106 protein-coding genes and 1 tRNA gene (2 of these 107 only partly in view) are annotated in these 115343 nt (G+C 55.0%); 93 read left to right on the top strand and 14 right to left on the bottom strand.

What is annotated here, in order from left to right:
* The 6 genes in view from rfbG to L2W48_RS06140 are tightly spaced (at most 31 nt apart) and all read left to right on the top strand, a layout consistent with a single transcriptional unit that may run on beyond the window.
* A protein-coding gene (gene rfbG, locus L2W48_RS06165) for a CDP-glucose 4,6-dehydratase (protein WP_236098178.1) crosses the window boundary here: on the top strand, positions 1–268 show its end. 827 nt of this gene lie to the left of the window's left edge; 268 of the gene's 1095 nt are visible here — the last part of the coding sequence; its start codon lies beyond the left edge, outside the window; the stop codon is at positions 266–268.
* A 4-nt stretch (positions 269–272) separates the two neighbouring features.
* On the top strand, positions 273–1607 hold the full coding sequence (rfbH, locus tag L2W48_RS06160; RefSeq protein ID WP_236098180.1) for a lipopolysaccharide biosynthesis protein RfbH: 1335 nt from the start codon (positions 273–275) through the stop codon (positions 1605–1607).
* Complete coding sequence (locus L2W48_RS06155; protein WP_236098182.1) at positions 1585–2610, top strand: NAD-dependent epimerase/dehydratase family protein; 1026 nt, start codon at positions 1585–1587, stop codon at positions 2608–2610. Before rfbH ends, L2W48_RS06155 begins: the two co-directional genes overlap by 23 nt.
* Positions 2607–4307, top strand: coding sequence for a thiamine pyrophosphate-binding protein (locus L2W48_RS06150; RefSeq protein ID WP_236098183.1), 1701 nt, complete (start codon positions 2607–2609; stop codon positions 4305–4307). Before L2W48_RS06155 ends, L2W48_RS06150 begins: the two co-directional genes overlap by 4 nt.
* A complete protein-coding gene (locus L2W48_RS06145) occupies positions 4304–5113 on the top strand; it encodes a glycosyltransferase family 2 protein (protein WP_236098185.1) in 810 nt (269 codons plus the stop codon). The genes L2W48_RS06150 and L2W48_RS06145 overlap by 4 nt, the downstream gene beginning before the upstream one ends.
* A gap of 31 nt (positions 5114–5144) precedes the next feature.
* Positions 5145–6476 (top strand): UDP-glucose dehydrogenase family protein, encoded by a 1332-nt coding sequence (locus tag L2W48_RS06140; protein ID WP_236098187.1) that lies wholly within the window; start codon positions 5145–5147, stop codon positions 6474–6476.
* A 39-nt stretch (positions 6477–6515) separates the two neighbouring features.
* Here L2W48_RS06140 and L2W48_RS06135 read toward each other — a convergent pair whose 3' ends face one another.
* Positions 6516–7616 carry a glycosyltransferase gene (locus L2W48_RS06135; RefSeq protein ID WP_236098188.1) on the bottom strand — a complete coding sequence of 367 codons (1101 nt, stop codon included), beginning with the start codon at positions 7614–7616 and terminating at the stop codon, positions 6516–6518.
* A gap of 376 nt (positions 7617–7992) precedes the next feature.
* Here L2W48_RS06135 and L2W48_RS06130 point away from each other — a divergent pair, with 376 nt between their 5' ends.
* The 4 genes from L2W48_RS06130 to L2W48_RS06115 all read left to right on the top strand — a co-directional run bounded on the left by L2W48_RS06130 (position 7993) and on the right by L2W48_RS06115 (position 12265).
* On the top strand, positions 7993–9477 hold the full coding sequence (locus tag L2W48_RS06130) for an S-layer homology domain-containing protein (RefSeq protein WP_236098190.1): 1485 nt from the start codon (positions 7993–7995) through the stop codon (positions 9475–9477).
* A 104-nt stretch (positions 9478–9581) separates the two neighbouring features.
* Positions 9582–10340 carry a hypothetical protein gene (locus L2W48_RS06125; RefSeq protein WP_236098192.1) on the top strand — a complete coding sequence of 253 codons (759 nt, stop codon included), beginning with the start codon at positions 9582–9584 and terminating at the stop codon, positions 10338–10340.
* Between the two features lie 114 nt (positions 10341–10454).
* Positions 10455–11414 carry a 6-phosphofructokinase gene (gene pfkA, locus L2W48_RS06120; protein WP_236098194.1) on the top strand — a complete coding sequence of 320 codons (960 nt, stop codon included), beginning with the start codon at positions 10455–10457 and terminating at the stop codon, positions 11412–11414.
* A complete protein-coding gene (locus tag L2W48_RS06115; RefSeq protein WP_236098195.1) occupies positions 11411–12265 on the top strand; it encodes a glutamate cyclase domain-containing protein in 855 nt (284 codons plus the stop codon). Before pfkA ends, L2W48_RS06115 begins: the two co-directional genes overlap by 4 nt.
* On the opposite strand, the gene L2W48_RS06110 is transcribed toward L2W48_RS06115, so the two are convergent.
* Positions 12241–12732, bottom strand: coding sequence for an ECF transporter S component (locus tag L2W48_RS06110; protein ID WP_236098199.1), 492 nt, complete (start codon positions 12730–12732; stop codon positions 12241–12243). The two genes, L2W48_RS06115 and L2W48_RS06110, sit on opposite strands and share 25 nt — an antisense overlap.
* Before the next feature lie 188 nt (positions 12733–12920).
* Between L2W48_RS06110 and L2W48_RS06105 the strand changes: the two genes are divergently transcribed.
* The 9 genes from L2W48_RS06105 to L2W48_RS06065 all read left to right on the top strand — a co-directional run bounded on the left by L2W48_RS06105 (position 12921) and on the right by L2W48_RS06065 (position 22894).
* Entirely contained in the window at positions 12921–13382 is a 462-nt protein-coding gene (locus L2W48_RS06105; RefSeq protein ID WP_236098200.1) for a hypothetical protein, read from the top strand.
* Positions 13357–14745 (top strand): transcription termination factor Rho, encoded by a 1389-nt coding sequence (gene rho, locus L2W48_RS06100; protein ID WP_268906397.1) that lies wholly within the window; start codon positions 13357–13359, stop codon positions 14743–14745. Before L2W48_RS06105 ends, rho begins: the two co-directional genes overlap by 26 nt.
* A gap of 93 nt (positions 14746–14838) precedes the next feature.
* A complete protein-coding gene (locus tag L2W48_RS06095; protein WP_236098202.1) occupies positions 14839–16305 on the top strand; it encodes a LysM peptidoglycan-binding domain-containing M23 family metallopeptidase in 1467 nt (488 codons plus the stop codon).
* Between the two features lie 97 nt (positions 16306–16402).
* Positions 16403–18004 carry a CTP synthase gene (gene pyrG, locus L2W48_RS06090; RefSeq protein ID WP_236098204.1) on the top strand — a complete coding sequence of 534 codons (1602 nt, stop codon included), beginning with the start codon at positions 16403–16405 and terminating at the stop codon, positions 18002–18004.
* Between the two features lie 24 nt (positions 18005–18028).
* Positions 18029–19039: a hypothetical protein gene (locus L2W48_RS06085; RefSeq protein ID WP_236098206.1), complete on the top strand. Its 1011-nt coding sequence runs from the start codon at positions 18029–18031 to the stop codon at positions 19037–19039.
* A complete protein-coding gene (locus L2W48_RS06080) occupies positions 19036–19491 on the top strand; it encodes a hypothetical protein (RefSeq protein WP_236098208.1) in 456 nt (151 codons plus the stop codon). The genes L2W48_RS06085 and L2W48_RS06080 overlap by 4 nt, the downstream gene beginning before the upstream one ends.
* A gap of 19 nt (positions 19492–19510) precedes the next feature.
* Positions 19511–20671 (top strand): hypothetical protein, encoded by a 1161-nt coding sequence (locus tag L2W48_RS06075; RefSeq protein WP_236098209.1) that lies wholly within the window; start codon positions 19511–19513, stop codon positions 20669–20671.
* Positions 20661–21215, top strand: coding sequence for a hypothetical protein (locus L2W48_RS06070; RefSeq protein ID WP_236098211.1), 555 nt, complete (start codon positions 20661–20663; stop codon positions 21213–21215). Before L2W48_RS06075 ends, L2W48_RS06070 begins: the two co-directional genes overlap by 11 nt.
* Entirely contained in the window at positions 21185–22894 is a 1710-nt protein-coding gene (locus L2W48_RS06065) for an LPS-assembly protein LptD (RefSeq protein ID WP_236098212.1), read from the top strand. Before L2W48_RS06070 ends, L2W48_RS06065 begins: the two co-directional genes overlap by 31 nt.
* A gap of 61 nt (positions 22895–22955) precedes the next feature.
* Here the strand turns inward: L2W48_RS06065 and greA are convergent, their stop codons facing one another.
* Positions 22956–23450 (bottom strand): transcription elongation factor GreA, encoded by a 495-nt coding sequence (greA, locus tag L2W48_RS06060; RefSeq protein WP_236098213.1) that lies wholly within the window; start codon positions 23448–23450, stop codon positions 22956–22958.
* Positions 23451–23619: 169 nt separating this feature from the next.
* Between greA and L2W48_RS06055 the strand changes: the two genes are divergently transcribed.
* The 15 genes from L2W48_RS06055 to L2W48_RS05985 all read left to right on the top strand — a co-directional run bounded on the left by L2W48_RS06055 (position 23620) and on the right by L2W48_RS05985 (position 43894).
* A complete protein-coding gene (locus L2W48_RS06055; protein ID WP_236098220.1) occupies positions 23620–25425 on the top strand; it encodes a ribonuclease J in 1806 nt (601 codons plus the stop codon).
* Positions 25422–26201 (top strand): undecaprenyl-diphosphate phosphatase, encoded by a 780-nt coding sequence (locus L2W48_RS06050; protein ID WP_236098222.1) that lies wholly within the window; start codon positions 25422–25424, stop codon positions 26199–26201. The genes L2W48_RS06055 and L2W48_RS06050 overlap by 4 nt, the downstream gene beginning before the upstream one ends.
* 4 nt (positions 26202–26205) lie before the next feature.
* Positions 26206–26793, top strand: a complete 588-nt coding sequence (locus tag L2W48_RS06045; protein ID WP_236098228.1) for a Maf family protein — start codon at positions 26206–26208, stop codon at positions 26791–26793.
* Entirely contained in the window at positions 26778–28706 is a 1929-nt protein-coding gene (locus L2W48_RS06040) for a DUF5693 family protein (protein ID WP_236116514.1), read from the top strand. The genes L2W48_RS06045 and L2W48_RS06040 overlap by 16 nt, the downstream gene beginning before the upstream one ends.
* Positions 28703–29695, top strand: a complete 993-nt coding sequence (locus tag L2W48_RS06035) for a polysaccharide pyruvyl transferase family protein (protein ID WP_236098233.1) — start codon at positions 28703–28705, stop codon at positions 29693–29695. Before L2W48_RS06040 ends, L2W48_RS06035 begins: the two co-directional genes overlap by 4 nt.
* Positions 29692–30516 carry a transketolase gene (locus tag L2W48_RS06030; RefSeq protein ID WP_236098235.1) on the top strand — a complete coding sequence of 275 codons (825 nt, stop codon included), beginning with the start codon at positions 29692–29694 and terminating at the stop codon, positions 30514–30516. Before L2W48_RS06035 ends, L2W48_RS06030 begins: the two co-directional genes overlap by 4 nt.
* On the top strand, positions 30488–31447 hold the full coding sequence (locus L2W48_RS06025) for a transketolase family protein (protein WP_236116513.1): 960 nt from the start codon (positions 30488–30490) through the stop codon (positions 31445–31447). The genes L2W48_RS06030 and L2W48_RS06025 overlap by 29 nt, the downstream gene beginning before the upstream one ends.
* A gap of 1 nt (position 31448) precedes the next feature.
* The gene (locus L2W48_RS06020; RefSeq protein WP_236098239.1) at positions 31449–32144 is read left to right on the top strand and encodes a cell division ATP-binding protein FtsE; all 696 of its coding nucleotides are present in this window, start codon (positions 31449–31451) and stop codon (positions 32142–32144) included.
* The gene (locus tag L2W48_RS06015; RefSeq protein WP_236098240.1) at positions 32131–33015 is read left to right on the top strand and encodes a cell division protein FtsX; all 885 of its coding nucleotides are present in this window, start codon (positions 32131–32133) and stop codon (positions 33013–33015) included. The genes L2W48_RS06020 and L2W48_RS06015 overlap by 14 nt, the downstream gene beginning before the upstream one ends.
* A 14-nt stretch (positions 33016–33029) precedes the next feature.
* The gene (locus L2W48_RS06010) at positions 33030–34220 is read left to right on the top strand and encodes a murein hydrolase activator EnvC family protein (protein ID WP_236098244.1); all 1191 of its coding nucleotides are present in this window, start codon (positions 33030–33032) and stop codon (positions 34218–34220) included.
* A 20-nt stretch (positions 34221–34240) separates the two neighbouring features.
* Positions 34241–35461: a S41 family peptidase gene (locus tag L2W48_RS06005; protein ID WP_236098251.1), complete on the top strand. Its 1221-nt coding sequence runs from the start codon at positions 34241–34243 to the stop codon at positions 35459–35461.
* A gap of 118 nt (positions 35462–35579) precedes the next feature.
* Positions 35580–36866, top strand: a complete 1287-nt coding sequence (locus L2W48_RS06000; RefSeq protein WP_236098253.1) for an adenylosuccinate synthase — start codon at positions 35580–35582, stop codon at positions 36864–36866.
* Between the two features lie 69 nt (positions 36867–36935).
* Positions 36936–37391 carry a GNAT family N-acetyltransferase gene (locus L2W48_RS05995; protein ID WP_236098259.1) on the top strand — a complete coding sequence of 152 codons (456 nt, stop codon included), beginning with the start codon at positions 36936–36938 and terminating at the stop codon, positions 37389–37391.
* Positions 37392–37468: 77 nt separating this feature from the next.
* A complete protein-coding gene (locus tag L2W48_RS05990; RefSeq protein ID WP_236098271.1) occupies positions 37469–43318 on the top strand; it encodes a flagellin N-terminal helical domain-containing protein in 5850 nt (1949 codons plus the stop codon).
* A 36-nt stretch (positions 43319–43354) separates the two neighbouring features.
* A complete protein-coding gene (locus L2W48_RS05985; protein ID WP_236098274.1) occupies positions 43355–43894 on the top strand; it encodes a GNAT family N-acetyltransferase in 540 nt (179 codons plus the stop codon).
* 51 nt (positions 43895–43945) lie between these two features.
* Here L2W48_RS05985 and L2W48_RS05980 read toward each other — a convergent pair.
* Positions 43946–44020, bottom strand: a tRNA-Val gene (locus tag L2W48_RS05980).
* Positions 44021–44219: 199 nt separating this feature from the next.
* On the opposite strand from L2W48_RS05980, the gene L2W48_RS05975 reads away from it, so the two are divergent.
* Together L2W48_RS05975 and L2W48_RS05970 are read left to right on the top strand one after the other, a co-directional pair.
* Positions 44220–44717: a hypothetical protein gene (locus tag L2W48_RS05975; RefSeq protein WP_236116511.1), complete on the top strand. Its 498-nt coding sequence runs from the start codon at positions 44220–44222 to the stop codon at positions 44715–44717.
* 46 nt (positions 44718–44763) lie between these two features.
* Positions 44764–46392: a carbon starvation CstA family protein gene (locus L2W48_RS05970; RefSeq protein ID WP_236098283.1), complete on the top strand. Its 1629-nt coding sequence runs from the start codon at positions 44764–44766 to the stop codon at positions 46390–46392.
* Positions 46393–46505: 113 nt separating this feature from the next.
* Here L2W48_RS05970 and L2W48_RS05965 read toward each other — a convergent pair whose 3' ends face one another.
* Genes L2W48_RS05965 through L2W48_RS05950 form a run of 4 tightly spaced genes read right to left on the bottom strand, consistent with a single transcriptional unit; the run spans position 46506 to position 50310 of the window.
* A complete protein-coding gene (locus L2W48_RS05965; protein ID WP_236098284.1) occupies positions 46506–48074 on the bottom strand; it encodes an HAL/PAL/TAL family ammonia-lyase in 1569 nt (522 codons plus the stop codon).
* A 22-nt stretch (positions 48075–48096) separates the two neighbouring features.
* Positions 48097–48648: a hypothetical protein gene (locus L2W48_RS05960; protein WP_236098293.1), complete on the bottom strand. Its 552-nt coding sequence runs from the start codon at positions 48646–48648 to the stop codon at positions 48097–48099.
* A 2-nt stretch (positions 48649–48650) separates the two neighbouring features.
* A complete protein-coding gene (locus tag L2W48_RS05955) occupies positions 48651–48899 on the bottom strand; it encodes a hypothetical protein (protein WP_236098300.1) in 249 nt (82 codons plus the stop codon).
* 16 nt (positions 48900–48915) lie between these two features.
* Entirely contained in the window at positions 48916–50310 is a 1395-nt protein-coding gene (locus tag L2W48_RS05950; RefSeq protein ID WP_236098302.1) for a sodium:solute symporter family protein, read from the bottom strand.
* Positions 50311–50597: 287 nt separating this feature from the next.
* On the opposite strand from L2W48_RS05950, the gene L2W48_RS05945 reads away from it, so the two are divergent.
* Positions 50598–51272, top strand: a complete 675-nt coding sequence (locus L2W48_RS05945) for a GntR family transcriptional regulator (RefSeq protein WP_236098308.1) — start codon at positions 50598–50600, stop codon at positions 51270–51272.
* 46 nt (positions 51273–51318) lie between these two features.
* Here L2W48_RS05945 and L2W48_RS05940 read toward each other — a convergent pair whose 3' ends face one another.
* A complete protein-coding gene (locus L2W48_RS05940; protein ID WP_236098312.1) occupies positions 51319–52926 on the bottom strand; it encodes a cation:proton antiporter in 1608 nt (535 codons plus the stop codon).
* Between the two features lies 1 nt (position 52927).
* Positions 52928–53566: a histidine phosphatase family protein gene (locus tag L2W48_RS05935; protein ID WP_236098313.1), complete on the bottom strand. Its 639-nt coding sequence runs from the start codon at positions 53564–53566 to the stop codon at positions 52928–52930.
* Between the two features lie 180 nt (positions 53567–53746).
* Between L2W48_RS05935 and hrcA the strand changes: the two genes are divergently transcribed.
* The 43 genes from hrcA to L2W48_RS05720 all read left to right on the top strand — a co-directional run bounded on the left by hrcA (position 53747) and on the right by L2W48_RS05720 (position 97159).
* Entirely contained in the window at positions 53747–54784 is a 1038-nt protein-coding gene (hrcA, locus tag L2W48_RS05930; RefSeq protein WP_236098318.1) for a heat-inducible transcriptional repressor HrcA, read from the top strand.
* A 5-nt stretch (positions 54785–54789) separates the two neighbouring features.
* Positions 54790–55353, top strand: coding sequence for a nucleotide exchange factor GrpE (locus L2W48_RS05925; RefSeq protein ID WP_236098323.1), 564 nt, complete (start codon positions 54790–54792; stop codon positions 55351–55353).
* Between the two features lie 51 nt (positions 55354–55404).
* The gene (gene dnaK / locus L2W48_RS05920) at positions 55405–57222 is read left to right on the top strand and encodes a molecular chaperone DnaK (RefSeq protein WP_236098330.1); all 1818 of its coding nucleotides are present in this window, start codon (positions 55405–55407) and stop codon (positions 57220–57222) included.
* A gap of 19 nt (positions 57223–57241) precedes the next feature.
* Complete coding sequence (gene dnaJ, locus L2W48_RS05915) at positions 57242–58375, top strand: molecular chaperone DnaJ (protein WP_236098332.1); 1134 nt, start codon at positions 57242–57244, stop codon at positions 58373–58375.
* A gap of 136 nt (positions 58376–58511) precedes the next feature.
* Entirely contained in the window at positions 58512–59378 is an 867-nt protein-coding gene (locus L2W48_RS05910; RefSeq protein WP_236098337.1) for a 50S ribosomal protein L11 methyltransferase, read from the top strand.
* Positions 59375–60673: a tRNA (N(6)-L-threonylcarbamoyladenosine(37)-C(2))-methylthiotransferase MtaB gene (mtaB, locus tag L2W48_RS05905; protein WP_236098338.1), complete on the top strand. Its 1299-nt coding sequence runs from the start codon at positions 59375–59377 to the stop codon at positions 60671–60673. The genes L2W48_RS05910 and mtaB overlap by 4 nt, the downstream gene beginning before the upstream one ends.
* On the top strand, positions 60670–62241 hold the full coding sequence (locus L2W48_RS05900; protein ID WP_236098340.1) for an Hsp70 family protein: 1572 nt from the start codon (positions 60670–60672) through the stop codon (positions 62239–62241). Before mtaB ends, L2W48_RS05900 begins: the two co-directional genes overlap by 4 nt.
* On the top strand, positions 62238–63263 hold the full coding sequence (locus tag L2W48_RS05895) for a J domain-containing protein (protein WP_236098342.1): 1026 nt from the start codon (positions 62238–62240) through the stop codon (positions 63261–63263). Before L2W48_RS05900 ends, L2W48_RS05895 begins: the two co-directional genes overlap by 4 nt.
* Positions 63264–63325: 62 nt before the next feature.
* Positions 63326–63673 (top strand): histidine triad nucleotide-binding protein, encoded by a 348-nt coding sequence (locus L2W48_RS05890; RefSeq protein WP_329604235.1) that lies wholly within the window; start codon positions 63326–63328, stop codon positions 63671–63673.
* Positions 63674–63704: 31 nt separating this feature from the next.
* Complete coding sequence (rpsU, locus tag L2W48_RS05885) at positions 63705–63884, top strand: 30S ribosomal protein S21 (protein ID WP_005658780.1); 180 nt, start codon at positions 63705–63707, stop codon at positions 63882–63884.
* 56 nt (positions 63885–63940) lie between these two features.
* Positions 63941–64408 (top strand): transcriptional regulator NrdR, encoded by a 468-nt coding sequence (gene nrdR, locus L2W48_RS05880; protein ID WP_005658778.1) that lies wholly within the window; start codon positions 63941–63943, stop codon positions 64406–64408.
* 126 nt (positions 64409–64534) lie between these two features.
* Positions 64535–65677 (top strand): ABC transporter substrate-binding protein, encoded by a 1143-nt coding sequence (locus L2W48_RS05875; RefSeq protein WP_236098343.1) that lies wholly within the window; start codon positions 64535–64537, stop codon positions 65675–65677.
* A 64-nt stretch (positions 65678–65741) separates the two neighbouring features.
* Positions 65742–66635, top strand: coding sequence for a branched-chain amino acid ABC transporter permease (locus L2W48_RS05870; protein WP_236098345.1), 894 nt, complete (start codon positions 65742–65744; stop codon positions 66633–66635).
* Complete coding sequence (locus L2W48_RS05865) at positions 66632–67684, top strand: branched-chain amino acid ABC transporter permease (RefSeq protein WP_236098349.1); 1053 nt, start codon at positions 66632–66634, stop codon at positions 67682–67684. The genes L2W48_RS05870 and L2W48_RS05865 overlap by 4 nt, the downstream gene beginning before the upstream one ends.
* Complete coding sequence (locus L2W48_RS05860; RefSeq protein ID WP_236098351.1) at positions 67677–68465, top strand: ABC transporter ATP-binding protein; 789 nt, start codon at positions 67677–67679, stop codon at positions 68463–68465. Before L2W48_RS05865 ends, L2W48_RS05860 begins: the two co-directional genes overlap by 8 nt.
* A complete protein-coding gene (locus L2W48_RS05855) occupies positions 68458–69171 on the top strand; it encodes an ABC transporter ATP-binding protein (RefSeq protein ID WP_236098353.1) in 714 nt (237 codons plus the stop codon). Before L2W48_RS05860 ends, L2W48_RS05855 begins: the two co-directional genes overlap by 8 nt.
* Before the next feature lie 171 nt (positions 69172–69342).
* Entirely contained in the window at positions 69343–69915 is a 573-nt protein-coding gene (gene pgsA, locus L2W48_RS05850; RefSeq protein ID WP_236098357.1) for a CDP-diacylglycerol--glycerol-3-phosphate 3-phosphatidyltransferase, read from the top strand.
* Between the two features lie 24 nt (positions 69916–69939).
* The gene (secA, locus tag L2W48_RS05845) at positions 69940–72696 is read left to right on the top strand and encodes a preprotein translocase subunit SecA (protein ID WP_236098359.1); all 2757 of its coding nucleotides are present in this window, start codon (positions 69940–69942) and stop codon (positions 72694–72696) included.
* A 25-nt stretch (positions 72697–72721) separates the two neighbouring features.
* A complete protein-coding gene (locus L2W48_RS05840) occupies positions 72722–74512 on the top strand; it encodes a hypothetical protein (protein WP_236098365.1) in 1791 nt (596 codons plus the stop codon).
* Positions 74513–74553: 41 nt separating this feature from the next.
* Entirely contained in the window at positions 74554–76230 is a 1677-nt protein-coding gene (gene argS / locus L2W48_RS05835; protein ID WP_236098367.1) for an arginine--tRNA ligase, read from the top strand.
* Between the two features lie 6 nt (positions 76231–76236).
* Positions 76237–76542, top strand: coding sequence for a septum formation initiator (locus L2W48_RS05830; RefSeq protein WP_236098370.1), 306 nt, complete (start codon positions 76237–76239; stop codon positions 76540–76542).
* A 70-nt stretch (positions 76543–76612) separates the two neighbouring features.
* Complete coding sequence (rpsF, locus tag L2W48_RS05825; protein WP_236098376.1) at positions 76613–76897, top strand: 30S ribosomal protein S6; 285 nt, start codon at positions 76613–76615, stop codon at positions 76895–76897.
* A gap of 18 nt (positions 76898–76915) precedes the next feature.
* A complete protein-coding gene (locus L2W48_RS05820; protein WP_236098377.1) occupies positions 76916–77425 on the top strand; it encodes a single-stranded DNA-binding protein in 510 nt (169 codons plus the stop codon).
* Positions 77426–77446: 21 nt separating this feature from the next.
* A complete protein-coding gene (gene rpsR, locus L2W48_RS05815; protein WP_005658751.1) occupies positions 77447–77686 on the top strand; it encodes a 30S ribosomal protein S18 in 240 nt (79 codons plus the stop codon).
* A gap of 135 nt (positions 77687–77821) precedes the next feature.
* Positions 77822–78760 carry a YybS family protein gene (locus tag L2W48_RS05810; protein ID WP_236098386.1) on the top strand — a complete coding sequence of 313 codons (939 nt, stop codon included), beginning with the start codon at positions 77822–77824 and terminating at the stop codon, positions 78758–78760.
* Between the two features lie 6 nt (positions 78761–78766).
* On the top strand, positions 78767–79213 hold the full coding sequence (gene rplI / locus L2W48_RS05805; RefSeq protein WP_236098388.1) for a 50S ribosomal protein L9: 447 nt from the start codon (positions 78767–78769) through the stop codon (positions 79211–79213).
* Between the two features lie 4 nt (positions 79214–79217).
* Positions 79218–80573, top strand: coding sequence for a replicative DNA helicase (gene dnaB / locus L2W48_RS05800; protein WP_236098389.1), 1356 nt, complete (start codon positions 79218–79220; stop codon positions 80571–80573).
* 12 nt (positions 80574–80585) lie between these two features.
* Complete coding sequence (locus L2W48_RS05795; protein WP_236098390.1) at positions 80586–81530, top strand: ParB/RepB/Spo0J family partition protein; 945 nt, start codon at positions 80586–80588, stop codon at positions 81528–81530.
* Complete coding sequence (locus L2W48_RS05790; RefSeq protein WP_236098392.1) at positions 81527–83284, top strand: O-antigen ligase family protein; 1758 nt, start codon at positions 81527–81529, stop codon at positions 83282–83284. Before L2W48_RS05795 ends, L2W48_RS05790 begins: the two co-directional genes overlap by 4 nt.
* A 1-nt stretch (position 83285) precedes the next feature.
* Positions 83286–83891 carry a type IV pilin protein gene (locus L2W48_RS05785; RefSeq protein WP_236098395.1) on the top strand — a complete coding sequence of 202 codons (606 nt, stop codon included), beginning with the start codon at positions 83286–83288 and terminating at the stop codon, positions 83889–83891.
* The gene (locus tag L2W48_RS05780; RefSeq protein WP_236098401.1) at positions 83860–84786 is read left to right on the top strand and encodes a type II secretion system minor pseudopilin; all 927 of its coding nucleotides are present in this window, start codon (positions 83860–83862) and stop codon (positions 84784–84786) included. Before L2W48_RS05785 ends, L2W48_RS05780 begins: the two co-directional genes overlap by 32 nt.
* Positions 84786–85949 carry a type II secretion system protein GspL gene (gene gspL, locus L2W48_RS05775; RefSeq protein ID WP_236098403.1) on the top strand — a complete coding sequence of 388 codons (1164 nt, stop codon included), beginning with the start codon at positions 84786–84788 and terminating at the stop codon, positions 85947–85949. The genes L2W48_RS05780 and gspL overlap by 1 nt, the downstream gene beginning before the upstream one ends.
* Positions 85946–86425 (top strand): type II secretion system protein GspM, encoded by a 480-nt coding sequence (gene gspM / locus L2W48_RS05770; RefSeq protein ID WP_236098404.1) that lies wholly within the window; start codon positions 85946–85948, stop codon positions 86423–86425. Before gspL ends, gspM begins: the two co-directional genes overlap by 4 nt.
* On the top strand, positions 86422–87024 hold the full coding sequence (gene gspN, locus L2W48_RS05765; protein WP_236098405.1) for a type II secretion system protein GspN: 603 nt from the start codon (positions 86422–86424) through the stop codon (positions 87022–87024). Before gspM ends, gspN begins: the two co-directional genes overlap by 4 nt.
* A gap of 1 nt (position 87025) precedes the next feature.
* Entirely contained in the window at positions 87026–87970 is a 945-nt protein-coding gene (gspC, locus tag L2W48_RS13090) for a type II secretion system protein GspC (protein WP_236098407.1), read from the top strand.
* Positions 87957–88292, top strand: coding sequence for a prepilin-type N-terminal cleavage/methylation domain-containing protein (locus tag L2W48_RS05755; protein WP_236116510.1), 336 nt, complete (start codon positions 87957–87959; stop codon positions 88290–88292). Before gspC ends, L2W48_RS05755 begins: the two co-directional genes overlap by 14 nt.
* Positions 88293–88305: 13 nt before the next feature.
* Positions 88306–90276 carry a type II secretion system secretin GspD gene (gene gspD / locus L2W48_RS05750; RefSeq protein WP_236098411.1) on the top strand — a complete coding sequence of 657 codons (1971 nt, stop codon included), beginning with the start codon at positions 88306–88308 and terminating at the stop codon, positions 90274–90276.
* Entirely contained in the window at positions 90273–91775 is a 1503-nt protein-coding gene (locus L2W48_RS05745; RefSeq protein ID WP_236098416.1) for a GspE/PulE family protein, read from the top strand. The genes gspD and L2W48_RS05745 overlap by 4 nt, the downstream gene beginning before the upstream one ends.
* A gap of 1 nt (position 91776) precedes the next feature.
* A complete protein-coding gene (locus L2W48_RS05740; RefSeq protein WP_236098417.1) occupies positions 91777–92928 on the top strand; it encodes a type II secretion system F family protein in 1152 nt (383 codons plus the stop codon).
* Between the two features lie 25 nt (positions 92929–92953).
* Entirely contained in the window at positions 92954–93373 is a 420-nt protein-coding gene (gene gspG, locus L2W48_RS05735; RefSeq protein WP_005658724.1) for a type II secretion system major pseudopilin GspG, read from the top strand.
* Positions 93374–93377: 4 nt separating this feature from the next.
* Complete coding sequence (locus tag L2W48_RS05730) at positions 93378–93779, top strand: prepilin-type N-terminal cleavage/methylation domain-containing protein (RefSeq protein ID WP_236098419.1); 402 nt, start codon at positions 93378–93380, stop codon at positions 93777–93779.
* Entirely contained in the window at positions 93776–96493 is a 2718-nt protein-coding gene (locus L2W48_RS05725) for a sensor histidine kinase (protein WP_236098420.1), read from the top strand. Before L2W48_RS05730 ends, L2W48_RS05725 begins: the two co-directional genes overlap by 4 nt.
* A 24-nt stretch (positions 96494–96517) precedes the next feature.
* Positions 96518–97159, top strand: a complete 642-nt coding sequence (locus tag L2W48_RS05720) for a response regulator (RefSeq protein ID WP_236098628.1) — start codon at positions 96518–96520, stop codon at positions 97157–97159.
* A gap of 59 nt (positions 97160–97218) precedes the next feature.
* On the opposite strand, the gene L2W48_RS05715 is transcribed toward L2W48_RS05720, so the two are convergent.
* Positions 97219–99336, bottom strand: a complete 2118-nt coding sequence (locus L2W48_RS05715) for a glutamine synthetase III family protein (RefSeq protein WP_236098422.1) — start codon at positions 99334–99336, stop codon at positions 97219–97221.
* 292 nt (positions 99337–99628) lie between these two features.
* Here L2W48_RS05715 and L2W48_RS05710 point away from each other — a divergent pair, with 292 nt between their 5' ends.
* Genes L2W48_RS05710 through L2W48_RS05685 form a run of 6 tightly spaced genes read left to right on the top strand, consistent with a single transcriptional unit; the run spans position 99629 to position 104682 of the window.
* Entirely contained in the window at positions 99629–100549 is a 921-nt protein-coding gene (locus L2W48_RS05710; RefSeq protein WP_236098424.1) for an efflux RND transporter periplasmic adaptor subunit, read from the top strand.
* Positions 100543–101259 (top strand): YggS family pyridoxal phosphate-dependent enzyme, encoded by a 717-nt coding sequence (locus L2W48_RS05705; protein WP_236098427.1) that lies wholly within the window; start codon positions 100543–100545, stop codon positions 101257–101259. Before L2W48_RS05710 ends, L2W48_RS05705 begins: the two co-directional genes overlap by 7 nt.
* Before the next feature lie 5 nt (positions 101260–101264).
* Complete coding sequence (locus L2W48_RS05700) at positions 101265–101702, top strand: cell division protein SepF (RefSeq protein WP_236098430.1); 438 nt, start codon at positions 101265–101267, stop codon at positions 101700–101702.
* Positions 101695–102168 carry a DivIVA domain-containing protein gene (locus tag L2W48_RS05695; protein WP_236098432.1) on the top strand — a complete coding sequence of 158 codons (474 nt, stop codon included), beginning with the start codon at positions 101695–101697 and terminating at the stop codon, positions 102166–102168. The genes L2W48_RS05700 and L2W48_RS05695 overlap by 8 nt, the downstream gene beginning before the upstream one ends.
* On the top strand, positions 102165–104228 hold the full coding sequence (recG, locus tag L2W48_RS05690; RefSeq protein WP_236098438.1) for an ATP-dependent DNA helicase RecG: 2064 nt from the start codon (positions 102165–102167) through the stop codon (positions 104226–104228). The genes L2W48_RS05695 and recG overlap by 4 nt, the downstream gene beginning before the upstream one ends.
* Before the next feature lie 16 nt (positions 104229–104244).
* Positions 104245–104682: a regulatory protein RecX gene (locus L2W48_RS05685; protein ID WP_236098440.1), complete on the top strand. Its 438-nt coding sequence runs from the start codon at positions 104245–104247 to the stop codon at positions 104680–104682.
* On the opposite strand, the gene L2W48_RS05680 is transcribed toward L2W48_RS05685, so the two are convergent.
* Complete coding sequence (locus L2W48_RS05680; protein ID WP_236098442.1) at positions 104679–105371, bottom strand: FadR/GntR family transcriptional regulator; 693 nt, start codon at positions 105369–105371, stop codon at positions 104679–104681. The genes L2W48_RS05685 and L2W48_RS05680 overlap by 4 nt on opposite strands.
* 120 nt (positions 105372–105491) lie before the next feature.
* On the opposite strand from L2W48_RS05680, the gene L2W48_RS05675 reads away from it, so the two are divergent.
* The 5 genes from L2W48_RS05675 (at position 105492) to L2W48_RS05655 (ending at position 110396) form a co-directional block, all read left to right on the top strand.
* Positions 105492–106463 carry a TRAP transporter substrate-binding protein gene (locus tag L2W48_RS05675; protein ID WP_236098445.1) on the top strand — a complete coding sequence of 324 codons (972 nt, stop codon included), beginning with the start codon at positions 105492–105494 and terminating at the stop codon, positions 106461–106463.
* Positions 106464–106468: 5 nt separating this feature from the next.
* The gene (locus L2W48_RS05670) at positions 106469–106942 is read left to right on the top strand and encodes a TRAP transporter small permease (protein WP_236098453.1); all 474 of its coding nucleotides are present in this window, start codon (positions 106469–106471) and stop codon (positions 106940–106942) included.
* Positions 106942–108219: a TRAP transporter large permease gene (locus L2W48_RS05665; RefSeq protein WP_236098455.1), complete on the top strand. Its 1278-nt coding sequence runs from the start codon at positions 106942–106944 to the stop codon at positions 108217–108219. The genes L2W48_RS05670 and L2W48_RS05665 overlap by 1 nt, the downstream gene beginning before the upstream one ends.
* Before the next feature lie 18 nt (positions 108220–108237).
* Positions 108238–109899, top strand: a complete 1662-nt coding sequence (gene ilvD / locus L2W48_RS05660) for a dihydroxy-acid dehydratase (RefSeq protein ID WP_236098458.1) — start codon at positions 108238–108240, stop codon at positions 109897–109899.
* Positions 109900–109973: 74 nt separating this feature from the next.
* Positions 109974–110396, top strand: a complete 423-nt coding sequence (locus tag L2W48_RS05655; RefSeq protein WP_005658698.1) for an RrF2 family transcriptional regulator — start codon at positions 109974–109976, stop codon at positions 110394–110396.
* Positions 110397–110471: 75 nt separating this feature from the next.
* Here L2W48_RS05655 and L2W48_RS05650 read toward each other — a convergent pair whose 3' ends face one another.
* Positions 110472–112556 (bottom strand): methyl-accepting chemotaxis protein, encoded by a 2085-nt coding sequence (locus L2W48_RS05650; RefSeq protein ID WP_236098459.1) that lies wholly within the window; start codon positions 112554–112556, stop codon positions 110472–110474.
* Positions 112557–112860: 304 nt separating this feature from the next.
* Here L2W48_RS05650 and rny point away from each other — a divergent pair, with 304 nt between their 5' ends.
* Both rny and L2W48_RS05640 read left to right on the top strand, forming a co-directional pair.
* On the top strand, positions 112861–114399 hold the full coding sequence (gene rny / locus L2W48_RS05645; protein WP_236098460.1) for a ribonuclease Y: 1539 nt from the start codon (positions 112861–112863) through the stop codon (positions 114397–114399).
* Positions 114400–115185, top strand: a complete 786-nt coding sequence (locus L2W48_RS05640; protein ID WP_236098462.1) for a TIGR00282 family metallophosphoesterase — start codon at positions 114400–114402, stop codon at positions 115183–115185.
* An 80-nt stretch (positions 115186–115265) separates the two neighbouring features.
* Here the strand turns inward: L2W48_RS05640 and hypE are convergent, their stop codons facing one another.
* Positions 115266–115343, bottom strand: partial view of a hydrogenase expression/formation protein HypE gene (hypE, locus tag L2W48_RS05635; RefSeq protein WP_236098463.1) — the 3' end only. Its footprint extends 909 nt past the window's final position; the window shows 78 of its 987 coding nt (coding positions 910–987); its start codon lies off the right edge, out of view — the gene reads right to left on this strand; it ends in the stop codon at positions 115266–115268.

The following is a 115343-nucleotide window of genomic DNA, read 5'->3' as shown; positions in this document are numbered from 1 at the left end:
AGTGGTCGGCAAACTCTGCGAACTATGGGGCGATCGGGCCGGATACGAGATAGGGGAGGACCCGGAAAGACTCCACGAAGCCTCCATGCTTAGGCTGGACTGCTCCAAAAGCCGGTTCAGACTCGACTGGCTTCCCGAATGGTCCCTCGAACAGGCGCTGTCTGAGTCGGTCGAATGGACCAAGGCTTGGAGTAACGGTGCCTCTAGCGACGAGATGGCGACGATCTCCGTCGATCAGATAGACAAATATTCCAATGGAGAGAACTAGCCTTATGACTGAAAAAGAAGCCCTAAGAAAAGAGATCTTGGAACTGGTCGGTCGTTACTGTGATATGGAAGACGACGCCCGGTCTTATAGAACCGGAGATAGAATTTCATACGGAGGAAGAGTCTACGACTCACGGGAGGTAACCGCCTTGGTAAATGCCTCCTTGGACTTCTGGCTTACGGCGGGACCGGAGGCCTCGGGATTCGAGAGAGAATTCGCCGACTTCCTGAACATCCGTCATTGCTCTTTGGTTAACTCGGGGTCCTCCGCCAACCTCCTGGCCTTTATGGCCTTGACGTCGCCTCTTCTGGGAGACAGGAGGATCTTCAGAGGAGACGAAGTCATAACCGTGGCTGCCGGTTTTCCCACCACAGTTGCCCCTATCGTCCAGTACGGTGCCGTGCCGGTATTCGTCGACGTCTCGTTGCCTACGGCGGACGTAGACGTAGATATGTTGGAAGATGCCTTGTCTGAAAAGACCAAGGCTGTGATGATCGCCCATACCCTGGGCAACCCCTTCGACCTGGCCTCGGTCAAGGATTTTTGCGACTCCCACAATCTGTGGCTGGTGGAGGACAACTGCGACGCTCTAGGCTCCAAATATCTCATGGATGGAAAATGGCGCTACACCGGAACAGTAGGACACCTGGGCACCTCCAGTTTCTATCCTCCACACCATATGACAATGGGGGAAGGGGGAGCGGTCTACACAGACGATCCCTTGCTTCATCGTATAGTTCGGTCCATGAGGGACTGGGGGAGAGACTGTACCTGCCCTTCCGGAGTGGATAACTCCTGCGGCCATAGATTTACCGGTCGTTACGGAGAATTACCCGAGGGATACGACCATAAATACGTATACTCTCACCTGGGTTACAACCTTAAAGCGACGGACCTGCAAGCTGCGATAGGACGGATCCAGATAGAAAAACTGCCTGATTTCGTTGAAGCCAGAAAGAAAAACTGGGCCTATCTCAGAAAACGGATGGACAGGTACAGTGATCGTCTTATCTTGCCCGAGGCCACGGAGAACAGCGATCCCAGTTGGTTCGGCTTTCTCTTGACCGTCCGAGAGGGAGCCGGTTTTTCCAGAGACGAAGCTGTAAGACATCTCGAATCCAGAGGGATCCAGACCAGGATGCTCTTTGCGGGGAACCTCATAAAACATCCCTGTTTCGACGATATGAGGGAACAGGGGATCGGATACAGGCAGATAGGACCTCTCACGACCACAGACAGGATAATGACCGACAGTTTCTGGATCGGTGTATATCCTGGATTGGACGAGAGAAGATTGAACGCAATGGCAGAGGCAATTGAAGAGCTCTGCGAGAGGTGATCTCCTCCGTTCATGGCTTGACACCCTGGCGGATCTCGCCATGGACCTGGCGGACGATCTGAAGGGCAGCCGGATTCTCTTGACCGGTGGAACCGGCTTCGTAGGCACATGGATAACCTCGCTGCTTATGGCGATGAAAGACCGTGGTGCCGGTTTCGAACTCGCCATATTGTCCAGAAAACCGGATGTCTTGAGATCCCGACTCGGAGCTTTCTTCGACCTCTCTTCTCTGGAGCTGATACCCTCGGATCTTACTGCGCCTCCTTTGGAACTTCCTCGCTTCGACATGGCTATCCATGCCGCCGGCGAGATATCTCCCGGGGTGCCCTGGCCGATGGTTGAGAAAAGCCTCGTCTCCGCCACCGGATCGGTCGCCGATGAACTGGGAAAGAACGGCTGTCGCCGCTTCCTCTTCATAAGTTCAGGAGCCGTCTACGGTGATAGTGGAAATCCCGGCGGAGTGGCGGAAAATTATTGCCTCGCTCCCGATCCCTGCGGTGGAGATATCTACGGAAACGCCAAGAGATGGGCCGAGACCCTGTCTCTCATGTACGGTAGAAAATGGGGAATGGAGGTTACCATAGCCCGATGCTTCGCCTTTTCCGGTTCCTTTTTGCCTCTGAACGGTCGTTTTGCCCTGGGAAACTTCATTTCCGACGGTATAAAGAAAGATCCCGTCGTCGTCCGTGGTACAGGAACTCCATTAAGATCCTATCTGGACGGCAGCGATATGGCCCTTTGGCTCTTGACCCTATTGGTTCGTGGAAAAGACGGAAGACCCTACAACGTCGGCTCTCCATATCCGATCTCCATAGGAGATACCGCCACCATGGTTGCCGATATGTGTGGAACCAGGGTCGAGATCCTGAACGGACAGGACGGCAGAGGGGATTATTACCCTGTGACCGACAGAATAGAGGAAGACCTCGGTTTGAATCCTACCGTGGATTTGGCGGAATCCATAGAAAGAACGATAGTCTGGAATGGAGGGAACGTTCTATGAAGGCGAGCGACTGGATAGCTCGATATCTGGCGGATATCGGAGTGGATACGGTGTTCGAGATGATAGGCGGCATGACCACCCATATGCTCGACTCCATATACCGAGAGGGAAGAAGCCGTATAGTGACGGTACATCACGAACAGGCCGGTGCCATAGCTGCCTGCGGCTGGGCCCAGGTGAAAGGGCTTCCCGGCGTCGCTCTGGCTACCAGCGGTCCGGGAGCGGTCAATCTGTTGACTGGAATAGGGACCTGCTACTTCGATTCGATCCCGGCGGTATTTCTTACCGGTCAGGTGAACAGAAACGAGCTCAGCACAGGGCTTTCGATGAGACAGCTCGGCTTTCAGGAAACCGACGTCGTCTCCATGGCTAAGGCCGTAACAAAAGGGGCGGTCCAGGTTACCGATCCAGAGGACATCCCGAAGATAATGGACTGGGCCTTCAAGACCGCTATGGAGGGCCGCCCCGGACCGGTGCTCATAGACATACCTATGGACGTCCAAAGAGGGGAGATAACCGAACCTTACGATGCCCCCGAGCTAACGGAAGATCCCGATAAAGGGTCGATCTGCGGAGCGGACCGTTTCCTGGATAGGCTGAAAAACGCCCTGGACAAGGCCAACCGTCCGCTCATACTGGTGGGGAGCGGTGTCGTTCGTTCCGGTATCTCCGAGGAGGTCTCGTCTCTCGTTCGAAAGCTCAAAGTTCCATCGGTCTTTTCCCTTATGGGGAAAGGAACCCTAAAGGATTGCGGAGAGCTTTCGGTGGGAATGATAGGAACCTACGGAAACAGATGGGCCAACTATGCCCTGGCTAGATGCGATCTGCTTCTCGTCCTGGGCAGCCGTTTGGACATTCGCCAAACCGGCGTGGACACCGAGGGCTTTACCAGGCAAAAAGAGGTCTTTCAGGTGGATATCGATCCTTGCGAAATAGAGGGTCGAATAACCGCCACAGAATCCCTGGTGGCCGATCTTCGTTCCCTGGTCCCTCTCATGGCGGACAAGATAATGCCAGCCCCCTCTTTCGACGATTGGCGAAGCGAGATATCCGAGAGAAGACGACTTTGGGACGATACGGAAGAGCTGGGGCGGATCGAAGGGATAAACCCCAACGGTTTTATGCGTATGTTGGGCTTGAGAAGCCCCGATGCGTCTGCCTTCGTGACCGATATAGGGGCCAATCAGATGTGGGCCGCCCAGTCTCTGGACACAGACGGAAGACCTTTCATAAGCTCCGGTGGAATGGGTGCTATGGGATACGCCCTACCTGCCGCCATGGGTGCCTCCATCGGATTTGGGCAGACGCCCGTGGTCGTTGTGGTCGGAGACGGGGGCATGCAATGCAACATACAGGAGCTACAGACCATAGTCAGGAACAAGCTTCCCCTGAAAATAGTGGTTATGGACAACGGGTCGCTTGGGATGGTGCGACAGTTTCAGGAAGCCTATATGGGTGGACGCTATCCCGGTACGGTCTGGGGATACGACGCTCCCGACTTCTGTCGGGTCGCGGAGGCCTATGGGATAGAGGCGAGGAGAGTCGAAGATCCCGCTTTCGTGGAGGACGCTCTGGCGTGGCTGTGGAGGGATCCCGAAAAGCCCTCTCTGTTGTCTGTGAGAATCTTGCCAGGCGTAGGGGTCGCCCCGAAGATGGCTTTCGGAAAGGGATTGGACGAGATGGAGCCTGAAAGATGAGTTCGAAAATCGGAGTCTGTATTTTATCCTACAACAGGCCTGAGTATCTGCGAAAGGCGATCGAGTCGGTATTGAACCAGTCTCTTCGTCCTTCCTGGGTAGAGATCATGGACAACGGGAGCGATCCATCCGTAAGGGAGCCTGTTAAAGGGTGGATTGAGGATGGATCGATCCTATGGAAAGGTGAGCCCGTAAACAAAGGTGTCCATTGGAACTTCCAAAAGGCTCTGGCAAGAGGAGATTCCGCAGACTATCTTTATATAATGCACGATGACGATGTCCTTCTTCCCTCTTTTTTGAAAGAAGGGGTGGGGTTTATGTCGAATCATCCCGAATTGGTAGCATTGGCCTGTAACGGGTACGAGATCGATTCCGACGGGAACAGGATAGGCAATCTCCACAATCCTAAAAGGCGAAAGAACGTGGAGTTTTTCCCCTCCGTGGGAGATATGGTCAATCTCTATATGAAGACTTTCATGGCCTTTCCCTCCATCATATACAGAGGGGAGTTTCTTGCGGGTGTAGAGGTTCCCAGTCGATTTGGCCAGTTGGTGGATGTAGTGTTTTTAACAGAATTAGCACGAAAAGGTGGCTTGGCATACCTGAATAAGCGTCTTTTTGAGTATAGAGTTCATGGCGGTCAGGACTCCACTGTTTTTAAGGAAGACGATTGGCGACTTCTGGAAAAATACTACTTGTCTTTGTCGAAAGAGTTCCCTGGATTGTCCTGGAGGATAAAAGCATATCTAGCTAGGCGCAGACTATCCAGATATTGGAAAAAGATAAAGCGAAAGTTGCTTTCTTGAGTTGGCGTTGCGGTTTGGGAGGAATTTTTCAATGCACATCTGCATGATAGGAACGGGCTACGTCGGACTCGTGACGGGGACCTGCCTTGCCGAGGTAGGACACAGCGTATGGTGCGTCGACGTGGACGAATCAAAGGTAGAACGACTTAAAAACGGAGAGATCCCCATATACGAACCGGGGCTGGAGGACATGGTTTCCCGTAACGTGAGGCAGGGACGACTGAGATTCACCACCGACCTGAAGGAAGCCCTGGACGACAGTCCTTTCGTTTTCATCGCCGTAGGAACGCCTCCGGGAGAGGACGGTTCCGCCGACCTCCGTTACGTTTTAGATGCGGCCAGACAGATAGGATCGGTCATGGAGGACTACAAAGTAGTGGTGGTGAAATCCACCGTTCCGGTGGGAACGACGGAAAAGGCGAGGCTGTGTGTTTCGGAGGAGCTCGGCATAAGGGGACGAGACGACCTCGACTTCGACGTGGCGTTTTGCCCCGAGTTCCTCAAGGAAGGCTCGGCCATAGACGACTTCATGAGCCCCGACAGAGTGGTCATAGGGACGGACAATCAGAAAACCGCCGATCTTCTGGGGGAACTTTTCTCTGCCTTCAGCTTCAGGGAAGACCGAATAATATTCATGTCCATACCATCGGCGGAGCTCACCAAATACGCGTCCAACTCCATGTTGGCCACCAGGATCAGCTTCATGAACCAGCTCGCCCGTTTTTGCGAGAAAATCGGAGCGGACATAGACCAGGTTCGCCATGGCATGGGCAGCGACGGTAGGATAGGATCGGCCTTTCTGTATCCCGGAGTGGGATACGGTGGATCCTGCTTTCCCAAAGACGTGAAAGCCCTCATCCACTCCGGAAGAAGCCATGGAGTTCCGATGACCCTTCTGGAGTCGGTAGAGGAGATAAACAAGAGCCAGAGAAAGTGGTTCTTCGATAAGATACTGAGCCACTACGGAGCGGATATATCGGGCAAGACTTTCGCCGTCTGGGGCCTCAGTTTCAAGCCCAACACGGACGACATAAGGGAGGCCCCTGCGCTGGACATAATTCCCTGGCTGCTTGAAAGAGGGGCAAGTGTCAGGGCCTACGATCCGGTGGGGCAGGAAAACGCCAAGGCGGCGTTTCCGAATACGGAGGGCATAGTCTATTGTGACGATAACTATCAAGCTCTGGAGAACGCCGATGCCTTGATTCTGCTTACCGAGTGGCTTCCATTTCGCCGTCCCGAGTTCGACAGGATGAAGGATCTGATGGGGGAACACGTTATTTTCGACGGAAGAAACCAGTATAGGCCGGATCGGATGGCGGATCTGGGTTTCGTTTATTATGGAATAGGCAGGTATGTAAAATAGAATAGAGGCCGACCCTGTTCGGGGTCGGCCTCTATGATTTTACGTCCTGAAAAGCTTCATGATTTCCTCGAAACAGTCCACCGTTTCCCTCGAGGAGAACTTTGGGCTTAGTCTTTCTCTGATGGTGATCAGGTCCTCAAATGATCTATCCGTTCCGTAGGATCTGTATATCTCCGCCAACGTGGGGATTATACGTTTTAACAGAGATGGATCCTTTTTGAAATGTCCGATGCCGCCTCTCTCTCCGAAGTAGGATCCTACCACTTGGTCTAGGTTTTCCGGTGTGGCATGTCCCATCCAGTAGCTGGTTAGACAGACCGTAGGTCTTTGGGACAGAACCGACTCGATAGCCGACGTCGATGCGGCGCATACCGCGTTCGAGCGATCTATCCAGGGTCTGGGGTCCGGCTTTGTTCCGACCACGTTTACGCATTGTTCTCCTATTTTACGGTTTATGGCCGCTGCCATACGACGGAACTTCAGCAATCGCCAGCCGCCCCCTCCTACGACTGTTATGGAGGCGGAGGGGATAGCCTTTTTTAGTTCCTCCATGTGTTCCATAAGGTATATCATGCCGGGGGTCTTGTAGCCGCTGAGGCGACCGAAACAGGTTGTGACGAATGGGTCCTTGGGGGGAAGGGGAGTAGCCCTCACTGCCTTGTCGAGAGGTCTCGGAAGTTTCATTATGGGGATTCCCGACGAGTGCTGGGGAAGGGTTTGAAGTATGGGTTCCTCCGCGCCGGCCCATGCGTCGCTCCATTTTACCAGCGATGGAACGTCCCTTCCGGGTTTATCCGTTTTTTCCAGGTGATCTAGAAAGTAGGTTACCACCGGTCTGTCCAATATCCTCTTAAGTCTGGTGGCCAGAGGGAAGGATCGTCTGGAATCGGTCATTATGACATCCGGATCGAATTCCCTGGCCTTTTTGTCGAACCAACGGTTGCCCACCGTAAGGGATGGACATTGTATAACCTTGATCCCTTCTTCTCTGTATCGCCCCTGAAAACCCTTGCCGGCCCATCGACCCAGCACCGCCACATGATGTCCCGCTCTGCTGAGAGCCGTTCCGACGTGAAGGACGTACGATGTAACTCCGTCTATTATCAGTGAGTCGGAGCAGAAGAGTATCTTGTAGCCCATGGTAGTTGCCTCTCTTTCCTTGATCTGTGAATTTTTCGCTGTCATTGTACATCAAAAGGCGGTTTAATACCCTTGCGTCTTCGGAAAGTGATGCTATAATGCTTTTTGAGGGCCTTTCGCCCCACCGAAGGACTTTGACAACTTGACCTTTGGATCAAACAGTTTCGATAGTCGCGACGATATCCCGATGGCAGGAAAGGAGGTGCAAGACCCCCAGCCAACAAGGAAGGAGCGACTTGAGAAAACGCATCGGTTCCGAACAGGGACGAAGTGCCGTAGTCGGAGAAGGAAACGAGGAAACTTCCCGGACGAAAGCCCTTTAGATCCCCTAGGTTCCGAGCGAATATAAAACACCTAACCAAGGGGGTTACTAAACATGAAGAAACTTTGTGCACTTCTGGCAGTCGTGGCTCTTGTGGCTTTCGCCGCTCCCGCCTTTGCCGCCAATCCTTTCATGGACGTTCCTATGAACCACTGGGCCTACGACGCAGTGGGACAGCTTGCCGCCAGGGGAATCATCTCCGGTTATCCCGACGGCACCTTCAAGGGCAACCAGCCCATCACCCGTTACGAGATGGCTTCCGTGACCGCTCGTGCCCTGGCCGTTATCGACATGGAGAAGGCCAGCAAGCAGGATGTCGAGATGCTGAAGCGCCTCGTCGTCGAGTTCAAGGACGAGCTTGATGCCCTCGGCGTAAAGGTCGATAAGATCGACAGCCGCGTGGCCGTTCTCGAGGAGAACATCGGCGGATGGAAGTTCTGGGGCGAGTTGCGTTTCGATGCCAAGTTCGAGGGCGAAAAGAACCTCTACAATGACGAGTATACCCTTGAAGGCGACAAGGAGTTCAACCTCAATCGTTTCCGTATCTGGATGAGCAAACAGATCGACGAGAACACTAAGTTTGTTGCTCGTCTTGGTACCAGCGATAGCACGACCAAGTATGCTCCTACTCGTTGGGAACGTTATTATGTGGAAACTAAGCTTCCCTACGACATCAAGATGACCGCCGGTCTTTGGCTCTTCGACTGGGAAGGCGATTCGGGGCTCTACATTGATGAAGATGCTATGTTTGGTGATTATGGAATGAAGGGCTTCTGGTTCCAGAAGAGCTTTGGCCTCGGCGATGTTCAGGCTATGATCGGTCATAACGATAGCTACAGCAATGGTGCTGATGGTATCTTCAATACTGCTGATGATGTCAATAGCGATTATATGTTCTACGGTCTTCGTGCCAACTTCAACTTCAACGAGCAGTTCCGTTTCGCTCTGAACGGTTTGATGAGGGCTTACGATGATCTCAATAATCGAGATGAGTCCGTGTATTGGGCCGACTTCACCTTCAACTTCAACCCCAACATCGCTTTCAAGGGTGCTTATTTCATGGAGGATCTGGATACCGCTTATCGTGCTGGCGAGGATAGCCCCAAGGCTTATAAGGCCATCTTTGACGTAAAGCAGGATGCCTTTAAGTTCACCAGCATTTGGCTTGAGTACGCCAAGTTCGACGAGGGATTCAACGTTTGGAATGCAAATAACAATGGCGACATGTACGCTTACGATGCTTACGGCGCTTCCGTCCTTATAAATCGTAACTGGGATGAGACCAGCGTTTTGTTTGCAAGCTTGAAGCAGCAGTGGAACGACAAGTGGGCCACTTATGAGCGTTATCTGACCGCTGATTTCGATACAACCGGTGTTGACGATGCCACTAACTGGACCTTCGGTGTCCTGTATTACTACACTCCCGCTATCACTTTCGATCTGGCTTACGACAAGGTCGACTGGGGCGATAGCACCGCTGCTGGTATGAGAACCGGCGATGATAATATCGTTCGTCTCCGTACTCACGTCAAGTTCTAATTGAACCATCTGTAATTTAAAGGGATGAGGCTTAGCCTCATCCCTTTTTCTTTTGCCATTTGGTATAATGGCCTCCGAGATGTAGAAAGGGAGGTTTTGAATTGATGTCCATAAAGAGAAAACTTGTTTTTGCGGTGTCGCTGTTGTGTCTGATGTCCGTTGCTCTGTCCGCCTATGCCTCCACCGATTCGGTTTTATCCCGGTGGAGAAAGACGGTTAAGATAATGGACGAGGATAATATGGGGTTTGTCGAGTTTACAGTCACCTATTACTCGGCCGAGTATATCCAGGCGCTGGTTCAGAAGGAGGCCAAGGCTAACCTCTGGACCAAGGACGAGGAGGAGAACTACAAGTATCAGCTTCTCAAGACCCTTCAGTTGGAGCGTAACATACCGATCTTCATAGAGATCAATAACTATAGTCCGGCACTTAGGATGGCTCCCTTCGGGGATCAGGTTGAGCTATGGATAAACGGGAAGACCTACTCACCGGTGGACTACGATAAACGCTTCAATTTCAAGCTCACAGGCAAGAGGGAGGGGTTCGTCTATTTCCCCCGCTACGATGAGGAAACCGGCCAGCCTCTTCTTACCAAGGCGAAGACCATCAAGTTCTCCATTGATGGTGGAATTGGGCCTATTACAATGGGGCGTTCCTCCATCGATTTTCTCTGGGACGTTCACAGGGATAACCCAGATCAGTTCTTTACCGGCAAGGCCGCCGAGAGGCTGGAGCTGGATCGCTTGATAATACGCCTGGGCAACCTCAAAGAACAGAGGGACGACATCCAGAAGCAGCTGGACGAGCTCGACGCCGAGCTGGCTAGAATTCAATCCCGCATAGACGAACTCCAGAGCAAATAAACGATTCAAGTTTTTTCAGGTCGAGTTCTAAACTCCCGATCCTTTGGGATCGGGGGTTTTTTTATCCTCTCATGATAAAATGGAGGCGAAGTTTTTATTCCGGGAGGGTGACCGATGAAACGTATCGCAGTGCTCACCAGTGGGGGCGATGCTCCTGGCATGAACGCGGCAATAAGGGCCGTGACCAGGTCCGCCATATACGACAAAGCCGAGGTTTACGGCGTGTATCAGGGCTACGAGGGACTTATGGATGGGGCCTTTCAACGCCTGGAGCCTAGAGACGTGGGGGGCATCATCCACAGAGGGGGAACCATCCTTCGTACCGCCAGGAGCGAGAGGTTTCGGACCGACGAGGGGCTGGCCGATGCGGTGGCGTCTCTTGAGAGGCATTCCATAGACGGTCTGGTGGTTATAGGCGGCGACGGGTCTTTCAAGGGAGCCTATGAGCTCCATAAGCTGGGGGTGCCGGTGGTTGGTGTTCCCGGAACCATAGACAACGATGTTGCCGGTACCGACGAGACCATAGGCTACGATACCGCCCTGAACACCGCCCTGGAGGCGGTTAAAAAGCTGAGAGACACGGCTTCCAGCCACGATAGGCTGTTTATAGTTGAGGTCATGGGTAGAGAGGCCGGTTTTCTGGCCCTCAACGTGGCTGTAGCGAGCGGGGCCGAGTTCGTGGTGGTTCCGGAGAGAAAGTTCGACGTGGGGTTCCTCTGCGACAGGCTTCATCAGTCCAGAAAGGCGGGCAAGCAGCATTCGCTGATAGTGGTGGCCGAGGGAGCCATGTCCGCCGTGGAGCTGAAGGACAGGCTGAAGGACACAGGAGGCTACGACGCCAGGGTTACAGTTTTAGGCTATATCCAGCGGGGCGGTTCGCCCACCTCTTTCGACACCATCCTGGCGTCTCGGATGGGGGCCTTCGCCGTCGATAGGCTGATGGAGGGAGAAAGTGGAATTATGGTAGGCACCGTGTGTCACGAGATGGTGGCCGCCCCTCTCAGTCGTTCCTGGGAGGGCAGAAAGCCTCTCAACCCGGAGCTTATCGAGCTGGTGGACAGGCTCAGCATATGATGGATATATTCGAGTCTCTGGTCGCTTTGGTGGCGTCGAACCGTTCGGGAAGAGGTCCTGCCAGGCTCTGTTCTTCCTCTGTAATGTCCTCGGCGTTGGAGGTTTTGACCAGGGCCCGCAGGGTAGCTGTCGTCACCGGATTTTTCATTCCCTCTGCCGGGTTTCCTGAGACGGACGGTCCCGGAGGTTCCGCCGCCTTGGCCAGGGCCGTCGATCTTTCCGGGCGGGAGTCGTCTTTATGGACCGATACGAGGTGTCTTTCCGTGGTGGCATCGGCGTCGAGAGCCATCGAAGGCGTAGTTCCCCGAGCGGCCTCAAGCGGATCTGACATATTGAGCTGGAACCCGGATCTTATCGTCTATCTGGAGCGGCTTGGAAGGGCGGCGGACGGAGGGTATTACAACATGAGGGGGCAGGACGTGTCGTCCACTGTGGTTCCTCTGGACGACGCCGTTTTAAAGAAGCCCGAGGGGGTTTCCGTTATCGGTGTTGGAGACGGCGGCAACGAGGCCGGTATGGGGAATCTCAGAAGAGAGCTGGGGGAGCTCATGCCGTCTTACGGCAGGTTTCTCTCTGTGGTGGAGTCGGATATCCCCTTGCCGGTCGACGTTTCCGATTGGGGGGGGTATGCCCTCGCCGGGGCTCTTTCTTTGAGTTGCGGTGAGTGGTGTGGAGTGGACCCCGACGAGGTGATTTCCATGATAGATGCTGAGGTGGCGGCTGGTGCGGTGGACGGTGTTACCCTTAAGGGAGATCCCTCGGTGGACGGCTTTTCCCTTGATATCCAACGTTCCGTAGCGGCCAGCATCAGGGATATGATAGAGTCTCAGCTTGTCAGTCCCGTTCCCTGAAGTCTCCGTTTCAGGGTTGCCGATAGTGGCAGGGCTATAGCGGCTCCTATGCCGGTCTGGACTATGTCGGTCATGAGCTCTATCGGAGCGGCGGCCCAGCCGTAAAGAAAACCGGCGGATATCGAGTATCCCGCCGCCATAACCGTCGCTCCGGCGAGTATGGCTCTTATCTTTCCCGAAGGAGCCAATCGTCCTACCACGAATCCCTCCAGTCCCTTTATCGTCAGGGTCAAGGGGGCCCATAGAGGGTATCCCAGTATGAGGTCCGCCAGGGCGGCTCCCAGGCCTCCGCAGACGGCTCCGTATCTCGGGCCCAGAAGTATCGCCACGGTGTAGATTATCCCTTCGCCCAGGTTGAAATACAGCCTGAATCCGGGAACCGGGGCGCTGAGCATGGTTGCTCCCGTCACCATGGCGGCCGTTAAGGCTCCTAGGACGATTTTTCTGGTGGTAGTGGTGTCAGTCATATTCGATCTTCCTTTCTTTTTCCGGAAATATCTCTTTTAGCTTGCCTTGACCGTTCTATATCTGGTACTATCACTTTGTGGTGTTTTTCAGCTTTAGTATAGGGGGTCGTTCCCCCTGTGGCTCGGTCCAGTTTTACGGCTTTCGAAGTCGAGATTGGACCACTCCGGCCCGGAATGGTGTGTCATCGTTGAAAAGCGAAAAATCCTTTGCCCTCTTCGTGTTTTCCTCCATATTGTTCTTTGCCCTTTTTTTTCTGTGGATCACCTTTCATAGAGGACCTCTCGGAAACGTCCGAATAGAACGTGCCGTCGTGTGTGTCGACGTGGACGATTCAGGCGTGCCCTACGGGGTTGGAGGTCGTTTCAGCTTCGGAATTCGCCAGCTGTGTATGGTGATGGACTCTACCGGAGGAGAAGAGGACGATTCCGTTCGGCTTAGATGGTATTATCGTGGGCAGTTGATACACGAGGAGATTCAGCTTCTGGGAGACGGAAGGGACGAGAGCAGGATGTTCTACCTTTTAAGGGAGGACGGAGCTCCTCTGCCCCTGGGAGCCTACGAGATTCAGGTGGATCTGAACGATCGTCCGATCAGGAGGATTCCCTTCGCAGTGGTGGAGGGAAATGGGACCGCCGCAAAATCACAATGAGAGGAATCAGCGTGCAATGACCCAAGAAAATAAAACTGTAAATGTGGAGGACGGAGATGTGAGTTCCGAGAGAGCCGATAACGGCAGGAACAACAAGAAGACTCCTCCGAGACCTCGTTTTACCTACGGCAATCTGGTCGCCATGACCCTGCCGGATCTTCGAAAGATAGCCAAGGAGGCGGATCTGTCCGGTTTTTCCTCACTTCGCAAGGACGATCTCGTACTGGCTATTCTCGAATCTCAGGCCAGGCAGATGAACACCCGTTTCGGCGGTGGCACCCTGGAGGTTATGTCCGACGGTTACGGTTTTCTCCGTCCAAAGGGGCTTTTGCCCAGCGACAACGATATATACGTTTCGGCGTCTCAGATACGAAGGTTCGGACTTAGAAACGGAGACGTCATCTGGGGTATGGTAAGGAAGCCCAGAGATCAGGAACACTACGAGGCCCTTCTCCGGGTCGAGGTCGTGAACTTTACCGATCCGGAGGCGGCCAAGCATCGCCCCCATTTCGGACAGCTAACCCCCATTTTCCCCGATGAAAGACTGAATTTGGAGACCCATCCCAGAAAACTGGCCACTAGGCTGGTGGATCTCTTTTCTCCCATAGGAAAGGGTCAGCGTTCTCTGGTGGTTTCCCCTCCCAAGGCGGGAAAGACCACCATACTGAAGGATCTGGCCAACGCCGTTACGACCAATCATCCCGAGATAATCCTCATGGTTTTGCTCATAGACGAGCGTCCCGAAGAGGTAACCGATATCGCCCGTTCCGTGGACGGCGAGATAATCGCCTCTACCTTCGATCGTCCTGCCGAGGAGCACATGAGGGTGGCGAATCTGGCGTTGGAGAAGGCTAAGAGGTTGGTGGAAGCCGGCAAGGACGTGGTGTTGCTTTTGGACTCCATAACCAGGCTGGCCAGGGCCTCCAACCTGACGGTGCCTCCTTCGGGCCGTACCCTTTCGGGAGGTATGGATCCCGCCGCACTCTATTTTCCTAAAAGATTTTTCGGAGCCGCCAGGAACATAGAGGAGGGCGGAAGCCTTACCATAATAGGAACCGCTTTGGTAGATACGGGCAGTCGCATGGACGACGTAATCTACGAGGAGTTCAAGGGAACTGGCAACATGGAGATACATCTTTCGAGAAAACTGGCGGAGCAGCGCATTTTCCCCGCCGTGGATATCGGACGTTCCGGAACGAGGAGGGAGGATCTCCTGCTTTCCGAGGACGATCTCCAGAGGTTGTGGGGGCTCAGACGGAAGCTGGCCAACGTGGACGAGGCCGGGGCTTTGAACCTGATAATAGACCGTCTGAGAAAGACTTCCAACAACGAGGAGTTTCTTCAGGGGATCAAAAAGTCCTGATTTTTACTGGGTCTCGGGAGGGTTGCCTTTTTCTCTCTTCCCGTATATTGTAAAAGATGGCGGCGACCTGCCGTCGAGGGAGCGTGGTGGAATGTGAATAGAGGACCATCTAACGGAAATTCATGGCATTTCGGTTTTATGGCGGTCGTGGCTATCATGCTTTGCGGGGCCTCTTTTCTGGCTTTTTTCGCCGGTGAAAGATCCGGCGATAGCTGGGGGTATTCCGCTTCCGCCGATTCTGCCGGTGAGATCCCGTCCAGGTTCGTGGTCGTCGATATGTCAAGAGCTCTGGCGGCCATAAAGGGAGTTCACGGAGACGAGGAGGAGCCTACCGGTATAGGGCCCATCCCCTCCGACCCGATGTACCAGGAGGGTGAAATTATTCTGGAGGAGGTCTCCGTAGAGGACGATCCTGTGCCTCTGTCGAAACAGGGCATGGACGAGGGGGATCTCGACGATAGCCTTGGACTGGACGAACTCAAGAGCGGTTCGAGATCTGACAAACTTGCCAGTCGGCTGGAGCAGTCGCCCGGCAAAGTGGACGCAATGGAGGGGGTAACCCTCGACGAGGTCTCTATCGTATGGAAAGAGCATTCGGTAAAGCCCGGAGAGACCCTTTTCGTGTTGGCTCAAAACTCGAATTTATCCCAGAAAGATATAATCAAGGCCAACGAGCTTAAAAACCCAGATCGTCTTTCTCTGGGGCAGGTGTTGCTTATCCCTCGGTCTCATTCCGATGTAAACGCCACCCTGGACGAGGTCAGACGGAGAAGAGAAAATAAAAAGGCCAAGGAGGATAAGGTAGTTCCGTTCTCCACGAAAACCTACAAGGTCCAAAACGGAGACAGTCTTTGGAGTATATCCAACAAGTTCAACGTGACCATCGACACCTTGTTCAGCGCCAATTCTCTCAGCGATCCGGACAAACTTAAGCCCGGAATGACATTGAAGGTTCCTAACCAGGACGGGGTTTTCTATAAGGTTAGAAAAGGGGATACCTTAGGCAAGATAGCGTCTGCCTATTCGGTCGATATAAACAGAATAGTGGACACCAACGGAATAGAGCAGAAGAAGCTTATCTCCGTGGGGCAGGAACTTTTCCTCCCCGGGGCCAGCCAGGTGGCCGGGAGCTACAGTCGACCGGCATCCAGGAGTGGCTCGGTGTCTCGGAGCAGTCGTTCGTTCCGTTGGCCCGTTGTCGGAAGGATAAACAGTCCCTTCGGATGGAGGAGACATCCCATATCGAAGAGAAGATCCTTCCACACAGGTGTGGATATAAAGGCTTCCAGGCATACCAGGATCCGTGCCGCCAGGTCCGGTAGAGTGGTATACGCCGGATGGATGGGCGGATACGGCAGGGTGGTCGTCGTAAAACACGACAGCACCTATAGTACCCTATACGCTCATTGTCAGAAGCTTTACGTGAGGAAGGGGCAGAAGGTATCGGCCGGGAAGGTCGTGGCTACAGTCGGCACCAGCGGAAGGTCCACCGGGCCCCATCTTCATTTCGAGATCCGGATCAACAACAAGCCGGTCAACCCTCTCAAGTATCTTCGGTGAGGTAATGTAATCCCGATTCGGGTATAATCTGGGCGTGGGCCAGGTTCCCTGGCCCTGCCCTTTTTGTTTTTTAAATTTCAAGGGATGGTGAGATATAATGGCTAAGTTCGTGCTCGTGACTGGAGGCGTGGTGTCCTCCCTTGGCAAGGGGATAACTGCGTCTTCGTTGGGAGTGTTGTTGAAGAAAAGGGGTTTCAAGGTCTCTATCCTGAAGCTCGATCCCTATATAAACGTCGATGCCGGAACTATGAATCCTTTTCAGCATGGAGAGGTATTCGTCACGGACGACGGTGCCGAGACCGATCTGGACCTGGGGCATTACGAGAGGTTCATCGACGAAAGCCTCTCCTCTGCAAACAACGTCACCACCGGCAAGATATATTCTAGGGTGATCGATAAGGAGAGAAAAGGCAGATATCTGGGAGCTACCGTTCAGGTCATTCCTCACATCACCAACGAGATACAGGAGAGTATACTGAAGGCCTCCGACGGGGTCGACGTGGTAATAGTGGAGATAGGAGGCACCGTAGGCGATATAGAGGGCCTTCCTTTTCTCGAGGCCATCCGTCAGCTTTCATCCAGGGTCGGAAGGGAAAACCTTCTATACTGCCATGTCACTTTGATTCCCTATATAGATGCAGCCGGAGAGCTCAAGACCAAGCCGACTCAGCATAGCGTACAGGAGCTTAGGAAGATCGGGATACAGCCGGACGTCATAGTCTGTCGTTCCAGCCATAAGGTTCCGGCGGAGCTCAAGGACAAGATAGCCTTGTTCTGTAACGTTTCTCCCGATTCCATCGTGGAGGCGGCGGATGCCTCGACTATATACATGATTCCCATAAGCCTTTACGAGCAGGGATTCGACAAGCTGGTGATGAGAAAGCTCGGATTGAACCTCGGCGAGGAGCCGGATCTCTCCGATTGGCGCAGGGTGGTGGACGGCTTTTCCTCTCCCTCCGGTTCCGTCAGGGTTGCCATGGTTGGTAAATACGTGGGTCTGAAGGATGCCTATCTCAGCGTGATAGAGGCTCTGTATCACGCAGGGATACACAACGACGTAAGGATCGATCTTTTGCCCATAGAGGCGGAGGAGATCGAGGCCAAGGGAGCCGAGGTGGTCCTGGAGGGGGTTGACGCGGTGTTGGTCCCCGGCGGTTTCGGCTCCAGAGGAATAGAGGGAAAGATCGCTGCGGCCAGGTATGCCAGGGAGAACGGAATACCCTATCTGGGGCTCTGCCTGGGTCTACAGGTGGCGGTTATGGAGTTCGCCAGGAACGTCTGTTCTTTGTCCGGGGCGAACAGCACCGAGATGGATCCGGGAACCCTGAACCCGGTGATTCACCTCATGGAGGATCAGAAAGGCGTCTCCGATATGGGCGGAACCATGCGTCTCGGAGCGTACAGATGCGATCTGATCTCAGGGACCAAGTCTCGCGAGGCCTATGGATCCGATTTCGTGATGGAGCGTCATCGTCATCGTTACGAGTTCAACAATCAGTACAGAGAACGTCTGGAGGCTGCGGGGCTCAAGGTCGCCGGGGTCTATTCGGAGAAAAATCTGGTGGAGATAGTTGAGCTGGTCGATCATCCCTGGTATGTGGGTGTTCAGTTCCACCCGGAGTTCCGTTCCAGACCGGTTCGCCCCCATCCCCTTTTCATGGGGTTGGTCGGTGCCGCCTTGGAGCGAAAGGGCGACTAATTTTTTGAGGAGGTTGTCTTGAACATGAACGGTAGAATTAAGGCGTTTTTCGCCGTCGCGGCGATTTTTCTTATCTGTTCCGCAGCCTGGGCTTCAGACGAGGTGCCGGCGTTTAAGCGGCTGGACGACATGGAGAAGATCGTATACGGAGAGGTCGGAACCGGAGGTCTGATAGATCGGCTGAACCGCGTGGAGAAGGCCCTCTTCGGAAGGGAGTTGCCGGGAACGGTGGCGGAGCGTCAAGCCGCCTTGGCCCGCTTCGTGGAGGAGGGGACCGATACTCAGCCTTCGCTGTTGTTCAAGATGTCCATAGCGGAGTGGATAACCGAACAGGTCTCCATGCCGGTAAAGCCGATAGTGAATAGAATAGGATCTCTCGAGAGGAAGCTGGAGGGGCAGGCCATGGAGGACGGTCCTCTTGCCATGAGACTCGAGAGGATGCTGGGGTTGCTTGTTTCCGAGCCGGTCATCTGGTCCTCGGTGGCGGTTCCCTCCGGCACCGTCGTCAGGGTTTCCCTTTTGGAGACTATATCTCCTTCCTCTGTCTCCGTAGGCGATATGGTTAAGGGCGAGCTCACAAGGGATGTGGTCGTCGGTAACGTTCTGGTCGCCCCTAAGGGATCTGTTGTCGAGGGAACGGTCTCGAGCGTGTCCAAACCGAGAAGTTTCGGTCGTCCCGCCGAGGTTCGTTTCGCCTTCGAGGAGCTTATACCCCCGTCTCGTCAGGCCGTTCCTCTGTCTGTAGGGGAGGCAGCCAACGAGGCAGCCAAGGCCGAAAAGGCCCAGATCGCCGCGGTCGGAGGCTCTTTAGCCGGGGCTATTCTGTTAGGGCCTTTGGGATTGGCCGGTGGTTTTCTGGTAAGAGGTGACGTCAAGGAAATTCCCGCCGGTTCCATCTTTCACATGGAGGTTTCCGAGAGCACCTCGGTGCTGTCATACCCCGTTCCGGAAGGTCTTATCAGTCTTATAGAGGTTCCGGACGATCGATTGTCGAAGGATATAGATCTGTCCGATAGGGAGGTTGACAATCTATGATGGCTAAATCGAGAAAAGTTTGCGCTGTTCTGGCCGCCGGATGGATTGCCCTAGGGTTGTGGACGACTCCGGCTTCGGCTATAGATCTGGGAGACGTGCTTAAAGACGTGGCGGGAGTTGCAGTCGGAGGTTTCGTTATAGACAAGGTAGCGGGACCGATAAACGACTTTATCAACACCGTTACATTCAACAAAGGAGCCAAGGTCGAGGGGCACACCAAGGTTGTTCCCATAGTATCCCTCGGCAGCGGAACCAGGATAGGTGCCGCTCAGGTTGCAGGTCCTAAAAAAGACGGTGTCGTCAGGGTCAAGGCCGTGGCCAGCTTGGAGACGTCTTTCCGGGACAGGTTCAGGATCAAGATTCTGGTTCCGGTGGATTCGGTAAACCCCCTTCAGAGATTCGTCAGGGTCCAGGGGGTAGGGGTATCGGCCGTTATCGATTACAAACTCTGACCGGAGGGAGGTAGACGTTTTGTCCTTGAGAAAGCTGGGCATGGCTTGCCTTTTGTCCGTATTTTTGACCTCCGCTTCCTGGGGGGCGTCTCCTCTGGAGGATGCTACCAGGATTCTCGAGAACAGTACGTCCTTCCATTGGGGTAAGGACTGTCTCGTATGGGTCGTCCACTATCCCGAGGCTCTCGTAGGGCCTTGGGTCGAGGCGGACGCTGTCTCCAGAGGCTATACTCCCGCCCAGAAAGAGGAGTATCTCCGGTCCTTTAAAGAGCAGCTGAGAATAGGACAGGCCGAGCCTTTTCTGGTCACCGTGTATCATTTCGGCCCGAAGCCTTTGAGTTTGAGTCCTCTGTCGGAAAATCTCCTCATGATACCGGAGAGAGGTGAAGCTTTGGCTCCCCTTTCCTACGAGGATAAGCTGGATCAGCCCATCTCGGGAGTGGTCCAGGGGTTGGTGTTTTTCCCCAAACAGGAGGATGGTTTCGTCCTCTCCCTCAAGGGATTGGGGGTCTATAGAGAGCAGAGATTTGCCTTTAAGGGTTTTTCATCCATTGGAGGGGTTTCGTCGGACGACGTGGGAGAGGCCAAGCAGAGGATCGTGGAGCTTCCTCCGGTGCAGACGGAGACGGTTTTGACCTCCTCGGGAGGAAAGGTAGAGGTTCCGGTGGAGAAGCCGAAACCGGAAAAGGCGGAAAAGGAATCGGAGGCCGTCAAGGAACCGCCTGTTGAGACCGAGCCGCCTGCCTGGTTAGGCCCGGGGCCGGTTTTAACGAAGAAGCCCGAGCCTGTGGAGAGACCCAAAATCTCTTCCGACGACTCGATGGCGGTGTCGGCGGATCTTTCGGAGTCGGTGATTTCCGAGGGCGGCTTTACTGCCGCGGATTTAGAGATGTCCCGTGATTCTCTGGTGGAGGCTTTCCTGGCCCGTTGGGCCGATGGCGATACCTCCGCTATGTACGAGATGCTGGCTCCGTCCTCTCGAGGGGATAAAGAGGCGTTTTCAAAAAAGGCGAACGGTTCTCCTCTGCGTTGGTGTCTGGGAGACGGTTACAAGCTGAGATGGCTCGAGGGAGACAGGGTCAAGGTCTCTGTGGCCCAGAAGCTGATCTTGATAAGGGTTCTCCAGAGCGAGGTGCTGTCGGTGGTATCCGAGGAAGGTCGTCTCTGGATTGTCTGGTAGATTTTTATGGCTTTCGGTGGTAATCGCGGTGGTCGTCGGCTTTTCCTTCATGCTCTACAGCGATCTCAACCTCGATTATCTAGAGGTCGAGAACTCCGCCGGAGAGGCCGGGGGCGTTGAGCTTAAGGACGTTACCCTCAGGAGGAGTATGTCCGGAGATCTCTGGACTTTTCTGGTCCGTTCTGTAAGCAAGGAAGGCAGGATCGGGAATTTGAAGGATGTGACCGGCAGTCGAGTCGGGCCGGACGGCTCCGTATGGAGCTTGGCCTCTCCCGAGGGAGACTACGATAGTTCCGGGGATCGGCTGGTCCTGCGGGATGGCACCGGGGTTTTCGAGGAGAAGAAAGAGAATTTCGATTGGATCGCTCCCGTTATCCTTTGGGGTGGGGCGTCTTCCGATAGGTGGTCCTTTCCGGATGGGTTGACCATATCGGGAGACCGTTATAGTCTGACGGGAAAAAGCGCAGAGGCGTCTCCCTCCGAAGGGGTCGTCGTCCAGGAGGGGGTTATGGTATGGTGGCACGAAGGTGGATCTGGGCGATAGTGGTCCTGATGCTTACGGCATGCCCTCTGTGGGCTTTGGACGAGGACGAAGGAGGTGCCTCTCTGAACGCCGACGAGTTGTCTTTCGACGAGGCCAGCGGCATAGCGGTGGCCGAGGGTAACGCTGCCCTGAAGTACAAGGGTATAAGGATGTTCGCCGATAAGATGGAGATGGATACGGTAGGAAACGTGGTCAATGCCTATTCCATGGAGGGCAAGGGGGTTACCTTGATCTCCGGAGGCAAGGTTCTGAGAGGACAGAGGGCCGAGTTCGATCTGACCACCAGGGAAGGGGCGCTTTACGAGACCTCTTCGGCCGTGCCTCTGTCCGAGTCGGACCAGTTCGTCTATATAAAGGGAGAGAAGATGGAGGTCTCCACCGTGGCGGCTGCGCGCCGGAAGGGCTGGCTTCCCAAGAAGACCAGGGCTCTGTCGGACGACGAGGCCATCGGTCGATGGGAGGGGGTCTCCGTGACCACCTGTTCGGCTCCTCATCCTCATTATCGTCTCAAGGCCAAGAGGTTGGTGCTCATTCCGGACGAGAAAGTGGTCGTGAACTCTCCTCAGGTTTATATAGGGGATTCGCTGTTGTTTACCTATCCCTTCGACTACAGGGTGGACCTTCAGGAACACGGCGAGGGCAACTCGTTCATGCCGAAACTAGGGTACGATTCCGATAAGGGGGTCGGTCTAGGTATTTCCGGTCCTTTCTACTGGGACCGAGGTCGGCTGTCGCTTTCGGTTATGGGATGGTCCGACGAGGGGCTGGAGTGGTCCGGCAGGATAGACCAGGAGCTTGCTCCCTGGTTGAGGATATACGGAGAGACCGCCTGGGAGTACGAGTCGTCCTCGGACCGAAAGGAGTATCGTCCTTCCTGGGGATTCGTTGCGGAGAACGACGGTTGGACCCTGGACGGTCGATGGACCCAGAGAGAGGCTCTTAAGGAGGAACTGCGCGCCGGTCGTACCTACAAGACCACCCTGTGGAGGATGCCCGAGTTGTCGCTTCGTTCTCCCTGGTGGAGGATTTCTTCCGACGAGAGACAGTATTTTCGGATGGGAGTTCAGTGGGGAAGATACGAGGAGACCGGCAAGGGGCTTCCCGAAATGGAAAGGTTTGGCTGGGGTGGCGAGCTTTATGGAAAAATAGGTCGCGATACCGGCAGATGGGAGCCTTTCTGGAGGTTTGCCTACAGGGATTTCAGCTACGATGTAGACGTGAACGATAGACAGAAGGTGACCGATGCTTCGGTGGGGGCGGTCTACAGGTCTGAATCGGGCTTCGAGGCCGGTACCGCTTACGTCAGGAGATGGGTTGACGGTCGTTCTCCTTTCGCCTTGGTGGAAACCGACGACGATTCGGACAGCTGGGACGACTACGACGAAGAGGAACTTATATATCAGCGTTTCGGTTTCTCTCTGTCGGATACATTCAGGCTTAGATTGACCGGGGCCTACGATCTGGATCGGAGCCGGATGGACGAGATAGCCTATCAGCTGACCTACCAGAATAACTGCTGTTATAAATGGATATTGACATACAGAGATGACCGACATGACGACGACGATTGGGCTTCGCTTAGTTTCCAGCTTACGGCCTTTCCGGACAATACCGTCAGGTTTAGCGATAACGAGCTGGACGATCCTTTCGAGGAGCCTCGGGATCTACCGAAAGACTGAGAGAAAAAGACCTGCCTCTCGGCAGGTCTTTTGTCTCTGTATTAGGGTTGTTTCCGGTGGATCAGTTCACCCGAATCTCTAATACGCGGAGTTTTCTCATTCCATTGGGAACCTTCACGCTGATTTCGTCTCCGGGGTGTTTGCCCATAAGAGCCTGTCCCACCGGACTTACCGAGGATATCTTGCTCTTTTTGGGGTCCGCTTCCTCTGAACCCACTATGGAGTAATCGAAGGTCTTCTTGTTGCCGATGTCCTCGATTTTAACGGTGGTTCCGAGGGCCACATGGCTTCCGTCCAGGCTAGACGAGTCTATAACCTTCGCCTTGCTGAGCTGATATTCTAGCCTCTGTATACGGCTTTCCAGTTTTGCCTGTTCGTCCTTGGCCGCGGCGTATTCAGCGTTTTCGCTGAGATCCCCGAAAGAACGGGCCTCCTCTATTCTCTGGGCGATGACGTATCGCTCTTCGCTCCTGAGGTGTTTGAGTTCCTCGTAGAGTCGGTCGTATCCCTCTTTCGTCATTTCGATTCCGTCGCTGACGGCAGTTTTGTCGCTCAAGGCTGAAACCTCCTCGATAGGCTTTTGTCGTTGAAAGGCAATTTTATCAGATACTGGGGAATGAGACAATCTCGACAGAGAAGTAATAACGGAAAAAGGAAGAGAAGAACATGGGGTCGGATTGTCCGACCATGGTTTATTTTATTGAATATGGAGGTCGTGATTCGACGTGACTACACAGGATAAAGCACAGAACGATAATCAGCCCGAAAAGGGGCAGGCGGGCCGCGAAGACGGCGGCAAGAACGGCGCAAGCCGAGGAAAGGGACGTCCTAGAAGGAGAAAGAGGCCGGGAAAAGGGACGAGACCGAAGGACGGTACACTGAGGTTTATACCTCTAGGCGGAATAGGTGAGATCGGGAAGAATATGTACCTCCTGGAGTTTGGGGAGGATATGATCGTTATAGACTGTGGTCTCATGTTCCCGGAGGAGGAGATGCTGGGGATAGATTTCGTCATCCCCGATACAACATATCTGGAGGCTAATAAGGATAGGGTTAAGGGCATTCTCCTTACCCATGGACACGAGGATCACGTTGGAGCTCTACCTTTCGTGCTTCCCGGTCTGGACGTTCCGGTCTACGGCACCAAGTTGACTTTGGGCATGGCGTCTCACCGACTGGGAGAGGCCAGGCCGGATTACAAGCCCAAGTTCAAGGAGATAAAGGCGGGAGATAAGGTAAAACTTGGATGTTTCTCCGTTTCGTTTATCCCGGTGTGTCATTCCATCCCCGATGGGGTCGCTTTGGCTGTAGAGACCCCTATAGGGACGGTTATCCACACGGGAGACTTCAAGCTGGATCCGACTCCCGTGGACGGAAGGGTAACCGACTACAGCGCTTTCGCCGAGTTGGGAAAGAAAGGCGTATTGGCCCTGATGTCCGACTCCACAAACGTGGAGAAGGAGGGTTTTACCCAGTCGGAGAGCGTAATATCCGGCACTTTGGAGAGGCTTTTCAGAGAACAGAGGAACCGAAGGGTGATAATCTCGTCTTTTTCCAGCAATCTGCACAGGGTACAGCAGGTCGCTGATGTGGCGGCCCGGTTCAACCGTAAGATCGCTTTTGCCGGAAGGAGCATGATAAACAACGTCGATCTGGCCCGTAGGCTGGGATACCTTCAGATATCCGACGATATGATGGTTCCTCTGCAGGATATCGACAAGGTTCCTCATAACAGGTTGGTTCTCGTTACCACCGGCAGTCAGGGCGAGCCTTTTTCCGGGCTGATGTTGATGAGCAAGGGAGAGCATCACAGGGTCAAGCTCGGTCCCAAGGATGTAGTGGCCGTTTTCGCTACCCCCGTTCCCGGTAACGAGAAGATGGTGAGCAACATGATAAACCGACTTTTCCGGTGTCGCTGTGAGGTCATCTACGAGAAGAGTTGGGGTACTCACGTATCGGGGCATGCCTCAAGGGAAGAGTTGAAGATGATGCTAAGCATGGTGAGGCCCAAGTATTTCGTGCCGATCCACGGGGAGTATCGGATGTTGGTCCGCCATGCCCAGCTGGCCAATCAGATGGGTGTTCCGGTCAAGAACACTTTTGTGATGGATAACGGTGACGTTCTGTCTATAACGGATAAGTCGGCCCAGGCCAAGAGTAAGGTGCAGGCCGGTGCAGTCCTGGTCGACGGTCTTGCCTTCGGTGAGTTGGAGAGCAGCGTAATGAGGGAGAGAAAGGATCTGGCCGAGGACGGCGTTTTGGTTGTCTCCATGACAGTCGATCGCAGGTTCAAGCTTTTGTCCGATCCGATGTTCGAGAGCTGCGGTTTTATGCACCTCCACGATGCGGAACACATGAGAAAGGAGTTTTCCGATGCCATAAGGCACACGGTCAAAAAAGCCTCCTCCCAGAGAGGGGTTACCGTGGAGGTGCTGGAGAATAAGATCAGAGGACGTTGCCGTGAGCTGCTTCGAAAGTATGCTGGCACCAGCCCCAGGGTTATCCCTTTGATCACGGTTCTCGATAGATGATCCATTCGCTGTTGCTCGGTCTGATCCAGGGACTCACCGAGTTTCTTCCGGTCAGCAGCTCGGGCCATCTCGCTTTGGCCCAGAACTTTCTCGGTTGGAAGGAGCCAGCTCTGGCGTTCGATATAGCCCTTCACTGTGCCACGATGTTGGCGACACTTGTCTATTTCAGGAAGGACGTTATGGAGCTTGGGGGACATTGGTTTTCCGGTCTGATCAAGAGAGAAAACCGAAGAAAGCCGGGATGGACCGTAGGATGGGCTATGATAGCCGGCACCGTTCTGACCGTTGCACTCGGTTTGCCTCTCAAGCCTCTGGTGGAGAGACTTTCCACCTCCGTTTTTGCTGTGGGAGTGGCTCTCGTCTTTACCGGCGGTTTACTCTGGGTGGCTTCTCGGCTTCCCAGAGGAACCGGTTCTGTGACGGTGTTGGGCGGCGCTACGATAGGCCTTGCTCAGGGGCTGGCCGTTATCCCAGGGATATCCAGATCCGGTTCGACCATAGTGGCGGGGCTGGGGCTAAAGCTGTCCTCCGAGGAGGCTTTTCGCTTTTCCTTTTTGCTGTCCCTCCCTGCTATCTTGGGTGCTTCGATACTGGAGCTGGCGGATTTCAATACGTCCTCTATGCCCAACGGTTGGTTCTTTGGGGTCTTGGTCGCCGGACTGTCCGGTTATTGGGCTCTCTCTCTACTTCGTAAGGTGGTGACCCTGGGACGTTGGAGAGGATTCTCCGTCTATTGCGTTATCCTGGGGCTCGTCGCCGTCTTTTTGGGGAGGTGACGCCTTGGATAGAATTATCCTGGCTTCCGGAAGCCCTAGGAGAAGGGAGTTGCTCTCCATGTTGGGCTGGCCCTTTGTCGTGGATGTGCCCTCCGTGGATGAGGTGTCCCTCAAGGGCGAGGAGCCGGAGGATATGGTCCGTAGGTTGGCTCTGGAGAAGGCCGATGCCGTATCCTCTCGCAATGAAGGAGAGATCGTTCTGGCCGCCGATACCGTGGTGGTATTGGACGGAAGGGTGATGGGGAAGCCAGAGTCCGTTTCCGACGGCATAGATATGGTCGAGTCGTTGTCCGGAAGGGAACACGAAGTCCTTACCGGAGTGGCCTTGGTTTCCCCTGAGGGACGGATCTCTCGGTTCGAAAGGTCCTGCGTTCGTTTCAGATCTCTCTCCAGAGATGAGATAGAGGCCTACCAGGCGACCGGAGAGGGAGCGGACAAGGCCGGGGCCTATGCGATACAGGGGGTTGGTGCCCTTATGGTGGAGGAGATAAGAGGCGATTTCTTCAACGTGATGGGGCTGCCCCTCTATCTGGTTTCAAAGATGTTGGACGATCTTGGATTTTCCCTGGTTGAGCAATGGAAGGTGATGTAATGCGTTTTTCATGGCGCCGTTTCTTCGCGTTGATCTGTGTGCTTGTTTTCGTGCTCAGTCTTCCCGGCCTTTTGTCCCGTTGGAACGTGGAGAAGAACAGACGTTCTTCGGTGATTTTGGTGGATTGGTCACAGATTCCCCCTCTTTCGGTGGAGTCGGGCAACTCAATAGAGAAGACCCTTCAGATGCTGGTGGATTCCGGCTCCAGAGGGATCATGATAGGGGAGTTTACCGGAGATGAGCTGGAAAACGGCGAGCTCCCCCTGTGGTACGGTCCGTTAGAGGATCTGCCCGTCAAGGCCCTGTCCTCTTTGCCAGAAGGCCTTACGGGAACGGCCCTGATGTTCGACTCCAAGGGGGCTTATGCCGAAACTTGGAGGGATTTTTTATCCCTTCGCTTTCCCCACGGAAGTCATTCCACGGTGGATGGCAAGTCGGTCTTCGTGGTTCCCTTTTCCAGACAGACCCTTGTCGCCAGAGGGATACTGCCGGATCTGAGAGGCCTGGAGATCGCGGCTAAACTTTCTTTGCCGGTGATATATCGTCCCGCTCCGGTGGGAACTCAGTCTTCCGAAACCGTGGTGAATCCTTTAAAGCTGATATGCGAGAGGTTCCCCAACGTGGTGGGGCTTTCGCCTTCGGGGGAGATCGTGGCAGGCTATCCGGATATAAAGGGTTTGGCCGCTCTCGTTCGGGAGAGAAATCTCTTCGTGACTCAGGTGGAATTTTCACGCCAGATAGGGGATAAGCCGTTACAGTGGTCCGTGTGGCCGAGGATTCTGTCGCTGCACAGCGTGACCGACGAGGAGGTTATGTCCCGGCGGATCGACAGAAAGACCATGGTCGATCGAATGGTCCGGGCCGCTGCGGAGAGGTCGGTTTCGCTTTTGCTCTTCAGAGTGGATCCTCTCGGAGGGGGCAGGGACCCTCTTAAACGCTATTCCTCCGATATATCGGAGCTGAGAAATCGGCTTGCCGGTAGAGGGATAGACGACAGGTGGCCGTCTCCCATGCCAGATTGGGGGTCCTCTCCTACCGGAGCTTTGGCCATGGTGCTCATATGTCTTCTGACGTTATGGGGTTTGGCTCGAAGGTTTAAGGAAGTAGAGGACGATGTCTCCATAAAAGCGATCCTGTTTTTTACTTTGCTGTCGGTCCTCCTCGCTTTGATATCTCTGAGGGTGTCTTCGGCGGCCAAGCTGATCGGCGGTTTCGCCACAGCCTTCGTCGCGTCCGAGGCGGTTCTCATGGCTTTGGAGGGGTGGAAAAAGCCGGGGCGTGCCTTGATCGCCGGTCCTCTGGTGGCTATATTGGGCGGGATGGCGGTGGGCTCTTTTCACAGTGCTCCCCTCTATATGATGAGGCTGATACCTTTCTCCGGGGTCAAACTGACCCTTTTCCTTCCCATTCTGGTGGTCCTATTTCACGATCTTCACAGAAAGGTCCATCCTGAGAATCTCGGAGAGCTTATGGGACGTCCTCCCATATGGGGGGAGATTTTTATAGCCGGTTTTCTCGTCGCTGCGGCGGGGCTGATGGTCTTCAGAAGCGGTAACGTAAGCTCCGTCCCGGGATGGGAGATAGCCATTAGGGATGCTTTGGAGGATCTGTTGGTGGCGCGACCCAGGACCAAGGAGGCCTTTCTGGGCTATCCCTGTCTGATGTTGTGGTTTTACGTCCGAAGGAACGATTGGATCCCCAGATACAGGGAGGTTCTGAGGTTGGGAGCCACCGTGGCCTTTTCCTCTTTGGTGAACACCTTCTGTCATTTCCATACCGCTCTTTACATCACTTTCCTCCGGGTGTTCAACGGTTGGTGGACTGGCATTTTGCTGGGGCTCTTGGCGATAGTTGTCCTTAGGTTCTGTTTTCTTCCATTTATCATGAAATATGGAAGAGGGGCCGAGGCGTGAAAAGGCGGTTCGTCTCCCTGATATGCGGTTACTACGGGATGGGAAACCTGGGAGACGAGCTTTTGCTGGCCGCCGTTTTGAAGGAGCTCGACTCGGTGGGAGTCGACAGGGACCGTGTAGCGGTGCTGTCCGGCGACACGAAGGGCACCTCCTTGCTCCACGGGGTTGCGGCTTTCGACAGGTGGTCTTTTCTCGAGGTATGGAGGGCTTGTCGCTCATCTAGTAACTGTCTGTTCGGCGGTGGAGGGTTGTTTCAGGATGTCACCAGCGTCCGTTCAGTCCTCTATTACGGAGGGGTGGTCGCTATTTCCAGGGCAGCAGGTTGCGTCCCCTGGCTGTTCGGCAATTCCCTGGGGCCATTTCGGTCTTGCTTTGGCCGAAGGATAAGCTCGTTGGCCTTGAGGAGCTGTTCCGTGGTTGCCTTGAGGGACGATCACTCCATGGCAGAGGCCGGTCGAATGGGCATATCGGCGAGAAAATGTCCCGATCCGGTGATGTCGTTGAACGTACCTCGAGGACGGGGTGGCTCTCTGTTGGTGAACCTGAGGCCCTGGGATGGCGATCTAGAGTTTCGGGCCGCCGGAGCTATAGCCGATTATGCCGAACGCAAGGGGCTTCCCGTCGTGGGAGTTGCCATGTGCGGACAGGATCGAGATCTTCTGGAACGTTTCGATAAAGACGGGCTTTTGCCGGTCTCCGACGTGGTGGAGCCAAAGGGGGCGGACGACTCCGTATGGGGTGCCGGTTTAGCTTCAATCGGCATGAGGTTGCATTTCTGTCTGTTATCGTCTCTGGCCGGACTTCCCGGAACGGCGGTTCCCTACGATCCCAAGGTGGTGGACTTCGGACGCTCCGTCGGCTACCCTCTTTGGGACGGTATCGGCCCTTTTCCCGATCCCGAGGCCCCTAATCGAGGCTGGATAGACCGTTGTCGAAAAGGCGTGTCGGAGACTTTCAGGGATTCCTGGCGGGAGGTGTATAGAAGATGAGTTCGAGTCTCGAAGCTCTTGCTATGTCCATAAGAAAAGACGTCGTCAGAATGGTGGGTAACGCCAGATCGGGCTACGTCGCCTCCGCTCTGTCTGTGTTGGATATATTGGTGTATCTTTACGAAAGAGAGCTCGACGTGGATCCGAAAAACCCCAAGGCCCGAGACAGAGACCGCCTGATCATGGGCAAGGGACACGGTTGTCCCGGGTTGTACGCCGTGTTGGCCCATAGGGGCTTCTTCGAGAGAGAGGCCCTTTGGAACTTCAGGAGGCTCGGAGCGTTGCTTCAGGGACGTCCCGACGGGTCCAGAACTCCCGGGGTGGACGTGTCGTCCGGAGCTCCCGGCCTGGCTCTGGGTATAGCAAACGGAGTGGCTTTGTCCATGAGGATGGATGGCTTGAAAGGCAGGGTCTTCTGTGTGGTCGGCGACGGCGAACTTCAGGAGGGCTCTCTGTGGGAGTCGGCTATGACGTCCTCTCATATGGCTCTGGACTCTGTCACATTGGTGGTCGATAAAAACGGCGATCAGATGGGGGGGGCGGTCGACTCGATAAAGAGGTTGGAGCCTCTGGAGGATAAATTCCGCTCTTTCGGATGGAACGTGGCGTCGACGGACGGCCATGATTTTTCCAGTTTGGACGCCGCTTTTTCATCGATCAGAGATAAAAACGGTCATCCCTCGGTGATCATAGCGAAGACCATGCGCGGCAAGGGAGTATCCTTTTTCGAAGAGGGACGTAAGAAGGATTCGGGCCTCTCGAGGATGGAGACGGAAAGGGCTCTGGAGGAGCTTGGAAACGGAGATAGAGATGACCGATAGGATTATGGTGGATCTTCTGGACGATGTTTTCGTCTCTCTGGGATCCGACGATTCAGATCTCGTAATACTGGATGCCGACGTGGCCTCCAACTGGCTTATCCGTTTTTCCGAGTTCTTCCCCGACAGGTACATCAATCTGGGGATGGCCGAGCTGGACGCTGTGGCTACCGCTGCCGGGATGGCCTCGGCGGGAAAGCACGTGTGGTTGTTCTCCACCGCCGCAAGGTTGCTTGGACGAGGGTACGACGCTTTGCGTACCGCCATCGCCATTCCGGGGCTCAACGTAAAGATGATAGTCTCCCACGGTGGGGTGTCTGCCGGAGAGGACGGCGCCGTCGCTCAGATGCTGGAGGACCTGGCCCTCACCAGGTCTTTACCGGGGGTCTCGGTGGAGGTCCCGTCGGACTGTGTCTCGGCGGAGGCTATATTGCGAAGAATAGCCGTTATGTCCGGGCCGGCCTATGTGAGGTTGACCGGAGAGCCGACGGAGGATCTATACGACGATTCGACGGTAAAGGACGCCATAAACGTATCGATTCCCCTGGTCGAGGGAACAGGCGTGACCATATGTGCCTGTGGTATCATGGTCCACGAATCTCTCAAGGCCGCCGCCATCCTAAAACAGCAGGATATATCGGCGGAGGTTATAGATTGTCATTCGGTGGCTCCTCTGCCGGAGAGGTCCATACTGGGGTCGGTCCATCGTACGGGATGTTGCGTGGTGGCGGAGGAGCATTCCTCCAGAGGGGGATTGGGCGAGGCCGTCGCCTCGATGCTGTGTCGCCTTTATCCCGTCTCGATCCGTTTCGTGTCAGTAGACGATAGACCGGGACAGAGCGGCTCTCCCAAGGAACTTCTGGAGTATTACGGCCTTACGTATCAGCAGATAGTGGGGGCTGCCGTGGAGGCGTGGACTATGAGGAGGCGATAGTATGGACGTAAGGATGGCCGGGGTTACCAAGGTGTTTAAACCGGACATAATGGCCATAAGCGACCTCTATCTCTCGATCCCAAAAGGGGATTTCGTGTATCTCATAGGGGAGACCGGCTCGGGCAAGAGCACCCTGTTGAGGATGATAACCAGGGAGGTCCGTCCCAGCAGAGGGCAGATCTCCGTTGGCGGCGTGAACGTAAGGAGGCTGAGGCGAGGCCGATTGCCCCGTTACAGGAGGGACATTGGAGTCGTTTTTCAGGATTTCAAGCTCCTTCCTCATCTTACCGCCAGGGAAAACGTCGCTTTTACCCTCGAGGCCATGGGATTACCCCCCAGGGTGGTAAAAAACCGGGCGGATGAAGCGGTGGACCGGGTGGGTATGTGGCATAGACGTAATCTCAGGCCTCCCCAGCTTTCCGGCGGGGAGCAGCAGAGGGTCGCTATAGCCAGGGCGATAGTCGGCTCTCCTGCCCTTTTTCTGGCAGACGAGCCCACCGGCAACCTGGACGCCCACACGGCCGAATACGTCATGAAGCTGCTGCTTTCCATCCATGCCGCTGGTACCACTGTGATAGTCGCTACCCATGACGGTTCGTTGGTGGACTCCTATCGACAGAGGGTCGTGGAGCTTCACGAAGGCCGTCTCGTCAGAGACGAGAGAGGGGGTAAATATCGAAACGATGGCGACCTTTAGATACGCTCTCAGGGATACTTTTAGGACAATGGGCTCCCATTGGGGGGTCAGCTTTCTAACCCTCCTGACAGCCTCCGCCGTTTTCTTCCTGGTCGGGGCGACCGCCCTCTTCTCGTTGAACATAAAACAGGTAACCTCGTCGATAGAGGGAGACCTGACCATTCAGGCCTTCGTCGATTCGGTGGAGGAGTGCCGGGCGGTAGCTGACGCCATGAGGGGGCTTCCCTGGGTGTCTTCCGTCAAGATTATTTCGCCGGACGATGCCCTTTCGAAGCTGAAGGCCAAGCTCGGGAATCAGGCTAAAGCCGTCACCCTGCTCGGCAAGAACCCCCTGCCTTGGACTGTAGATATAGGGGCCAAGAAGGCCCAGGATGTTCCCTCCATCGTTCGGGAACTACTGTCTCAGCCCTCGGTTGACGACGTGGTGTATGCCGGCGCTCTGGCGGAACGGCTTGCCAGGGTATCCGAGCTGTCGGGAAGGGTCGCGGTGGTGGTGCTTATCATAGCCGTTGTCGTGAGCGCTTTGGTGCTGTTCAACACCATTCGTATAGCGGTCTATTCCAGAAAACAGGAGATATCGGTTATGCTGCTGGTCGGGGCTACCAGGCTCTACGTGGCCATGCCCTTCGTGCTCCAGGGGGTTTTCCTCGGACTGGGAGGATCGCTTGTGGCCATAGGGATCATACATCTCTTTTACGGAGATATAATAGCCTCTGTGTCCTCCGCTCTTCCTCTCCTGCAATTCGTAACAGACTGGGACGTGCTGTACCGGCTCTACGGAATTTTACTGGGTACCGGTGTGGTGGTGGGATGGCTTTGCAGCTGGATGGCGGTGAGCCGTTTCATCCGTCAGGCCATGAGGCCTATGTAGGCAGAGGGTCGATCATGAAAAAAATATTGGGCATCTTTTCTCTGGTTCTTCTGGTCCTGTCCGCCATGTCCACGTCGTCTTGGGCCGCCATGACGGCGGAGGAGCTCGATCGTCGGATAAGGGAAGAGGAGCACCAGATGGCGATACTGGAGCGTCAGGTAAAACACCAGCAGGAACTCATAAACGCGTCCAAGAAGAGGGAGGCCGCCTATCTTCAGGAGCTAGCTCGTTTCGATCAGAAGAGGCAGGTGGCGGAACAGAGCATATCCCTCTTGGAACTGAAGAGGAAAAAAATCCTGAGGGAGATATCCGAGATGGAGAAGGAGATCTCTCGACTGGAAAAGGAAATAGAGAGGATCAAGGGGTTTCTCGCCGAGAGGTTGGTCACCATATATAAATTCGGGGGAACGGCGGAGTTGAATCTTCTGTTGTCCTCCCAGAACGTGGCCGACGCTATGAACACCGGTCATCTGCTTAGAAAGCTGGCGGCTCAGGACGAGGATCTGATCGGCGAGGTGGAGAGGGAGACCCTGAGGATCCAGGAGTTAGTGGAGGGGTTGTCCTCCAGGGAGAGGGACCTTCAGGCCAAGAAGAAGGATCTGGCGGTCCAGAAAAGACGTTTAGAATCGGCGATCGCCGAGAGAAACGGGCTCTTGAAGAAGCTTAGGGAGAACCGTTCCGCCTATCAACAGAGCGTCAAGGAGGCGGAGGAGGACCAGAGGGAGATCAGGGCAAAGATCAAGTCCTACATAAGAGCGAAACAGGAGCTTGCCCGATCCAATAAGGACGGAGACGATGGACAGACCCCTTTGCCTCCCCATAAGGGCAAGTTTCGCTGGCCCGTTAAGGGAAAGCTCACCAGCCGTTTCGGAACCAGGGTCCATCCGGTATTCAAGACCAAGACGGTCCATACCGGAATAGATATAGCCGCTCCCAAGGGAACGACGGTCAGAGCCGCGGGAAAAGGAGATGTCCTGTACGCAGGATGGCTGAGGGGATACGGACAGATCGTCATATTGGACAACGGAGGAAATTTTTCCACCGTCTACGCCCATCTCAGCCGGATTCTCGTCTCCGAAGGGCAGAGGGTCTCGGACGGTCAACCCATAGGGAATGTCGGCGATACCGGGGTGGCTACCGGTCCTCACCTTCATTTCGAGGTAAGGGTCAACGGAGATGCCAGGGATCCCTTGAAGTATCTGTAGCTTGAACGGAGGACATGATTATGTGGAAAAACTCTAGAAAGATATTGTTGGGGATTCTGATAGGAGCCGCCTTGGTTTCGGGCATAGTCGCCGCTCAGGCTCGGGACGGAGACCTCGACAGGGTGGCGCCTTTCGACCTCGATTCCCTTTGGCTTATGAAGCAGGCCAGAGCCATCATAGAGGCCTATCAGGTGGATGCGGCCAGCGACGATGTCACGGAGAAGGATCTGCTTTACGGAGCCATGGACGGAATGGTGTCCGCCTGGGGTGATCCCTACACGAGGTTCGTCGATCCCGAACAGCTGGAACAGGAGCAGACGGACCTTCGAGGCAAGTACGGGGGCCTTGGCATATACATAGGCCAGAGGGACGGAGCCATCCTGGTGATAAGTCCTATAGAGGACACTCCGGCGGACAGAGCCGGTCTGAAGCCTCAGGACCAGATAGTGAAGATAGGGGATGAGATGGTCATAGGCTGGGATCTCCACGAGGTGGTGGATTCCCTTAGAGGCGAGCCAGGTACACCCGTCACGGTATGGATACGTAGAGAGGGAGAGTCGGATCTTCTGAAGAAGGAGATGGTCCGAGAGGAGATAAAGCTCGAGTCCGTCCGTTTCGAGATGCTCAGCGACGACATCGGCTATGTTCGCCTGTCTCAGTTCAAGGACACGAGCCCCTCCGATCTGGGTAAGGCCGTGATAGATCTGAAGAACGAAGGAGCCAGAGGTCTGATTCTGGATCTTCGAAATAACGGTGGCGGCCTTTTGAACGCCGCGGTTGAGATCTCCGATATGTTCCTGAACGGTGGACTGGTGGTCGGAACCAAGGGAAGGGTCGAGCGAGCCAACGAAGAGCTTTACGCTACGGACGGGGTTTTGACCGATCTTCCTCTGGTGGTTTTGGTCAACGAGGGAAGTGCCAGCGCGTCGGAGATAGTGGCCGGAGCCGTCAGGGACAGGGGCAGGGCCGTCTTGGTCGGCAAGAAGACCTTCGGCAAGGGCTCGGTTCAGACTCTGTTCAACCTGATAGACGGTTCAGCCATATACGTGACCATCGCCCGATATCATACCCCTAACGGCACGATAATCGACCATATCGGCATATCTCCCGACATAGAGGTCGACGGAGAGTGGTCCAGAGAGCACGACAAGGACGATCAGCTCAAAAAGGGAGTAGAGACCTTGGAGGAGCTTATCGGAGGAGCTCCTATCCTGTCTATTTCGGAAGATGTCGTCGGTTAGTTAAGTCGCGGTAGCAGAAGGTTAAGGTTGCGCCGATCGATAGGAGAGGTTATTATAGCTCGGTTGTCCGACGAAGAGTCGGACCAGGAGTTATCACTCCAGTTAGGAGGCAATTGCCTTGAAGGGAAAAGTAGAAGCCATCATAGGTGCCCAGTGGGGCGACGAGGGAAAGGGACGAGTCGTCGACTCTTTGGGAGACCGGGTGGACGTGTTCGCCCGGTATCAGGGAGGCGCCAACGCCGGACACACGGTGATCGTGGAGGGCAAGAAACACGTCTTTCACCTGCTTCCCTCGGGAATGCTGTATTCGGGAAAGACCTGTGTCATAGGAAACGGTGTGGTGTTGGACCCCGAGCAGCTTTTAAACGAGCTCTCCGAGCTTCAGGGGAAGGGAGAGGACCGTTCCCGTCTGGTGATAAGCGGTTCCGCCCACGTGGTGATGCCCTACCATAAGAAGCTCGATCAGGCTCAGGAGGCAAGTAGGGACCAGGGTAGCAAGATAGGCACGACCGGCAGGGGGATAGGTCCCTGCTATGTGGACAAATACAACCGTTGCGGTATAAGGGTCGAGGATCTGCTGGACCCTGAGGCTCTGAGGGAGAAGCTGGAGTCCAATCTGGACGAGAAAAACCTTCTTTTCACCAAAATATACGACGAGGCTCCTCTCTCTTTCGACGAAATATATCGTCAGGCCCTGAGCTGGGGTAAATCTCTTGAGCCTTACGTGGACGACGCCTCTTTGGTCATAAACGAGGCCCTGAATAATGGACAGACCGTTCTGCTCGAGGGTGCCCAGGGTACTCTTCTGGACGTGGATCATGGAACCTACCCCATGGTTACCAGCTCCAGTCCCACCTCTGCCGGAGGCTGCGTAGGCCTGGGGGTCGCTCCCCAGTACGTGGAAAAGGTCTACGGCGTGGTTAAGGCCTATCTCACCAGGGTAGGAGAGGGACCGTTCCCCTCGGAGGATAAGGGCGATACCGGCCAGTATCTGAGGGATAAGGGCGGAGAGTACGGCGCCACTACCGGACGTCCCAGAAAATGCGGTTGGCTCGATATGGTGGCCCTGCGCTACGCCGTAAGAATCAACGGTATGACCCATATAACCTTGACCAAACTGGATGTACTGACCGGGCTCAGAGAGGTAAAGGTCTGCGTGGCCTATCGATCGAACGGGGAGGACAGGACCGAATTCAACGGGAACATCCGCTATCTCAACGGAGTCGAGCCGGTGTACCGTTCTTTCCAGGGCTGGGACGAGGATATCTCTTCGGTCAGGGATTTCGACGACCTTCCAGATGCGGCCAGGGCTTACGTTCGCTACATAGAGGAGGAAACAGGTGTCCCTGTGTCCATCATAGGAGTCGGACCCGAGAGGGATCAGATGATAGTCAGGGATCTCTAGGATATTTGGCTAGACGCAACGGGCGGGGCCCTTCGGGACCTCGCCCGTTTTTTCGTTAGGAGGACCTCGATGATCCTTTTCGACATAGATTTTTGCGGGCCGGAGGACGGTCCGGCTATAGTCGACATAGACCTTCGTTCCAACCGGAATCCCTGGCCTTTATCGTCGGTGATGGACGATCTCAGAAACCGTTCGGGAGAGATCGTCTACATGGGTGCTTTCAAAAAAGACGCCCTCCTGGGGTTTATCGCCCTCGAGCGAAGGAAAAAGCTTGTGTGGATAATGCAGCTGGCGGTCTCTCCCGACTGGAGAAGGCTTGGCATAGGAGAGCAGCTTCTCTGTTCCGCCTACGCAGTAGGGGAGGAGTGGGGATGTCGCGGGGTCGGTCTTACCGTGAGAGTCTCCAATTCAGGGGCTAGAGCTCTTTACGAAAAAAACGGTTTCGTCCAAGGGGCTACCTTGTCGGGGTATTATGGGGACGGCGAGGATGGAATCAGGATGCAGAGAAATTCTCTGATCCCCTGACCCTCCTTGCCTATAGCTGATCAATGGTCTTACCGAAAACAAAGGGTAAGGTGTTGTCATCTGTAGGTCCGCCGGAGGTGTGGCAGTTGCGTATCTATTCCAACATAGCATCGTTGATCTCCCATAATGCTCTTTCAAAGATCAACGATAGAATCAATAAAACCACAAAGCGACTCTCCTCGGGGCTCAGGATCAATTCGTCCTCGGATGATGCAGCGGGACTGGCCATCTCGGAGAAGATGAGGGCTCAGATAAAAGGGCTCGATCGGGCCGCCATGAACTCCCAGGACGGCATATCGATGCTTCAGACCGCCGAGGGCGGACTGAACGAGATCCATTCCATGATCCAGAGGATGAGGGAACTGTCGGTCCAGGCGGCCCACGACGTCCTCACGTCCGGGGACAGGGGGCACATTCAGGATGAGATAGAACAGCTGGTGCAGCAGGTCAACGACATAGCGAACCAGACCCAGTTCAACAGAAAAAAACTTCTCAACGGCAGTATGGCGGCTCTATGGAGTACCTCCACGTCGGACATAAACGTGGTAGTCTCCGACAACCTACTCTCCAAGGACGTGATGAACAACGTCAAGTCCGCCGCCGGGAACTATAAGCTCACATTCAGCACCGTTTCGAACGGTGTGGAGAACATCCAAAAGAGCAACATAATGTACCTAAAGCACGGAACCCACCAGGCCAGCGTGGTCAATAACACCGAGGGTGCCGGTATCGTCGGGATGACTGCCCTCAACATGGTAGAGGGATCCTGGAAGTTAGAGTCTCGGGAGACTCCTTTCGGAGGTATCCATTATTACGTGGGCAACGTCGATTCCAACCCTGCTACTGTCGGAGGGACCATAGACGTCTCTCCCACTCCCAACATAGTCTCTCCAGGTACCTACGATATAAGATTGTCCGATAGGGTTCCCATGATGGCCGACTTCGACGCGGCCTTGGCTGCCGGAGTTGTGGATGGGGTTAACATGAGCAGTCGAGCGGCCGGATCCAATTTCGATGCCGAGATTGCCGTGGCGGCCGACGGCGGAGGTACGGCTTCCTCTTCTCAGGTCTATAGGAGCGATCTGAGTGGGGGAGGAACGGTAAACGCATCGGGCGGTGTCGGAGACGTCTCCATCGATACCAATGCCAACAATGAGGTGAATCTCTTCACCCATTACGCTGTTACCGGAACGGATAATCGGGATATCATGGCCGGGAATATCAATGTAACCGAGAGCTATGTCACCCATCAGAACGCTATCATGACGGCTAACCTTGACTATCAGGCAGCCGACGATGTCCAGGCCACAGTCTCCTACAGGGCTTCCGGAGCAGGAAACTCCTTAAACGCCGTTACCACGTATCAGGCCGCTGTTGGGGCTACTCTGGATATCGATGATGGCACCACAGTAACTACGGTTAACATAGGTGGGCTGAATATGGACGACATAGTTACGGCGATAAACGCCCAGTCCGGCGTTTCCGGGGTTACTGCGACTTTAAACGGATTTGGTAGCTCCAGGAATATAAGGCTTACCAATACTAACGGAGTTGCTGTCGATGTCGTCGAGAACGGTGTGGGGCCCGTGGATATGGGATTGACCGGAACCATCGGTGTCGGAGCTTTCCGCAACGGAACCTACAGGGAGTTTAATAGACTGACGATCCTGCCGACCAATAACGCGGATCTAGCGACGGTGGCATCCGTAGTGGATGGAATAGTGGGCATATCCGCGTCCGTCGTAGGAGGTGGTGCGGCCCTGGGACATATAGAGGTTACCGGTCAGTCCAACTACGACGTCGTTCTTACAACCGGTGGAGATATAGCGTCGGAGTTGAACCTGGATCATACCTTCGACGGAGGAGGGAGCCATTCTTCCAATCAGGTCTGGCATAACCGCACCCTGACCGTCGGTACCGACGGGGACGATCTAGCGACTGTTGCTTCGACTATACAGACCGGTATCTCCGGGCTTGTCGGTGCGGGGTTTTCCGCCGGAGTTACGACTGCTGGAGATCTCAACGGCTTGACCTTCTCCAACGACAGCGTCTACAGGGTTCGGTTGACAGGGGTAACCTTGGGAGAGCTGAGCAACGGTAACAATGTTTCGGCCACGGCGGATATAAACCGAGGTAACCTTCTTTTCAACACCGGAAACAAGGTCTATGTCGACCATGACGTGGTTATAAACGTCGGAGATCGGGACGCTTTGGATCTGGCATCGGCTCTGAATTCCGGTGTCAATGCAGCCCTCGGAGGTGACTTGCTCAGCGGCAACAACGGACTGAGCCCTTTCTCCACTGTGGCGGGCGGAGGGACGAGGACGATTCGTCTTACCAACGGTGCCGTATCAGGGTACAAAATAGACATAACTGCCGGTTCCGACGGATCTCTGGCGGAGGTATGGGGCGGTGCCGTGTCCGCCGACAGAGGAGGCTCCGACGACGGAAACGTCTTAGACTACGACAGGACCTCCTCCATCGTCGTCGCAGGTATGAACGTGGAGGAGGCCTATTCCGCCATAGACGCCGATTCCCGTTTCGCCACCGCCTGGCTGACCGAACCGGAGCAAGTTACGCCGGAGCATTATGGTCGGTTGTCCATAACAAACGTCACGACTGGGGCCGACCGGCGTAGAATATCGATGACCCAGGCCGGGACCGATACCGGCGATATCGCCAATGCGGAAAGAAAGCTGTTCGAGTCGGCCGGTCCCCTGTGGTCCTCGACCGAGAGCAGCGGAGGAGCTGTCGTCAACTCCCAGACCCTTCAGTCTCACGATAGAATGATAGTTCAGGTGACATGGGACGGGAACAGGGCGTCGAACGCTGCGAGGGTAAACGGCACAGCTTCCGTAACCGTCTGGGAGGGAGGAGCCGGAGATGTTACCTCTGCACAGAACGCCGCTGCCGTTACCGCCGCCATGGGGATAACGGGATTCTCCTACGATGACTTTTCCATCGACGACGTTGACGTACACGGATCGGACCTGTCTATCGACGATTCCTGGATGACCTACACCAAGGCGGAAGTGGTCGGTGTCAGCGATAATCTGGGGCTTAGTCTCTACGATGGTCTTTACACCGATGCAGGAAATAATTTGGGCGTGACCAACGGAATAACATATTCGTTCAACGACGGGGTTTTAGACAACAGTTCGATAGCCATAAATCAGTTGGTCCGCAGTGCATCCGGTATCGGAGGTTCCGCCAGCTTGGCCCATAACGTCGATTTCGGAACGGTCGACAGCAATACATCTTTTACCTATGGGGAAAGAGCCGGAGCGGGTACTTATTGGGACAACACCGCTAACGTCAATTCCTGGTATTCCCATTCCTATTATGCCGGGGACAGTACATATTACTTCGGCAACGGAGGAACTCCGGTCAGCATGATATCCAACGCCGAGGTCTACAGACAGAACGACATCAACGCGTCTATGATGTTCGAGTTCGATAACGGCGTGTTATCGGTGAGGGCGAAGGGGTTCGATCGAAACGGCACGGAGCTTCCTGCCACTGCCGATACGACCCCCTATGAGCTGACAACGGCGGAGTTTGCCAGTCTCTCGGCCGGAGCTGACATAACTCTGCACGGCGTTCATTTCACCGATCTTCAGATAGACACGGCCAACCTGAAGGCCGGAGACAAGTTCGTCATAAACGTGGCCGCGGCGGCCAAATTGGACGGTGTTAACACCGGCCCGGCCATCGCGGGCAACTTTCAGTCTGCGGCCAACGTTGCTATCGACGGGGATCCCTTCCGTCAGAACAGCCCCGGGGACTGGGGGGCTTTGGCACAGTATCGTCTGGCCGACGGTGCCGAAAACGGAAAGAACCTGAACCTCCTGGGCTACTATATCGATCCTCTCAACGGAAACAGCGATATTCCAGGATTGGGATATTACAACGGTAGTCTTATCCTCCAAGCCGAGGCAGGAGGTTTCAACGCCGGGAGCACCGTTGGAGAGCCAGGAGGAGACGACGTCGGATCTCATCGGGTAAGGGCGGAGATAAACTATCAGGGGAATACCAAGCCCTCTGCCGGAGCCTTGGTCACCAGCAGTTACTTCGGTAAAATGGAGGGCGACGGTGACAAGGATATTAATAGTTTCATCGGAGGCATAGGATACTCGAATTACTCTTACGGCAAGAGAGCCGACGGTAGCTACGGTCCTTTGAACGAGGCCGGGTCGGAGGAATACAATAAATACAACGGTTCGCTGATATTCGACGTCATAGAGACGGAGAATCAGGTCGTGAAGTTCAGAATACAGGGACACGTGATAGATCGTGAGGGCAACGAGTGGTATGTCCAGGAGGACGAATACGGGATGAACTGTGGCCCCAATACCTCCAAGGATACCTCTGTTCAGCCGCCCGTTCTTCCGGCGGAGGTCGTCAATCCAGTGGTGCTTTTCAGGGATTCGGACTTCGGAGGTCTCTTCTTCGATGAGTTCACCCTGGGGGATTTTGAGAACTGGACCGATGGGGACAGGTTCACCCTATCCTTGACGGCCAGTGGTTTTGAGGACGGTCTAAGCGAAGACCAGCAACAGACCGACCCGGCGCTTCAGCCCGATATAGATGAGATAGACCTGTTCTCCGACAACAGGGGCACTAATATGCCCCACGCCTTCCGCTTCGACGAGGGAGTGTTGGATAATTCCAAGGTAGATTTGGGTATATATCAGCTGGCCAACAACATAGCTAACCCTTCTGGGGGTAATTTCCATAAGAATCAGGTGATGGATGGCACCTTGTCTCTGATGTTCGATGATTATCACCCCGACGGAGACGATGTCATCGATGACGCATTGTCCTTCGATGTTATATATGAGGAAGGTATGGATGCCGGTAAGGCCCATTACTACAGTCGTGTCGAGGATATCGCTCAGTTCTACGATGCCAACGGAAGGTATATCCTGGACGGTAATATGGAATCCCTTACCGTTCGGCAGGATGATCGAGAGATATCCGTGTCTCTTGGCTCCACGGCGGAGGTCGGCAAGCTGGCGGAGGATATCTCCGAGCGAATATGGCTGGATCTGCTGATGCAAAACGATGGACAGCTGAGAGGCGAAGACGACACGGTTCCCTACGGCTATAGTCCCGGCCTGATGGATGAAAGGGATAAAAACGAGATCCTTCAGTTCGTCAACAAGGTTCCAGGGGAGAGCGCGAACGAGTCGGTGGTCTCGACTCTTTTGGCCCATTCGGTGATATCCGGAAAGGATAAACAGCTTCATTTTTACGGAAGCGAGGATCTGATGAAGGCTCTGGGTTTTGCCACAATACAGGAGGCCGAGGAAGCGCAGTTTCGATTGACCGTATCGGACGCTCACAACGGGAAGACCGTCTCCAGCGGTACGAAAGTTCAGGCTGGTGACAGAATCTCCGCTGTGATAGCCAACGGCATATCACTGGATATATCAGGCGATATAGGGTTGAACCGGGTGGTCTACAACGATGAAAGGGGAACCTTCGAGGGCGATCGTAACTCGGTATTCGAACATTACGTTCATCTGGCTGATAATTCTGCCTTCCTTCAGATAGGAGCCGACGAGGGGGAGGACGTCGATCTTCACCTGGGAGATATGTCCTCAGAAGCCCTTGGAATAGACGGTCTGGACGTGAGGACCAGGGAAGAGGCCGCAAGGAGTATAACAGTGTTGGACAGCGCTCTCGACGCAGTATCATCTCAAAGAGCGATAATAGGAGCTCAAATAAACCGTCTGGAGCACACCATAACCAACCTGGACACGGCGTCTTTGAATCTGACCGCCTCTAAATCCAGGATCGTGGATGCCGATCTGGCCAAGGAGATGATGGAGTTCACGAAACTCAACATACTGGTCCAGTCGGGCATGTCGGTTCTGGCCCACTCGAACCAGATCCACGAGAACGTGTTGAAGCTTTTGAGCTGATGGTACCGTGTTATGTTTTTTGGAGGAGTGTTATCTATGAAGATATCGACTTTTAGGACCGACGAATTATCCTCCGAAACTCGTGGAGGCATTTTAGAGCTGTGCTCCCTCGCCTTTGGAAGCCCTTTTGACGAGTTATTCGACTTTGTGGGACCTTCCGGAGTTCACGTGATGTTGAACGACGACTCGGGGGATCTTTCATCACATTGTGTGGTTACGGAGAGGACGTTCTGGATTGGAGAGCATGGTCCTATGAGGGCGGGATATATAGATGCCGTTGCGACCCGTCCGACTAAGCAGGGACTGGGATATGGTCGTGCCGTTATGGCCGAATCTTGCCTCGTCTGTAAGTCTATGGGAATGGATATTATGGGTCTGTCCACCTTTATTCCCGAATGGTACGGTTCTATGGGATGGAAAGAGTGGAATGGGAAACTTGGGCTCAGAAACGGTAGCGATATAAGACAGACCTCTGATTTAGATGGGGTAGTTATGGTATACGGACTCGCTGAGTCGTACATATTGGATTTCTCTCAGCATTTGATAGCCTCGTGGCGTCCTAACGGTGGATGGTAGTGATTAATTTAAAAAGGGCTCCGGCGAAATCGCTGGAGCCCTTGCTATTGTTGGTGGGCGACACTGGGTTCGAACCAGTGACCCCTTCCGTGTGAGGGAAGTGCTCTTCCGCTGAGCTAGCCGCCCAATAACTTGACGAGTTGCATTATATAACCCGAGCTCCGATAAATCAACCCCTCGTAAAAAGTCTTCTCCGACGTTTGTATCCATCTTTTACGCTTCACTGTAGGGCGTTTGAGTCGTATACTTGTAACGTAAGAAAAGTATGTTTTTTTCGCTTTGATGAAACAGTGGAATGGTGATATAGTTCACCTGTAAAGTGTGTATGATGTATAAAATGTGCAGCTTGAGAGGGGTGGATGGGATGGTTGATCTCTCAGTTTTGGCCGAAGCCTCCGATGTTTGGGATTGCTGGCGCTTCGAGCCTTGGTCCTGCGACGGGCTGTCGGGGGTATATAGAAGGGTCGCTTTCATAAAGGCTGGATTGATGGGAGAGGTGGCTCGTTACTACGCCGACGATTATATCCTCTGGAAATACGACCAAAAGTCTGTGGATTTGGTTAGATCAAGCTGGAGGCCAATAAAGGATGTCATGATCCAGAGGGTGCTGTTCGTCTCCGACGAAGACCATTTCGAGAAAAAGGTCAAGGCTTTCACCATGGGATTTAGGGGGTATCTGGAGACCTATCGTTATTCTCCCATGGGAGAGGGATACAGGAAGATAAAGGATCTCACGCCTTTGGTAGATAAGGCGTGGGAGTTGGTGAATCAGGACGTCGAAGAAGGAGGTGAGTTGCAGGGAAACGATTCTTTTGCTGTGTGACGTCATTTTTTAGGTTTATACTTATTTGGATAGTGGGGGTGTGACAATGAATTTTGCGTTTATGTTTATAGTGTCAGCTGTTGTGTTTGTAATCGGTTACAGAGTTTACGGGTCTTTCATGGCCAAGGTCTACGACCTTAACGACGATAACAAGACTCCTGCGGAGTGCATGTTCGACGGTATCGACTATTGTCCGGCCCATCCGGCGGTCCTTCTGGGACACCACTTCGCCTCAATCGCAGGTGCCGGTCCCATAACCGGCCCCATCGTCGCGGCTTCCATGTTCGGATGGCTTCCTACCCTCCTGTGGTGTATCGTAGGATCCACCTTCCTCGGTGGACCTCACGATATGGGAGCGTTGGTCTCCTCCATGCGCCACGACGGTAAGTCGGTTGGAGAGGTCGTCGAGCGCTGGATAGGCCATAAGGGGAAGGTTCTCTTCCTTTGGTTCACCATACTGGCCCTCATCCTGGTCGTAGCGGTTTTCTTGGTTCTCTCGGCTAACACCTTCGCAGCCGACCCCATAGTCGCCTTCGTCGGATGTCTCTATATCTGCATGGCCGTTATTTCCGGTATGCTCATCTATAAGTTCCACGCTCCTCTTTGGATGGTGACTGTGGTCATGCTGGCTATCGTCGCGGTGGCCTGTGTGAAGGGCTCTGACAGTCAGGCCATAGTGGAGATGTTCAAGCTCCCCAATACGACCTGGAACTACATTCTCGGTTTCTATATCCTGGCCGCCTCGGTTCTGCCGGTTTGGCTTCTGCTCCAGCCCAGAGACTATCTTGCGTCATACTTTCTGTATTTCGCGGTTATAATAGGCGCCATCGGTATGCTTTTGGGCAGCAAGTTCGACAGCGGAGCGATCCCGATGATGAAGTCCGGCGTCGATTACTTCGGCATAAAGGGACAGCCCATGTGGCCCATGATGTTCGTCATAGTGGCCTGTGGGGCCATCTCCGGTTTCCACTCTCTGGTCGGAAGCGGAACCACCTCCAAACAGCTTCGTAAGGAGACCGACGCCGTCGTGGTGGGATACGGCTCCATGCTTATGGAGGGCCTCGTAGCCTGTATCGCCATCGGTACCCTTATGGTAGCCGGTTCCATAGTGAAGGGTGGACCGGTGGTCACCTTCGCCGAGGGTTTCGGTAAGTTCGCCTCTTTGGTGGGGATTGATCCGGTTCTTGGAACCCGTCTCGGTGCTATCGCTATTAACAGTTTCCTGCTTACCTCTCTGGATACGGCAACCCGACTGGCCCGTTATCAGATCCAGGAGCTTTCCGGGATGAAGATCAACAAGTATGTCGCCACCATAATAGCTGTGGTTGCGGCCCTGGCCCTCGTGATGGTCAAGACCCATGATGCGGCAGGCAACCCCATTCCGGCCTGGAAGGCTATATGGCCCATCTTCGGAGCGGCTAACCAGATGGTCGCAGCTCTGGCCCTGCTCTCCATCGGCGTCTGGGTGGTAAGAGGACTGAAGAAGAACGCCAATTTCCTTATGGCCCCCTTCTGGTTCATGCTTGTCACCACCATGATGGCCCTATTCATCCTCATCAAGGGATGGCTTGGATTGGCACAGCCCAACTATCTCCTTGCCGGGGTGGCGTCGATACTCTTCCTCCTGGCATTGTTGCTGGTGGTAGAGGCCTTTAAGGCGCTTAAATCGGAATAGAGATAGCTGATCACTGACTATAAAGAGCGACGCCGATCTCTCAGAGACCGGCGTCGCTCTTTTTAGGGATAATTGAATTTTTCGTTACGTTATCTTCTTCTTGGTTCTGATAATTAAAACTCCAGAGGTCCTGTCACCGACTCGGCGGCGGAGAGGATCTCGCCGTCTTTCACCATCCTCGCTATGGCCTCCATGAGGGGAGACATAAAGGTGTCCTGTTCCACCTTTGGGACCTCCTGCCTTACCCTGTCGTGGACCGCCTTAGTGGCGGGGGAGGGGGCTATGTCGTAAAAATCCTGGGCCTGACAGGCGTTCAGGATCTCAATCGAGAGTATGTACTTCGCCAAAGAGGCCCCTCTGTAGAGCTTGATCGCCGCGTTGGCTCCCATGCTGGTATAGTCCTCCTGATTGGCGCAGGTGAAGCCGTTGTCCACCGTGGAAGGGTGGCTTAAGGTTTTCATCTCCCCTAAAAGCCCTGCGGCGGCGTACTGAGGTATCATCAGGCCGTTGTTGAAGCCGGGGTTTGCGTTCAAAAAGGCGGGAAGCTCGCTGACGTGGTGGTTCACCGTCCTGTCCAGTCGCCTCTCGGACATTTTGGCGAGGCCTGTAAGGGCTATTATTGCGCAGTCGCAGGCCATTCCCACGTAAGATCCGTCGGCGTTGCATCCCATAAGGGCCTCGCCTCCGTCTTCGGTGTCGAATATGAGGGGATTGTCCACCGACGAGTTAAGCTCAACCGACACCGTCTCAAGCCCGTCTGTGAGTATTTTCTTTGCCGCACCGTGTAGCTGAGGGATACACCGAAGGGACAGGGCGTCCTGGACCCGATGTCCTCGGTAGGTCCTCTCGATTTCGCTGTCCTCAAGGAGCCGCCGGACGTTGGAGGCCGTGTCCCCCTGGTGTCTGTGGGGCCGAACCTCCTGAATCCGTGGGTCCATCGCCATCAGGGTTCCCTTTAAGACCTCCAGCGACATGGCTCCTGCGACGTCGGCGGTCTGGGCTATCATAAGGGAATCGTATAGGCCGAGGGCCCCTATGGCGGTCACCGAGGTGGTCCCCGATACTATGGTCAGACCTTCTTTGGTGGAAAGCACCACCGGATCCAGTCCCGAAGCCTTCAGGGCCTCCGATCCCTTCATCCTCCGCCCACCGTACACCGCCTGTCCCTCTCCTATGAGGACCGAGCCGATATGGGCCTCGTAGCATATATAGCCGACCGATCCGTGTCCTGGCACCACCGGAACGACTCCGGCGTTGAGCATTCCGGCCAAAAGCTCAAGAGGGGCCATGCTCATTCCCGTATGTCCCGAACCGAAGTGTTGGAGCATGACGAACATCATGGCTCTTACGCACTCTTCCTCCAGAGGCTCTCCCACCGAGCAGGAATGGGAAAGGACGTGGTTTCTCTGGACTATCTCCCTGTCCTCCTGGGATATGAACCTGTTCCAGTTCTCACCCAGCCCTGTGGTTATGCCGTAGATGGCCTTCTCCTCTTTGGAGAAACGATCCACGTGGGCCCTGCAACGGTTCACCCTCTCTGTATATTCCTCTCCGAACTCCACCTTGGCACCGTGATGGGCCACCGCCACCACTTCCTCGATGGAGATCGGCCCTCCTAACACAACCTTCGATATGGAGGGAGCCTGACGCCAGCTTATTTTTTTTATCTCTTCAGTGATCAAAATAGTCCCTCCCTTTGCATCTTCAAAAAGTCCGATGTGTTCCCCAGCCGTCGGCGGCTATGGGAAGATAGCGTATCTTGGTTCCCTCCACCGCCTCGCCGTAGAGGGCGACGTAAAAGGGACGGTAGACCGATATCGCCTCTTTAAGGGTAACCTCAGGAAGACCTCCTATCCTCCTCCTGAGGACCCGAAGGACCAGCTTCTGTCCCCTTCCGGTGAGCTGGTCCAGGGAAAACTGGCTCCCCTGCACCTGATCCTCCGGCACCGTCCGCTCCTCGAGTTCCTGGGGAATCTCCTCCGCCCAGGCCGCCCCTCCGGTGGTCCCGTTGGCTATGACCCTGCAAAGCTGGGCTTTTTTGTCCCTGTCCCCGAAAAAGGTCCTGGAGACGAAGTTAGGGGAGTGGAGTGCCTGGAATATCAGTATGCTGTACTCCACAAAGTGAAGTCTCAGCTCTCGAACCTCCTTCCCCATCAGAAGCAGCTTTCCAAGGGGGCCTCCTTTTTTGGAGGCCTGTGCCATGGCGTCTTCCCTAGAAAGGACTGTGGGAAAGGAGCGGATCGCTACCGAATCCATGGCTAACGGTTCGACTCCTCGTGGTGATTTTTCATAAACGTGAACACGTTGACCAGGTAGGTCAAAAATATCACCGTCACCGCCGCCATTACGGCGTAGGGTATGAACTTGCCGACTATGAAGTCGTTGGACGTCTTGAGGGCGTAGAAGATTATTCCCACTATGGACAGATACAGGATTATGAGAAAACCGTCTATCCCGATCCAGCTAATCTCCAGATCCTTGTTTTCCTTTTTGACGTAATCGCTCATATCAAAACCTCCCTCTCTATCGGGCCGAAAGATCGCTTCTGTCCACTCCGAAGCGGTTTCCTATCTGCCATGCGATGAAGGACGCTGGCAGAGAAAGAACTAATGGCTCTATCACTGTTATGTCCGGAAAAACCTTCAATATTCCGAAGATAGCTCCTCCGACCAGCATGCTCATCAGCCCTCCAAGTTCGGTTTTTCGTCCTTTGCCTACAAGTCCTCCGACTATGGGGACGAATGCGGCAGACATCCATATGCTTCCGACGAACAAAAATGCGTCGTAGACCAGGGTAAACTTGAAGGCCAGGGACAGGCCGATAACCCCCAACATGACGACGGCAGCTCTGGTGTAGTTGACGATGGTCTTTTGGGGCAGGGTTCCTATACCCTTATACCTGGCGTAAATATCGTTCGCCAATGTGGTTCCTCCGACCAGATAGTAGCTGTCCAAGGTGGATATAATCGCTCCCACAAGTCCCACTATGAAAAGAGCTCTTATGCCGATAGGGAGATTTTCCAAAACCACCTGAACGTAGGCTACCTCCGGTTGGGCTGTTGGATGGAGAGCCTTGACTATGACTCCTGTGGTGCAGATGACTATGTCGAAGGCTATCCATATGCAAAAACAGGTAAGCAAAGCCCTTCTACCGACTTTAGGCGAGTTTGACGCGGAAAAACGCTGATAGAAAGTGGGGTCCGCGTAGGGGCTGAAGCAGAATATGACCAGCATGACCGCTTTCCAGAATCCCATTCCACCTGTAGGATCCACTAGTTTGACGTTTTCTCCCAGAGCCTGTCTGAGTCCCTCCCATCCTCCTATCTCGGTGAACAGGCCGGGGAAGACCATAGTTACCCCGAACACCATGCAGAAGAACATAATCATGTCGGTGACAGCCACCCCCATAAGGCCGCCGAGGACCGTCAGTACCACCACGATGACCACCATGACGGTCCCAGCGGTCACGTTGCTGACCCCCCAGGCCGCCTGGCCGATGTAGCCCACTGCGGTGATCTCGCCGATCTGGGCGCAGACGAAGAACATCATGATGGCCCCTATGAGGGCGACCTTACGTCCGTAAAGGCTCTCCAGCAGGTCCGGCACTGTGATATCGGTCCTTATCTGTATCCTTGGGCCGACCCAAAGGGCCAGAGGCATCCTGACAAGGTGTGCCCCTATGGACCAGATCGTCCAGGTGGAGATACCGTAGACCGCCGCATATCCCACCGTTCCCACAACTCCGATACCTCCGTACCACGATGCGGCTAAAGTCCCCACCACCAGGGACCAAGGAAGGCTTCTGTTGGCCAGATAGTAGCTTTCCATGTTCTTGGCGGTCTTGGAAAAGTAGTAGCCTATTCCCAGAATTAACATTACGAAAAACAGAATGATGACGTTATCGATCGTTCCCAGCATCTTTTTCCCTCCGAACCTATCCAAAACGACGACCGGGTCGTCTCTGATGGCCTGAGCGCATTTTCTAGATTTTAAATCCCCTCCCGTCTCTGAAGTATCAGACCTATATATAAAATATCATATACTAGATTGATATTTCAATGAGTGCGTTGTCTTGCTAGTTTGCTTTTTTATCTCTTTATTTAGATATAGGGATAGTATGTGTTTTGAATCTCCGCAGAAATATTTGAGCTCCTATCTGATACAATACGGTGGTTAGTAGAGAGTCGATATACGGAGGTGGTGAGGTGGAAAAAGACAGGACTCCCCTCAGAGAGAAGATATACAACTATCTGAGAAGTGAACTGGCCCAGGGGAATTTGGAGCCTGGTAGGTATATAGATATGGGTAGTATGGCTGAGACCCTGAACATCAGTAAGACTCCTTTGAGGGATGCATTGATTCTTTTGGAGTCTGACGGAATAGTTACCATATATCCCAGAAGAGGCATAATGGTGAATTCCGTTACCATGGATACCATAAGGGACATATATCAGATAGGAGCTGGTTTGGAGTCTGTTTTGATGATGTCGGTCTTCGACTACATCGCTCCGGTTCACATAAACAGAATGAAAGATGTAATTAATCAAGCAATGAGCTACTTTGAATCAGACGATTTCACCCATGCCTACGACCTCAACAGGATGTTTCACTCGGTTTTTCACGATCTATCTAAAAACGTTCCGTTGAGGAAACAGCTGGATGACGTTTACGACAGGCTGTTTAACTTTCCTGCCAGAGATTTCGATTCTCCCGAGGTCAAGGCGGAGGAATTGGGGTACTGGAGGGAGCATTCTACTATAGTCGGTCTGATCGAAGGGGGTAAAAAGAGAGAGGTCGCCGATTTCATTCGTGACATACATTGGACTCTGAAAGAGGGCTACACCAGAGCTCTTCACGTTCTGCTTCCACACGAAGGCTAGAATAAAAAGGCCCCCGCCGAGGCGGAGGCCTTTCCGTTTTTTCGACTTATGATACCTCCTGCCCCATTCTTACCATCGCCATGGCTGCCTCTCGTCTGGATAGAACGGCCTTGGTGGCTCCCAGGGAGATCAGCTTCTCTACCTCTGAATCGTCCTCTCCTCTGGCCACTATCGGAAGGTTAGGAGACAGTCTTCTCGCCGTTTCCACCACGGTCCTGGCCGTTCTGGGATCCTCGGAGGCCACTATGAGAAGAGATGCTTTATCCAGTTTGGCGACCTCGAGGATCGATATCATCGAGGGATCCCCGTATATCAGAGAGAGCCCCTTTTTCTTCATCGACTCGAACGTTCGGTATTGTGGCTCTATAGTGACGATCGGGGTATCTGTCTTTTCTCTCAATATGTCCACCACGTAGGTAGAGATGGTTCCTCCGCCTGTGACGACTATGTGCCCCGACTGGTCCTCCGGCAGGTTGACCGCGGTTATCCTGCCTTCGGGAAGTCTTCGTTTTAACGTTTTGTATATGGTGTCGGTGAAACCCGATATGATCGATCCCCCCAGCATGGAGAGGATGACCACGTTCAGGGTTAGCGAGTAGACCTCCTCTCCCAGGATGCCCATGGAGTTGCCTGTCTGTATGAGAACGAAGGCCATCTCCGATATAGGCAGCATCCCCAGGAACAAGGCCAGAGGTATAACCCTGCGATAGCCCATTATCCAGGATATTCCGCTCAGTATGGCGCCTTTCCCCACCGTTACGGCTAGGGTAAGCAGTAGGACCGTTCCAAGGTGATCTATCAGGAAAGACGGATCCATAAGCATCCCTACCGAGACGAAGAAGAGGAGTCCGAAAATGTCTCTCAGGGGGATCAGCTCCGACATGGCCTTGTGTCCGTAGTCCGATTCGCTCAGCACGATTCCCGCCACGAATGCTCCGAAGGCAGACGAGAGGCCTATGGTCGCGGATAGAGTGCCGATTCCCAGTCCCATGGCCATGACGAAAAGCAGAAAGAGTTCTCTAGATTCCCATTGGGATACTTTTCGAAGGGCCCAGGGAATGGCCTTGGTCCCCATGATCGCCATGGAGGCCAGAAAGGCCGTTGCGTATCCGGCGGATTTCGCCAGAGGGCCCCATCCTCCTCCCTGACTTCCGTGAATGAGGAATATCATTATGGGAATTACGCAGAGGTCCTGCACTATGGACATTCCCAGCATGATCCTTCCCGAAAGGGTTCTCTCGTATCCTCTGGAGGTCAGGGTTTTGAGTATGACGGCGGTGCTGGAGGATACCATGGCGGCGGCGAACCACAGAGCCTGGGCACCCCATCCTTGGGCGTCGGCGATGAAGGTGACGTATCCCATGGTTAAGGTCACCTGTATCAGGGTTCCTCCGAAGGCTATACGGCCTATGGGGCGAAGGTCCTTGAGGGAGAACTCCAGTCCCAGGGAGAACAAAAGCAAGGTCGCCCCTATGTCGGCCAGTCTCTCGATGTTGTCCACTTCCGATACGGTGGCTCCCCCGGTGTAGGGACCTATCAGGATTCCCGCCACAATATATCCCAATATGAGGGGTTGACGAAAGAATCTGGCTAACGAGCCTCCCAGTAACCCCGCCAGTATTACCAGACTGAGGTCGCCGGCGATCCCGCTCACATCAGTTCCACTCCGACTCGTAGTCGCTCAGATGGTCGGTTCTGTTCAACGCCGTCAGAGAATAGCCTCTGCCGTCATGGACCATCACTGAGATTGAGGCCGTGTCGAAGTGAAGCTTCCAGAACCAGGGATCGCCTATACCGATGCATGAGGAGACAAGGGGTTTCAGAACGGTTCTGTGGCTCACCAGGGCTATGGTTTTTCCTCTGTGAAGCTCTACCAGGCTGTCCAGCTTTTCCCTGGACCTTTTCATCACGTTTGTAAGTGGTTCCATACCGGGAAAGTTCAGTTTTTCCGGAGCGTTCAGCCAAAGGCTCCACAGCTCAGGCTCTTCCTCGGCTATCTCGTCTTTTCTCCTGCCCTCCCATCGGCCCAGGGAGATGTTGTTTATCTCGGGGCATTCCACGACGGAGAGGCCGACCTTTCCCGCTATGGCATGAGCTGTCTGTTTGGCCCTTAGAAGAGGGCTGGAGTAGATGCGATCTATCGTCAGGTTCGCGAGGGCCCTGCCGACTTCATCTGCCTGTCTCATCCCCCGGGAGTTCAGGGGAAAGTCCTTGTTACCCCTGAACATGCCCTCTTTGTTGCCGTCGCATTCACCGTGTCTGACCAGTATCAAAGTGGTTTTTTCGTGGTCCATATATATCCCTCCAGTGATATTGTCTTTAATCCCCGTAGATTATAATCGTCCTGGGGTAAAAATACGTGGTTTTAGTCTGACCAGTATTGACAATCAGACGTTGGATTGGTACTCTACTGCCTGTGAATCATCGATTAGCACTCACCTACGCAGAGTGCTAGTATTCTTGGAGGGGATGCCATGCTCACGGAACGTCAGCTGGAGATAGTCCTGTCCGTCGTTTACGAGTATATCTCGACGGGAGAGCCCGTCGGATCCAGGACTATATCCAAAAAGTACATCAAGGGATGTAGCGCCGCTACCGTGAGAAACGAGATGGCAGATCTTGAGGATATGGGATATCTCTTTCAACCTCATACCTCGGCGGGAAGGATACCGACACCCTCTTCCTATAGAATCTACGTGAACTCGATAATGCACAGAAGGAGGATGGCCCCTCCGGGGCTGGAATCCTGGGTGAGGACGGTCAAGAGGCAGAGAAACAGCGTCGAGGCGGCTTTGTCCAAGGTGTCCCGTCTTCTGGGGCAGGTCACCAGCTATATCGGTGTGGCAGCGATCACCGTCGTGGACGAACAGAAACTTCAGAAGGTGGATTTCGTCCGTCTGGAAGACGGATCGGTCCTGTTTCTGGTGGTCCTGGAGGGTGGAGTTATCCGTCACAGGAGGATAGCCCTTGGAGGCGACCTGGATCAGAAGGAGTTGGACGAGCTTTCACTTACGGTAAACAGAGCGGCGTCGGGAAAATCCTGGAGCAAGGTAAGAGACGCTCTTTACGGATATATATCGGCACAGCTGGAGGAGTACTGGGGGGCGTGCCGGTCGGCTTTGGAACGGCTGGATTCCATGTTGGCTCAGGAGTCCTACCACATGAGCACCGGAGGAATGAGCCAGATTTTCAACGTTCCCGATTTTGCCGATCTCGGAAGGCTTCAGGCTCTTCTGGCTCTGGTGGAGGAGGAGAGCGAGCTGGTCGGAATGATCAAGGCATGTTCTACCGACGAGGGCGTTCGTGTCACCATAGGAAGCGAAAACGCCCTCGAGCCCATGAGGGATTGTTCGGTGGTGATGGCCTCGGCCAACAGCGGTTCCAGTAGATCCGTGGTGGGACTTATCGGACCTATGAGGATGAACTACGAGCATTCCATCGCCGTTTTAGAGGCCGTCCTGGACGGACTTGGCGACGATGATTTCGATATAGACGATATGGAGGAGGAATGACCGCCATGGAAGAGATCAAAGATCTTCATGACGAGGAGAGCCGAGAGGTTCAGGACGAGGCTGCCTGTGAGGTGGACGGCGAGGCCCCTTCGACCGATATAACCGATCTGGAATCCAGGATAGAGGAACTGGAGGAGGAGAGGGATCGATTCAAGGAGCTCGCCGCCAGGGCTCAGGCGGATCTCATCAACTATCGCACCAGGATGGAACGGGAAATGAGCAGGACCAAGGAACTGGCCTGTGAGAGAAGCGCTCTCGAGATGTTTCCCGTTTTGGACAATCTGGACAGGGTCCTTCAGGTTAAGGACGGATCCGATCTAGACACGGTGGTCGAGGGTATTCGGATGGTTCGAAAGCAGTTCTTAAGTGCTCTCGAGGCGTTGGGCGTCGAGACCGTAGAGTCCGTAGGGAAGTCCTTCTCTCCACAGTATCACGAGGCCATCGGAATGGTGGAGGTAGAGGACGAGGAGCAGGATGGGATTGTTGTCGACGAGTTTCAGACCGGTTACGTCCTGGCGGGGAAGGTAATTCGTCCCGCCAAGGTTAGAGTAGGATCTCATAAAGGATAGGCAAGCCCCCTGAAAGCGGGGAATTTCAAGTATCGATAGAGGTGACTTATTATGGCAAAAGTAGTGGGAATAGACCTGGGAACGACCAACAGCTGTATCGCGGTTAAGGAAGGCGACAACGTAACGATTATCCCCAATTCGGAGGGAGCCAGAACGACCCCTTCCGTGGTCGCTTTTACCAAAGAGGGAGAGAGACTGGTCGGCCAGCTTGCTAAGAGACAGGCCATCGTCAACTCGGACAACACGGTGATGTCCATCAAGAGGCATATGGGGACCGATTATACCGTCTCCGCCGGAGGGAAGAAGTACACCCCTCAGGAGATCTCCGCGATGATCCTTCAGAAGATGAAGAGGGATGCTGAGGAGTATCTTGGAGAGGACGTCAAGCAGGCGGTCATAACCGTGCCTGCCTACTTCACCGACGCTCAGAGACAGGCCACCAAGGATGCCGGAGCCATAGCCGGTCTCGAGGTGCTTCGTATCATCAACGAGCCCACCGCCGCGAGCCTGGCCTACGGAATGAACAAACAGGGAGAGGCCAAGCTTCTGGTGTTCGACCTCGGAGGAGGAACCTTCGACGTATCTGTCCTCGACGTTGGAGACGGTGTGTTCGAGGTGTTGGCCACCCACGGTGACAACCAGCTCGGAGGAGACGACTGGGATATGGCCGTAGTCGACTGGATGGTAGCCGAGTTCAAGAAGTCCGAGGGAATCGATCTTTCCTCCGACAAGATGGCCCTCCAGAGGCTTCGCGAGGCAGCGGAGAAGGCGAAGATAGAGCTCTCCTCCATGCCGGAGACCTCCGTATCCTTGCCCTTCATCACTGCCAACGAGACGGGGCCCAAGCACATGGAGCTATCCCTCTCCAGGGCCAAGTTCGAGGAGATAACCTCCGATCTTCTGGCCAGAGTTGTGGGACCGGTCAAGAGGGCTTTGGAAGACAGCGATCTCGACGCCGCGTCCATCGATAAGGTTCTTCTTGTCGGAGGTTCCACCAGGATGCCCATGGTTCAGAGGAAGATAAAAGAGCTTCTCGACAAGGATCCCACCAAGGGTATAAACCCCGACGAGTGCGTCGCCGCCGGTGCCGCCATTCAGGGATCGATCATGAGCGGTGATTCGGACAAGAACATAGTCCTCGTCGACGTTACCCCTCTTTCCCTCGGTATCGAGACTTTAGGCGGCGTCTGCACCAGGATAATAGAGAGAAACACCGCCATTCCCGTGACCAAGAGCCAGATATTCACCACCGCCGCGGACGGACAGACCCAGGTGGAGATAAAGGTCCTTCAGGGGGAGAGATCGATGGCGGCGGACAACGTGGTACTGGGAACCTTCGTGCTGGACGGGATTCCCTCCGCTCCCAGAGGAGTTCCTCAGGTGGAGGTGTCCTTCAACATAGACGTCAACGGCATACTCAACGTCAAGGCCACCGACAAGGGAACGGGCAAGGAACAGCATATAACCATACAGTCCTCCAATCTCAGCAAGGACGAGATCGACAGGATGAAGAAAGAGGCGGAGGCCAACGAGAGCGCCGACGCCAAGAAAAAGGTCTTCATAGAGGCGAAGAACGAGGCGGATACACTGGTCTACAGGACCGAAAAACTCATCTCCGACCTGGGCGAGAAGATAACAGCCGAGGAGAAGGGGTCGATCCAGTCCAAGATAGACGACGTCAAGAAGGCACTGGAGGGAGAGGATCCCTCCGCTATAGAGTCGGCCTGTTCAGCTCTTAACGAAGAGGTTCAGAAGTTCTCCACCAGACTCTACCAGCAGGCGGGCGAACAGCCCGGCGAGGGACAGCAGGCCGAGGGTGGACCGTCCGGAGGTTCGGACGAGACGGTGGACGCAGAGTTCACCGAATAGTCCGGAGGATAGGAAGTAGATGGCGGCCGGAACGGGACGCGATTACTACGAGATCCTCGGCGTCTCCCGGGAGGCCTCGGCGGATGAGATAAAGAAGGCCTACCGCCGTCTGGTCAGGCAGTACCATCCCGACGCCAACCCGGGAAACTCGGAGGCGGAGGCCAAATTCAAGGAGGTCAGCGAGGCCTACGAGGTCCTCAGCGATTCCAAGAAGAGGGCCCAGTACGACCAATTCGGTCACGTAGGCGAGGGGGGCAATCCCTTCGGAGACATGGGCGGAATGGGGGATATTTTCGGCGACCTTTTCGACAATATGTTCGGTGGAGGTTTCGGAAGAGGAGGAGCCCGCAGGGACGGTCCCAGAAGGGGACCGGACCTGGAGATGGAGCTTGTGATTACCCTGGAAGAGGCGGCCTTGGGAATCGCCAAGGAGGTCTCGGTCCCCAGATGGGAGACCTGTAGCCACTGCGACGGAAAGGGAGCCGAGCCCGGATCGGAGGTTCGTACCTGCGAGACCTGTCATGGATCTGGACAGGTCCGAAGGAGAACACAGACTCTGTTCGGTCAGGCCGTTACCGTTGGGACCTGTCCCGATTGCGGAGGTTCCGGCAAGGTGTTCGAGAAAAAATGCCACGAGTGTGGCGGTCAGGGTCGTGTCCGTAAAAAGAGGGATCTAAAGGTCAACGTACAGGCCGGAGTGGACAGAGGTACCAGGCTCAGGGTCCCCGGCTCCGGAGAGGCCGGTCAGAACGGAGGACCTCCCGGGGATCTTTACCTGGTGATAGACGTCCTCTCTCACGAGGATTTCGAGCGTGACGGAATGGACCTCCATCGCAGGCTTCCTCTGCCTTTCCCTCTAGCGGCTTTGGGAGGAGACGTTACCGTCTCGACCTTGATAGACGGAGATAAAAAAGTGACGGTCTCCCCCGGAACGGAGCCCGGAGAGGTGTTGAGGGTAAAGGGTTGCGGTATGCCCAGTCTTCGTAATACATCCAGAAGAGGGGACCTCTTCCTCCACACGACCGTGGAGGTTCCGAAGAAACTCACCGATCGCCAGAGAGGTCTGATAGAGGCTCTTGCATCGGAGATGGAAGTCGATGTCGAGACCGACGGCGGAGGCGTTTTCGAAAAATTGAAAGGGCTATTCAGTTAGCCTGTTCTAACGAGGAGGATATCCCTCCTCGTTTTTTTTGGCGCTCTTGTTATAATAGATGGCGACGGTGCCGAAGGGCACTGATCTTGTGGCTGACGGAGCCTGGCCGTTCCAGAGGCACTGCGGAGGGATTTTTATGACTGAGACCGATAGCTACTGGTGGTATATAACCCTGAAAGGACCTGCTGGGCAGGGAGAGGTTCTTCAATCTCTTGCCGAGGCCTCCGGCTGTATCGGATCGGAAGAGGACGATAAACCTTCTGCCGTCGAGCTTCGAGCCTATTACAGGAGCAACTACGATCTGGGACACTGGATGGAACAGTTGACTCCCTTGATGTCCGAGTGGCCCGAGGTCTCCATCTACGATATGGGAAGATTGGAGAACCGTCAGTGGCACGCCCTCTCGCTGGAGGCGTTCCCCCCTCTCAATATAGGGGAGAGGTTCGTCGTACTGGCTCCCTGGCACAGGGGCAAGGAGCCGGAGGGAAGGATACCTCTATACATAAATCCTGGAAGCGCCTTCGGAACAGGTTATCATGAGAGCACCCAGAACGTTCTGTCACTGATGGAGAAAAACCTCTCTCCTGGGGCCGCTGTGGCCGATATCGGCTGCGGTTCTGGCATACTTTCCATCGCGGCGGCCAAGCTGGGAGCCGGGGTTGTTTACGCCAGGGACCTCGATCCTGCCGTCATGGACGAAGTTCGCTCCAACCTCGAACTTAACGATCTCGGCGACGTCCCGGTTCACGTGGAGGAAGGCGATCTACTGAACGGTTTCGATAAGGTGGTGGACCTGCTCGTAGCCAACATCCTTCTTGAACCTCTGCTCAAGATGATTCCTCAGGTTCCGGAGGCGATAGGCGATGCCGGTATCGCCATATTCTCGGGGCTTACGGTCAGGGAGAGGGATATTTTCGTATCCGCTTTATCTCGTTCGGGGCTGACTGTCGTCGAGGAGGTCTCCAGCGACGACTGGCTGGGTTTGGCGGTGAAGAAGGGGTGACGGAGTTTTCCGTTCGAATAAAGGCACTGGGCTGTCGGACGAACCTCTACGAGGCCGACGCTATAGCCTCGGCCTTCACGAGAGCGGGATGCAGGATCACGGAAGGAAACGACTGGAATGCCGCCGTGCTGGTGTCCTGCTCCGTAACGGCCGAGGCGGACAGGAAATCGAGACAGATCGTCCGGAGGTTCAGACGGGCTTCTCCGAACGGACTGGTCGTGGCCACCGGTTGCTGGGCCCAGGGAGTCTCGGACGAGGAGGCAAAGGCCTTGGGAGTGGACCTGCTGGTGGGAAACAGGAGAAAGGACGATATAGTTCCCCTTGTGATGGAGTCCTTGAGAGGCGGAGTCCCCGATGGAGCCAGGGAGAAGGTCGCCACCTCGTCTCGTTGGGAATCCCTCTTCCTGGACAGACCCAGCCTGACTACCAGGGCGTTCCTGAAGGTTCAGGATGGCTGCGATCACTTTTGCAGTTACTGCATAATCCCCTTTTTGAGGGGGAAGCCCGTAAGTCGTCCTCTGGACGATCTGGAAAGGGAGGTCCGCTCTGTGGTCGAATCCGGATGTCCGGAGATCGTCCTGACCGGAGTTCATCTCGGCCTTTACGGCAGGGACGGAGGTCCGGGGTTGGCGGATCTGTTGAGAGCGGTCGGAGCGATAGACGGGGTGAGACGTATACGTTTTGGATCTCTCGAGCCATTTTCCGTCGACGACGACCTGTTGGATGTCATGGCCGAGACGGAGTCGTTCTGTCCACATCTCCATCTGCCCCTCCAGAGCGGGGATGACGGGATCTTGAACGCCATGGGTAGAGGGCATACAGCGGATGAATACCTGAGTCTGCTAGACAGAATAAGGTCCGCCATGGGAGAGGACGTCCATATTTCGACGGATATTTTGGTGGGTTTCCCCGGGGAGGACGACAGAGCCTTCGCCAACACCCTATCGGTACTGGAGCGAGGAGGCATAGGGCGTATCCACAGTTTCCCCTATTCTCCCAGGAAGGGAACGAAGGCGGCCTCTTTGCCGGACAGACCTCCTAAATCGATCGCAGAGGAAAGATGCAAAACGGTGATAGAAAGAGGAATAGCTCTGCTGGATCGATACGTATCCCGCTGGATAGGCAGGGAAGAATCTCTGTTGATCGAGGAGGTCTCCGGGGGGAAGGTCTCGGGGTATACGCCTCATTTCATAAGGCTGTCCGCCCTGGGATACGGAAAGGTAGACGGGATAGTTCGTTGCCGGATCACTGGTATGGCCGATGGAGAGCTCCTAGGAGAGGTGATCTCCCCGTGAGATCCGAACGAATCGTATTGGGAATAGACCTGGGAACTCGCTATGCACTTGCGGCGGTACATAAAGACCTGGAAGGTGCCGTGTTGATCCCTAACCGATGGGGAGAGGTCAAGACCCCCTCGGTGGTGTGTTTCGATCGTGGGAAATGGCTTGTGGGAGAGGAGGCTAGACGCATGGTCTCCCGACCGGATCGTCGTTGTTGGTGGGATGTCAAGAGGCATCTCGGCTCCGACTGGTATCCCTCCGTAGGTGGTCGGAACCGCTCCGCCCAGGAGATGCTGGTTCCCCTCATCTCCGAGATAAGGGAGGACTGCGAGGCTTTCTTGGGGCATGTCGTGACCGACTGCGTGCTGACCGTGCCGGCTCAATTCAGCTTTCTCGAGCGCTCCGCCGCCGCCCGTGCCGCCAGAGAGGCGGGCTTCGAGGAGGTCCGCATATTGAACGAGCCGACCGCCGCCGCCCTGTTCTGCGAGAGTTCCGGGAGGATTCTGGTATTCGACTTCGGTGGGGGAACTGTAGATCTGTCCGTGGTGGAGAGAGACGGAGACACCTGGCAGGTGTTGGAAAGCCTGGGCGACTCCTCCGTTGGAGGGGTCGAGTTGGATAAGGCTCTCCTTCGGTATCTGGCAGATAGGCTTGGGGTCTCCTTTGAGGAGGACGATCCCATGTACGGTCTCCTAATGGTGGAGGCTGAGAGGCTGAAATGCGAGTTGTCCTTCAGGGAAAAACTGACCTGGAATCCACCTCTCTCTCTGGTTGGGGACCAAAGGGAACTGCCCCTGTCCAGATTGGATCTGGAGCGCTTGTTCATGCCCTTGATAAGAAAAGCGATCGACCTGGCGGTCTTGCTCTGCCGTCGCCACGAGCCGCAGAGCGTCGTTATGGTGGGAGGAAGCAGTCGCATCCCGGTCCTCAGGCGTATGTTGTCGGAGGAGATAACCATACCGGTGAGGATGGGCCGTTGTCCCGACGAAGCTGTGGCGCTGGGTGCTGCTATGTATGGGGTCAACGGGGAGAACCGTCTTCTGCTGGATGTCCTCTCCGAGAGCCTTGGCGTGATCGCCTTCGACGGAACCCCTGTCCCCCTTCTAGGCAAGGGACATCCCCTCCCCGCCAGATCCGATCGGGCCTTTCGTAGCGTGTCGGACGGGGATTTTCGACTCCGGTTGTATCAGGGAGACCACCTTTCCAGGAGAAGATGCAGGGAAATAGCCAGGCTGGACCTTAAGGGCATGAAGGAAGGCGAGAGGGTGGATCTGAACTTCCGCATAGATCCGGGAGGGCTTTTGAACGTGGTCCTCTCCAGGGAGTTCGGCGATTCCATACATATCGCTCCGATGGAATTGGGGGTAACCTCACGCAAGGGCGAGGATAAGCTATCGCTGAGCTCTCTGGAGATTCGTATCGCCCGGCTTTCTCCCGGATTGTCGCCGGAACAGCAGGATAAGATAAACGAGGCCTTTAGAAAGGTCTCCCTGATGCGCGACCTGGAACCCCTTTTATATGAGGACGGCATAGGCGAGCTGGCCAGGATGACCTCGGCCTTGGAGGATGTGATCATGGGATGACGAGGCTTTCAGCCAGCGATTGCTACTCCGTACTGGGTCTTCCTGTCGGAGCCCCTTGGTCGGAGGTCAAATCGGCTTTCAGGAGGCTCGCTCGTAGTACCCATCCGGACGTAGGAGAAGGCGTCGAAGAGGGCGATTTCGAGAGAATATCCGAGGCCTATATGGTCCTCAGAGACATGTTTCGTTCCGGACAGACCTTCAAAGAGGAGCCTTCGGATAGAGGGAAGACCGTGGATTTTAGGAAGTTTATGGATCCCCTGGTAAGGGCCTCTTCCTGGATTTCCAGGACCGTCGGCGATATCTCCAGGAAGAGACGGGAAAAAAAGGAGGAGAAGGAACGCCGTTTCAGAGAAGAGAGACTGAAGAGGGCTAAAAAGGTAGATGATATTCTCTCCGGGACGGAGATACATATAGACTCGTTGCTCTCCAGGGTCGACAGGTCGGGGGGGATTTCGGAAAGGCAGAGGTTGCTCAGACGGCTCAAGAGTGCCTTGCCAGAGGTCCGGGGATTGGCCCTGGAGGGGTTAAAGGACTCTCTGTCCTCTCAGGAGGTTTTGTCGGCTGTGGAGGAGAGCGTCTGCCTCTACGGTCTGGACGAGGTCGGTGTCGAAGTTATCGTCTCCATCTCCGATCCTATGAGCTCCCTGAGACTGGCAATGGCGGCGGCTCCCCATTTCGGGGATATGACTCTGGGAGCTGCACGGAGATATCTTCGATGGTTGAGAGGCCTTCCCGGGGGGCCGGCGGTATACGCCGGACTTCAGGACCCGGTTTCCTCTCAGGTGGCGGGGTTGCTTATCTCTCATTGGCCTCAGGATCTGTCCTTTCTTCCGGAGTCTAGGGTGTCTTCACTTTTGGAGAGGGACCAGGAAGACCTATTGGTTCCTTTGCTTAGACAGTTATATAGGAGAGGATGTCCCAGGGATTTTCTGCCCCGAATAGAGGAAATTTCGCAAAATTCCCCTTCTCCTGCGGTAAAAGCTTGGTCTCGTGCTATTGTATGTCGGAGCACAGTAGTATAAAATGATCTTTAGTTCTTTCGATCTGTTCGTTCGATCGATGAGACGAGTCAGAGAGGCGAGAGGTGAGGTCTTTGGGTCGTGATTGTCCCTTTTGTGCGATAGTGGCAGGAGAATCGAAGGCAGAGGTCGTCTACGAAAACGATCGTTGTCTCGCTTTTCGGGATATATCTCCCCAAGCCCCCCGTCATGTCCTGATCGTTCCGAAGGAGCACATCCCTTCTATCGATCAAGTGGAGGACCCGACCCTCTGGATTTCTATCATGGCTGCGGTCCGGGAAGTCGTTAACCGAATCTCTCCGGATTCAGGATACCGGCTAGTCGTCAATTGTGGCGAGGATGCCGGTCAGACAGTCCCCCACCTTCACGTCCACCTGCTGTCTGGCCGTCCAATGGGATGGCCTCCGGGATAGGCGTCGGTGGAGAAGAAAGGAGGGAACGGATATGACGACGATTGTACGACGTGACAACGAGTCCCTTGAGGACGCCCTCAGGCGGTTCAAGAGAGACGTCTCCAAGACGGGAGTCCTTAGGGAGGCCCGTCAGAGGGAGCATTACGAAAAACCCAGCGAGGCCAAGAAGCGCAAGCGCCAGGAATTGGCCAAGAAACGCCGTAGAAAGTAAGAATCGCCAGAGGGCCCGGAGATCTTTCCGGGTCCTCTTTTCTAGGAGGAATGACCGTGAGATGTCCTAAATGCAAGGCTTCGGAGACCAGGGTTATAGAGACCAGGACCGCCGACGAAGGGCGTATCGTGAGGCGCAGAAGGGAATGCCCTCAGTGTTCCTCCAGGTTCACCACTTACGAGAGAGTGGAGGAAAAAAAGGTCATATGGATCTCCAAGAAGGACGGTCGTAGGGAGGCCTTCGATAGGGAGAAGATCTTCCGCGGAGTGAGGAAGGCCTGTGAGAAGCGCCCGATCTCTCTGGAAAAAATGGAGGAGGTCGTCTGCAAGGTGGAGGACAGGCTTTTGGCCGCCGGAGCCGGCGAGATTCCTAGTTCAAGAATCGGAGAGCTCGTCATGGAGGAACTGGCCGAGCTTGACAAGGTCGCTTACGTCCGTTTCGCCTCGGTCTACAGGGAATTCTCCGACCTGGCCAGCTTCCAGAAGGAGATCTCCGATATCCTGGAGAGGAAACGAAACATATAGAGGTTTCTCTAAAAACTCAAATCCCCGGTCTTTAAATTAGGCCGGGGGTTTTGTTTTTGTAGGGTTCCTAGTATATAATAGATTCGTACTGTTCACACAATATCTCAATAGGGAGGGACTTCTAAGTTGAAAGCATTCAAGGTTTTTTCAGCGGTATTGTTGGTCTTCATCCTCGTAGGGTCCGCCTTTGCCGCGGACGAAATCCGCATAGGCGTCTACGAGCCCATGACGGGGCAGAACGCCTTCGGCGGTCAGTTGACCGTAGAGGGTATCAAGCTGGCCCATGAGCAGGCTCCCGAGGTTCTCGGACGTCCTGTCAAGTTGTTCATAGTGGACAACAAATCCGATAAGGTCGAGGCTGCCAACGCGGTCAAGCGACTTATCGACAAGGAGAAGGTCGTCGCCATAATAGGGAGCTACGGTTCTTCCCTGTCAATGGCGGGAGGAGAGGTCGCGGAGAAGTCCGGTATTCCCTGCATCACCGATTCCGCCACCAATCCCCTGGTGACCCAGGGCAAGAAATACTATTTCCGCATGTGCTTTATCGATCCCTACCAGGGAGCCGCCGCTGCCACCTACGCCTATAACGACCTCGAGGCCAGAAACGCCGCCCTGCTTCTGGACGTAGCCCAGGACTACTCGGTCGGACTGGGGAATTTCTTCAAGAAGGCCTTCGTCAAGATGGGTGGAAACATAGCCGGAACCTACAAGTATCAGTCCGGTGACCAGGACTTCACGGCCCAGCTGACCGACGCCATCTCCAAAGGGGCCGACTTCCTCTACATTCCCTCTTACTTCGCCGAGGGCGCCATCATCATGAAGCAGGCCAGGGAGCTTGGAGCCGGTTTCTACATCATGGGCGGAGACGCCATGGACAATCCCGATCTGGTAAAGATCGGCGGAGATGCCGCCGAGGGATTCTCCTACACCACCTTCCCCTATGCCCCGGAGATGCCGGACATGACCAAAGAGGCAGAGACCTTCACCAAGCTCTGGAGAGAGAAGTACGCCGGAACAGACATGTCCGAGCCCAACGCCAACTCTGCTCTCGGATATGACTGCTATATGTTCGTCATAGACGCCATCAAGAGGGCGAACAGCGCCGATCCCGAGAAGATCACCGAGGCTTTCGCCACTGCCAAGGACTGGCCCGGAGTTACCGGATCCACCACGATCAACGAGACCCACGACGCGGAGAAACCGGTCGGCATCAAGGTCATCGTGAATGGATCTCAGGTCTACACAGCTTCCGTCCAGCCGGAGATGTAGTCTCCGTTAGATAAAGATCCAGGGGGGAGCCCAGTCTCCCCCCCTTTTTTCGGGGGGTGCCTAGATGACAGGTCAGATGTTCGTTCAACATTTCTTTAACGCCCTTACCCTAGGGAGCCTTTATGCCCTTATCGCCATAGGATATACCATGGTCTACGGCATATTGAGATTGATCAACTTTGCCCACGGCGAGATATTCATGCTGGGGGCCTACTTCATCTTTTACACCGGTTCGCTTTTTAATCTGCCTTGGGTTGTCGGTGCGGTTATATCCATCGTCCTGTGTGCCCTCTGTGGCATTATGGTCGACAAGGTCGCCTACAAACCCCTCAGGGACGCTCCTAGAATCTCCGCTTTGATAAGCTCCATTGGGATGTCGTTTCTGATACAGAACCTGGCTATAGTGGTGTTCTCCGGAATACCAAAACCGGTGGTCCGGCCGGATTTTTTCGTCAAGATCGTAGTTATTAAGGGAGTGCGGATATTGCCTCTCGCAGTGATAGTTCCTGTGGTTTGTTTCATCCTGGTGCTGGGGCTTCTTTTTATCGTCTATAAGACAAAGCCGGGATTAGCGATGAGAGCTATCTCGAAGGATATCGAGACGACCAGACTGATGGGTGTGTCGGTCAACCGGATAATAGCCCTCACCTTCGGGCTCGGTTCCGCTCTTGCCGCCGCCTCCGGGATAATGTGGGCTCTTAGATACCCTCAGATACAGCCTCTAATGGGCTTCATGCCGGGGATCAAGGCCTTCATCGCCGCCGTCGTCGGAGGGATCGGGTCTATCCATGGGGCGGTCATAGGAGGATTGATACTCGGTTTCGTGGAGATCATGACAGTGGCCTTTTTCCCAGAGCTGTCGGGATTCAAGGATGCCTTCGCCTTTATTCTTTTGATCGTTATCCTGCTGGCCAAGCCCACAGGGCTGATGGGTGAGAAGATCGAGGAGAAAGTATGATGGAGAGCAGAAAGACGAAAAACCTATTCCTCAACGCGTTGCTTCTCGTGGTGGTGGTCGGCCTCTTGTGGTGGGCACCGGAGAACCTGGACGGATACAAGATACAGATACTCAACCTCATAGCTATTTATTCCATACTGGGGCTGAGCCTTAATCTGATCTACGGTTTTACAGGGATGTTCTCGCTGGGAACCGCGGGGTTCATGTGTATCGGCGCTTACGTGTCGTCCTTGTTGATCCTCCCGGAGATGCAGAAGGACATGATATTTATACTGGAGCCTTTGAACCCGATTCTGTACGGAGCCCACGCTCCCTTCGTGGTGGCGGTTTTAGCCGGAGGAGTCGCGGCAGCCATCGCGGGACTGATAATCGGTATACCGGTCCTTCGCCTGGGGGGAGATTATCTGGGCATAGCGACCCTTGGCTTTGCCGAGATAATCCGGGTGGTTGCCAACAACATTCCGACCATCACCAATGGCGCTCTGGGGCTGAAGGGTATCCCGTCCTATGCGAACCTTTGGTGGAACTACGGATGGATGTTTTTCACCCTTTACGTCATGTATCGTTTGGTCAACAGCAATTTCGGCAACGCCCTCAAGGCCATAAGGGACGACGAGTTGGCAGCCAAGGCCATGGGCATAAACACCTTTAAGTACAGAGTCATCTCCTTCACGGTGGGATCCTTTTTTGCCGGAATCGGCGGAGCCCTCATGGCCAGTTTGTTGACCACCATAGACCCCAAAATGTTCATGGTTATAATGACCTACAACGTCCTGATGGTCGTGGTCGCAGGTGGACTGGGCTCTCTCTCCGGCAGCGTCATAGGAGCGGTTGTCGTTACGGTTCTGCTCGAGTGGCTCCGGTTCGTCGAGAACCCTATAACCCTAGGCAGCTTCGAGATCCCCGGCGTTCCCGGGATGAGAATGGTCATATTCGCCCTGTCCCTTATAATGATAATTCTCTACAGACCGGAAGGGGTCATGGGTACCAAAGAACTCAGCTGGGACGGGCTTTTCGGCCTCGGGAAAGGAGGCAAAGACCATGAGTGATCGCGAGATAGTGCTTGATGCCAAAAACCTTACCATGAGGTTCGGAGGGGTAACGGCGGTCAGCGATTTCAGCATGGCGATCCAGAAGAATCGCATAGTCGGGTTAATAGGTCCCAACGGAGCCGGTAAGACCACCTCCTTCAACATGATCACCGGTTACTACAGGCCTACCGAGGGCAGCGTCCTTTTCAACGGAGAGGATATCACCGGAACCCGTCCCCACGAGGTCTGTCGCCTGGGAATAGCCAGGACGTTTCAGAACATAAGGCTTTTCAAGAACGAGACGGTCCTTCAGAATGTGATGATAGGGGCCCATCTGAGACAGAAGAGCCGTTGGTGGCAGGCTCCTCTCAATTTACCCTCCTTCAACAGGGAGGAGCGTCAGATAAGGGATAAGTCGATGGAGCTTCTCGAGAGGGTCGACCTACATAAGGTGGCCGACGAGAGGTCCGACTCTTTACCCTACGGTCAACAGAGACGGCTGGAGATCGCCAGAGCTCTTGCGACGAAACCCAGTTTTCTGCTCCTCGACGAGCCAGCTGCGGGGATGAATCCCGAAGAGTCCCAGGTGCTGATGAACTTCGTAAGGAGGCTTAGGGATGAGTTTGACCTTACCATACTTCTGATAGAGCACGATATGAAGGTGGTCATGGGAGTCTGCGAGCATATCTGGGTTTTGGACTACGGCAAGCTCATAGCCGAAGGCAACCCGGCGGAGATCCAGGGTAACCCGAAGGTCATAGAGGCCTATCTTGGAGAGGAGTACCTCGCCGATGCTTAAGATAAAGAATCTCAACGTCCATTACGGAGGGATCCACGCTGTCAAGGACGTCTCCATACACGTCCCGGAGGGCAAGATAGTAACCCTCATAGGGGCCAACGGAGCTGGTAAAAGCAGCACCATTAGGGCCATATCGGGACTTCTGAAACAGACGTCCGGAGAGGTCGTCTACAATGGGGCCGGCAACGTGAATCTGCTCAAAAAGACCCCGGAGGAGGTAGTCAGAGCCGGAGTGGTGATGTGTCCCGAGGGAAGGCGTATTCTGCCTCACCTCACGGTGGAGGAAAACCTGCATTTGGGAGCATATATAAGGACCGATAAAGACGGAGTGGAAAAGGATATAGACTGGGTTTACGAGCTTTTCCCAAGGCTGAAGGAAAGATCCTGGCAGAAGGGAGGAACCCTCTCCGGAGGCGAACAGCAGATGCTGGCGGTAGGGAGAGCTTTGATGAGTCGGCCCAACGTCATAATGCTGGACGAGCCCTCTCTGGGACTGGCTCCCCTCTTGGTCAAGGAGGTCTTCGATATAATCGAGGAGATAAACGCCCAGGGGAAGACCGTGCTTTTGGTGGAGCAGAACGCCTTCGCGGCTCTCAAGATAGCCCATTACGCCTACGTTCTGGAGGTCGGTGCCGTTTCCCTCGAGGGGCCGGGACAGGAGCTGCTGGCCGATCCGAGGGTAAAAGAGGCCTATCTGGGAGGTTAAGCGTCGTCTTTGAGTTTATAAGATAAAGCAGGAAGCCGGGGATTTCCCCGGCTTCCTGCTTTATACTCTCGGCTAGGTCCGTTTGTACCCTTTGCGTATGTACAGTCTCGTCTTTTGTGTCATAATATACGGGCCCTTTTGGGGCTCACCACTTATTAAGGAGGCAGTACTATGCCCTCGTCTTTGAACGTCCCTAACCTTTTGAGCCTGTCCAGGATCTTTCTGGCCCCGTTGGTCGTATTCCTTCTCACCGTGAGGATAGACCTCGATATACCCTATCTGGTGAACCTCGGACTTAACATAACCTACGGGGATATTTTCGCCGGGGTAGTCTTCATAATAGCCGCCCTCACAGATACCGCCGACGGCTACATAGCCAGGAAAAAGGGGATCGTGACCAACTTCGGAAAGTTTATAGACCCCCTGTCCGACAAGGTCCTGGTCGTGGCGGCCTTGATCTCCCTGGTGGAGCTAGGACGTCTTCCTGCTTGGATGGTCGTGGTGATCGTATCCAGGGATTTCGTCGTAAGCGGTCTGAGGATGGTTGCTGCGGTGGAGGGAGTCGTGATCGCCGCCTCTTGGGCCGGAAAGGCCAAGACGGTAGTGCAGATCGTAGCGATAAGCATGATGATATTCAACGTTCCCTTGGCTTTTCCGGCTATGTGGTTGGCCCTCCTGCTGACCGTCTGGTCCGGTGCCGTGTATCTCGCCAACGGATGGGAGCTTATAGTCGATACCGACTGATACTATTGGATTGAGGTGGATGTATTGTTAGGCAAGTTAAAGAAGGTCCTCGGTTTGGATCCCAACGAGAGGGCCCTGAAGCGCTACGGTAAGATAGCGGAGGAGATCGGCGGCTTGGAATCCTCCGTTCAGAAACTATCCGACGAGGAAATCCTCGGAGCGGTAGAGGAGATTAAGTCCGATCTGTCTTCCCTGGACGGTCAGGATCTTCGAGATGCTCTGAATCGCCATCTGCCTCGGGTGTTCGCCATGGTCAGGGAGGCCTCCGTCAGAAATCTGGGACTGCGCCACTTCGATGTGCAGCTCATGGGGGGCGTAGCCCTTCACGAGGGTAACATCGCCGAGATGAAGACCGGAGAGGGAAAGACCCTGGTGGCCCCTCTTGCGGTGATCCTCAATGCCCTGACCGGTCGGGGTGTCCACGTCATAACTGTGAACGACTATCTGGCGAAGAGGGACGCCTCCTGGATGGAGCCCCTATACAACGCCTTGGGACTGTCCGTAGGGGTCATCTATTCCTTCATGGATCCAGAGGAGCGTAGGAAGGCCTACGAGGCGGACATAACCTACGGTACCAACAGCGAGTTCGGTTTCGACTACCTTCGAGACAACATGGTGCTCTCCCAGACTCAGATGGTCCAAAGAGGCCATAATTTCTGCATAGTCGACGAGGTGGACTCGATACTCATCGACGAGGCCAGGACGCCTCTCATAATATCCGGTCCCTCTGAGGACAGCGAGGAGCCCTACAGCAGGGCGGACCAGATAGCTTCCAGGCTATCTGGGGTGGCGAAGGACCCCAACGAGGTCAAGCCATCTATGCTGGACGGTCAGGAGAGACCGGAACCGGACGGAGATTTCGAGTACGACGAAAAGGAGCGTTCCGTGGCCCTGACCTCTCGAGGGATAGCCAAATGCGAGGAGATGCTGGGGACCCCCGACCTGTTCACCGACATGGCCCACGCCGACATGGCCCATAAGATCCTCCAGGCCATCAAGGCCAGGACCCTCTTCCAGAGGGATACCCACTACGTGGTCAAGGAGGGCGAGATCGTAATAGTAGACGAGTTCACCGGTCGTCTGATGTTCGGTCGACGTTATTCCGACGGTCTGCACCAGGCTATAGAGGCCAAGGAAGGGGTCAAGATAGGTAAGGAAAGCCAGACCCTTGCCACCATAACCCTTCAGAATTACTTCCGGATGTACAGAAAACTAGCTGGTATGACCGGTACCGCCGCCACCGAGGCCGAGGAGTTCAAGGAGATATACGGTCTCGGGGTCGTGGTGATACCGACGAACCGTCCTGTGGTAAGGGACGACATGGCCGATCAGGTCTACCGTACCAAAACCGAGAAATTCGCCGCTGTAGCCGACGAGATACAGACTGTGTCTTCGGAGGGGCGACCGATTCTAGTCGGTACCACGTCGGTGGATCAGTCCGAGAGACTGGCGAAGATGCTCAAGGCCAGAAAGGTACCTCATCAGGTGCTGAACGCGAAGTACCATGAGAAGGAATCTCTCATAGTCGCTCAGGCGGGAAGGCTGGGAGCCGTAACGGTGGCTACCAACATGGCCGGTAGAGGGACCGACATATTGCTGGGAGGTAACCCGGAATATCTCGCCCAGGAAGAGCTTCGCAAGGAGGGTGCCGACCCCAACTCGTCTCCGGAACGTTACGAGGTGCTTTTGGAGAGCTATAAAAAAGCCTGTAGCGAGGAAAAGGCAAGGGTCCTGGAGCTAGGAGGTCTATGTATCCTCGGCACGGAGCGTCACGAGGCCAGGCGCATAGACAACCAGCTGAGGGGCCGTTCCGGTCGTCAGGGCGACCCCGGCAGCTCCCGATTTTTTCTCTCCCTGGAGGACGATCTTCTCAGGCTATTCGGGTCGGAGAGAATCCAGGGGATAATGGGCAAGCTGGGGCTGGAGGAAGGGGAGGCCATAGAACACGGTCTTTTGACCAGGGCCATAGAGTCGGCACAGAAAAAGGTGGAGCAGCTTCACTACGATATTCGTCGCCAGCTCCTCATGTACGACAACGTGATGAACCGTCAGAGGGAGGCGGTCTACGACGAGAGACAGAGGATTCTCTCCGACGAGGACGTCGTCCTTCACGGATGGGAGATCGTCGGTGGAGTCGTGGAAGACGTCCTGGATCGGGCCTTTCCGGAGAACGGCGATGTGGATCCTGAGAGCGCGAAGAGTCGTCTGAAGGCTATCTTCTGGCCCGGGGTGGAAGCTCCTCTTGACGGAGTGGACAGTCTACAGGGTCTTCCGGAGGCCAAGGAAGCTATACTGGACGATATGAAGTCTCGTTACTACGATAGAGTGGAGAAGCTAGGCGAGGATGTATGCAAAGACCTGTTCCGCTTTATCTCTCTCCACGTGCTGGACGGCAGCTGGAAGGAACATCTTCTGGCCATGGACGCTTTGAGGCAGGGTATAGGGCTTCGGGCGGTCGGTCAGAAGGACCCCCTGCTGGAGTATCAGTTCGAGTCCTACTCTCTGTTCCAGGAATCCATGTCCCAGGTCAGAGAGTCTATAGCCCAGCTACTGTTCCGAGTCGCGGTCGTATCGGAGGAGAGGGTACCTAGACGTAACCAGGTCAAGGAGAGCAGAGACCTTTTTCTGCCGACCCCGGGGGGAGCTCCCGTCCCGGGGTCCGACGCGGGAGATGGCCGTCACGAGCCTTTCCGTCGCCAGGGCAGAAAGATAGGGAGAAACGAGCCATGCCCCTGTGGCAGCGGTAAGAAATACAAAAACTGCTGTGGTAGGAACGCTTGAAATCTATGCCGTTAGGAGGATGTCCGTGAGAAAAAAGACTTTTCCGTCCCTGTGTCTTATGGTAATAGGGCTCTTGTGGGTACTGTCTCTGGAGGCCTCGGCGGAGGTGGATATCCCACGGCTGGTCCAGGAGGCTCCTCCTCTTGAGACCTACGGAGATGTCCCCGCTGTGATCTGGCAGCGTCACGAGGATTACGGCCTGCTTCCGGACGGGGCTATGTTCAGGGATAGTCTCTGGGTCGTCATGGTTACGGAGGATCTGAGAAGGGACTGGCCGGAGACGATCCTGTCGGTTCCTGCCGCAGGAGAGTTCAAGATACAGAGGGCCGACCTGTTCGATCCCGTGTCGGGAGAGAAAATAAGGTCCCTTCCCTACAGACTGGAGGACGAAAAAGGCTATCCGGTCTGTCGAATGGACCTGGGCGACGCCGACGAGGCCGTCCTCGTCCTGAAGTTTCGACAGACCTACGCCCGCAGGTTCTCCGTCGACGGCATAGTCAAGTTGACCTCGGATCTTCCCATGTGGGAGGGGCGTTTTTCCGTGTCTGTGCCTCAGGGATCGGAGTTATATGTCCAGAGCAACAGGCTCGATTCCCCTAAAAAAACGGATCGAGCCGGGGCGACCAAATATCTTTGGACCGTCTACAATCTATCGGCTCATAAGAGGATCTCCCTGGTGGAGATGGGGGAGCCCTACCTCGCCTTCGGTCTCAGGTCCGGCAAGGTGCCGTTCCTCCAATATATGGGTGCCCTCGAGGCGCTGGATCTTCCTCCTCTCCCATCTCAGCTGGAGGGGTTGAAGAGGATCGGCGACAAGGTGAAGGCCGGCAAGAGGCTTCTGCGTTCCGTCGAGGGGATGACCATACCTCACAGCGCCGGTTTCATAAGGGAGGAGATTCCCTCCGAGGGGCCCTGGACTCTATGGGAAAGGACGCTCCTTCTCGGACGTTGGCTCGAGGATTTCGGTTGGCGATCCGAGCTGGTCTGGCTTACCTATCTTCCCATAGGTTCGAGCGAGCCTGCCACCTTGGATAATTTCGTCTCTCCCGCCTTAAGGCTGGCCCCTCCGGGGTCCAACCCGTGGTTCTATCTGCCGGGACAGATGGTCGAGCCCGGAGAGATCCCGGCGGCCTTGACGGGGAAGACCCTCTATGGTGGATCTCCGGAGGCTGGACTGTCGGTTTATTCCGTGGAAAAGGGTAAGACAGCGGACCATCGATTGACCATGGAGTGGTCGGTATCCCTTGGCTCCGACGGGGTCCTATCCGGCGAGTTGCGTCTTTGGGTTAGAAACGGTTGGCTGTGGCTCTTCCCTGACGGAGGCGACGTCACGTGGGAATCGCTTGAGACGGTGATACCTGGAGTCTCCGACTGGGGCGACGGTAGGCCCAAGGTCCGCCCCATGGATTACGGTTACAGGATAGACCTTCCGGTGCGACGGGTAGCAGGCATTCCAGGAGGTCCGGGTATGCTGTTGCGTCTTCCCTGTCTTCTTCCGGGGGCTCTGGAGGATTTAGCGTCCACCGCTCCTCCCAAGAAGCTGAAATTCCCCTTCGTGGTGGAGCAGAAATACTCGGTCTCGTTGCCCGAGGGCTCAAGGCTTCTCTCCGTTCCTCCTATGAACGAGAGGAAGGAAGGAGAGCTTCGTTTCTCCGAGTCCATGCGATTCAACAGAAAACGCCGGGTCCTGGAGGGAGAGGAAAAGCTAATAACCTGGTCTTCCGACTACGACGACGGATTCAGCGTCGCTCTCGGTCGTATGTTGGGAGCTTGGTTGCGTTGGAAAGATCTGTCCGCGCCCATATCCTACAGATGAGGGCCGGGCCGAAAACGGTATAAAAAAGGAGTATGAGATTTATGGCAGATGTTACCACCATCTTGAGGGACCTCATCGGAGAGGCTCTCTCCGATATGGCTCGGCAGAAGGAGGTGTCCTCCGACCTTCTGCCGGAGGTTCACCTGGAACGTCCGAAGAGGGAGGATCAAGGAGATTGGGCCACCAACGTGGCCATGCAGGCCTGCAAACTTCTGGGGGAAAAACCCAGGGATTTGGCTGCCATGGTGGTGGACAGACTGAAGGACGACGAGCATATCCGTTCCGTCGAGGTGGCCGGGCCGGGGTTTATCAACTTTTTTCTGGCAGATCGGTGGATCGGCAACGTCATATCGTCGGTTCTGTCGTCGGGAGATGACTACGGACGGTGTGATCTGGGAAAGGGAAGAAAGGTGCAGGTCGAGTTCGTCAGCGCCAACCCGACAGGCCCCCTCCACGTCGGACACGGAAGAGGAGCTGCAGTCGGCGATATAGTAGGAAATATACTCGATTTCTCCGGCTGGAAGGTCGAGAAAGAGTACTACGTCAACGACGCCGGTCTACAGATGTCCAATCTGGGGAAATCCACCCAATCCAGGTACTTCGAGCTGTTGGGTCAGGCCGATAAGGCTCCCTTCCCGGAGGACGGGTATAAAGGGGACTACATATATGATCTGGCTCGTCAGGTCATGGACGACCACGGAGACGAATATCTTTCCGTCGACCTAGAGGAGAGTCTTCCATTCTTCAGAGACTTCTCCAGCAGGGTCATACTGGACGGTATCAAGGCGGACCTGGAGCGTTTCGGAGTGACCTTCAACTGCTGGTTTTCCGAGAAGAGCCTTTACGAGAACGATCAGGTGCCGGATACGGTAGAGGCCCTCAGAAAGAGGGGCTACTCCTACGAGGAGGATGGGGCAATCTGGTTTCGTTCCACCGATTTTGGAGACGATAAGGACAGGGTTCTTTTCCGCTCCAACGGAGTCCCCACCTACTTTGCCTCCGACGTGGCCTACCACAAAAACAAGTTCGATCGGGGTTTCGATCTGGCCATAGACGTATGGGGAGCGGATCACCATGGCTACGTCCCTCGTATGAGGGCAGCGGTAGAGGCTCTGGGCAAGTCGCCGGACGATAATTTCGCAGTCACCTTGATTCAGTTCGTCAATCTGCTTCGGGACGGTGAGCAGGTGTCCATGTCGACCAGGTCGGGGCAGTTCGTAACCCTTTCCGACGTCATAGACGAGGTTGGAGTCGATGCTACAAGGTTCTACTTCGTTATGCGTCGTTCCGACAGTCATCTGGACTTCGACCTGGAGCTAGCCAAGAGAGAGTCCTCGGACAACCCGGTGTTCTACGTCCAGTACGCCAACGCCAGGATCGCCAGCATAACCAGAAACCTCAGTGACAAGGGGGTCGCCATGCCCTCCGTGGACGAACTGGACGAATCCCTGATCTCCAGCTCGGAGGAGAAGAAACTTATCACCCGGCTTTCCATGTTCCCCGAGGAAGTGGAGAAGGCCGCGATCGAGATGGCACCCCACAGGATCGTAAACTACGTTCATGACCTGGCCGGAGACTTTCACTCTTTCTACAACGCTCACAGGGTGTTGGATGAGAATCCGAGTCGCCCCTCCAGGATCCTGCTGGTCAAGGCCACCCATATAGTTCTGACAAACGCCCTGAGGATATTGGGCATATCGGCCCCTGAGAGGATGTAGTCGAAGGTGCCTCGGCTCAGATGGATTCTTTTCTGGGCCATGGTCGCTTTGTTTTTCGCTGTGTTTTCCACGGCTATGATAAGGGAGAGACGCAGGGTAGCAGAACTCTCCCAGGCGGTCTCTATCAAGGAAGATGAGCTTCGAAAACTGAGCGACGATCTGGAGAGGTCCAGGCAAAAACTGGAGTTTTACGGCACCGATAAAGGCAAGGCCAGGCTGGCGAGGGATCAGTTCAATCTCGTTTTTCCCGGCGAGAGGATATACCGTCTCTCGGTTGAGTCCGACGACGTCTTGCCTGAAAGCGGCCGTTAGGGTATAATTCCTTTTTGCAATCCCTGCCCCCCTGGGGGGGCCTAACGTCCAAAGGGAGGAGGTGTAGCTCATGCGTCCATATGAAATGATGGTGCTTCTCGAGGCCGACCTCGAGGACCACAGCGCAGAGCTTGATGGAATCAAGGAGGTCATCGCCAAACTTGGCGGCGACGTCGATAAGGTCGATATCTGGGGAAAAAGGCGTCTCGCCTATCCTATCGATAAGCGTACCGAGGGATATTACGCCCTGGTCTACTTCAAGCTGGATCCTTCCAAGCAGAAGGAGATGACCAGGCTTTTAAGCCTGCGTACCGCTATCGTTCGTAACCTGGTGATCCGACTGGACCAGGAGTAGTCGAGGGAGGTTTTCGGCATGGCTCGTGGATTCAATAAGGTTATACTCATGGGGAATCTGGCCAAGGATCCTCAGATTCGTTACACCGCCAGTAAACAGGCCGTGGCCACCTTCTCCGTGGCGGTAAACCGCAGCTGGAAGGGTAAAAACGGCGAGCTACAGGAATCGGTGGATTTCATTCCCGTCGTGGTATGGGGCGCTCAGGCTGAAAACTGCGAGCGTTATCTCTCCAAGGGACGTCCCGTCCTGGTCGAGGGGCGCATACAGGTCCGCAACTACGACGATAAATCGGGACAGAGACGATGGGTCACCGAGGTCGTGGCAAACGATATAACCTTCCTGCCGTCCGGTGGGAGGAGGGATGACCGTCCATCCTCTCAGGGCGACTATGACGGGGGACATCGGAATGACGGTGACCAAGGTCAGCCTCGCAGTTTCCGTGACGATTTCGGCGGAGGCGATTTCCCCATGGATATATCGGAGATGGGCTCCACAGCCGACGAAGACGAGGCAGATATACCCTTTTAAACCAGAGAAAGGAGGATGGACATGGCTTTTGGAGGAAACAAAAGACGTGGTAAGCGCCGTCCTAAGGTCTGTTTCTACTGTGTAGACAAGATCGACTCGGTCGACTACAAAGACGTCGACAGACTTCGTAAGTACATCAGCGAGAGGGGCAAGATAGTTCCTCGTCGCGTTACCGGCAACTGTGCCAACCATCAGCGCCAGTTGACAGTGGCTCTCAAGAGAGCCCGTTATATGGCTCTTCTTCCCTACAGCGCCGAGTAATCCGGGACGGGAGTGCCTTGAGATTTCGAAAGGGGGAGAAGCGTAGCTTCTTCCCCTTTTTTTGTGTAGGTACCGTCGGTCGTATATAATGGTCCCGTTTTGGACTATCCAAGGGAATAGGAAAGGAAGAAGCTAATGAACGGAACCAAAAGCCTGGTGGAATCCTCCCTCTTGACGGGGTTGGCGGTGGTCCTGTTTCTGGCTGCTCGGTTCATTCCGGTGGCTGGGATCGTCCTGTCCTTGCTATGTCCCGCCCCTCTTGTCGTGTTGGGATTAAGACACCGTCCTCAGAGGGCGGCTCTGGCCCTTTGCGTGGCCACCGCCATCGTCGGTTTACTGGGAGGGCCTATCTCCTCGGTATCCTTCTTTCTGGGATTCGGGATACTGGGAGTAGGGCTCGGAATTCTGGCCGCTCGCTTCGACAAGGCGGTCGATATAATGCTCTACGGCATCGTCCTTTCTCTGGTGAGCAAACTGATCCTCATGTCCGTCCTTACCTGGATAACCGGGGTCAACCCCTTCGACCCCGATGTGGAGCAACTCAGGGCGACTATGACGAAGGTGTTCTCTCTCTACGGAGGAGGGGGCGAGTCCATCGAGGGGGTAAAGACACAGATGGAGATGACCCTGAAGGCCATTCCTCTCATGTTTCCCGCTATGATAACCATGGCCAGCGCGTTGGACTGCCTTCTCAGCTACGTCGTGTCCCGCAGGATACTTCTCAGGATAGGGGGAGGCTCTTTGCCTCCGGTGCCGCCTTTTGGAAGCTGGCGTTTTCCCAAAAGTCTATTCTGGGCCTTTGCTCTCTCCGTGCTGTTGTTGGTGTTCGAATCGTCGATGAAAGACCCTCTTCTGTCGAGGGTCGGGTTGAATTTGAGGTTGCTTGTCAGCATGTTGTTCATGATCCAGGGAATGGCAGTCGGATGGGACTACATGGACTTTCGAGGAGTGGGAAAGGGATGGCGATACGCCTTGGTGACACTGGCTGTTTTGATTCCCTTGCTCTCTCAGGTAGCTGTTGTCGCCGGTCTGTTGGATATTTGGATCGATCTGAGAAAAAAATACAGGAGGTGAGCTGAATTGAAGGTTATATTGCTGGAAGACGTTAAAAAGCTTGGTAGAAAAAACGAGATAGTCGAGGTCTCCGACGGTTACGGAAGGAATTTCCTTTTTCCACGAAAACTGGCCGTCGAGGCCGACGGGGCGAACCTTAAAAAGCTCGAGGAAAAGAGGGAGTCGTCCAAGAGAAAGGATCAGCAGGCTAGATCCGAGGCGGAGGAACAGAGAAAACACCTTCAGGATAGACAGGTGATACTGGCAGTGACGACCGGAGAAGGAGGTCGTCTATTCGGCAGCGTGACCACCGCCCAGATAGCCGACGGAATATCGAAGCAGTTCGGGATCTCGGTGGACAAGAAAAACGTCAAAATGGCCGATGCGGTAAAATCTCTGGGAAGCTATCCTTTTACCGTAAAACTCTATCAGGGAGTCGATGCTTCCATGACACTAAAGGTGGAGGCCCAGTAACTCTGTGAGTCCTTCCATATACGATAGAGTTCCGCCTCAGAACCTGGAGGCAGAGAGGGCGGTCATCGGATCCTGTCTTATGGATAAAGACGTCCTCATTCAGATATCGGAGATACTGTCGTCGGAGGACTTCAGGGACAAGAACTATCAGGTAGCGTTCGACGTGCTGACCGACATGGTCCATCAGGACCGTCCGGTGGACTCTCTGACCTTTCTCGAGGAGCTCTCTCGCAGAGGATTGTCCGAAAGCCTGGGAGGTCAGGCCTTCATAGTGGCTGTCATGGACAGCGTTCCCACCGCTGCCAACGCCGAATACCATGCCAAAATAGTCAGAGATAAGGCGGTACTTCGCCGCCTTATCTCTACCGGCACGTCCATAGCCAGAATGGGATATTCGGAGGACCGGGAGATCGACGAGCTTCTGGAGGAGGCGGAGAGGGCGATCTTCGAGGTCTCCCGTCATAGGAACGAATCCAACTTCAAGAAGGTCGCAGATGTCATAGGTCCGACCTTCCATCAGATAGAGGAGCAGTTCTACCGTTCCGAACAGACGGTAACGGGAGTAATGACCGGATTCGACGACCTTGACCGGCTTACCGGCGGGCTTCAGCCCGGGAGTCTCAATATTCTGGCGGCAAGGCCCTCTATGGGAAAGACAGCTCTGGCTTTAAATCTGGCCAGAAATGTAGCGGTCAAGTCGAATCTGCCGGTCCTCGTGTTCAGTCTCGAGATGGGGGCGGACCAGCTGGTTCAGAGGCTGTTGGGATCGGAGGCACGGGTCAACATACAGGACCTGAGGACGGGTAACTTCGCCAGAGAGGACTGGGAGAAACTGACCACCGCCGCCGGTCGCCTGACCAAGGCTCCGATGTACATAGACGACAGTTCCATGCTTACCACCACGGAGATGAGGGCTAGATGCCGTCGTTTCAAGGCCCAGTATGCGTCCTTGGGACTTATAGTGGTGGACTATCTTCAGCTGATGAGTATGTCCAGGAAAATAGACAGCAAACAGCAGGAGGTCGCTGAGATCTCCAGGGGGCTTAAGGCCATCGCAAGGGAGCTGGAGGTTCCGGTGTTATCTCTCTCGCAGCTTTCAAGGGCCGTGGAGAGCCGAAACGATAAACGTCCCCAGCTGTCGGACCTTAGAGACAGCGGAGCCATCGAACAGGACGCCGACCTGGTGGCCCTTCTCTACAGGGAGGCCTATTACGCCAAGGACGTCCCCCAGGATCAGCAGGACGACAGCGCCATACTGGATATAGCCAAGCATCGTAACGGACCTACCGGAGTGATCCATCTGATGTTTATGAAGCAACATACCCGTTTCGAGAGCAAGAGTTCCATCGACGGATTCTAGGAGGCGATTGTCTTGAAGGACAGCAGACTGGCGGAGATAGAGCTATCCCGTATCCGTGCTAACCCCTACCAGCCTAGAAAACACTTTGACGAGGACGACATACTGGAGTTAGCCGAATCCATAGGAGAGGTCGGCCTGATACAGCCACTGGTGGTGAGGCCCAGCGGCGACTTTTTCGAGCTGATAGCGGGAGAGCGGCGACTTCGGGCTTGCCTCGTCGCGGGGCTCGAGGCGGTCTCCGCCATAGTCCTGGAGGTCGATTCGGCGGACCAGCAGATAATGGCGCTCGTCGAGAACATTCATAGAAAGGACCTTTCCTCCATCGAAGAGGCCGGGAGCCTTAAAGACATACTGGACAGGACCGGGTGGGGGCAGTCCGAACTGGCCAGGAGGCTTGGCAGATCGCAGGCGTCGGTGGCAAACAAGCTCAGGCTTTTGAAACTGGAGGAGCCGGTGCAAAAAATGGTCATGGAGGGGTTGCTGGGAGAGCGTTCCGCAAGGGCCCTTCTCCGTTTACCTCCGGCACTTCAGATAGCCGCGGCCAAAAAAGTCATAGATAGGGAGCTGACCTCAAAGGAAGTCGAGGAACTGGTAAACGACCTCAAGGAAGGCAAACCCCTCGATCCAAAAACGTCTTCGAATGACGAGCCCCACTTAGAAGCCGAAATCGAAGATGTCGGGGAGGGCTTTCTCGAAACTGTTGACGAGTCCGATGAAGGTAGATTGGACGAGGACTCTATCCGTCGTCGAAACGCGAAAAGAGACGCTCTCTCCTTCAACGGTCCGGAAGGCCCGACGGGAGAATTACTGCATCAACTGGCGGATCTCGTGGAGAAACAGAGGAAAAAAGGGGTTCCCGTCGTATGGAAGGTTCGGGAACTGGCTCAGAGCGAGCTGGTGGTCGAGATAATCGTCGACCTCAAAAAACAGCTTCTCATGGAGGACGAAGAGATATGATGGAACGATCCAGAACACTAGACGGGCTTTTTCTCGTCTCCGCCGCCATTTCGCTGGCTTTGCCCAACCTTATATACTCGGGAGTCTTCTTTTTTCAGACCCTTCATATAATGAAATGGACCGTAGCCTTGGTTCCGGTGGCGACCATGGCCATACTGACCGGAGTCGTTGTGGCCTGGCGAGGATCGGAGAGAATCGGCTTCAGGGTGGATCTCTTCGGCTGGATATGGTTCGCTCTTTTGATATACGTTACGGTTCAGCCCATGTGGGCTCCTGTAAAATCGATTCCTACTTTTTACAGAGAATGGTTTTTCTTCGCATCCCTTTGGGGGTTCTACGTCCTCTGTCTCAATCTGTTCAGGGAGAATTGGCTCAGACCGATTCTTTGGTTGGCGTCTTTAAACGGCGTGGTCAACGTCTTTTTTGCGGAGTTTCAGGTCGCCAACAACGTGAATCTATTCGCTCCACTTAAACTGATACTTCCGACCCCGGGGAACTACATCGGCAACACAGGGCAGCAGAACATGTTGGGGCTTTGGCTGGCCATTACCGCCCTGGGGTCCATCTTTCTCTATCTTCGTCACGGTCTCAGGGAGACCGAAGGTTGGGGGCGGTTTTTCGCCGCTACCAACCTGATCTTTCTGCCCATATTGCTGTGGGGACTCTGGAACAGCACCAGCCGATCGGCCATCCTCTCTCTGATGGTAGGGGTATCCCTGCTGGCCCTGATGATAGCCCTGGGCAGGGATAGAGCCAGGCTCCGTCGTCTGGGCCTGTCGGCGATTCTGATCGTGGCGGTGCTGGGTGCATCGGTGTTTCTGAACCAGGGACGTTCCGGGTCCCTCATAGCCAAGAGCGTCGATCTGGTTAAAAACGCCGACACCGTCGGAGGCCGAGACGGCATATGGAAGACCTCCTGGGCCATGGCGATGGAGGAGCCTGTCAAGGGAATGGGGCTGGGACAGTTCAAGTGGAATTACCTCGAGGCCCAGAGAGAGGCTTTTTCTCTCTATCCAGACATGAAATGGCAATATACCAACTGGGCTCACAACGAATATCTCCAGTGGTACTGTGAATCCGGCCTGCTGGGCTTTGTGATACTCATAGGGTTGGCATTATGGTGGATCGTTTCCTTTTTTCTATATCTTCACAGACATAAGGGTTCTCCTTTTCCCGATTCGGTTTTGTGGAGCGCCGCCTTTTTGTTCCTCATATGGTTCGACGCACTTTGGACGAGACCTTTCCACAGGATAGAGAATTCCCTATGGATGCCTCTGGCCTTCGCTCTGGCGAACAGAGAGATTTTGGCGGAGGTGGCCGTCGGGAAGATCCGTTTTCTGGGCAACCCGAGAGGCTACAGGGCGTTGGGAGTTATGATGGCCTCCGTGTCCCTTTGGGGCTTGGTTTACCTCGGACAGGGACTGGTCGGAGACGTAACCCTGAGAAAAGCGGTGTCCAGCAAGTCCGCTCCCATACAGAGGCGGCTAATGGAAAAAGCTTACGGCACCCTTATGGTCAGAGATGTCGCTGAACGTCAGCTCGCCTACCACTACATAGCCTATGGAGAGGCGGCGAAGGACCCGGAGGCATTGGCCGAGGGGTTGAACAGACTTCTGGTCGCCTTCAGACAGCAGCCTACCGCCGAGGATCTAAGGCGGCTTCTGGACTGGGCGGGCAAGCTCAAGAAACAGGATCTCCTGAGGTACCTGGTTACCTATCTTAAGCCCGGTACCTACTCGATAAGAAAAGAATGAGATGAACCGTAAAGGCTTTACTTTCATAGAAATCCTGGTTGTCCTGGCACTGGTGGGGGTTATCGCCACCTGTGCCGTGGCCCCGATGGTCCACATAGTGGGCAACATGAGAGCCGCTCAATCCGACGTAGGAGAGGAGGCGGCCGTCCAGGACGTCTTCAGGCTCATATGTCGCGATGTCCGATCGGTGCTGGTGCTCCCCAAACAGACCTATATGGCACTGAGGAAGAAGGACCTGTTCGGAGGCAAGGCCGACGACGTTCTGGCAGTTGAATCGGCCAGCCAGATACGGAATACGATGGTCCCCGGAGTGGTCGTATATGGACTTGTGAGGGAGAACACCCTGGAGACAGGGCCTGTCCTGCCTGGGCTGTACCGATGGACCTTTCCAGGAAGAGCGGTAAAGGACCTGGACCTTAAATCGTCAATGCCGATGGATCGGGCCGCGCTTGTCCTCCCCTCGGTCGATTCCTTCCGTGTAGAGGTCTACATGGGCAAGGATAACTGGTCCGGCAAGTATGCCGGTGGAATTCCGGTCGCAATCCGAATAAAACTGGATCGAGGAGGCCGTTCCCATGAGATCGTCGACTGGTTCCCCGCTCTTTAGAGGGAGGTCGAGCAGAAGAGGGTTCATACTTCTGTCGGTCCTTATGGTGTCGATGTTTCTGATGTCCGCTGCGGTGGGATACGGTTGGTTCGTCAGGGATCAGGTTCGACGGGTCGATCGAAGAAGGTTTGAGCTCGAGTGTCGCAACATAGTTCTACTGGCGGTAAAAAACGTCATAAGAGGCTTGGCCTCGGATAAAAACGGCTACGACAGCGTACACGAGCGTTGGTTCGGAGAACACATCATCCCCATAGGGGATAGCTATCTCGTCTCTGTAACCATATTGCCCCTGGACGATAAACTTCCTCTGGGAAACATATTCCTTCCGGACGGGACCACACTTAGGGGGGAGATGGAGATTCCCTGGAATCAGGTCTGGGAGGAGGTCGAACTTCCCGGGCTCGCGGCTCCGACCCTGGATTTCATGGACTCGGATAGGACTCCCCGGGTGGGAGGATACGAGCGACCTTTCTTTCCGAACAGGATGCCCGGAGATCCGGGCGCCTTCACGCTTTTTCCGGAGATAAAGCTCGACAGACTGGTAGGAAACGACGAGAGGCCAGGGCTGAAGGACTTTCTTACTCCGTGGTGCGGAAGCAAGATAAACGTCAACACAGCGTCGGAAAAGGTACTAGCCCTTCTCGAGGGTATAGACGAGGTCACGGCAAGGGAGATCGTGGCCAGAAGGGATAAAACCCCTTTCAAGAAGCTTTCGGAGCTGGCCGAGATGCCGGCTTTCTCCAATTCGCTGGGGCCCAAACTGTCCAACGCCTTGGGAACCACGAGTGACTATTTTTCCGTATCGGTCTATGTATCGTCCCTGGAGGCCGATCGGGAGCGATCCTACAATATCGTGGTCACTAAAAAATCTGTCCTATACTGGGAGGAACTTTGATGAAGGAGATCGGAGAGGTCTACGTATATGGAAGGGATAGAATCTCCAACATCGGAGGGTCGTCCGGCAGTAGGTTCAGAAAGGGAGGCCGTCTGGTCCTCGTTCCCTACAGAACCCTGTCGGTCAGGACCTTTGATTTCCCTTTTGGCTCAGTGTCCGCCATTAGAGAGGCCCTCAAGATACAGTATTCCTCTATATCCGGAGACAGAGAGGTCGAGATATTTCCCGTGGTCCACCGTAGGGAGGATCGAAGGTTCAGCGGTTCTGCCCTTATACTTCCGTCGGAAGAACGGGCCTCCGTAGAGGAGGGCATTTCCGGACTCGGTCGCTCCACCATATGGCCTCTCCCTTTCGCCATGGCGGCGGAGGTAGGGGGAAACGGAGCCGTCTTGTGCTTGGACGAAGAAGGAATCTCCTCCGCCCTTTTCGTCGACGGCGTTCCAGTATTGTACAGATGGCAGTCCAGATCTCGCCGCTCCGTCGATCAGGAGCTGAGGTGGCTTCTCGATTACGGCGGAAAATTCGACTTCGACCCGTCCGATTCGGTCGTCGTAGATGTCTCCGAGGACGGAGAGAGGCTTGCCGCAAAGGCAAGAGAAACCCTGTCCGCCTTTCCTTCCCTCGGCAGCTATTCCCTTTCTCGGAAGGTCTTGGACAGTGCCATAGTTCTAGAGACCCTGGGTAAGGCCGTAGGAGGGTTTTCCTGCTGGTTCCTCCTGGCAGGGTGCATCTTTCTTGGGGCTGGCTTTATAGGGGGAGTGGTCGAGAGGGAAAAGGCGGATACCATCAGGTCCAGAGCGGAGGCAGTCTACACAGATGCCTTTGGTTCCGGGAAGGTGAGGGACCCATTGAGCCAGGCCAGGGGAAAACTGGCCGAACTAACGGATAGTCCCGATACCAGGAGCCTTGAGGACGGTCTGCGTCTCATAGTTAGGTCCTGGACAGATCCGGAGATGGGAGGGGGCCGTATCTCGGTGGACACGCTTCGCTATTCCTCTGACGGTATGGAGCTTATCGGAACCGCCGAGGAAGTTTCGTCTGTTCAGGCCTTTCAGAAAAACCTCAAGATCAACAACGATGGCACGGTCAAGCTCGGAGATATTCAGCAGGTCCCCGGCGGAGGACTGCGTTATTCCCTGGAAGTGAGGTGGTCCTCCCTATGAAATTTCCCGAACTGCCGGATATTCCCGGAGTCCCCAGAGAGGTGTTGAAACCCCTCTCCCTTTTGGCTATAGCCCTCGTTGTATGGGTGGCGGCATGGTCCGTCTGGAGCGGTATGTCCGACCTGGAATCTCGTTCCCGGCTTCAGCAACGTCGATTCGAGGACCTGCTGCTGGTGATAAAGAAATACAGATCCCTTCCCGGTAGAGAGGAGAGAACTCCTCTCTCCGACGACCCCATAGTGGTGGTCTCCTCCCTGGTGGACAACATGGGACTGAAGGAAAACCTGGTGCAGATATCGTCTTTAAGCAGAGGACTCAGCGTTCAGCTAGGAAGACTTTACTCAGAAAGCGCCCTGAACTTTATCCTGGAACTGGGAAAAAGAGGTCTAGTCGTGGATTCGGCGGAGCTTCGGGCGGTCCCTGAGGATGGGGTAAGGCTCCTGTCCATGAACCTGGTGGTGATGGTGGCGAGATGAGGAGAATAAGATCTGTGCTCGCCGCTTTGCTTATTTTATCCTTCGGCCTGGTCATAGGTCTGAGGCTCTTTCTTCCATGGGAAGACCTTGGAGAGTTGGTGTTTCTGGAGGCCTCCAGAGAGCTTTCCCGATCGGGGATATTCCTACAGGCCTCTCGGTTCGACGAGGAAGGAGTCGTGCCTGTCTTCGTCGTCGATAGGGTGGAGATGGAGGGCTTCGGAGGCGGAGCTACCTTCGGAACTGTGAAGGTTCGTCCGATGCCGCTGGGATCGATTCTCTCGGGGACTCCGACCGCCTCCATAGAGCTGATCGGAGGGGCCGTCTCTCTGCCGGGCGATCGGGGCAGAAGGATAGGGGGGTTTCTCGAGGTGTCCTACGGTCAGGGGAGGATTACGATCGCCGAAATAGAGATGGACGGTGACATAAAAGCGTCGGGATCTCTATCCATATCTCCAAGTAACGGCAGAATCGTCGAGGCGGACGTGACATTGAAGGCCCCCTCCGATCTTGACGGAGCTCTATCCATGGCATCCAGGTTTATGCCTCTCTCGAGAAATGGAGAGGGCGAGTGGACTCTAAAGAGAAAGGGAGGGAAATGACGTGTCGTTTTTCGGAAAAACCGGATTGCTGACCTCGTCTCTGCCCTTTTTCGGCCGGGTCCTTCCGATTATCGGAATGCTGCTTACCGGCATAGCCCTGAGCTCTCTCATCGGGATGGAGGTCGAGAGACGCATGGCCCCTCTGTTGGTCCAGGCCAGAGCCTCCAGGGCGATTTTGGACGGAGGAACCATAGGTCCAGAGGAGGACGGAGGGGTCGAAATGGCCAGAGAGCTTCGTTCTCTGGTGGACGTCTCTCCTTTCGGGGTTCCGGCCAGACCGGAGATCGCCGTCGCTGCGACCTCTCGGGATCTGCCCCCTGAGGAAGAAAGGGTATTCAGCGTCGACGGCATCAAGGTCATAGGATCTCTTCCTGACGTGGCGGCCTGGCTGGATCGGGAGAAAAAGGTTTCCCTGGTGTTGAAGGGACAGGCTTACGGAGGTTTTTTGCTGAAGGAGGTCTACCCCTACAGCGTCGTCTTGGCCAAGGACAACGTCAACTACGAGGTCTATATATCCTACAAAGACGAGGGCAAGAGCGCTCGCTCGGAGAGTAGGGTGGAGGCTCCTCCGGCGAAAGAACCGGTGTTTTCCGACTCGGGTTCCCAGGTTCAGGCTGCGACCGACGACAGCGAGGGAGTCGTGGCTAGAGAACTGGTCGACTCTCTTCTCATGAACCCATTCAACGAGCTTAAGAGGGTAAGGCTGATACCTAAATTCGTGGACGGCAAACCTACTGGAATAGAGGTCGCCAATATAATGGACGGCAGTGTTCTGAAAGAACTCGGAGTCCAGAAGGGCGACGTGGTGAAAAGCGTCAACGGAGTGGTCATAAGGAACATGGGCGACGTGGCGAACGCCATAAACTCCCTGATGGGCGGATCCCGTTTCGAGGTAGCTGTGGGACGGGGCGACGAGGAAATTATGTTAAACTATGTCGTCAGATAGAGGAAAAAAAGGATTCACTCTGGTGGAAGTTATAGTCGCCGTGGCGGTCTTGGGACTGGTGGCGGCAGGATCCCTCAAGCTTTCCATAACAGCTACGAAAGCCCTCGACTCGGTTAGAGGGGAATCGAGGTTCCTCGACAGGGTCCAGGCGCTGGAGGCGGACCTGTTGTCCGGAAAACTGTCGGACAACGGCGAAGAGGACGGGATGGAGTGGAACACCAGCGGATACTCCTATCCCCTGATGGATGGACTGTGGCGGATCAACTACCGGAAACTCGACGTCGAGCTCGACGGACGGACCATGAGCTTTTATATCCCCTAGAGGAGGAGACACGGTGATTCGAAAAACGTACGTCGCTTTTATCCTTGCCATATGCTTAGGTTGTGTCCTTTACCCTGCGGTCTTTCCGGAACCCATCCTTGCCCAGGATAAAGACGAACAGAACGAACAGAACCTGATCGAGGCTGCAAAGGCCATGAGAGAGTCCGGATCGGTTCAGTTCAACTTCACCGACCTGGATGTAGTGAAGTTCATACGCTTTATGTCCGAGCTTTTGCAGAAAAACATAATAATAGCCCCCAACGTCAAGGGTACCATAACGGTTATGTCTCCCCGGTCGGTCTCACTTGCCGAGGCCTATAAGATCATGCTTACGACACTGGAGATGAACGGGCTTTCCCTGGAGGATATGGGAGACTACTACAAGGTTCTCAAGGGAGGAACCACCCTGGAGAACAGGGCTGTCAGGAGCAGAATCGGTCCCGGTTACGGCGAGCAGGTGGTGAACCAGGTGGTGCCGCTGGACTTCGTGTCCCCCGGGTTCGCCCAGAAGGCGGTTCAGCCTGCTGCGGGAAAGACCGTGATGGTCATACCTCTGGACGAGGGCAACGGGTTGCTTCTGACCGGCCCCGCTGCGGACGTGCAGAGGGTGGTCAACCTTCTGAGAGCTCTGGACGTCCCTGACGGTATAAGGCGGATTTCTGCCGTGCCGGTGAAGGAGGCCAACCCGGATCTGCTGGCCCAGCATCTGGCCAACCTCGCCAAGGACCCGACAGGCCCATTCAGAGGGCTCACCGCCCTGTCCGATTCGTCCAGCCGAACCCTCCTTCTGGTTGGAGACAGCTCCGCACTGGAGTCGGCTAAAAAGATAGTTAAGAGGCTGGACGTCCCCCCCGTGTCGGGGGAGTTCCACGTCTACAGGCTCAAAAACGCCGACGCTCAGGAGGTGGCCAAACAGCTCAGCCAGATACTGGGGGTAGCTGCAAGGCTCCAGCCCGGCAAGGAAGGGGCCATGCCAACCACTGTGGTCCCGGACATACCTACTAACAGCCTTATCTTCGCCGTTCAGGAACAGCAGTACTCCGGCCTTATAGACATAATAAAGCAGCTGGATATCCAGCCGAAACAGGTCATGATTCGTGGGCTCATAGCGGAGGTCAACCTAACTGATCTCAAAAATGCCGGGATAGACTGGGCCACCTGGGGAGGCCAGGTGTCGGGAAGCACGGTATTCGCCGCCAACGCCGCCCTGGGAGGCTCCACAGGGGTGCCCTCCACCTTCGTGGACTGGTTTCAGGAATTAAGCAAACACGAAGAGGAACTTTACAATGACGACGGTAACCTTGTTGGTACGAAGACGACCTACGATGGTAATGCCCTTATCTATGCCTACGTCCAGCTCTTGAAGAAGTACGACGCAATGAACATACTCTCCATGCCCAGGCTTATGTGTACCGACAACAAGGAGAGCTCCCTCATGGTTGGACAGACCATACCTCAGATGAAGGCCTCGACCTCGGACATATCCAACCCGAGCTCGGTTCAGAATAGCTACGACTACAAGGACACGGGGCTGAAGCTCAAGATAACCCCTCACATAAGAAGCGGAAACCTGGTGGCTCTGGACATAGAGCAGAGTACCGAGGAGGTGCTCAGCGCCATGACCAGCACGACCCCTGTCACGGCTAAGAGGGAGGTAAAGACCTCCGTCCAGGTCAGAAACGGCCAGACTATAATTTTGGGGGGCCTTCTCAAGGAGACGGAGAAGAGCCTCAAACAGAGGGTTCCCATACTCTCCTACATTCCCCTGGTGGGAGAGCTGTTCAAGAGCTCGACCAACCAGAGGGAAAAAATAGAGCTTATGGTTTTTCTAACCCCCTACATACTTGAGACCCCCGAGGCGGCCTCCGAGGCCAGCAAGGCTGTTGCGGCTTCCGACACGGACCTCGGTCTGAGCGAGGCGGAGATTCGGCTCAATCGACGTTTCCATGAAATGTATCAGGAAGCGGTGAAGAAGCAGAGATGATCGATTCAACCCCTTCCAAGCCGAGGAACCTCCCCGAAGCTTCGATCATAGCGGAGATGCTACCTGGCTCGGTCAGTCTGGACGGTCTTCGTTCCGACGGAATCCTCCCCATAAGAAAGGAGGACGACCTGCTGGTGGTGGCTGTGCCGTCTCTGGACCGTTACGACAGGGCCCAGGCTTTGGGATACGCCCTCGGGGCGGTGGTGGACGTAGAGATCTACGATTCAGCGGCTATATCGGAGCGTATAAACCAGCTGTACGATCTGCGCAGCGGAGCCGCCGACGACGCAGTTCGAGACATGGAGGGCATAGACGACGTGGACGCCCTCGCCAGGGAGGATGTCCTCAGCGACTCGGTTGACGTCCCTGTCATCCGTCTGGTGAACGGCCTCTTCGCCGACGCCATGAAACAGAGGGCCACCGATATCCACGTCGAGTCCTACGAGGACTCGGTCATAATCCGCTTTAGGGTGGACGGCGTCCTTCGGGATAGGCTGAAGTTGCCCAGAAGCCATCAGGCTCCTCTGGTCAGCAGGATAAAGGTAATGGCCAGGATGGATATAGCGGAACATATGGCCCCTCAGGACGGACGGATAGGCATAACCGTAGGAGGTCATGCCGTGGACGTCCGAGTTAACTCGGTTCCCACCCAGCACGGCGAGAGGATGGCCCTCCGGCTCCTGGACAAGGGAGGCGGAGCCCTTTCATTGAGGGATCTGGGCATGGACGAGAGGGAGCTGGAGTTGATGGAGAGGATAATATCCAGCCCCTACGGGATGATCCTGTTCACCGGCCCCACCGGTTCCGGTAAGTCCACCAGCCTCTACGCCATTCTTCAGGAACTGGCCAAGCCGTCGGTTAACGTTATAACCGTCGAGGACCCGGTGGAGTACGACCTTCCGGGGGTGGCCCAGATACAGGTGAACGAAAAGGCGGGTATGACCTTCGCCTCCGCCCTGAGGTCCATCCTCAGACAGGACCCGGATATAGTCATGATAGGGGAGATGAGGGATTTCGACACGGCCCACATAGGAGTTCAGGCGTCCCTTACCGGACATCTGGTCCTATCCACCCTTCACACCAACGATTCCATAAGCGCCGTCGCCCGTCTGGCCGACATGGGTGTAGAGCCCTATCTAGTGGCCGGTTCTCTTGTCGGGGTGGTGGCCCAGAGGCTGGTTCGCCGTCTCTGTCCCCACTGTAGACAGGAGGTTCCAGTTCCCTCCATTCTGGCCAAAAACGGCGTCAAGAAAGCCTGGGGACCGTCCGGGTGTCCTAACTGTTCCGGCACTGGCTACAGAGGTCGAGTTGGCATATACGAACAGCTGGTCATAGACGACGATCTCAGAGAGGCCATAGCGAGAAACGCCCCTGCTGCCGAGATGAGGGCCCTGGCCGAGCCTCAGGGATTTCGTACTCTCTGGGAGATCGGTCTCTCTTTGGTTGAGAAAGGGGCCACGTCGCCGGAAGAGTTGATCCGAGTGGCCGGAGAGGTGTGACATGCCGACCTATCGCTACAGCGCCTACGATTCCAAGGGGAACCTCAAAAAAGGCCGTATAGAGTCTCCCGGAACCCAGCAGGCGGCGGAAAGCCTGGCGGTTCAGGGACTTGTCGTGGTGGATATGTCCGAGGACAGCCGATCGAAGAGGAAATCGACGGTTCGGTCGCTGTCTCTGGACGACCACGAGACCTTCTGTCGATCCCTCTCAACATATCTCAAGGCAGGTCTTCCCCTGTCCGAGGCCCTGAGGTTGCTGGAGAAGCAGGGAGGCAAGAGGCTAGGGCTGCTGTATGGATCGCTTAGACAGGCGGTGGAGGGGGGGCGAAGGCTTTCCTCCTCCCTGAGGGATGCCGGATGTTTCGACGAAAACCTGTGCAGTATGGTAGAGTCCGGCGAGAGAGGCGGTACCCTGGACGAGGTTCTGATCCAGGCGGTGGGGCTTTTTTCCATGCAGGCCTCCCTCAGAAGAAGACTCCAGACCGCTATGACCTACCCGGCTATAATGATGGTGGTAGGGCTGGGAGTCGTCGCTTTTCTGATGACCTACGTGGTTCCCAAGGTGGCGGTTCTCTTTTCGGACATGGGCAGGGCCCTTCCCGTTCCAACCAGGATACTGATGGGGCTTTCCCGTGCTTTTCAGGCCATGGGGGTTCCTCTGCTTCTGGCCGTTTTGGTCCTCTTCATCCTTGTGAAGTCGGGCAGACTGAAGGTAAAAATGCCCTTCTTCAGAGGGATCAGAAACAACATAATCGTCTCTCTAGTGTGTTCCAATCTGGGGTCGTTGCTCCGTTCAGGCATTCCTTTGGTCCAGGCTCTTAGGATGAGTTCCGTTCTGGATCCCAGAAAAGATCGCTGGATGGCCATAGCCGATCAGGTCAAAGGAGGACTCCGTTTCGAGAAGGCCCTGGAGAAGGACGGTACTTTCGACGAAGATCTGGTGTATTTTGTCAGGATAGGCGAGATAGGAGGCGATCTGTCCGGAGCTTTGGAACAGATAGCCCAGACCAGATGGGATAGGGCCAGAGCCAGCATGGATCGTATGGCGAACCTGATAGAGCCTGTCATGGTGTTGTTTTTGGGACTCGTCGTGGGCTTCGTCGTGGTAGCCATATTGTTGCCCATCTTCGATATATCCAGTTTCGTTCGTTAGCAGAATCTTTTAAGGAGGAATTGCAGTGAAAAGACGAAGTGGTTTCACGTTGGTCGAGGTCCTCGTCGTAGTGGTCATCATAGGAATGTTGGCCGCCTTGGTGGCTCCCAGAGTCGTCGGTCGGGGCGAGGAAGCCAAGCGGACCGCCGCTCTTGTCCAGATCCGCGAGATAGAACAGGCCTTGGACATGTACAAGCTGGACAGCGGCATGTATCCCACCACGGAACAGGGACTGGAGTCTTTGGTGGAGAAGCCCACCACCTCCCCGGAGCCCAAGAGGTGGAAAGAGGGCGGCTATCTCAAGAAGGTCCCGGTGGACCCCTGGGGTAAGGAATACGTCTATCGCAAGCCCGGGGATCACGGCGAGTTCGACCTGTTTTCCTGCGGTCCCGACGGGGAGGAAGGCGGCGAAGGGGACGGCAAGGACATAACCAACTGGGAATGACGTCATGACCAGCGGTCGCCGGGGATTCACCCTTTTAGAGGTGATGTTCGTCGTCGTTCTGATCGGCATCATGGCGACTCTGGTGGTCTCCAGGATAGCTCCCAGGGAGCCGGATGGACTGATATCGCTCAACCGTTACCTTTCTGATATTCGATCGGAGGCCATGGATAGAGGGCCTCTGATCCTGACCGTCGAGGACGGTTCACTGACGGTCCTTGACGGTTCCCTGGAATCTATCGATCTTCGATCGGAACTGCCCGACGGAAGCTGGCAGGCGGTTCCCGAGAGGATCCTGTTCTACAGGGACGGGTCATGTTCCCCGGGCAGACTGATCTTAAAGGGAGCAAAGGGAGAGGAGTCTTTTCTGATAGCCGTTACCGGAAGGGCCTACGAGGTTCCTAGATGAAGTTCTCCAGGATGGCTCTGTCCGAATGGGGAGCCTATATGGTCGGCGTGTCGTTCTGTATAGTCGTATATCTCGGAGGTATGTTCTTTCTAGATAGATCCGAGGTGTCAAAATCCAGGGAAGAGGGGCTGCTCAGGAGATCGGAGCAGCTGACCCTGGCTGCCCGGGCCACATCGGACAGGTTGAACGACATGGTCCGACATTTTTCTACGGTGTCGAGATACGTTTCCTCCGCCTTCATCTCCTCCGACTTCGACAGAGACTCCCTCAGGGAGATACAGTCTCTGGAGTTGACCTCCTTTCCCCAGATATTGGATATCTCCGTGGTTACCTACGACGACGATCAGTGGATGTACGGATCGGAAAACCGCACTATATTCGAGCAGTCCCTGCATTGGGGAAAGCTGTTTCTGAGCCGTTATATGGAGAGAGGGAGGGGGAATTGGATTCCTCCTTTTTCCGTATCCCCCGGCCTCAGGATGATGGGCATGGTGTATCCCTTAAGACAGGGACGTATAGCTTACGGAGCCATGGTCGTAACGCTGGACCTGGACAGGCTTCTTGGACACGTCGTCTACGATCTCAAGATGGGAGGTAGCTCCTACATATTGAGTCCTCTGGGCGACGTGGTGTTGTCCAGCGATCCTGAGACCGTGGGGCACAGCGTGTTCGGCGATCTACACGGCAGGAAGGCGGACCTGAGGCTTATGACCAGGGACGTGCTCAACAGATCGTCCGGTGAGTCTATGGAGCAGCTTCCTGGAGAGGGTCTGAGGGTGCTGGCCTGGCACAGCGCCAGAATAGGTGGACAAAAGCTTGTTCTGGTGCACGTATCTCCTGACCCGGCTCATCTCAACATGGTCTTTCACTTTAAACGCAGGCTTCCTCTGACAGTCTTTCTCGGAGTGACTCTGGTGGTACTGAGCCTGCTTTTCGTCTCCTCATATCGCAAGCTCTGGGGCATCCTTACCGAAGGGGAGAGGCGATATGCGGCGGTACTGGAGGCCCAGACAGATCCTCTGATACGTTTTCGATCCGACTGGACCATCACCTTTGTGAATCGGGCCTGCTGTCGCTTCTGGGGATTGTCCAGGGAAAAACTGGTTGGCTCCTCTCTAGGCAACAGGCTCAAGGCCACCGAGAGACTGGGGCTCCAGTCTCTTCTGGACGGGCTTGATCGAGGAGAGAGTCGCCAGGGAGAGTGGACTCAATCGGTAAACTCTCCGGACGGATCGGAGAGGTGGATAAGATGGAGCTGCGTTCCCGTTTCGGGAGTCGGATCGACCGATCTGGAGATACAGGCGGTAGGCAGGGATGTCACCTCCCTGTACTCCCTCCAGAGGGAGCTGGCCCGAAGGAAGGACGCCTTGGACGCTATCTTAGAGGGGGCTCCCGTTCCGATATGCATGACCGGGCTGAGCGGAGATGTCAGGAGATTCAACCGTACAGGAAAGACCCTATCGGCAAACGACGGAGCATTGCGCCGTATGGCACAGAGAGTCGTCCGACAGGGCTACGGGATATACGGCGAGGACCTGTCCTTTTCTGACGAAAAAGGTAACAGGAGGGTTTTCTCGGTAAACGTGGTTCCCTATAAGGACGAAAACGGCGAGATGAAAGGGACGATAGTGGCCGGGATGGAACTCACCGAGGTGAGAAACATCGCCCGCAGGCTTCTGGAGGAAAGGGAGGACCGCTACAGGAAAATACTGAACGCCATAGGAGACGGCGTCATTCTCTGTCGTAAGGGTGTAGACGAGCTTTTCCGGGTGGATCTATCCAATCCGGTCGCCTCCGATATGATAGGAGGGGTCGATAGACCTCCGGTAGGCCGTTCTCTAGGAGAAATCTTTTCGTCCACCTCGCTTCGTCAGGTGGAGACCTTGTTGAGCAGCAGCAGAGGACCTGTCGGTCTGACCGGAGACCTGCGTCGTCCCGACGGTTCAAGCCTTCCTGTCGAGATGAGCCTTACCGTTTTCTTCGAGGACGGCCTTTCCGTGCTGTTGGTAGTTATGAGGGATATCTCCGAAAGGCTGGAGGCGAGATCCAGGGAGAAGAACTACGCCAGGCAGCTGAGGAAGCTGATAGGTCGTCTCGACGAGGTGGAGCAGCAGGAGAGGCAAAGAATGGCCGCTTATCTTCACGACGTGGTGGGACAGAATCTGGCATCGGTTAAAATCCGACTGGGTCTGGCCATGAGGGACGCCTCCGGCTCGGTGAGAGAAGGTCTGAAGCAGTGCGTTGTTTTGGCGGACCAGATCATATCTGAGACCAGGGCCATGACCTTCGAGCTGGGGTCGCCCCTGCTCGACGAGTTAGGCTTCGGCCCGGCGTTGGAGCGCATGTGCGACGTAGTTCGAAGGGACAGAGGCCTAGCCGTTTCCGTAAAGGACGATGGCTCGGCGGACCTTCTGGATAGGAGATCCAGAGGACTTCTATACAGGTCCATCAGAGAGCTTTTGATAAACGTGGGCAAACACGCAGAGGTTTCGGAAGCTTTCGTAAGGCTCGAAAGGGACGGAAAATTCGTGGTCGCCACCGTTCTCGACGAAGGCAGGGGCTACGATCCGGAAAACCTGGATCGGTCTGCCGCGAACCTTTCCTTCGGCCTTCTCAGCATAAGGGAGAGATTGGCGGGGATGGGGGGAGAGCTTATCTGTCGATCCTCTCCTGGAAAGGGAACCAGGGCTACCATAAAATTGCCCATAAGGTAAGTGAGGAGGGGTCTCTTGATAAGGGTGATGGTGGCGGACGATCATCAGATCGTCCGTAAGGGGTTGGTGATGCTCCTGGAGGCGGAGAAAAACATCGACATAGTCGCCGAGGTCTCCGATGGAAGGGCCGCCGTGGATATAGCGGAAGAGCTCCGTCCCCACGTGGCCGTAATGGATATAGTGATGCCCGGTATGGGAGGGATAGAGGCCACCAGAAGGCTGAGGAAGCTCGGCGTTGCTGTGGTGGCCCTGTCGATGCATTCGGACAGGCATTTCGTGGTGGAGATGTTCAGAGCAGGAGCCAGGGCCTTTCTGCTAAAGGACTGCGCCACAGATGAGCTGGTCGGTGCCATAAGGGCGGTGGTCGAAGGAGAGGCCTATCTCGGCCCCAGCATAGAGAGAGGGCTTGGGATGGACCTTGCATCGTTGGATTATCTGATAGCCGAGGAGGATCAGAGGACGGAGCTCACCCCCAGGGAATGGGAGATCCTCCAGCTCGTTGCGGAAGGCAGGAGCACCAGGGAGATCGCCTCGTCTCTCAATCTGAGTGCCAAGACGGTCGAGAATCACCGGCAGAGCGTGATGAATAAGCTGGATCTGCACAACGTAGCTGACCTTACCAAGTATGCCATAAGGTGTGGACTTACCGACACTGAGCTTCTTTGATATATCAAGCGGTGCGCCTCCTTTGTTGGAAGGCACACCGCTTTTCCTTTTAGATTTTTTCACTCTGTGGTGAGCAGATCCCTGTATCTGGGGTAGGGCCATATGTCTCCTGCCACCAGCTGCTCCGCAGCGTCGCTCATCCCTCTGACGGCAGCCATCTGGGGGAGGGCCTCCTCCGTTACGATCCGTGCCCTCTCGGAGAGGTTCATGTTATTTGCCCTCTGTCTCAGGTCGTCTAGGTTCTCTATTCCAGTTATGAGACCGTTCTTGAGCGTCACCAGCTCTTTCAGAGATTTATTCCAGGGATCCATGTCCTTGCGGAGTTCCTCAGGGAGGGACCTTATGGCCTCCGATTCAAGCGATATCTGTCTGGTGACGGCGGGAAGCACCCCTTCCCTTATCATGGCGGTCATAGTCGCCATCTCGACGTCCATGGCGTTTACGTACTGCTCCGTTCGTATTTCGTGATAGGCCTCCACCTCTCTCTCGGTCATTATTCCCAGATCTGCGAAGAGAGAACGGTTTTCCGGGATGAGATACAGGTCCAGAGCTTCCGGAGTCGTGTTGGCCACTGTGAGCCCTCTTTTAGCCGCATCGTTCTGCCACTCGGGAGCGTAGGCATTGCCCTCGAAACGGACCGCTCTGCTCTCCTTCGCCCCGTGACGTATCGCCTCCAAGGCTGCGTCGGTGACGTCCATTCGACCTTCCGATATCCTGTGTTCGATCATAGACGTCATCTCTTCGATCCCTTTGCTCCACACCGCCAGGAGAACCGTGAGAGGGCCCGCAAGGGCCTGAGGGGCGCCTACCGCCCGGAACTCGAACTTGTTGCCGGTGAAGGCTATAGGAGAGGTCCTGTTTCTGTCCGAATTGTCCGCGACTACCGCCGGGAGTCTGTTGAGGCCCAGATCTATCAGGGAACGGGACGGCATCTTGTCCGGCAGGCCCTTTTCTATATTGTCCAGTATCTGGGTGAGCAGGTCTCCCAGATAGACGCTCATTATCGCCGGAGGGGCCTCGTGTCCACCTAGACGGTGCATGTTGCCCGGAGAGGCTATAGCCGCCCTCAGAAGCCCTCCGTGTTTGGATACTCCCAGCAGAAAGGCGCTCAGAAAGGTCAGAAACTGAATGTTCCGTCTCTGATTGCTGGACGGCTTGAGCAGATTGCGCCCTTCGCTGTCCCTCAGGGAGAAGTTTAGATGCTTGCCGCTTCCGTTGACGCCTGCGAAAGGCTTTTCGTGGAGCATCAGCTTGAAGCCGTGTCTGATGGCCATCTTCTTCATTATCTCCATCAGTATGTGGTTCTGGTCGCATCCCAGATTTCCCTCGGCTATGTCTGGGGCGAACTCGAACTGACAGGGGGCGACCTCGTTGTGTCTGGTCTTGAGGATCTGTCCCATTCGGTACATGTCCCTCTCGACGTCTTCCATGTAGGCCAGCGTCCTCGGGTGTATCGAGCCGAAATAGTGGGCTTCTACGGTCTGCTCCAAAGGCGAGGGAGCCCCTATGAGGGTGCGACCGCATTTCATGATGTCCGGTCTCTTTCTGGCTTTCTCTTCGTCCACCAGGAAGTATTCCTGCTCGCCTCCCACGGTGACGTCCACGGATCTGACGCTCCTGTTGCCGAAGAGCTTCAGTAGACGCATCGATTTATTCCGGACCACGTCTATCGATTTTAGCAGAGGGGTTTTCATGTCCAGAGGGGTTCCGTCGTAGGATATAAAGACAGATGGTATGCATAAAGTCGCTCCCTTAGGACTTCTCACCACAAAGGCTGGGCTTGAGGGGTCCCATGTGCTGTATCCTCTGGCCTCGAAGGTGGACCTTATCCCTCCGGAGGGAAAGGACGAGGCGTCCGGTTCGCTTCGGACCAGCTCCATCCCGCTGAACGAGTCCATAGGGGCTCCCGATTCGTCGGTGGTGAGAAACGCCATGTGCTTTTCGGCGGTCGTCTCGGTTCTTGGAAGGAACCAGTGGGTGTAATGGGTGGCTCCCTTGGACACTGCCCATTCCTTCATGGCGGTAGCCACGAAATCCGCCACCGATATGTCCAGTTTCTGTCCGCCCTCGATGGCTGTCACCAGTTTGCGATAGATCTCGTCCGGGAGAACTTCCTTCATGGTCTTTCTGTCGAGTACGTTCATCCCGAAAATTTCCTTTGGTCTGGATATCTCCATGTTTCTTTCCCCTCCTCGTCTTCAGTTCCTGTGTCCTGCAAAAAAAAGATGCCCCTTTATACCATCCGTTTCTTTTTTGTGCAAGAGGTTTTTCTGTTTTTTTGCTATTTTGACCTTGAAGCGCATGCGTATACATGTGATTTGATCGTTTTTAGCTATGGTTTCTTCGAATTGAGCATGTCTTGTTTGTGCGATCTTTGTTTTTTATCGTGATAAAGTGTGAGGCTCGATAGAAAAAAAAAACGGTGCTGTTGTAAAATAGGCGGTGCATAAGCGATCTAGGAGGGCTTCGATGAAATCCAAGGGACTGCACGTCGCCTACATATCGTTCGTGACCTTTATCGTGGTCGCCGTGGTCTCGGTTTATATGGCCTGGTGGTGGCATACATCCGGATCCGTCCCCGATCTGGTGAACGCCAGGACCGTATTCTACAGGGACGATATCCCGGTCAGAGCGGTTTTGATATGGCGGGAGGAACTGGTAAGCTCGAGGGTCAGAGGGTCGATCCAGTACAGATACGGCTCATCTCCCGCTGTCGTGGGGAAGGGAGATCTGGTGGGAACCGTCTTGAGAGGCGGAAAGAGCTTTTCCATATACTCTTCTCGCAAGGGATATTTCGTCCCAGGTCTGGACGGTCTCGAGGGCAAGTGGAGATATTCTTCCATATGGCCCGGGTCGGCGTCTTTGCCGGAGCCGCCGGGGACCCTCTTTTTTCAGGACCTCTCGGAGATAAGGAGGGACAGGGTCATAGGCAAGCTGATACCCCAGCCTCAGACCCTCCGGTGCGTGTTCTACTGTCCTCTGACCGATTCCCTCAGTGCCGACATAGACGGGGGGACCGTGGAGTTCAGGCTGGATCCATTGGGAGTGCCCTACAGTGGGGAGGTCCGGGTTGCTCAGAGGATGGGCCATACCGTCAAGCTTTACGTCAATCTGCCCTTCTTCCCGGCGGACGTAGTGGCCCGGAGGGAACTCCGGCTTTTCGTCAACGGAGGAGAGGGTAGAGGGGTGGCTGTTCCCGATTCGGCGGTGGTGATACGTCAGGGGGTAAGGGGAGTTTTCGTCCTCGACGGGAACAAGGTCTCCTTCCGGGAGGTCGAGGGGTTTCCTGTGGACGGAGGTCGTTTTATGGTGGAGGCTGGATTAAACCCCGGGAGTCTTGTATTATTGAACGGAATGACCGCTCAAGAGGGGAGGATAAAGTTGTGGTAGATCCTGTTGATTGTGAAGTTCAAGTTAGAGAGGTTCTGGACCGTATGGCCGAGGCGGCCCTTCGTTCCGGCAGACGTCCGGAGGACGTTCGCCTGTTAGGGGTCACCAAGACCCACCCGGTCGAGAGGATTCTCCCCGTCGCCAGGACCGGTTTGGTATGGGCCCTGGGCGAGAACAGGGTTCAGGAGGCGGAGGGGAAGATGGAGAATTGGCCGGAAGACCTCTCCATTCCCTGGCATCTGATAGGCCATCTACAGAGAAACAAGGCGAGAAAAGCGATGGCTCTTTTCGACGTGATCCACAGTGTGGACAGCCTGCGTCTGGCCGAGACCCTGGATCGTCTGGCGCTGGAGTTCGATAAGGCCCCTTACGATATAATGATAGAGGTGAATACCTCGGGAGAGGCCTCCAAGCACGGCATATCTCCGGAGGAGACCCTGGACCTTCTGGATGGGATTTTCTCTTCCTGCGGTCATTTGAACCCTGTGGGCTTGATGACCGTGGGGCCTCTTTGCGACGACCAAGTCCGTATAGGCAGGGCTTTTGGAGTTCTGAGAGAGCTAAGAGATCGAGCGACGAAGGAGTTCGGACGGCCTCTGCCGGAACTTTCCATGGGAATGAGCGGCGATTTCGAGCTGGCTATAGAAGAGGGAAGCACCATCGTGAGGGTAGGTTCGGCTATTTTCGGAGAGAGGGAACGGAGGCAGTAAAGGATATGTTGAATCGGCTTTTCGAGCTTTTGGGCATGACCGACGATTACGACGACGACGATATAGTAATCACATCCCATAAGGAAAACGGTCTCGACGAGATCCCCCCGGCGGTTGAAACCTCTAGGGAGGAACGGCTCGAGAGGGTCATGAGGCCTCTTCCTCCAAAGGCGGAGGTCATTCTGTGCAGAGGGTCGGACTGTCTGGAATTGAAGGACGATCTTCTCTCCGCTCTGAGGCAGGGACGGCTGATATTGATCGACCTTCAGGGTGTCGACCTGGATCTGGGGAACGATCTGTTGACCGCTATAAACGAGGTCATCGCAGCTTCCAAGGGTAGTCTGCTCAGGGTATCCAGGAGCAGTTTTCTCGCGACACCTGTGAAGACCGCCTGCGAGGAATGGGTTGCCGGAGAGGAGAGGCAGGAGAACTCTGGTGACTAGTCTCGTCACGGTTCTGGACGTCGAGAACGTCTCCTTCTCCAGGACCATAAGAGGCTATAATCCCGACGAGGTCGAGGACTTTCTCGATCAGGTCGCCGATACCCTTCAGTACTCGGCGGAACGTCAGGCCGAGCTGGAACAGGAGATCAGAAGGATGCAGGAAAAGATGGGAGAATACGATACTTTAAGGGATTCCCTTCAGGAGGCCCTGCTTATGGCTCAAAGAAGCTCGGAGGAACGGCTCGGATCGGCCAGGAAGGAGGCCGATGCCATAGTGGCGGAGGCGAGAAGCCGAGCCGAGGGCATCATTAACGAGGCCAGAGGCAAGAAAGACGACCTCCTGCGCCAGTGCGACGAGGCCCGTAAGACCAAGGAGATGTTTCTGGCCGATTTCAGGTCTCTTCTGGTCCGTTTCAGCAGTCTTGTCGAGGGATCGGACAGAGAGGAGGAGGGCTCCTTTCCGTGACCGTTTTGGACAATTCCATCCGGTATCTCAACGGAGTGGGTCCCGTCAAGGCGTCTCGGCTGGAAAGGCTGGGGGTTCGCACTTTGGGGGACCTGCTCTTTTTTTTCCCCCGTCGCTACGAGGATAGACGACGAATAGTGCCTTTGAAGGATCTTCAGGCCGATACCGTGGCGGCCTCCATCGTTACGGTGGTGTCCACCGACAGCCGTCTGTCCGTTAAAAAGAGGATATCACTGACCAGAGCCATCGTGAGCGACGATCACGGCTTGGCATCCGCTCTATGGTTCAACCGCAAGGGACTGGATCGTCTCTTGACCTCGGGGACCAGGGTGGCCCTTTACGGGAAGATCGCCAGGGAGGGCGGAATGTCTCAGTTCGTGGCCCCCGAGTTCGAGATCCTCGGGGAGGACGAGGTTCCCGTGCAGATCGGAGGGATCGCCGCCGTATACTCCCTCACCGCCGGCCTCTCCGATCGGTGGCTGAGAAAGACTATACGTAGATTACTCGATCAGGTTTTGCCCGAACTGGAGGACCATATGCCGGAGTCGATCCTGAGGAATCTGGACCTGGAGCCCCTCGGTTCGGCTATAAGGGAGATGCACTGCCCCGTCTCTCCGGAGAGCTGGAAAAGAGCCCGCCGTCGTCTGGCTTTCGACGAGCTCTTTATGCTTCAGATCGGCCTTGCCATCCGTAGACGATCCGTAGGGGAGCTTCGAGGAGCACCTAGGCTTCCTATGGGAGGTCCTCTCAGACGGAAGATCGAGGATTCCCTGCCGTTCGAGCTCACCGAGGATCAGAGCAGGGTACTGGCCGAGATAGGTACGGATATGTCCTCGGAGGTGACGATGAACCGTCTTCTTCAGGGGGACGTCGGATCCGGTAAGACCGCCGTGGCGACTCTTGCCATGATGCAGGCCGTCGACGGGGGAACCCAGGCGGCTCTTATGGTCCCGACCTCGATATTGGCCCAGCAGCACGCTATAAGGCTGAGGTCCTTTCTGGAGCCTCACGGAGTCAAGGTCGGCCTGCTAACAGGTGGACTTTCTGCCAGGGAACGGAGAGCTTTTCTGAAGGAAATAGCCGAAGGCTCGGTCGATCTGATCATAGGCACTCACGCTGTCATTCAGGAGGACGTGGTCTTTCACAGGTTGGGGCTGATCGTGATAGACGAGCAGCACCGATTCGGCGTGCTTCAAAGGGGAGCTCTTGGAGGAAAAGGCGAGATGCCCCACGTCTTGGTCATGACTGCCACTCCGATCCCTCGCACCCTGGCCCTGTCGGTGTATGGAGATCTCTCCGTATCTGTGATAAAGACGATGCCGAAAGGACGGATTCCGGTCAAGACCAGGTGGATAGGGGAGCATAAGGTGGACGATCTCTACGGCTTTCTGGATTCGGAGATGGACAGGGGCAGGAGGGTTTTCTGGGTCTGTCCCCTCATAGAGGAGAGCGAGCATCTGAATGCCCGTCCTCTGGAGGAGAGGTTCGACTTTCTGGTTCGCCGTTTCGGATCGAAAAGGGTGTCCATGCTTCACGGCAGGATGTCCATGGAGGAGCGACGATCGGTTATGGAGGAATTCGCCTCCGGAGAGAGTCCTCTTCTGGCGTCGACCACTGTGATAGAGGTCGGGGTCGACGTTCCAGAGGCGACTGTGATGGTCATAGAGGGAGCCGAGCGTTTCGGTCTCTCCCAGCTTCATCAGCTAAGAGGAAGGGTCGGACGAAGCGATGAACAGTCCTGGTGTTTTTTGTTGGGAAAGCCGGGAACCCATGACGGCAACAGACGGCTCGAGGCCATCTGCTCCAGCTCCGACGGATTCGAGGTGGCCGAGGCTGACATGGCGATTAGAGGTCCAGGTGAGATATGTGGGACCAGACAGCACGGGCTTACCGATTTCAAGGTGGCCGATCTGATAAGGGACGAGGATCTTTTGACTCTGGCCAGGAGGATCGCGATCGATATGGTGGGGCGAGATCCCGCCCTGGATTCGATTCCGGCAGTGAGGGAGATGGTCTTCAGGATGTACCGGGAGAAGCTGGAGCTTGCCGGTACCGCTTGATCCGGGAGGTGATCCGTTGGATCGACACGAGAGATACCTTCAGAATCTACTGGGAAGAGGGGTATACCCCAGGAAGGAGCTTTTCGTCCGGCTGAGGCGAAAGGGTTGCGAGCGGTCCACGACAGAGGCTCTCTTGAATCGCTATGAGGAGCTGGGACTGATAGACGATCGGGCCTACGCTATCCTGTTCGTGGACGGCCATCCCGACTGGTCGGTAAGACGTATCAGAGACGAGCTTCGCTCCAGAGGAATACCCTCCGATTTTATATTGGAGGCCATAGAGGAGGCCGATATAGACGAGGAGGAAAGAGCGGTCCGTCTGGCCGAGGGATGGCGTTCCGTCGGGATCGAGCCCCGGAAAATAGAGGGAAGGCTCTTTCGCAGGGGGTTCCCCGGAGACGTCGTCTACAGAGCTCTGGGAGACGACGTCCGGAGATACGACCGACCCGATTAGGGATGCCCCTGTCGGAACAGGCGGTCGGCTATCCTGAGGTGGTCCTCTGTGATCTCCATGGCCCTGCTGTCGTCGCCGATCTCAACGGCATTCACCAGCTCTCGGTGTTGATACAGCACCTCGTCGGGAAGCCCGGGATTGGCGAAGAGTCTCCTCCTGGTGTCCCCTATATACCGTTCCATGAGGAGGGCGACCCCCTCGAATACCCTGGATAAAAGCTTGTTTTTTGCTCCGTCCACCACCGACATATGGAGAAGCGAGTCCCATCTGGCTCCGTCGGAGTCGGTAGATGATTTCTCCAGTTTTTCCAGTTCTTTTAGGCATTTTCTCATTCTGTCTACGTCCGATTCGTCCCTTCGTCTCGCAGCCAGTCCGGACGCGGGAATCTCGACCAGACGTCTCATCTCCATCAGCTGATCCATGGTCTCGTGAGGCCACAGCATGACCCCCGATATCACCCCGTCCAGGCTTGAGGCTATGTCCCTTCCTGTGACGTATATTCCCTCTCTGCCCTTTATGTCCAGTATGCCCATGCCCTCCATGGTGACCAGTGCCTCTCTCAAGAGGCCTCTGCTAACCCCTAGGGTCTCGGCGAAATCCCTCTCGGAGGGGAGTTTCCCCAAGGGGAAATCCCCTCCCTCTATAAGTTCGGCTATTCTATCTATAAGGTTCTTCCTCTTACTTTCCATCTTGTTCCATCCCCTCCGTGTAGATCCTATTCGGTGTTGTCAAGCGATCCCTATTCTAATATAATGTCCTCGGTTTTGGTAGTACCATTGGTCCAACCAAGAAGGGGAGGTAAGAAGAAGATGAGAAAATCTGTGATGTGCGCTTTGGCCGCTATGTTGGTCGTTTCAGCGGTGAGTACCGGTTTAGCCAAGGAAAGAACCCTCAAGCTGGCCCACGTGGTCAACGAACAGGACGCCTTTCACGTGTGTGCTCTGAAGTTCAAGGAAGTGGTGGAGGCTGGGGGCGAGGATCTGAAGGTTACCATTTTTCCCAACGCCAAGTTAGGCGACGAGAGGACCCTTCTGGAGAACATGAGGATGGGAGTGGTGGACGCGGCGATCATAACCGGAGGCCCGATCATCAACTTTATGCCTCAGTTCGGTGTTTTCGACCTGCCTTTCCTCTTCCGGGATACCGACCATGCCTACGCGGTGTTGGACGGCCCGGTGGGACAGAAGATGCTGGACGGTATGGAAAAGTTCGGATGGAAGGGACTTGCCTACGGAGAGAGGGGATTCCGCAACCTCACCAACAGCGTGAGGCCCGTTAAGGAGCCTGAGGACATGAAGGGGCTTAAGATACGGCTCATGCAGAATCCGGTTTACGTCGAGAGCTTCAAGACCCTTGGAGCTAACGCCGTCCCCATGGCATGGACCGAGGCCCTGACGGCTCTTCAGCAGGGAACCATAGACGGGCAGGAAAATCCTCTGAACGTGATAGTTTCCTTCAAGCTCTACGAGAGCCAGAAATATCTTGCATTGACCAGGCATGCCTACGCTCCGAACGTCATAATGATGAGCATGGCTACATGGAAGAAGCTCTCTTCCTCGCAGCATGAGTTGATCGAGAACGCCGCCAAGGCTGCCTCCAAGGCGAACAGAGACCTGGACAACCAGAAGGCCGCCGAGTGGCTCCAGTTCTTGAAGGATCAGGGTATGGAGGTTACGGAGCCGGATCTTGCGGCTTTCCGAGAGGCTGTAAAACCCATATACGACAAATATACCGATAAGTTCGGTGCCGAGACGATCAAGGCCATCGTCGACACGAAATAAAAGCAATGGCTTTCGTTACTGTCTTGAGCGATAGGGTGAACAGGGCCTGCGAGGTCCTTCTGTTCGTCCTCATGATAGCTATGGTAGCCCTGACGACAGCTCAGATACTCTGCCGGATATTCGGGGACGCCCTCATATGGTCCGAGGAGTTGGTACGGTTCATGCTGGTTGGAGCCTCGCTGGTAGGAGCCGCCGTCGCCTTTTACCGGGGAAGTCATATATCGATAACTTTTCTTACCGAGAGGCTTCCCCGGCCTCTGCGCCTTTTCGTGGCGGTGGTGGTGCAGTCCATGGCCGTGGCTTTCTTCGTGATAGTGGGCTGGTACGGAGGTGCTCTTATGGAGACCGAGGCCTTTCAGACGACTCCGGCTCTGGGCGTTTCCATGAGGTGGATCTACGCCATGTATCCTCTTTTCTGTGTCGTGGTGATACTCCATCTCGTGGCCGGTTTCAAAGGTCTCTTTGAGGGGGATTCCTGATGGGGTTCGTGTTGGGAGGCGCTTTTTTCCTGCTGATGGCGCTGGGGATGCCGATAGGCCTGGCCATAGGGGTGGCTGCCACTATAGTCCTGCTTCTCAACGGCCTGCCCCTTCAGATGGTGCCTCAGATGATGTTTACGGGGAACAACTCTTTTGCCCTGGTGGCAGTTCCATTCTTCATATTGGCCGGTGATATTCTGGCCAAGGGGGGGATCTCCGAGAGGATCGTGGCGTTTGCCGAGGCCTCTCTGGGCAGGATCAGAGGGGGGCTCTCGATAGTCTCCACAGTGGCCTCCATGTTCATAGCGGCCATCTCCGGCTCCGGCGCTGCTACTACCGCCGCTGTGGGATCGGCCCTTCTGCCGGAACTCAAGGAAAAGGGCTACGATCTGGATTTTTCCGCCGCTCTCATCGCAGCGTCGGGGACCATCGGAGTGGTTATACCGCCCAGCGTTCCGATGGTGCTCTACGCCGTTATAGCCGGAGAGTCTGTGGCAAAGCTTTTTATGGCTGGATTCATTCCCGGAGCTCTTATGGGAACGGGGCTTATCGTTCTGGCTCTCCGGGTTGCAAAGAAGAGAAACTACCCTGCCGCCGATCCCGTTCCTAAGGAGGAGAAGAGGCGGCGTTTTAAGGATTCGATATGGGGTCTGATGACCCCTGTGATAATACTAGGGGGGATCTTCTCAGGTTTCTTCACCCCTTCGGAGGCGGCGGCCATAGCCGTGGTGTATTCTCTGGGAGTCGCTTTCTTTGTCTATCGTTCCATGGATTGGAAGAAGTTCTATCGCCTGGTGGTGGGGGCGGGGGTTACCTCGTCTTTGATAATGTTCATCATAGCGACGTCCAAGCTTTTCGGATGGGGATTGGCCTTTTACGAGGTCCCGGAGGCTGTCGCCAGTGCCTTGTTAGGCGTGGCCGGAGGCAACGAGGCCATGGTGTATCTGATGATACTTGTGATAGTGCTCCTGGCCGGTATGGTGATGGAGACAGCTTCGGCATTGATAATACTGACACCGATCTTTCTGCCCACGGTAATTCAGATGGGAGGAGATCTGATCCATTTCGGCGTGATGATAGCGGTTGGACTGGCTATCGGTATGGCCACGCCTCCGGTGGCTATCGATATCTACGTCGCCAGCGCCATAACGGGGCTGTCGGTGGAGGAGATAAGCCGCCCTATAGTTCCTATGGTCCTGGTGCTTATGGCTGTGCTTCTGTTGACCACCTACGTTCCGTGGCTGACGGTTTTTCTGCCCAGCCTGATATGGGGTTAATCCAAAGGGGGATTTGACTTGAACAGCGATTTCGTAAAGAAGGGGTTCGAGAGGGCTCCTCATCGATCCTTGATGAAGGCAAACGGTTACACCGATTGGGAGATCGACCGTCCTTGGATAGGGGTCGTCAACGCCTATAACTCGATCATTCCGGGGCATATTCACCTCAACCGTATAGCCGGAGCGGTCAAAGCCGGTGTCTATGCAGCAGGAGGTCTCCCTCTTGAGTTTCCCGTAATAGGGGTGTGCGATGGGATAGCCATGGGGCACAAGGGGATGAAATTCTCCCTTCCCAGCAGAGAGCTGATAAAGGACTCTATAGAGCTTATGACCCAGGCCCACGGTCTGGACGGTCTTGTGTTGGTCACCAACTGCGATAAGATCATACCGGCCATGGCGATGGCGGCGGCCACTCTGGATATACCTTCCATAGTGATCAGCGGCGGTGCCATGTTGGCCGGTTCCTCCCCCGGTTGCGCTACCGATCTGAGTACGGTATTCGAGGCGGTTGGGAAAAAAGCGGTCGATCAGATATCCGATAAGGAGCTTCTCGAGCTAGAGGATTCGGCCTGTCCTACCTGTGGTTCCTGTTCGGGAATGTTCACCGCCAACACCATGAACTGCATGATGGAAGCTTTGGGACTGGCACTTCCCTGGAATGGGACCATTCCCGCCGTGTTCGCCGCCAGGGATCGTCTGGCCAAGGATGCAGGCAGACAGATAATGGAACTGTTGGAGAAGGATATAAAGCCCAGAAAGATATTGACGAAAAAGGCCTTCGAGAACGCAGTAGCGGTAGATATGGCTCTGGGAGGTTCCACCAACACAGCTCTCCATCTTCCCGCCGTCGCCCACTCGGCCGGGGTGGATCTCACCTTGGAGGATATGGACGCCATCAGCCGCCGTACACCTCACCTGTGCAGCATGAGCCCTGGCGGGGCTCATCACATAGAGGATCTCTGGAAGGCCGGAGGAATCCAAGCCGTGCTGAAAGAGCTTCTGGACGCCGGTTTGATTCACGGAGATTCGATCACCTGCACCGGTCGTACCGTGGCGGAGAACGTGGCCGAAGCGGAGATCAAGGACAGGTCGGTTATCCATCCCGTCTCAGATCCGGTTGATCCCGAGGGTGGTATAGCCGTCCTCAAGGGAACGTTGGCTCCCGACGGAGCGGTGGTGAAGCAGACCGCCGTGTCTCCCGAGATGATGCGTCACAGAGGTCCAGCCAGGGTTTTCGAGTCGGAGGAGGCGGCGGGAGAGGCCATAATGAAAGGCCTCATCTCCGACGGAGACGTTATAGTCATCCGCTACGAGGGACCTAAGGGTGGACCTGGAATGAGGGAGATGCTGGCTCCCACCTCGGCGATAATGGGAAGAGGGCAGGGTGGCTCAGTGGCTCTAATAACCGACGGGCGTTTCTCCGGGGCCACCAGAGGAGCCTCCATAGGCCACGTGTCGCCGGAAGCCGCCGCAGGAGGACCTATAGGGCTTGTCGAAGACGGCGACGAAATAGTGATAGATATACCTGCCAGAAAACTGGATCTCATGGTCGACGCCGATGAGTTGGAACGCCGCAAGAGGGAATGGATTCCGATGATGCAGCCCGGGGCCACCTCGTATCTGGAGCGCTACAGGGCTTTCGTTACGTCCGGCAACAGAGGGGCGGTTTTTCAGGACTGATATCTAAGTGGCTCATAGGATACTTGACAAATAAAGTTGGGTATAGTATCCTCCTACCACGGAGGGTGATGTAGATGAAGCTGTCGACTAAAACCAGATACGGACTCAGGGCGATGATCGACTTGGCTCGAGGCTACGGTACCGGTCGTCCCATATCGATAAGCGAGGTAGCCAAGAACCAGACTCTGTCCGAGAGCTATCTGGAGCAGCTTTTCTCAAAGCTCCGGAAATCCGGTCTGGTCTCCAGCGTCAGAGGCGCTCAGGGCGGGTATCTCCTGAGTAGAGATCCTAAAGAGATCCTTACCTCGGAGATAATAGATTCTCTGGAGGGGCCCATCAGCCTGGCCGATTGCGTGGACTACGGCACCTGCGAGCGAGGAGGTTGCTGTCCAGCCAGGTTTCTTTGGGAAAAGGTAAGCGATAGCATAGAGAGGGTTACGTCGTCTACTACCCTTTGGGATATAATCGAGGAATACGACCGAGAGTGCACCGGTTGATATCGAAGAGGGGGGCGTTAGCCCCCCTCTTTCTTTAAACGCTCCGTCAGGTTGCCTTGTTGTCGTTTAGTGTCTCTATAGCTTAAATCTTTCCATGTTTTTCTTGAGCTTTTCGGTGTTTTCCACGAGGTCTTCCGAGTCGGATACCATGTTTTTCGCGATTTCAAGGGTTTTCTCCGAGGAGTCGCCTACGGTGCGTATCCTGTCCACCATCTGAGCTACCTTGGATGTGACGCTGTCCAAGACCAAGGCCATCTCTTTGCTGGAGGCTGCCTGTTCCTGGGATACGGCGGCTATATCCTGTATGGCTTCGTTTAGATCGCGGATATCCTTTATCGATTCTTCCATGTAGTTTTTCGTGTCTTGAACCAGAATTAGAGCCTCGGACATATAGGAGGCGTTTTCTTTGGTTATCTCCATGGATGCTTTGGTCTGGGACTGTAGATTTCCTATCAGTCCGTCTACGCTTCCGGCTGCTACGGAGGATTCTTCCGCCAGTTTTCGGACTTCCTCAGCCACCACGGCGAAACCCTTTCCGGCCTCTCCTGCTCTGGCTGCCTCTATGGCGGCGTTAAGGGCCAATAGATTGGTCTGATCGGCGATTTTGGTTATCGTTTCGACGAAGGACGATATGGAACCGACCGATTCTCCCAGTTGCTCCATGTCCGAGGATCCGTTGCGTGAGGCTTGCTCCGCCGAGGTTATCTTCTCCATAAGGCTAGACATGTGGGAAGCCGATTTTTCTGCCCGGTCGGAGGTTCTGGCGGCTATCTCAGCTCCGTCGGTGGTCCTCTCCGCCACGGAGACCGCCCCTCCGGATATCTCCTCTATGCCAGCGTTAGCCTGTTCCAGAGATGCGGAGCTTGTCTCCAGATCGTTTATCAACTGGAACACCGCCGCTCGGACTTTCTCCATCGCTCGGGCTGTAGCGTCGCTTCGTTCCGTTATGAATCGGGCTTTTTCCGACGTCCTATCGGACTGGTCTCTGGCTTGTCCTATCATGTCCCTTTGGGCTTCGAGCATCAGGGCCAATGAGCGGGCCAGCTCTCCAACTTCGTCCTTCGCCATAGGGCCGAAATCGCCCTCTCTGGCGGAAAGGTCTCCGCTTCCGGCTTTACCTGCTATTGATGCCACTTTTCTGACAGGGTCGGTTATTCTTCTGGATATATACCATATGAGACATGCCAAAAAGATCAGCGATACAGCGGCGACCACGGCCAAGGTCACAGTGAGTTTCCTGATGGGAGCCATGGCCTTCCCCATGGGAAAGACCAGCTCGAATATCCAGGGCCTGTCCACTCCCTGTATGGAGATAGGGACGTATTGATGTAGCATAGATTCTCCTCGATTATCCGAGGTTATCGAGTAGGTCTTTTCCTGTGAGATCTCTTCTATGATTCGGTCGAGGTTGATGTTATCGCTTTTCTCTCCCAAGAGCTCATCCTCGGGAGATGCAACGTAGATTCCCCGATCGGTGAGAATGGATGCGTAGCCGGTGTCCAGAGGGGTTATGTTTTCGACTATTTCCCTTATCCCGGAAAGTTCCAGCTCAGAGTAAATGGCCCCCAGGAATTCACCTCTGTGTATTATGGGTATACCGTAGTCCACGACAGTGACCTTGTCGCCTTCGAATGTCCATGTAGCGGGGGGAAAGATCCTTGCTTTACCAGAGTCCTTTATGTCGAGGTAAAAGCCTCCCGGTTCCATGTAGCCGCCCTGGGCGGTGCAGGGCTGTATGGTGGCTTTTTCCCCTGAGCGGGCGACCCACGGTGTATATCTTCCGTCGTCGTTATAACCTGGTTTGTCTCTGTAGGCATGGTCTTTGCCGTCGAGTAAGTCCGGTTCCCACACAGTGTATAGCCCGAATATAAATGGGTCTCCTTCCAGGGTGCTCCTGAGTAGACTGTCGTACTGTTCCCTGGTGGCTCCGGTTTCCCGGAGGCCGATAAATCCGTCTCGAAGTTTTTCTGCCGTTTGGGTGAGATGAATAAGGTCGTTTTGAACCTGGTTTGCATATCGAAAAGTAGTAGTCAGTACGTTGTCCTCCAGTTGGCTCATGTACGTTTTCCTGACCGCCGTTCCTACCACCGATATGACGGTTAAAAAGACCAGCGTCACCGGTACGATGATCCAGAGCGACATTTTTCCTCTGAGGCTCATATATATTCCTCCGATCGATATCTCTTTAAGGAACTTGAGAGTCAAGTTTCCCGTTAAAATATATCAGGGGTATAACTTGAGGGCATCCGTATGTGCGTGATCTATGACGTAACGTTTTTCGTGATTTTGTTTTCGACCTATGCAGTCTAGGCGGTGTAGTGCTTTTTTGCCCCTTCCGCCGAAAGAAAAACGCAACCTTTAAATCTGAAGTCTCTGTTGGGTCTTGTTGGCTTTTTACAGAACCTGTAAAATAGGCCTCATCGTTGTCATTGTCCTCATAAAATAAAGGAGTTGAGATCTGTCTATGGAATCTACGATGATTCTCGGAATCGCTGCGGGGCTGGTCTTCGGCGTCGTAGGCGGTCTCCTGATTTCCAGATCTCTCGGTGGAAAGCACCTCGCCAACGCTCAAAGGCAGGCGGACCAGTTGTTGAAAAAGGCCGTCAAGGACGGGGAGCACCGCAAGAGGGAAATGCTCTCGGAGGTAAAAGAAGAGATCTTCGGGATGAAGCAGGAGACGGAAAACGAGATTAAGGAGAGAAGAGGGGAACTTCAGAGGTCCGAGAGACGTCTGGAGCAGAAGGAGGAAAACCTCGAACGAAAGCTCGACAAGGTCGGTCGTCGTGAGGAGGACCTCAAGAACAAGCTCGATTCGGTGGAGAAGAGACTTCAGGATATAGAGAGTCTCAAGCAGGATCAGCTGGTCAAGCTGGAGGAAGTCGCTCAGCTCAACAGAGACGAAGCCAGGGATATTCTGATGAGGGACGTAGAGGAGAAGGCTCAACACTCTCTAGGTCTTCTGATCAAGGATCTCGAGGAGAAGGCCCGCAGAGAGGCTTCCCGAAAGGCCAGGGAGGTTGTAGTCACGGCGATTCAACGCTGTGCGGTGGAGTATTCCTCAGATGTGTCGGTCAGCGTGGTAAACCTTCCCTCCGACGAGATGAAGGGGCGTATAATCGGCAGAGAGGGCAGAAATATAAGGGCCTTCGAGACCGAGACGGGAGTCGATCTCATAGTGGACGATACCCCGGAGGCGGTTACCATAAGCTGTTTCGATCCGGTCCGGCGGGAGATCGCCAGGCTCGCTTTGGAGAGGTTGGTCACCGACGGCAGGATACATCCCGCTCGTATCGAGGAGCTCATTCAGAAGGCGACCGAAGAGGTGGAGGAGTCCATCATGGAGGCCGGGGACCAGTGTCTGCTGGATCTGGGCGTCAAACATATGCACACCGATCTAATCAGGCTGATAGGGTCTCTTCGATATCGCTACAGCTACGGTCAGAACGCACTTCGACACAGTATGGAGGTTGCCCATATATCCGGTATCATAGCGGCTGAACTGGGTGCAGACGAGGAGCTGGCCCGGAGGGCCGGTCTGCTTCACGATATCGGTAAGGCCGTTGACCACAAGATAGAGGGCCCTCATGCCGTAATAGGAGCCGATCTGGCGAAGAGGTACAATGAATCTCCGGAGATAATAAACGCTATAGGATCCCATCACGAGGACATGGAGGTCCAGTCGATCTACGACGTCATAGTGGCGGCTGCCGATGCCATCAGTGCAGCCAGGCCCGGCGCCCGTAGAGAGAGTCTGGACGCCTACGTCAAGCGGCTGGAGAAGCTTGAGACCTTGGCGAAGTCATTCAAGGGAGTGAGCAAGGCCTTCGCTATTCAGGCTGGCAGGGAGGTCAGGGTAATGGTGGCTCCCAACGTGTCGGACGAGGGCGTCATAGCCAAACTGGCTTTCGACATAGCCAAGAAAATAGAGGAAGAGATGAAGTATCCGGGACAGATAAAGGTAACGGCTATCAAGGAGTTCCGGTCGGTGGAGTACGCCAAGTAGATGAGAATTCTCTTCATAGGCGATATGGTGGGTAAGCCGGGTCGTAGGATGGTATCCGAGTCCCTCCCTTACCTTCGAGCGAAGGAAGGCCCCTTCGATTTTGTCCTGGCCAACGGCGAAAACGCCGCGGCCGGAAGGGGGCTCACCGCTAAGGTCGCGGAGGAGCTCTTCGATATGGGGATCGACGGTCTTACCTCGGGGAATCACATTTGGGACAAGAAGGAATTTATTCCGTTGTTGGACGAGGAGTCTCGGGTCGTCCGTCCGGCGAACTATCCTCCCGGATGTCCCGGCAGCGGGGTTATGGTCTTACGGAAGGGAGGTCTATCTCTGGGGGTTATCAACCTTCAGGGGAGGGTCTTTATGCCTCCTATAGACTGTCCTTTCAGGAAGGTCGACGAGCTCCTGAGCGATGTGGACGGAATTCCCGTCTTCGTGGATCTTCACGCCGAGGCCACTTCTGAGAAAAAGGTCATGGGGGCCTACCTGGATGGACGGGTCTCCGTGTTGGTAGGAACCCACACCCACGTACAGACCGCCGACGAAGAGGTCTTACCGAGGGGAACTGCTTATATCTCCGATGTGGGAATGACTGGTTCCTTCTCTAGCGCCATCGGCATGACAATCGAGAGCGTTATGCCCAAGTTCCTTACCGGTCTTCCCTCTCGTTTCGAGGTAGCGACGGAGGATCTGAGACTCAACGGCGTGGTGGTGGACGTGGATTATGAGACCGGGATAGCCCTGGACATTAGAAGAGTTTCGGTTAAGTGGGAAGAATGGCTTTGAATCGATAGTTCAAGGTTCAATTTAAAAATATGAGGACTGACGGAGGGCTCCGATCGGGGCCCTCCGTTTCGTTCATTCCATCAGCATATACGGGGAAGGAGCTCGCCTACGGGCATATCGACGACCCTCATACCTCCGGCCTCTGTCTTCATTCCCAC

Origin of the sequence: Dethiosulfovibrio russensis, from assembly GCF_021568855.1 — a bacterium.
In the GTDB taxonomy this organism is placed as follows: domain Bacteria; phylum Synergistota; class Synergistia; order Synergistales; family Dethiosulfovibrionaceae; genus Dethiosulfovibrio; species Dethiosulfovibrio russensis.
The sequence above is the reverse complement of the archived record's forward strand: the minus strand, read 5'-3'. Positions and strand labels throughout refer to the sequence as shown.

Coding starts and splice junctions, on each gene's coding strand:
- L2W48_RS06110 (WP_236098199.1), bottom strand. CDS start 12,732: ATGACTGACACCACTACCACCAGAAAAATCGTCCTAGGAGCCTTAACG.
- L2W48_RS05865 (WP_236098349.1), top strand. CDS start 66,632: ATGATGGAGAGCAGAAAGACGAAAAACCTATTCCTCAACGCGTTGCTT.
- gspN (WP_236098405.1), top strand. CDS start 86,422: ATGAGGAGAATAAGATCTGTGCTCGCCGCTTTGCTTATTTTATCCTTC.
- rpsR (WP_005658751.1), top strand. CDS start 77,447: ATGGCTTTTGGAGGAAACAAAAGACGTGGTAAGCGCCGTCCTAAGGTC.
- L2W48_RS05665 (WP_236098455.1), top strand. CDS start 106,942: ATGGGGTTCGTGTTGGGAGGCGCTTTTTTCCTGCTGATGGCGCTGGGG.
- L2W48_RS06115 (WP_236098195.1), top strand. CDS start 11,411: ATGATGGATATATTCGAGTCTCTGGTCGCTTTGGTGGCGTCGAACCGT.
- L2W48_RS06010 (WP_236098244.1), top strand. CDS start 33,030: ATGAAAAAAATATTGGGCATCTTTTCTCTGGTTCTTCTGGTCCTGTCC.
- L2W48_RS05785 (WP_236098395.1), top strand. CDS start 83,286: ATGAACCGTAAAGGCTTTACTTTCATAGAAATCCTGGTTGTCCTGGCA.
- L2W48_RS05910 (WP_236098337.1), top strand. CDS start 58,512: ATGACTGAGACCGATAGCTACTGGTGGTATATAACCCTGAAAGGACCT.
- L2W48_RS05700 (WP_236098430.1), top strand. CDS start 101,265: ATGTTGAATCGGCTTTTCGAGCTTTTGGGCATGACCGACGATTACGAC.
- L2W48_RS06005 (WP_236098251.1), top strand. CDS start 34,241: ATGTGGAAAAACTCTAGAAAGATATTGTTGGGGATTCTGATAGGAGCC.
- L2W48_RS05780 (WP_236098401.1), top strand. CDS start 83,860: ATGAGATCGTCGACTGGTTCCCCGCTCTTTAGAGGGAGGTCGAGCAGA.
- L2W48_RS05710 (WP_236098424.1), top strand. CDS start 99,629: ATGAAATCCAAGGGACTGCACGTCGCCTACATATCGTTCGTGACCTTT.
- L2W48_RS06125 (WP_236098192.1), top strand. CDS start 9,582: ATGTCCATAAAGAGAAAACTTGTTTTTGCGGTGTCGCTGTTGTGTCTG.
- L2W48_RS06140 (WP_236098187.1), top strand. CDS start 5,145: ATGCACATCTGCATGATAGGAACGGGCTACGTCGGACTCGTGACGGGG.
- L2W48_RS05870 (WP_236098345.1), top strand. CDS start 65,742: ATGACAGGTCAGATGTTCGTTCAACATTTCTTTAACGCCCTTACCCTA.
- L2W48_RS05640 (WP_236098462.1), top strand. CDS start 114,400: ATGAGAATTCTCTTCATAGGCGATATGGTGGGTAAGCCGGGTCGTAGG.
- pfkA (WP_236098194.1), top strand. CDS start 10,455: ATGAAACGTATCGCAGTGCTCACCAGTGGGGGCGATGCTCCTGGCATG.
- L2W48_RS05895 (WP_236098342.1), top strand. CDS start 62,238: ATGACGAGGCTTTCAGCCAGCGATTGCTACTCCGTACTGGGTCTTCCT.
- L2W48_RS06135 (WP_236098188.1), bottom strand. CDS start 7,616: ATGGGCTACAAGATACTCTTCTGCTCCGACTCACTGATAATAGACGGA.
- L2W48_RS05740 (WP_236098417.1), top strand. CDS start 91,777: ATGCCGACCTATCGCTACAGCGCCTACGATTCCAAGGGGAACCTCAAA.
- L2W48_RS06145 (WP_236098185.1), top strand. CDS start 4,304: ATGAGTTCGAAAATCGGAGTCTGTATTTTATCCTACAACAGGCCTGAG.
- rfbH (WP_236098180.1), top strand. CDS start 273: ATGACTGAAAAAGAAGCCCTAAGAAAAGAGATCTTGGAACTGGTCGGT.
- dnaJ (WP_236098332.1), top strand. CDS start 57,242: ATGGCGGCCGGAACGGGACGCGATTACTACGAGATCCTCGGCGTCTCC.
- L2W48_RS05950 (WP_236098302.1), bottom strand. CDS start 50,310: ATGCTGGGAACGATCGATAACGTCATCATTCTGTTTTTCGTAATGTTA.
- L2W48_RS06020 (WP_236098239.1), top strand. CDS start 31,449: ATGGACGTAAGGATGGCCGGGGTTACCAAGGTGTTTAAACCGGACATA.
- L2W48_RS05985 (WP_236098274.1), top strand. CDS start 43,355: ATGAAGATATCGACTTTTAGGACCGACGAATTATCCTCCGAAACTCGT.
- L2W48_RS05730 (WP_236098419.1), top strand. CDS start 93,378: ATGACCAGCGGTCGCCGGGGATTCACCCTTTTAGAGGTGATGTTCGTC.
- L2W48_RS05715 (WP_236098422.1), bottom strand. CDS start 99,336: ATGGAGATATCCAGACCAAAGGAAATTTTCGGGATGAACGTACTCGAC.
- L2W48_RS05790 (WP_236098392.1), top strand. CDS start 81,527: ATGATGGAACGATCCAGAACACTAGACGGGCTTTTTCTCGTCTCCGCC.
- L2W48_RS05970 (WP_236098283.1), top strand. CDS start 44,764: ATGAATTTTGCGTTTATGTTTATAGTGTCAGCTGTTGTGTTTGTAATC.
- L2W48_RS05855 (WP_236098353.1), top strand. CDS start 68,458: ATGCTTAAGATAAAGAATCTCAACGTCCATTACGGAGGGATCCACGCT.
- L2W48_RS06150 (WP_236098183.1), top strand. CDS start 2,607: ATGAAGGCGAGCGACTGGATAGCTCGATATCTGGCGGATATCGGAGTG.
- hrcA (WP_236098318.1), top strand. CDS start 53,747: ATGCTCACGGAACGTCAGCTGGAGATAGTCCTGTCCGTCGTTTACGAG.
- L2W48_RS05925 (WP_236098323.1), top strand. CDS start 54,790: ATGGAAGAGATCAAAGATCTTCATGACGAGGAGAGCCGAGAGGTTCAG.
- gspL (WP_236098403.1), top strand. CDS start 84,786: ATGAAGGAGATCGGAGAGGTCTACGTATATGGAAGGGATAGAATCTCC.
- argS (WP_236098367.1), top strand. CDS start 74,554: ATGGCAGATGTTACCACCATCTTGAGGGACCTCATCGGAGAGGCTCTC.
- gspM (WP_236098404.1), top strand. CDS start 85,946: ATGAAATTTCCCGAACTGCCGGATATTCCCGGAGTCCCCAGAGAGGTG.
- L2W48_RS05675 (WP_236098445.1), top strand. CDS start 105,492: ATGAGAAAATCTGTGATGTGCGCTTTGGCCGCTATGTTGGTCGTTTCA.
- rpsU (WP_005658780.1), top strand. CDS start 63,705: ATGACGACGATTGTACGACGTGACAACGAGTCCCTTGAGGACGCCCTC.
- L2W48_RS05650 (WP_236098459.1), bottom strand. CDS start 112,556: ATGAGCCTCAGAGGAAAAATGTCGCTCTGGATCATCGTACCGGTGACG.
- rpsF (WP_236098376.1), top strand. CDS start 76,613: ATGCGTCCATATGAAATGATGGTGCTTCTCGAGGCCGACCTCGAGGAC.
- L2W48_RS06015 (WP_236098240.1), top strand. CDS start 32,131: ATGGCGACCTTTAGATACGCTCTCAGGGATACTTTTAGGACAATGGGC.
- L2W48_RS06085 (WP_236098206.1), top strand. CDS start 18,029: ATGAACGGTAGAATTAAGGCGTTTTTCGCCGTCGCGGCGATTTTTCTT.
- L2W48_RS05655 (WP_005658698.1), top strand. CDS start 109,974: ATGAAGCTGTCGACTAAAACCAGATACGGACTCAGGGCGATGATCGAC.
- L2W48_RS05745 (WP_236098416.1), top strand. CDS start 90,273: ATGATCGATTCAACCCCTTCCAAGCCGAGGAACCTCCCCGAAGCTTCG.
- L2W48_RS05820 (WP_236098377.1), top strand. CDS start 76,916: ATGGCTCGTGGATTCAATAAGGTTATACTCATGGGGAATCTGGCCAAG.
- pgsA (WP_236098357.1), top strand. CDS start 69,343: ATGCCCTCGTCTTTGAACGTCCCTAACCTTTTGAGCCTGTCCAGGATC.
- L2W48_RS05975 (WP_236116511.1), top strand. CDS start 44,220: ATGATGTATAAAATGTGCAGCTTGAGAGGGGTGGATGGGATGGTTGAT.
- L2W48_RS05960 (WP_236098293.1), bottom strand. CDS start 48,648: ATGGATTCGGTAGCGATCCGCTCCTTTCCCACAGTCCTTTCTAGGGAA.
- L2W48_RS06030 (WP_236098235.1), top strand. CDS start 29,692: ATGAGTTCGAGTCTCGAAGCTCTTGCTATGTCCATAAGAAAAGACGTC.
- L2W48_RS06040 (WP_236116514.1), top strand. CDS start 26,778: ATGGAAGGTGATGTAATGCGTTTTTCATGGCGCCGTTTCTTCGCGTTG.
- L2W48_RS06065 (WP_236098212.1), top strand. CDS start 21,185: ATGGTGGCACGAAGGTGGATCTGGGCGATAGTGGTCCTGATGCTTACG.
- dnaK (WP_236098330.1), top strand. CDS start 55,405: ATGGCAAAAGTAGTGGGAATAGACCTGGGAACGACCAACAGCTGTATC.
- L2W48_RS05955 (WP_236098300.1), bottom strand. CDS start 48,899: ATGAGCGATTACGTCAAAAAGGAAAACAAGGATCTGGAGATTAGCTGG.
- L2W48_RS05810 (WP_236098386.1), top strand. CDS start 77,822: ATGAACGGAACCAAAAGCCTGGTGGAATCCTCCCTCTTGACGGGGTTG.
- L2W48_RS05860 (WP_236098351.1), top strand. CDS start 67,677: ATGAGTGATCGCGAGATAGTGCTTGATGCCAAAAACCTTACCATGAGG.
- rny (WP_236098460.1), top strand. CDS start 112,861: ATGGAATCTACGATGATTCTCGGAATCGCTGCGGGGCTGGTCTTCGGC.
- L2W48_RS05755 (WP_236116510.1), top strand. CDS start 87,957: ATGTCGTCAGATAGAGGAAAAAAAGGATTCACTCTGGTGGAAGTTATA.
- rho (WP_268906397.1), top strand. CDS start 13,357: ATGGGACCGCCGCAAAATCACAATGAGAGGAATCAGCGTGCAATGACC.
- L2W48_RS05670 (WP_236098453.1), top strand. CDS start 106,469: ATGGCTTTCGTTACTGTCTTGAGCGATAGGGTGAACAGGGCCTGCGAG.
- pyrG (WP_236098204.1), top strand. CDS start 16,403: ATGGCTAAGTTCGTGCTCGTGACTGGAGGCGTGGTGTCCTCCCTTGGC.
- L2W48_RS06080 (WP_236098208.1), top strand. CDS start 19,036: ATGATGGCTAAATCGAGAAAAGTTTGCGCTGTTCTGGCCGCCGGATGG.
- L2W48_RS05995 (WP_236098259.1), top strand. CDS start 36,936: ATGATCCTTTTCGACATAGATTTTTGCGGGCCGGAGGACGGTCCGGCT.
- L2W48_RS05935 (WP_236098313.1), bottom strand. CDS start 53,566: ATGGACCACGAAAAAACCACTTTGATACTGGTCAGACACGGTGAATGC.
- L2W48_RS05725 (WP_236098420.1), top strand. CDS start 93,776: ATGAAGTTCTCCAGGATGGCTCTGTCCGAATGGGGAGCCTATATGGTC.
- L2W48_RS06050 (WP_236098222.1), top strand. CDS start 25,422: ATGATCCATTCGCTGTTGCTCGGTCTGATCCAGGGACTCACCGAGTTT.
- L2W48_RS06130 (WP_236098190.1), top strand. CDS start 7,993: ATGAAGAAACTTTGTGCACTTCTGGCAGTCGTGGCTCTTGTGGCTTTC.
- L2W48_RS05680 (WP_236098442.1), bottom strand. CDS start 105,371: ATGGAAAGTAAGAGGAAGAACCTTATAGATAGAATAGCCGAACTTATA.